General features: G+C 74.3%; 77 protein-coding genes and 2 riboswitches. Of the genes, 40 read left to right on the top strand and 37 right to left on the bottom strand.

Annotation, left to right across the window (positions count from 1 at the left end; all coding sequences use genetic code 11):
* Window positions 1–195: 195 nt before the first annotated feature.
* The 5 genes from AB0O40_RS13400 to AB0O40_RS13380 all read right to left on the bottom strand — a co-directional run bounded on the left by AB0O40_RS13400 (window position 196) and on the right by AB0O40_RS13380 (window position 4,723).
* A complete protein-coding gene (locus AB0O40_RS13400) occupies window positions 196–699 on the bottom strand; it encodes an NUDIX hydrolase (RefSeq protein ID WP_365039536.1) in 504 nt (167 codons plus the stop codon).
* Window positions 696–1,232, bottom strand: a complete 537-nt coding sequence (locus tag AB0O40_RS13395) for an NUDIX domain-containing protein (protein ID WP_365039533.1) — start codon at window positions 1,230–1,232, stop codon at window positions 696–698. Before AB0O40_RS13395 ends, AB0O40_RS13400 begins: the two co-directional genes overlap by 4 nt.
* A gap of 17 nt (window positions 1,233–1,249) precedes the next feature.
* A complete protein-coding gene (locus AB0O40_RS13390; protein WP_365039531.1) occupies window positions 1,250–1,375 on the bottom strand; it encodes a hypothetical protein in 126 nt (41 codons plus the stop codon).
* Window positions 1,372–2,772, bottom strand: coding sequence for an MFS transporter (locus AB0O40_RS13385; protein ID WP_365039528.1), 1,401 nt, complete (start codon window positions 2,770–2,772; stop codon window positions 1,372–1,374). The genes AB0O40_RS13390 and AB0O40_RS13385 overlap by 4 nt, the downstream gene beginning before the upstream one ends.
* A gap of 79 nt (window positions 2,773–2,851) precedes the next feature.
* Window positions 2,852–4,723, bottom strand: a complete 1,872-nt coding sequence (locus AB0O40_RS13380) for an ABC transporter ATP-binding protein (RefSeq protein ID WP_365039545.1) — start codon at window positions 4,721–4,723, stop codon at window positions 2,852–2,854.
* Window positions 4,724–5,422: 699 nt separating this feature from the next.
* Here AB0O40_RS13380 and AB0O40_RS13375 point away from each other — a divergent pair.
* The 3 genes from AB0O40_RS13375 to AB0O40_RS13365 are packed head-to-tail and all read left to right on the top strand — an operon-like array spanning window position 5,423 to window position 7,821.
* On the top strand, window positions 5,423–6,838 hold the full coding sequence (locus AB0O40_RS13375) for a S41 family peptidase (RefSeq protein WP_365039542.1): 1,416 nt from the start codon (window positions 5,423–5,425) through the stop codon (window positions 6,836–6,838).
* Between the two features lie 38 nt (window positions 6,839–6,876).
* Entirely contained in the window at window positions 6,877–7,266 is a 390-nt protein-coding gene (locus AB0O40_RS13370) for an STAS domain-containing protein (RefSeq protein ID WP_365039525.1), read from the top strand.
* Between the two features lie 42 nt (window positions 7,267–7,308).
* A complete protein-coding gene (locus AB0O40_RS13365) occupies window positions 7,309–7,821 on the top strand; it encodes an ATP-binding protein (protein ID WP_365039522.1) in 513 nt (170 codons plus the stop codon).
* 38 nt (window positions 7,822–7,859) lie between these two features.
* Here AB0O40_RS13365 and AB0O40_RS13360 read toward each other — a convergent pair whose 3' ends face one another.
* Window positions 7,860–8,300 carry an ATP-binding protein gene (locus AB0O40_RS13360; protein WP_365039519.1) on the bottom strand — a complete coding sequence of 147 codons (441 nt, stop codon included), beginning with the start codon at window positions 8,298–8,300 and terminating at the stop codon, window positions 7,860–7,862.
* Window positions 8,301–8,625: 325 nt separating this feature from the next.
* Window positions 8,626–11,013, bottom strand: a complete 2,388-nt coding sequence (locus AB0O40_RS13355) for a SpoIIE family protein phosphatase (protein ID WP_365039517.1) — start codon at window positions 11,011–11,013, stop codon at window positions 8,626–8,628.
* Between the two features lie 310 nt (window positions 11,014–11,323).
* On the opposite strand from AB0O40_RS13355, the gene AB0O40_RS13350 reads away from it, so the two are divergent.
* The 5 genes from AB0O40_RS13350 to AB0O40_RS13330 all read left to right on the top strand — a co-directional run bounded on the left by AB0O40_RS13350 (window position 11,324) and on the right by AB0O40_RS13330 (window position 19,430).
* Window positions 11,324–11,485, top strand: coding sequence for a hydrophobic protein (locus tag AB0O40_RS13350; RefSeq protein ID WP_365039514.1), 162 nt, complete (start codon window positions 11,324–11,326; stop codon window positions 11,483–11,485).
* An 84-nt stretch (window positions 11,486–11,569) separates the two neighbouring features.
* A complete protein-coding gene (locus AB0O40_RS13345; protein ID WP_365039511.1) occupies window positions 11,570–11,920 on the top strand; it encodes a PRC-barrel domain containing protein in 351 nt (116 codons plus the stop codon).
* A 244-nt stretch (window positions 11,921–12,164) separates the two neighbouring features.
* Window positions 12,165–16,445: a HAMP domain-containing protein gene (locus AB0O40_RS13340; protein WP_365039508.1), complete on the top strand. Its 4,281-nt coding sequence runs from the start codon at window positions 12,165–12,167 to the stop codon at window positions 16,443–16,445.
* Between the two features lie 47 nt (window positions 16,446–16,492).
* A complete protein-coding gene (locus AB0O40_RS13335) occupies window positions 16,493–18,955 on the top strand; it encodes a SpoIIE family protein phosphatase (RefSeq protein WP_365039505.1) in 2,463 nt (820 codons plus the stop codon).
* A 40-nt stretch (window positions 18,956–18,995) separates the two neighbouring features.
* Window positions 18,996–19,430: an STAS domain-containing protein gene (locus AB0O40_RS13330; protein ID WP_365039502.1), complete on the top strand. Its 435-nt coding sequence runs from the start codon at window positions 18,996–18,998 to the stop codon at window positions 19,428–19,430.
* 33 nt (window positions 19,431–19,463) lie between these two features.
* Here AB0O40_RS13330 and AB0O40_RS13325 read toward each other — a convergent pair whose 3' ends face one another.
* Window positions 19,464–19,922, bottom strand: a complete 459-nt coding sequence (locus tag AB0O40_RS13325; RefSeq protein WP_365039499.1) for an ATP-binding protein — start codon at window positions 19,920–19,922, stop codon at window positions 19,464–19,466.
* Window positions 19,923–20,153: 231 nt separating this feature from the next.
* Between AB0O40_RS13325 and AB0O40_RS13320 the strand changes: the two genes are divergently transcribed.
* Window positions 20,154–20,957 carry a DUF1206 domain-containing protein gene (locus AB0O40_RS13320; RefSeq protein WP_365039496.1) on the top strand — a complete coding sequence of 268 codons (804 nt, stop codon included), beginning with the start codon at window positions 20,154–20,156 and terminating at the stop codon, window positions 20,955–20,957.
* A gap of 32 nt (window positions 20,958–20,989) precedes the next feature.
* Here the strand turns inward: AB0O40_RS13320 and AB0O40_RS13315 are convergent, their stop codons facing one another.
* Window positions 20,990–21,310, bottom strand: coding sequence for an STAS domain-containing protein (locus AB0O40_RS13315; RefSeq protein WP_365039493.1), 321 nt, complete (start codon window positions 21,308–21,310; stop codon window positions 20,990–20,992).
* Window positions 21,311–21,623: 313 nt separating this feature from the next.
* Between AB0O40_RS13315 and AB0O40_RS13310 the strand changes: the two genes are divergently transcribed.
* The 9 genes from AB0O40_RS13310 (at window position 21,624) to AB0O40_RS13270 (ending at window position 29,931) form a co-directional block, all read left to right on the top strand.
* Window positions 21,624–23,309 carry a PP2C family protein-serine/threonine phosphatase gene (locus AB0O40_RS13310; RefSeq protein WP_365039490.1) on the top strand — a complete coding sequence of 562 codons (1,686 nt, stop codon included), beginning with the start codon at window positions 21,624–21,626 and terminating at the stop codon, window positions 23,307–23,309.
* On the top strand, window positions 23,306–24,442 hold the full coding sequence (locus AB0O40_RS13305; protein WP_365039488.1) for a cobalamin B12-binding domain-containing protein: 1,137 nt from the start codon (window positions 23,306–23,308) through the stop codon (window positions 24,440–24,442). Before AB0O40_RS13310 ends, AB0O40_RS13305 begins: the two co-directional genes overlap by 4 nt.
* Window positions 24,439–24,825, top strand: coding sequence for an STAS domain-containing protein (locus tag AB0O40_RS13300; RefSeq protein WP_365039486.1), 387 nt, complete (start codon window positions 24,439–24,441; stop codon window positions 24,823–24,825). The genes AB0O40_RS13305 and AB0O40_RS13300 overlap by 4 nt, the downstream gene beginning before the upstream one ends.
* Before the next feature lie 58 nt (window positions 24,826–24,883).
* Entirely contained in the window at window positions 24,884–26,320 is a 1,437-nt protein-coding gene (locus tag AB0O40_RS13295; RefSeq protein ID WP_365039484.1) for a serine/threonine-protein kinase, read from the top strand.
* An 85-nt stretch (window positions 26,321–26,405) separates the two neighbouring features.
* Window positions 26,406–27,050 carry a TetR/AcrR family transcriptional regulator gene (locus AB0O40_RS13290; protein WP_365039481.1) on the top strand — a complete coding sequence of 215 codons (645 nt, stop codon included), beginning with the start codon at window positions 26,406–26,408 and terminating at the stop codon, window positions 27,048–27,050.
* Window positions 27,047–28,453 (top strand): MFS transporter, encoded by a 1,407-nt coding sequence (locus AB0O40_RS13285; RefSeq protein ID WP_365039478.1) that lies wholly within the window; start codon window positions 27,047–27,049, stop codon window positions 28,451–28,453. The genes AB0O40_RS13290 and AB0O40_RS13285 overlap by 4 nt, the downstream gene beginning before the upstream one ends.
* 96 nt (window positions 28,454–28,549) lie before the next feature.
* Window positions 28,550–29,083 (top strand): nitroreductase family protein, encoded by a 534-nt coding sequence (locus AB0O40_RS13280; RefSeq protein ID WP_365039476.1) that lies wholly within the window; start codon window positions 28,550–28,552, stop codon window positions 29,081–29,083.
* Between the two features lie 69 nt (window positions 29,084–29,152).
* The gene (locus AB0O40_RS13275) at window positions 29,153–29,521 is read left to right on the top strand and encodes a helix-turn-helix domain-containing protein (RefSeq protein ID WP_365039473.1); all 369 of its coding nucleotides are present in this window, start codon (window positions 29,153–29,155) and stop codon (window positions 29,519–29,521) included.
* Complete coding sequence (locus AB0O40_RS13270) at window positions 29,521–29,931, top strand: STAS domain-containing protein (protein WP_365039470.1); 411 nt, start codon at window positions 29,521–29,523, stop codon at window positions 29,929–29,931. Before AB0O40_RS13275 ends, AB0O40_RS13270 begins: the two co-directional genes overlap by 1 nt.
* A gap of 12 nt (window positions 29,932–29,943) precedes the next feature.
* On the opposite strand, the gene AB0O40_RS13265 is transcribed toward AB0O40_RS13270, so the two are convergent.
* Window positions 29,944–30,822, bottom strand: a complete 879-nt coding sequence (locus AB0O40_RS13265) for a DMT family transporter (protein ID WP_365039468.1) — start codon at window positions 30,820–30,822, stop codon at window positions 29,944–29,946.
* Window positions 30,823–30,873: 51 nt separating this feature from the next.
* On the opposite strand from AB0O40_RS13265, the gene AB0O40_RS13260 reads away from it, so the two are divergent.
* Window positions 30,874–31,722, top strand: coding sequence for a MurR/RpiR family transcriptional regulator (locus AB0O40_RS13260; protein WP_365039465.1), 849 nt, complete (start codon window positions 30,874–30,876; stop codon window positions 31,720–31,722).
* 102 nt (window positions 31,723–31,824) lie between these two features.
* Here the strand turns inward: AB0O40_RS13260 and AB0O40_RS13255 are convergent, their stop codons facing one another.
* Complete coding sequence (locus tag AB0O40_RS13255) at window positions 31,825–33,276, bottom strand: FG-GAP-like repeat-containing protein (RefSeq protein WP_365039462.1); 1,452 nt, start codon at window positions 33,274–33,276, stop codon at window positions 31,825–31,827.
* Between the two features lie 94 nt (window positions 33,277–33,370).
* On the bottom strand, window positions 33,371–34,285 hold the full coding sequence (locus AB0O40_RS13250; RefSeq protein WP_365039460.1) for a hypothetical protein: 915 nt from the start codon (window positions 34,283–34,285) through the stop codon (window positions 33,371–33,373).
* 301 nt (window positions 34,286–34,586) lie between these two features.
* Here AB0O40_RS13250 and AB0O40_RS13245 point away from each other — a divergent pair, with 301 nt between their 5' ends.
* Window positions 34,587–36,731 (top strand): M4 family metallopeptidase, encoded by a 2,145-nt coding sequence (locus tag AB0O40_RS13245; protein WP_365039457.1) that lies wholly within the window; start codon window positions 34,587–34,589, stop codon window positions 36,729–36,731.
* A 101-nt stretch (window positions 36,732–36,832) separates the two neighbouring features.
* On the opposite strand, the gene AB0O40_RS13240 is transcribed toward AB0O40_RS13245, so the two are convergent.
* The gene (locus AB0O40_RS13240; RefSeq protein ID WP_365039455.1) at window positions 36,833–37,639 is read right to left on the bottom strand and encodes a hypothetical protein; all 807 of its coding nucleotides are present in this window, start codon (window positions 37,637–37,639) and stop codon (window positions 36,833–36,835) included.
* 80 nt (window positions 37,640–37,719) lie between these two features.
* A complete protein-coding gene (locus AB0O40_RS13235; RefSeq protein ID WP_365039452.1) occupies window positions 37,720–38,388 on the bottom strand; it encodes a hypothetical protein in 669 nt (222 codons plus the stop codon).
* Window positions 38,389–38,654: 266 nt separating this feature from the next.
* Here AB0O40_RS13235 and AB0O40_RS13230 point away from each other — a divergent pair, with 266 nt between their 5' ends.
* From AB0O40_RS13230 to AB0O40_RS13200, 7 genes are read left to right on the top strand one after another with little or no spacing between them, the layout of a single operon-like run.
* Window positions 38,655–39,992, top strand: a complete 1,338-nt coding sequence (locus tag AB0O40_RS13230) for a biotin/lipoyl-binding protein (RefSeq protein ID WP_365039449.1) — start codon at window positions 38,655–38,657, stop codon at window positions 39,990–39,992.
* Window positions 39,989–40,900 carry an ABC transporter ATP-binding protein gene (locus AB0O40_RS13225; RefSeq protein WP_365039446.1) on the top strand — a complete coding sequence of 304 codons (912 nt, stop codon included), beginning with the start codon at window positions 39,989–39,991 and terminating at the stop codon, window positions 40,898–40,900. Before AB0O40_RS13230 ends, AB0O40_RS13225 begins: the two co-directional genes overlap by 4 nt.
* Complete coding sequence (locus AB0O40_RS13220) at window positions 40,897–42,117, top strand: ABC transporter permease (RefSeq protein ID WP_365039443.1); 1,221 nt, start codon at window positions 40,897–40,899, stop codon at window positions 42,115–42,117. Before AB0O40_RS13225 ends, AB0O40_RS13220 begins: the two co-directional genes overlap by 4 nt.
* Before the next feature lie 30 nt (window positions 42,118–42,147).
* Complete coding sequence (locus AB0O40_RS13215; protein WP_365039440.1) at window positions 42,148–42,999, top strand: DUF5666 domain-containing protein; 852 nt, start codon at window positions 42,148–42,150, stop codon at window positions 42,997–42,999.
* A 20-nt stretch (window positions 43,000–43,019) separates the two neighbouring features.
* Window positions 43,020–43,745, top strand: coding sequence for a response regulator transcription factor (locus AB0O40_RS13210; RefSeq protein WP_365039437.1), 726 nt, complete (start codon window positions 43,020–43,022; stop codon window positions 43,743–43,745).
* Between the two features lies 1 nt (window position 43,746).
* Window positions 43,747–45,252 carry a HAMP domain-containing sensor histidine kinase gene (locus AB0O40_RS13205; RefSeq protein ID WP_365039434.1) on the top strand — a complete coding sequence of 502 codons (1,506 nt, stop codon included), beginning with the start codon at window positions 43,747–43,749 and terminating at the stop codon, window positions 45,250–45,252.
* Window positions 45,253–45,284: 32 nt separating this feature from the next.
* Window positions 45,285–45,593 carry a hypothetical protein gene (locus AB0O40_RS13200; RefSeq protein ID WP_365039431.1) on the top strand — a complete coding sequence of 103 codons (309 nt, stop codon included), beginning with the start codon at window positions 45,285–45,287 and terminating at the stop codon, window positions 45,591–45,593.
* A 100-nt stretch (window positions 45,594–45,693) separates the two neighbouring features.
* On the opposite strand, the gene AB0O40_RS13195 is transcribed toward AB0O40_RS13200, so the two are convergent.
* Window positions 45,694–46,434 carry a methyltransferase domain-containing protein gene (locus tag AB0O40_RS13195; protein ID WP_365039429.1) on the bottom strand — a complete coding sequence of 247 codons (741 nt, stop codon included), beginning with the start codon at window positions 46,432–46,434 and terminating at the stop codon, window positions 45,694–45,696.
* A 317-nt stretch (window positions 46,435–46,751) separates the two neighbouring features.
* On the opposite strand from AB0O40_RS13195, the gene AB0O40_RS13190 reads away from it, so the two are divergent.
* Complete coding sequence (locus AB0O40_RS13190) at window positions 46,752–47,210, top strand: hypothetical protein (RefSeq protein ID WP_365039426.1); 459 nt, start codon at window positions 46,752–46,754, stop codon at window positions 47,208–47,210.
* 54 nt (window positions 47,211–47,264) lie between these two features.
* Here the strand turns inward: AB0O40_RS13190 and AB0O40_RS13185 are convergent, their stop codons facing one another.
* Window positions 47,265–48,206, bottom strand: coding sequence for a fumarylacetoacetate hydrolase family protein (locus AB0O40_RS13185; protein ID WP_365039424.1), 942 nt, complete (start codon window positions 48,204–48,206; stop codon window positions 47,265–47,267).
* Window positions 48,203–49,348, bottom strand: a complete 1,146-nt coding sequence (locus AB0O40_RS13180; protein WP_365039421.1) for a VOC family protein — start codon at window positions 49,346–49,348, stop codon at window positions 48,203–48,205. Before AB0O40_RS13180 ends, AB0O40_RS13185 begins: the two co-directional genes overlap by 4 nt.
* 142 nt (window positions 49,349–49,490) lie before the next feature.
* On the opposite strand from AB0O40_RS13180, the gene AB0O40_RS13175 reads away from it, so the two are divergent.
* The 3 genes from AB0O40_RS13175 to AB0O40_RS13165 all read left to right on the top strand — a co-directional run bounded on the left by AB0O40_RS13175 (window position 49,491) and on the right by AB0O40_RS13165 (window position 52,796).
* Complete coding sequence (locus AB0O40_RS13175; protein ID WP_365039418.1) at window positions 49,491–50,138, top strand: helix-turn-helix domain-containing protein; 648 nt, start codon at window positions 49,491–49,493, stop codon at window positions 50,136–50,138.
* Window positions 50,139–50,294: 156 nt separating this feature from the next.
* Window positions 50,295–52,004 (top strand): MFS transporter, encoded by a 1,710-nt coding sequence (locus AB0O40_RS13170; RefSeq protein WP_365039415.1) that lies wholly within the window; start codon window positions 50,295–50,297, stop codon window positions 52,002–52,004.
* Between the two features lie 42 nt (window positions 52,005–52,046).
* Window positions 52,047–52,796: a DUF2993 domain-containing protein gene (locus AB0O40_RS13165; RefSeq protein ID WP_365039412.1), complete on the top strand. Its 750-nt coding sequence runs from the start codon at window positions 52,047–52,049 to the stop codon at window positions 52,794–52,796.
* Between the two features lie 12 nt (window positions 52,797–52,808).
* Here the strand turns inward: AB0O40_RS13165 and AB0O40_RS13160 are convergent, their stop codons facing one another.
* The 4 genes from AB0O40_RS13160 to AB0O40_RS13145 all read right to left on the bottom strand — a co-directional run bounded on the left by AB0O40_RS13160 (window position 52,809) and on the right by AB0O40_RS13145 (window position 56,540).
* Window positions 52,809–53,144, bottom strand: coding sequence for a DoxX family protein (locus AB0O40_RS13160; protein WP_365039409.1), 336 nt, complete (start codon window positions 53,142–53,144; stop codon window positions 52,809–52,811).
* Window positions 53,141–54,172, bottom strand: coding sequence for an alpha/beta hydrolase (locus AB0O40_RS13155; protein WP_365039406.1), 1,032 nt, complete (start codon window positions 54,170–54,172; stop codon window positions 53,141–53,143). Before AB0O40_RS13155 ends, AB0O40_RS13160 begins: the two co-directional genes overlap by 4 nt.
* Before the next feature lie 87 nt (window positions 54,173–54,259).
* Window positions 54,260–55,828: a bifunctional 3-(3-hydroxy-phenyl)propionate/3-hydroxycinnamic acid hydroxylase gene (locus tag AB0O40_RS13150; RefSeq protein WP_365039403.1), complete on the bottom strand. Its 1,569-nt coding sequence runs from the start codon at window positions 55,826–55,828 to the stop codon at window positions 54,260–54,262.
* Window positions 55,829–55,973: 145 nt separating this feature from the next.
* Window positions 55,974–56,540, bottom strand: coding sequence for a TetR/AcrR family transcriptional regulator (locus tag AB0O40_RS13145; RefSeq protein WP_365039400.1), 567 nt, complete (start codon window positions 56,538–56,540; stop codon window positions 55,974–55,976).
* A 121-nt stretch (window positions 56,541–56,661) separates the two neighbouring features.
* Between AB0O40_RS13145 and AB0O40_RS13140 the strand changes: the two genes are divergently transcribed.
* Window positions 56,662–57,681 carry an NAD-dependent epimerase/dehydratase family protein gene (locus tag AB0O40_RS13140; RefSeq protein WP_365039397.1) on the top strand — a complete coding sequence of 340 codons (1,020 nt, stop codon included), beginning with the start codon at window positions 56,662–56,664 and terminating at the stop codon, window positions 57,679–57,681.
* Window positions 57,682–57,714: 33 nt separating this feature from the next.
* Here the strand turns inward: AB0O40_RS13140 and AB0O40_RS13135 are convergent, their stop codons facing one another.
* Together AB0O40_RS13135 and AB0O40_RS13130 are read right to left on the bottom strand one after the other, a co-directional pair.
* Window positions 57,715–59,166: an ATP-binding protein gene (locus AB0O40_RS13135; RefSeq protein WP_365039394.1), complete on the bottom strand. Its 1,452-nt coding sequence runs from the start codon at window positions 59,164–59,166 to the stop codon at window positions 57,715–57,717.
* Window positions 59,159–59,836 (bottom strand): response regulator transcription factor, encoded by a 678-nt coding sequence (locus AB0O40_RS13130; protein ID WP_365039391.1) that lies wholly within the window; start codon window positions 59,834–59,836, stop codon window positions 59,159–59,161. Before AB0O40_RS13130 ends, AB0O40_RS13135 begins: the two co-directional genes overlap by 8 nt.
* A gap of 150 nt (window positions 59,837–59,986) precedes the next feature.
* On the opposite strand from AB0O40_RS13130, the gene AB0O40_RS13125 reads away from it, so the two are divergent.
* Window positions 59,987–60,592, top strand: a complete 606-nt coding sequence (locus tag AB0O40_RS13125; RefSeq protein ID WP_365039388.1) for a hypothetical protein — start codon at window positions 59,987–59,989, stop codon at window positions 60,590–60,592.
* A gap of 136 nt (window positions 60,593–60,728) precedes the next feature.
* Window positions 60,729–62,003, top strand: coding sequence for a hypothetical protein (locus AB0O40_RS13120; protein ID WP_365039386.1), 1,275 nt, complete (start codon window positions 60,729–60,731; stop codon window positions 62,001–62,003).
* Between the two features lie 39 nt (window positions 62,004–62,042).
* On the opposite strand, the gene AB0O40_RS13115 is transcribed toward AB0O40_RS13120, so the two are convergent.
* The 6 genes from AB0O40_RS13115 to AB0O40_RS13090 form a co-directional block, all read right to left on the bottom strand.
* On the bottom strand, window positions 62,043–62,984 hold the full coding sequence (locus AB0O40_RS13115) for a M48 family metalloprotease (protein WP_365039383.1): 942 nt from the start codon (window positions 62,982–62,984) through the stop codon (window positions 62,043–62,045).
* Window positions 62,981–63,352: a BlaI/MecI/CopY family transcriptional regulator gene (locus tag AB0O40_RS13110; RefSeq protein WP_365039380.1), complete on the bottom strand. Its 372-nt coding sequence runs from the start codon at window positions 63,350–63,352 to the stop codon at window positions 62,981–62,983. Before AB0O40_RS13110 ends, AB0O40_RS13115 begins: the two co-directional genes overlap by 4 nt.
* A gap of 97 nt (window positions 63,353–63,449) precedes the next feature.
* Window positions 63,450–64,808, bottom strand: coding sequence for a HAMP domain-containing sensor histidine kinase (locus AB0O40_RS13105; protein ID WP_365039377.1), 1,359 nt, complete (start codon window positions 64,806–64,808; stop codon window positions 63,450–63,452).
* Window positions 64,805–65,467 (bottom strand): response regulator transcription factor, encoded by a 663-nt coding sequence (locus tag AB0O40_RS13100; RefSeq protein ID WP_365039374.1) that lies wholly within the window; start codon window positions 65,465–65,467, stop codon window positions 64,805–64,807. The genes AB0O40_RS13105 and AB0O40_RS13100 overlap by 4 nt, the downstream gene beginning before the upstream one ends.
* A 31-nt stretch (window positions 65,468–65,498) precedes the next feature.
* A complete protein-coding gene (locus AB0O40_RS13095; protein WP_365039371.1) occupies window positions 65,499–66,104 on the bottom strand; it encodes a phosphatase PAP2 family protein in 606 nt (201 codons plus the stop codon).
* Window positions 66,105–66,243: 139 nt separating this feature from the next.
* Window positions 66,244–67,965, bottom strand: coding sequence for an amidase (locus AB0O40_RS13090; RefSeq protein ID WP_365039368.1), 1,722 nt, complete (start codon window positions 67,963–67,965; stop codon window positions 66,244–66,246).
* 171 nt (window positions 67,966–68,136) lie between these two features.
* On the opposite strand from AB0O40_RS13090, the gene AB0O40_RS13085 reads away from it, so the two are divergent.
* The 3 genes from AB0O40_RS13085 (at window position 68,137) to AB0O40_RS13075 (ending at window position 71,509) form a co-directional block, all read left to right on the top strand.
* On the top strand, window positions 68,137–68,880 hold the full coding sequence (locus AB0O40_RS13085; protein ID WP_365039365.1) for a TetR/AcrR family transcriptional regulator: 744 nt from the start codon (window positions 68,137–68,139) through the stop codon (window positions 68,878–68,880).
* Between the two features lie 57 nt (window positions 68,881–68,937).
* Window positions 68,938–69,092, top strand: a riboswitch (cobalamin riboswitch).
* A gap of 42 nt (window positions 69,093–69,134) precedes the next feature.
* Window positions 69,135–70,922: a ribonucleoside triphosphate reductase gene (locus AB0O40_RS13080; RefSeq protein ID WP_365039362.1), complete on the top strand. Its 1,788-nt coding sequence runs from the start codon at window positions 69,135–69,137 to the stop codon at window positions 70,920–70,922.
* Window positions 70,919–71,509, top strand: coding sequence for an anaerobic ribonucleoside-triphosphate reductase activating protein (locus tag AB0O40_RS13075; protein WP_365039359.1), 591 nt, complete (start codon window positions 70,919–70,921; stop codon window positions 71,507–71,509). Before AB0O40_RS13080 ends, AB0O40_RS13075 begins: the two co-directional genes overlap by 4 nt.
* Before the next feature lie 14 nt (window positions 71,510–71,523).
* On the opposite strand, the gene AB0O40_RS13070 is transcribed toward AB0O40_RS13075, so the two are convergent.
* Window positions 71,524–72,927 (bottom strand): short-chain fatty acyl-CoA regulator family protein, encoded by a 1,404-nt coding sequence (locus AB0O40_RS13070; protein ID WP_365039356.1) that lies wholly within the window; start codon window positions 72,925–72,927, stop codon window positions 71,524–71,526.
* Window positions 72,928–73,301: 374 nt separating this feature from the next.
* Between AB0O40_RS13070 and aceA the strand changes: the two genes are divergently transcribed.
* The 3 genes from aceA to AB0O40_RS13055 all read left to right on the top strand — a co-directional run bounded on the left by aceA (window position 73,302) and on the right by AB0O40_RS13055 (window position 77,185).
* Window positions 73,302–74,588: an isocitrate lyase gene (aceA, locus tag AB0O40_RS13065; RefSeq protein ID WP_365039353.1), complete on the top strand. Its 1,287-nt coding sequence runs from the start codon at window positions 73,302–73,304 to the stop codon at window positions 74,586–74,588.
* Window positions 74,589–74,723: 135 nt separating this feature from the next.
* Window positions 74,724–76,316: a malate synthase A gene (gene aceB, locus AB0O40_RS13060; protein WP_365039350.1), complete on the top strand. Its 1,593-nt coding sequence runs from the start codon at window positions 74,724–74,726 to the stop codon at window positions 76,314–76,316.
* Entirely contained in the window at window positions 76,313–77,185 is an 873-nt protein-coding gene (locus AB0O40_RS13055) for a 3-hydroxybutyryl-CoA dehydrogenase (protein WP_365039347.1), read from the top strand. Before aceB (AB0O40_RS13060) ends, AB0O40_RS13055 begins: the two co-directional genes overlap by 4 nt.
* Before the next feature lie 110 nt (window positions 77,186–77,295).
* Here the strand turns inward: AB0O40_RS13055 and folP are convergent, their stop codons facing one another.
* From folP to mmsB, 7 genes are all read right to left on the bottom strand, one after another.
* On the bottom strand, window positions 77,296–78,093 hold the full coding sequence (folP, locus tag AB0O40_RS13050) for a dihydropteroate synthase (RefSeq protein WP_365039539.1): 798 nt from the start codon (window positions 78,091–78,093) through the stop codon (window positions 77,296–77,298).
* 65 nt (window positions 78,094–78,158) lie between these two features.
* A complete protein-coding gene (gene aceB, locus AB0O40_RS13045) occupies window positions 78,159–79,751 on the bottom strand; it encodes a malate synthase A (RefSeq protein ID WP_365039344.1) in 1,593 nt (530 codons plus the stop codon).
* 97 nt (window positions 79,752–79,848) lie between these two features.
* Window positions 79,849–82,173: a 5-methyltetrahydropteroyltriglutamate--homocysteine S-methyltransferase gene (gene metE / locus AB0O40_RS13040; RefSeq protein ID WP_365039341.1), complete on the bottom strand. Its 2,325-nt coding sequence runs from the start codon at window positions 82,171–82,173 to the stop codon at window positions 79,849–79,851.
* Between the two features lie 167 nt (window positions 82,174–82,340).
* A riboswitch (cobalamin riboswitch) is annotated at window positions 82,341–82,566 on the bottom strand.
* A gap of 189 nt (window positions 82,567–82,755) precedes the next feature.
* A complete protein-coding gene (locus AB0O40_RS13035; protein ID WP_365039338.1) occupies window positions 82,756–83,595 on the bottom strand; it encodes a CbtA family protein in 840 nt (279 codons plus the stop codon).
* Window positions 83,596–83,609: 14 nt separating this feature from the next.
* On the bottom strand, window positions 83,610–83,837 hold the full coding sequence (locus AB0O40_RS13030; protein WP_365039335.1) for a CbtB-domain containing protein: 228 nt from the start codon (window positions 83,835–83,837) through the stop codon (window positions 83,610–83,612).
* A gap of 324 nt (window positions 83,838–84,161) precedes the next feature.
* Window positions 84,162–84,938: an enoyl-CoA hydratase gene (locus AB0O40_RS13025; protein WP_365039332.1), complete on the bottom strand. Its 777-nt coding sequence runs from the start codon at window positions 84,936–84,938 to the stop codon at window positions 84,162–84,164.
* Window positions 84,935–85,743, bottom strand: an 809-nt coding sequence (gene mmsB, locus AB0O40_RS13020) for a 3-hydroxyisobutyrate dehydrogenase (protein ID WP_365039330.1), incomplete at its 5' end; no start/stop codon positions are given. The genes AB0O40_RS13025 and mmsB, both read right to left, overlap by 4 nt.

Raw genomic sequence — 85,743 nt, 5'->3', positions numbered from 1 at the left:
GCCCTCGTTCACCTGCCGTGCAGCGCGCGGCGACCCGTCCGCCGGAACCTGCCCAGGACATCGAACGCACGGCCGGGGGGATTCGAAGAGTGAGCCGCACCCCTCCTGGGGTGCGGCCCGGCGGCGTTCTCGGGTGCGGCGCGGCATGCGCCGAGCCCGCGGTGGGACGGCTGCCTTGCGTCGGCACGTGCACGCTCACGCCTCCCAGTCCCAGGTGTCGAAGTACGCCGGGTGGCCGGAGTGGCGGGCGGTCATCACGGCTTCGAGGCGGGCGTGGTCGTGGGGTGGCATCAGGGCTCGCCACTGGGGCACGGTCAGGGCGCGGACGTGGTCGTGTTCGTCGGGGTCCAGGACGATCGCGGCGAGCCGGGCGGCGGAGAGCCGGCCGCCGTCGAAGACCCAGCCGGCCGTGGCCAGCGGCCAGTCCTCGCCCGGCAGGCCGAAGACGGTGGCCAGCAGCCGCGGCGGCCCCGCCACCTCGATGCCGGTCTCCTCCCGGCACTCGCGCACGGCCGTCTCCCAGGGCCGCTCACCCGGCTCGGCGATGCCGCCCGGCCACTGCCACGGGTGGGCGTCGGAGTAGGTGGCGCGCAACTGGACGGGCCGGTCGTCCTCGTCGGTGAAGAACACCGCCCCGAACACGACGGCCTTCGGCAGACCGGCCGCGAACTCCTCCGGCGGGAGCCATTCCTTGCTCATGATGCGTCTCCTCGCGTGCCTCCGCCGGGTGGTGGCCCGGGGAGCAGTCGGGTGCGGTCGGGGGTGGCCGGGGTGAACTCGACGGGGTCGGTCGGGTGTTGGAAGTGGACGGCGGCGGGGAGCGCGGCGCGGTAGGCGGTCAGGCCGGCCCGGCAGTACGCCACCATCGGGTCGGGGAGGGCGTCCAGGGGGTACCAGCCCATCCCGTCGCAGCGGTCCGGCTCCATGATCCGCGGACGGCCCGACCACCGGCGCACCTCGAAGAAGACGCCGAGGCGGGAGCGCGAGCCGGTGGGCGGGCGGTGGTGGACGGTGACGGCCGCGGTCACGTCCGCCGCCCCGATCAGCACGCCGGTCTCCTCGCGTGCCTCCCGGATCACGGCCCCGACCATGTCCTCACCGGCATCGAGATGCCCCGAGGGCAGATGCCACAGCCCCGAGGCGTACACCGGGCCGGCCCGGCGCGACAGCAGCACCTCAGGCCCTGTAGCCCCGTCCCGCCGCAGCACGAGGTGGACGTCCACGGGCACCATGTGCCGCTCCCCGCCACTCACTTCGTCCTCCGGAGGCTGCGTTCGGGGTGCCGGACGGCGGTGGTCCCGTCACCGGCGGGTGCGAGCGCGGGCGTGGGCTCGGGGCAGGCGGCCCGGGGGACGGCGGGCGTTGGCGGGCTCATGGAGTCGGCTCCTTCGGGGACGGGTCGGATGCGGAGGGCCGCGCCGGGTCCTGCTCGCCGAGGAGGGCGGCGCCGGTCGGCGGCGGGGCGGTGCGGAGGGCGCCGTCGGCCGGCGGCCCGGCGGTGAGCGGCATGGTCGTGAGGCGGCTGACAGGGGAGGGCCACAGGACGGCCACCGGTGCGGCCAGCAGGAGCGTGCCGACGAGGAGGGCGGTACGGGTGCCGTAACCGGTGGCCAGGGCGCCGGCGGTCAGAGCGGCGAAGGGCTTGCTGCCGGAGACCAGCCAGGTGGAGGTCTGCTGGGCCCGCGCCTGGAGCTGCGGCGGGCAGATCTGCTGGCGCAGCGACCGCTGGGTGGTGCCCGCCACCGCCGCGCCGGCGAGCTGGAGGGCGCCCGCCGCGGCCAGGACCGCCAGCCAGCCGGGTCCGGGCCCGGCGAGCAGCAGCGGCACGCCCGCCGCCGGGCAGGTGGCGAACCCGGCCAGGAGCGTGGGCCCCGGGCCGAAGCGGGCCACGATCCGCGGGGCCAGCAGCGCACCGCCGAGCGCACCCGCGCCGGAGACGCCCATCACGATCCCCAGACCGGTCGGGCCCACCGCCAGGGTGGTCAGCAGGTAGTAGGAGGAGAGCGCACCGGTCATGCCGACGCCCCACCCCGTGAGCGTCAGCGCGAGCACGAGGTCCCGGACCAGCGCGGTCCGCGCCGTGTACGCGAGACCTTCGGCGATCTCACCCGCGAAGCGGTACCGGTGCCGGGCCCCGCCCCCGGCCCCCGGCACCGGCCGCCCCCGCTCCGGGATCCGCGCCGCGCACCAGGCGGACACCAGGTACGACAGGGCGTCCAGCCAGAAGGCCCGGGCCGCGCCCACGACGGCGACGACCACCGTGCCCAGGTACGTACCGGCGGTCTCCGAGGCCCCGAAGGCGGCCCCGACCCGGGCGTTGGCCCGGTGCAGCAGGGCAGGGGCGACCAGCTGCGGGACGATCGCCAGGGCCGCGGCCTGGTGCAGGACGGTCACCGCGCCCACCACCAGCGCGACGGCGTACAGCACCGGCATCGACAGCACACCGGCCAGCGACGCGGCGGGCACGGCGGCGACGGCGGCGGCCCCCGCGAGGTCGGTGCCCACCAACAGGCCCCGCTTCGCGTGCCGGTCCACGACCGCCCCGGCCGGCAGCGCGAGCAGGAAGGTGGGCAGATGGGCCAGGGAGGCCAGCAGGGCGGCCTGCCCGGCCGTCGCGTGCAGCTCGAGGACGGCGAGCGCGGGCAAGGCCACCAGGTGCACCGAGGTCCCCACCAGCCCGGCGGACTCCCCGCACAGGTACCGCGTGAAGCCCGGCCCGAGCGCGGCGGCGGGCCCGGCGGCGGACGGCCGGGGCCGCGGCAGGCTCACCATGCGGCCGCCTCCGTCGGCGCCCGGTCCACGGGCATCCCGGCGGACCCGCTCCCCGTACCGGGTCCGCCGCCGGTGCCCGTCACGTGGGGTCCTCGGCGGGTACGGCGGCGCGGCCGGCCGTGGGCTGGGCCGGAATCGGGGCGTCGAAGGCCGAGGCCTGGAGCAGGTACGCGTCCCGGAAGTCGCCGGTGCCCGTCGCCGGGTCCATCAGCTCCTCGAAGGTGCCCGACTCCGCGACCCGGCCGTCCTTGAGGACGTGGATCAGGTCGGCGTGCCGCACCGAGTGCAGGCGGTGCGTGATCAGCACGATCGTCTGGCCGGTGGTCGCGGCCAGGTCCCTGATCCGGTCGAAGACCCGCTGCTCCGCCACCGCGTCCAGCGCGCTGGTGGGCTCGTCCACGATCAGGATCTCGGCCTGCCGGTACTTGGCCCGGGCGATGCCCACCCGCTGCCACTGGCCGCCGGAGATCTGGTGCCCGCCCCGGTAGCCCCGGGCCAGCAGCGTGTCCAGCCCGCGCGGCAGGTCGGCGAGGACCCGGTCGGCCCCGGAGAACTCCGAGGCCGCGCGGACCAAGTCGTCGTCGATGGCCCGGTCGGGCTGGCCGATGCCGACGTTCACCCGGTACGTGAAGGGCCACTGGTAGAAGTCCTGGGACATCAGGGCGACCCGGGCGAAGACCTGGTCGCGGTCGGCGGTGCGGGCGTCCACCCCGTCCCACCGGATCCGGCCGCCGCCCTCGTCCGGCAGGTACAGCCCGGCGAGCAGCTTGACCAAGGTGGACTTGCCGGAGCCGTTCTCACCCACCAGCGCGATGATCTTGCCGGTCGGGAAGCCGAGGCTGACCTCGTGCAGGGTCGGCTCGGGGGTCGTGCCGGTGCTGCCGGGGTAGGTGAAGGTGACCTTCTCGAAGCGGACCTCCCGCAGCTGTTCGGGCAGCGGCTGCCCGCCGGTGGGGATGGCCCGGGTCTCCGCCTCCTGGCACAGCCGCTCGAAGTCGGCCACGAACAGGCTCTCTTGGTGCAGTTCGGTGATCTGCAGCACCAGCGAGTCCAGGCTGGCGGCGCCGCTGCGGATGGCCAGGACGGCCGTGCCCGCGACCGCCAGTTCCATGGCGCCGCTCCACAGCAGCAGCCCCAGCGCCCCGTACGTGAGCAGGGTGGCCAGGCCACTGGCGCCGTCGGCGAAGAGCCCGATGCGGGCGGCCCGGCGGGCCAGCCGGGTCTGTTCGCGTTCGCTGGTCTCGGCCATGGTCCGGAAGTGGTCCAGCAGGAAGGGGCCGACGCCGTGGATGCGGACCTCGGCGGCGCCCTCCTTCTGGGTCAGCAGCTGGCCGAGCAGGTGTCCGGCCCGGGCGTGCTGGACGAAGGCGTGGAAGGAGACGTACTTCTGCCGGGAGATCATCAGCGAACTCCAGGCGCTCGGCAGGGTCATCAGCACCAGCAGCGGCAGCAGCACCGGGTGCAGGACGGTGAGCACGCCGGCCGCGGCGATCAGGGACACCGCGGCGTTCAGGGTGTTGGTGCAGTAGCGGATCATGCGCCGGGCGGAGTCCGCGCCGTAGCGGGCCGCGTCCAGGAGCCGGTGGAACTCGTCGTCCTCGATCGCCGCGAGTTCCGTACGGTGCACCAGCCCGAGGTACTGCTCCGTGGCCACCCGCTGGACCTTCGGTTCCAGGGCCCCGGTGGCCGCCGTCGACGCCGACCGCAGCAGCGACCCGGCGAACGCCGTCAGCGCCACGACCACCAGCGCCGGCACCGCCTGCCCGAGGCGCTGGTTGGTGCTGCCGCCCGCCAGGACGTGGCCGAGCACGCCGTTGACGGCGACCAGGCCGATCGCCTGGGTGACGCCGCGCCCGGCCTCGGAGCCCAGTACCACGCGCAGGGCGCGGGCGTCCGCCAGGTGCGCGAGCCGTACGCCGGTCATGACCAGGCGCGGCAACTCCCGGGCCATCCGCCAGAGTCCGAGCTCCAGCCACGCGCCCTCGTGCTGGTCCCAGCCGATGTCGTAGGCCAGCTCGCCGCCGAACAGCAGCCGCTCGGCGTCCGACACCCCCGCGGTGCCGGATCCGGGCTTCGCGTGCTTGCTCACGCCGTCCTCCTCGTATCCGGTCGTACGCCGTGGTGGCGGCGGACGGAAGGGCCGACGGGGCGCGCGGGGGCGTCAACGCGGCGCCCGGGCGCGGGCGGCCGGCCCGGGCCGGCCCCGGTCTGTTCGATTCGCGGGTGCGGTTCGGGCTGGTTCGGCGGTGGATTCACGGTTCCTCCGGATGGGCGCACGAGGGGTACTGGTGCTCTAAGAACGGCTCCCGATCGGGCGAGTCACGGCCGGATCGGGGGCGGCCGGTGAACGGATGTTCCAGTCCTTCCGGGTGGGCTTGGGGCGCCTGACCCGGCGCCGTTCAAACTCGCTCGAACAGGTTCACCTCACCCCGGCGGGGGATTGCGGGCCCCGCACCGTAGGGCGGTTTTCCGAACCGGAGCCGTCGTACTGGCAGCACCGCGGGCCGGCGGGACAGCCGGATGGCCGGGCAGCCGTCGCGGCGGCGAAGGTGGGTGACGTCCCCAGCGAGTGACTCAGCACCTCCCGCAGCACGTCCCACAGCAAGCCACCCAGCAAGCCACGCAGCACGTCATCCGTCGGAAGGGCCCGATCGTGAAATCCACCGCCACCACCACCGCCGTCGCCGCAGCCACCGCCGCCGCCGCGCTGGTCCTGACCGCGCAGCCGGCCCCGGCCGCCACCGTGCCCCGGCCGGCCGTGGACGGGATCTGGCGCACCGACGGCTACGGCACCGTGCTCGCCGTCCGCGACGGCCGGCTGCGCGAGTACCAGACCACCGCCGTCAGCTGCCTCCCGGGCGACACCGCCCGGCGCACCGGCCCGGGCACCTACACGGCGCCCGACGGGTCCGTCCTGACCCTGCGCCCGGGAGCGGACCGCACCCGGGCGACCCTGTCCGAGGACGGCTCGGCCGGCCACCGCGACCTGCGCCGCCTGGCGGCGCTCCCCGCTGCCTGCACGCGCCCGGCCGGCACGGACCCGCGGACGGCCTTCGACGTCTTCTGGCGGTCCTTCGAGGAGAACTACCCCTTCTTCGCTGCCAAGGGCGTCGACTGGCGGCAGGTGCGCGACCGCCACCGGCCCACCGTGCACGCCGACACCACCAAGGGTGAACTGTTCGCCGTCTTCCGCGCGATGGTCGCGCCGCTCCACGACGCCCATGTCGCCGTCCAGGACGGGGACCGCGTCTTCGCGCAGGGCCGCCCCGGCACCGTCATGCCCTCCGCGGAACTGGACGCCAAGGTCAAGAAGTTCGTCGTCGCCCGGGACCTGGCACAGGCCCGCAACCGCCGGGACTTCGGCAACGGCCGGATCACCTACGCCGACCTCCCCGGCCGCCTCGGCTACCTCCGGATCTCCGGTTTCGGCGGCTACGCGGCCGAGGGCGCCCCGTACGCGGTCCAACAGGCGGTGCTGGAGGACGCCTTGGACGCGATCCTCACCCGGGAGCGGACCCCGCACCTGCGGGGCCTGATCATCGACCTGCGGGTCAACGGCGGCGGCTCGGACGCCCTGGGCCTGCGGATCGCCCGGCGGCTGACCGACGCCCGCTACCTCGCGTACGCCAAGCGGGCCCGCAACGACCCCGCAGACCCCGCCCGGCACACCCGCCCCCAGCCGGTGTACGTCACGCCCGCCGACGGCCCCCGGTACACCGGCCCGGTCGCCGTCCTGACCGGCGGTTCGACGGTCAGCGCCGGGGAGACCTTCACCCAGGCCCTCATGGGCCGGCCCGGTGGCACGGTCCGGATCGGGCAGCCCACCCAGGGCGTCTTCTCGGACGTCATGCGCCGCAGGCTCCCGGGTGGGCTGGCCGCCTGGCTCCCGAACGAGGAGTTCCTGACCCGCGCCGGCCGGACCTTCGACGGCCCGGGCATCGCGCCGCATCTGGCCGAACCCGTCTTCACCGCGCGGGAGTTCGCCGGAAATCGGGACTCGGCCTTCGACCGGGCCGTGCAGGTCCTGTCCCGCCCGCTGTTGGCCGAGCGGGCCCCCGCTGCGTAGAGTCGCCGTGCCCGGGATGACGAGGAGAAGACACGAGCATGCGCCCCGAGAACGACGACGAGACGGTCCGGCAGCCGGCGGCAGCGCCCGAGGGCGTGCTGGTCGAGGTGCGGCACACGGACACCGGCGCGGCGCTGTGTTCGATCGCCGGGGAGCTGGACATCGAGCTGATGGAGCCGGCCGAGCGCGCCCTGGCCGCGCTGGTGGACGCGCGTCCGCCGGTGCTCGTGGTCGGGCTGGCCGAGGTCACCTTCTGCGACTCCTCGGGGCTGAACCTGCTGCTCAAGACGCGGGCCGCGGCGGCGGCCGCCGGGATCGGCTTCCGGCTGGCGGCCGTGCCGCCGACCGTGATGCGGGTCCTGGAGCTGACCGGCACCCAGGCCGTCTTCGCCCTGCACGCGACGGTCGACGAGGCCCTTGCGGCCTGAGGCCCGTCCGGACGACCGTCGAGACCGAAGGGGTACCCGTAGATGACCACGAGCCGGGGGACCGCGGCCGGTGGACGGCCGGACGGGGGCGCGGCCGGCAGCCGGCGCCGGCTGGAACTGGCGGGCCTGGCCCGGCCGTCCGCCGCCGCCAAGGCCTTCACCCGCCGGGCGCTGGCCGACTGGGCCTGGGACGCGGGCGCGCCGGGGGTGGACGACGAGGTGGCCGAGGACGTGGTGCTGGTGGTGGCCGAACTGGTCGCCAACGCCGTGGTGCACGCCGGCGGGCCACTGGCGATGGTGCTCGACGCCTCCGGGTCCCGGCTGCGGATCGAGGTGAGCGACGGCTCGGACGAGCCGCCCGCCCCGCGGCGGCACCAGCGGGCGGCCCAGCCGGGCGGTCACGGCCTGCTGATCGTCGAGCGGGCCACCGACCGCTGGGGCGCCGACCGGCGGGAGCGCGCCAAGACCGTCTGGGCGGAGGTGGACGTGGCCCGCCTGTGCGCCGGGCGCTCCCCGGGCCCGTCCCCGTCCGGCGGGCCGGAGCGGGGCGCCTGAGTCCCGGCGCCGGCCCGTACCGGCCGCCGGGGGCGGTGTCAGGAGCTGCGCGCGGCGCCGGTGCGCAGCCGCTCGGCGTCGAACTCGGCCCAGACGACCTTGCCGTTCTCGTGCGGGACGGCCCCCCAGTCGTCGGTGAGCCGCTGCACGATGTGCAGGCCGTGGCCGCCCGGGACGCCGGGGCGCGGCGCGGTCTGCAGGCGGGGCAGTTCGCCCGAGCCGTCCCACACCTCGACGCGCAGCACGTCCCCGGACTCGAGCAGGAGTTCGTGGCAGCCCTTGGCGTGCAGGTTGGCGTTGGTGACCAGTTCGGAGACGACCAGGAGGACGTCCTCGGTGGTGTCCTGGTCGCCCCAGCCCCAGTCGGTCAGCGCCGAGCGGGCGAACTCGCGTCCGCGGCTGACCTGTCTGGGGGCGTCTCGCAGGACGAGCCGGCGGCGCTGGCGCAGCGCCGGGCTCCGGGCGTCCGGTGCGGGCACTCCGGGATCCGGTCCGATCGTCTGCACTGCCGCCTCGCTCCGTCCTCGCCCAGGCACGCGCCTGGTTTCCGTGTACCCCGTCACCCTACGGACGCCGGGGGCGGGGCGCAGCCGAAGCACTGTACCCCGTCCGCGCCCCCGTACTCCCGGTCACCTGCGGCCCTGTGCGTGGCGGCCGCGGCCACGGCGGGGGACCGTGAGGATCAGGGCCATCAGCATCGGCACGGTGAGCAACATCATGATTCCCATGACGGGCCTCCCTGTGAGAGCAGGATGCCTACCGTCTGGCCGCTGAGAGCGGGCCCAAACCCACCCGTCCCGTACATCACCCGCTCTGCGGACCGGCCGGGGGGTCGGGCAGCCGGATGTGCACCACGCACGTGTCGTCGCGCTTGGCGGCCCGCCCGAGCAGGGGCGAGAGCAGGGCGCCCAGCGGGTCGGGGGCCCCGGGGGTGCAGAGCCGGGCGGCGGTGGTGGCCAGCCGGTCCAGCCCCTCGTCCAGGTGTTCGGTGGGCTTCTCGACCAGCCCGTCGGTGTACAGGAGGATCTGGTCGCCGGGGCGCAGCCGGTAGCGGGCCTCGGCGTAGCGGGGCTCGTGGGTGGCGCCGAGCAGCACGCCGGCCGGCCGCTCCAGGTACCCGGCCACGCCGTCGCGGATCAACAGCGGCGGCGGGTGGCCCGCCTGGGCCCACGTCAGGCAGCGCTCGACCGGGTCGTACACCGCCATGATCATGGTGGCGGTGCCGAAGCGGGCGTCGCCGGTGTGCAGGAGGAGCTTGTTGAGCCGGTGCAGCGCCTCCACCAGCGGGCTGCCGGTGATGATCATGCCCTTGGTGCTGAACCGCAGCTGGGCCATGGTCGCCACCGCGTCCAGGCCGTGGCCCGCCACGTCCCCCACGACGAACAGGGCCTGTCCGTCGGGCAGTTCGATGGCGCTGTACCAGTCGCCGCCGACGTTCACGCCGTCCTCGGAGGGCTGGTACGCCACCTGGACGTCCAGTCCGGCCAGGTGCAGCGACTGGCCGGGGATCGGCAGCAGGGCGTGCTGGAGGCGGGAGGCGAGGGTGCGCTCGGCCTGCAGCAGGCCGAGCTGGCGGGCCATCGCCCGCTCGGAGCGCAGCAGTTCGTCCTCGGCCTGCTGCTGCCGGGTCAGGTCCTGGAAGAGGCCGTGGACCTCGACGGGGGTGCCCGCCGCGTCGACCACCGCCTCCGCGACGACCCGGACGTGCCGGACGCCCGCCGGGGTGGCGATGCGGATCCGGCGGTCCAGCGGCACGGCCCGGTGCAGCAGCTCGCGGACCGCCCCGGCGGCCTCCGGGCCGTCCTCGGGGAGCAGGTGCTGGGGCAGGTCCTCCCAGGAGATGGGCCCGTGGGCCGGATCGCGTCCGAAGACGGCGTACGCCTGGTCGGACCACTCGGCCGCGCCGGTCGCCGGGTCCCACTGCCCCCAGCCGAGGTTGCCCAGCCGCTGCATGTCCGCCAGGCGGTGCGCCTCGCGCTCGTCGGTGTCGTGCCGCACCCAGCTGACGACCAGCCGGCCGGCCAGCGGGACCGCCCGGACGGAGAAGGTGGAGTGGCGCGGGGGGCCGGCGGAGACCTCCTCGTACGTGAAGGGCTCGCCCTCGTAGACGGTGCCGCTCTCCAGGGCGTCCACGTAGCCGTGCCACAGGGAGGTGCCGAGCACGGTCGGGTAGTTCTCCAGCACCCGCAGGCCGATCAGCTCCTTGCCGCGGCGGCCCCCGATGTCGAGGGCCCCGGGCGAGGCGGCGTCCACGCGGAAGTCCTCGACCCCGCCCAACGGCCCGCGGACCGGGGTGAGGAGGATCACCGAGCCCGGCAGGGTGTCGAGCATCCGCTGGGCGGCGGCCGTCTCCGCGTCGGCGGCCGGGACGGCGGCCGGCAGCGCGCCGAGCGCGGCCCCGCAGCGCCGGGCGGCCCGCCGGAGCAGGTCGCGGGTGGCCTCGTCGAAGGGCTCGGAGCGGGTGCGCAGGAAGCCGACGGCCGCCGAGGCCGCGCCGGGCACCGGGCAGGGCAGCCAGGCCCGCGAGGGCCAGCGGGCGGGCTCGCCGATCAGGGCGTACCGCGCGGCGTCCGCCGCCGGGTCCGCCAGCCAGACGGGCCGGCCGCTCTCCAGCGCCTGGAGGGGGGCAACGGCCACCCCGGGCGGCACCCGACGCCACTGCTCGGCCAGTTCCGGGCCGAGCCCGGCATCGCCCCACAGCTCCAGCCCGCCGCCGCCGGCGGCCGCCGTGTAGATCACCACGCAGTCCACCCCGGCCGCCGGGCCGAGGTGGTGGCGCAGGCCCGCGGCGACGGCCTGCGCGGAGACGGCCCGCGTCAGGGTCTCGGCCAGGCCGCGGGGGAGGACGGTGTGCGCGGCCGACCCGGTGGCCGGCCGGGTTCTCGGTCTGGGGACCGTGCCGCCCTCCGCCGCGTCCGGCGTCCGGCCGGTCGCCGCGGCCTCCTCCAGTAAGGCCCAGGACTCCGTCAGCAGGGAGTGGCCGTGCCGGTGCGCCGCCGCCTCCAGGGCCGCGTACGCCTGCTCGGCGGAGAGCCGCGCGGATCCCATCAGCACGCCCCGGGCCCGCTCGACCACCGCGCTCTCGGCGGCGTCGGACCGGGCGCGGGCGAGTTCGTCCCGCAGTCGGGCCACGACCTTGGCCATGGCCAGCTTCTCGGCCGGGCCGTCGGACTTCTCGGGAGGGCGGGTCATGATCCGAGGATCGCACGTGCGCGGGCCCCGGACGGCGTCTATCGGCGCGCTCGTCAGGGCTTGTGCGCCATCGGCCGCGGCCACCGCGGGAGCCGACCGCGCCGGCGCACCACGGCCCGCCCACGGGGCGCACGCGCCCGGCCGGTACGGCCGGCCGGGGCGGGCGGCCGGGGCGGGCGGGGCCGCCGCCACCCGGTCCGTGACCGTCCTCGGAAACCCGTCCGTACGGGTCCCGGAAATGGCATGAGTCAATTCGCGGATCCGGGGCAGGCGAGCGTCACGACAGCCACAAGACGACGGAGGTTCCCCCATGCTCCCCCTGCTGCTGGTCCTGCTCCTCGCCCTCCTCCTCTTCGGTATCGGCTTCGCCGTGAAGGTGCTGTGGTGGGTGGCCGTGGCCGTGCTCGTCGTGTGGCTGCTGGGCTTCATCGCCCGTCCCGCGGGCAGCAGCGGCCGCTGGTACCGCTGGTAGCGGCGGCCCGGACCCGGGACCCCCGGCGCCGGACGCCGGAGCGCGAGACGCCGTGCACCACCGACGAGAAGGGACTTCGCTTCCATGAACGAGGACATCTGGGCCTACCGGCTCCCCGCCGGTCACCCGACCATGGACCTGACGGGCTACAAGGTCGAGGCCGTGGACGGCTCCATCGGCAAGGTCGACAAGCACTCCGCCGAGACCGAGGCCGCCTGGATCGTGGTCGACACCGGTCCGTGGATCTTCGGCCGCGAGGTGCTGCTGCCGGCCGGCACGATCACCCGCATCGACACGGCGGAGGAGAAGATCTACGTCGACCGCACCAGGGAACAGGTCAAGGACTCACCTGACTTCGTCAAGGAGAAGCACCTCGACGACGTCGACTACCACCGCGAGATAGGTGGCTACTGGGGCGGCGCACTGCGGTTCTGACCGCGGGCCGACGGCCACCGCCGACCGGACGCGCACGCGTCCGCGGGGCGGTGGCCGCCCTGTGACCGGAGCCGGACGCGCTGCCCGGCCCGGCCCCCGGAGGGCCCCCGAACTGGGGTAACCTCCTGCGCGGTAGGCGTGTCCGTGCCGTGCACCTGCGAAGGAATCGCCGAACTGGTGTGTGCGGCGCGTGTGATCGGGATGTCGGCCACCGGGCCGGCGGGCTAGGGAAGGCGACGTTCGAATGGCTGGCTCAACCCCGTCCGACGGTTCACGGGCGCACACGGGATCCGACCGCGGGGCCGCGCAGGTCGGCGAGCCGGAACTGCGGCTGCTGCTGGCGGGTCTGACGGCGGTCCGCGACGGCGACTTCGGCACCCGCCTGCCCGGGGACGCCGACGGCCTGCTCGGCGAGATCGCCACCGTCTTCAACGGCATGGTCGACCAGCTCTCCCGCTTCACCTCGGAACTGACCCGGGTGGCCCGCGAGGTCGGCACCGAGGGCAGACTGGGCGGCCAGGCGCAGGTGCCCGGGGTCTCGGGGACCTGGGAGGACCTGACCGACTCGGTCAACGCGATGGCCGGCAACCTCACCACGCAGGTCCGCGACATCGCCCAGGTCGCGACGGCGGTGGCCAAGGGCGACCTGTCGCAGAAGATCACCGTCACCGCCCGCGGCGAGATCCTGGAGCTGAAGAACACCGTCAACACCATGGTGGACCAGCTCAGCTCCTTCGCCGGGGAGGTCACGCGCGTGGCCCGCGAGGTCGGCACCGAGGGCATCCTCGGCGGCCAGGCCGACGTCAAGGGCGTCTCGGGCACCTGGCGCGACCTCACCGACTCCGTCAACTTCATGGCCGGCAACCTGACCGGCCAGGTCCGCGCCATCGCCCAGGTCGCCACCGCCGTCGCCGACGGCGACCTGTCGCAGAAGATCACCGTCACCGCCCGCGGTGAGATCCTGGAACTGAAGGACACCATCAACACGATGGTGGACCAGCTCAGTTCCTTCGCCGGGGAGGTCACGCGCGTGGCCCGCGAGGTCGGCACCGAGGGCCGGCTGGGCGGCCAGGCCGACGTCCGGGACGTCTCCGGTACCTGGCGCGACCTCACCGAGTCCGTGAACGTCATGGCGGACAACCTCACGGCGCAGGTGCGCTCGATCGCCGAGGTCACCACCTCCGTGGCCCAGGGCGACCTGACCCAGAAGATCAGGGTGGACGCCCGCGGCGAGATCCTGGAGCTGAAGGAGACCATCAACACGATGGTCGACCAGCTCTCCGCCTTCGCCGACGAGGTCACCCGGGTCGCGCGCGAGGTGGGCACGGCCGGCAACCTGGGAGGCCAGGCGACGGTCCGGGGCGTCTCGGGCACCTGGAAGGACCTCACGGACAACGTCAACGTGATGGCCTCCAACCTCACCGGGCAGGTCCGGTCCATCGCCCAGGTCGCCACCGCCGTGGCCCGGGGCGACCTCTCGCAGAAGATCACGGTCGAGGCCAAGGGCGAGGTCGCCGAACTGGCCGGGGTCATCAACACGATGGTCGACACCCTCTCTGCCTTCGCCGACGAGGTGACCCGGGTGGCCCGAGAGGTCGGCACCGAGGGCATCCTCGGCGGCCAGGCGCGGGTGCCGAACGTGGCGGGCACCTGGAAGGACCTGACCGACAACGTCAACTTCATGGCGCACAACCTGACCAGCCAGGTCCGCAACATCGCCCAGGTCACCACCGCGGTCGCCAACGGCGACCTCACCCGCAAGATCGACGTGGACGCCCGCGGCGAGATCCTGGAGCTCAAGACCACCATCAACACGATGGTCGACCAGCTCAGTTCCTTCGCGGCCGAGGTCACCCGCGTCGCCCGCGAAGTGGGCAGCGAGGGGCGGCTGGGCGGCCAGGCCGAGGTGGAGGGCGTCTCCGGCACCTGGAAGCGGCTGACGGAGAACGTCAACGAACTGGCCGGCAACCTCACGCGCCAGGTCCGGGCCATCGCCGAGGTGACCGGCGCGGTGGCGGAGGGCGATCTGACCCGCTCGATCACGGTCGACGCCTCCGGCGAGGTCGCCGACCTCAAGGACAACATCAACTTCATGGTGGAGTCCCTGCGCGAGACCACCCGCGCCAACGAGGAACAGGACTGGCTCAAGACCAACCTGGCCAGGATCTCCGCCCTGACCCAGGGCCGGCGGGACCTCGCGGCGGTCGCCGACTCCATCATGGACGAGCTCACCCCGCTGGTCTCGGCCCACTGCGGCGCCTTCTACCTGGCCGAGGACACCCCCGAGGGCACGGTCCTGCAGTTCGTGGCCTCGTACGCCTTCCCGGAGGGCGCCCGGCCCACCCGCTTCCGGCTCGGGCAGTCCTTCGTCGGACAGGCCGCCCGCAGCAAGAGCCCCATCGGAGTGGACTCCCTCCCGCCGGACTACCTCGCCGTCTCCTCCGGGCTCGGCCGGACCGAGGCGCTGCACCTGATCGTGCTGCCGATCGTGGTCGAGGAGCAGGTGCTGGGCGTCATCGAGCTGGCGTCCGTGCACCCCTTCACCCAGGTCCACCGCGCCTTCCTGCACCAGCTGACCGACGTCATCGGCGTCAACCTGAACACGATCATCGCCAACGCCCGCACCGACGAGCTGCTGGGGGAGTCGCAGCGGCTGACCGCCGAACTCCAGGCCCGCTCCAAGGAACTGCAGGTCCGTCAGGAGGAGCTGCAGGCCTCCAACGCGGAACTGGAGGAGAAGGCCGAGCTGCTGGCCGCGCAGAACCGCGACATCGAGACCAAGAACCTGGAGATCGAGCAGGCCCGCCAGGAACTGGAGGCCCGCGCCCACCAGCTCTCGCTGGCCTCCAAGTACAAGTCGGAGTTCCTGGCCAACATGAGCCACGAGCTGCGCACCCCGCTCAACAGCCTGCTGATCCTGGCCCAGTTGCTCGCCCAGAACCCCAGCCGCAACCTGACCACCAAGCAGGTCGAGTACGCCGGCATCATCCACTCCGCCGGCTCCGACCTGCTCCAGCTCATCAACGACATCCTCGACCTGTCCAAGGTCGAGGCGGGCAAGATGGAACTGAACCCGCAACCCGTCTCCATGGGCAGGCTGCTGGACGACATGGAGGCCACCTTCCGGCCGATGACCGGCCAGAAGAACCTCTCCTTCACCGTCCGGACCTCCCCGGACGTGCCGGCCGAACTGCTCACCGACGACTACCGGCTCCGCCAGATCCTGCGCAACCTCCTGTCCAACGCGGTGAAGTTCACCGAGAGCGGCAGCGTCGAACTGCGCATCGAGCCGGCCGGCGAGGCACGCATCCCGGAGGTCGTGCGGCGCTCCGGGCCGGTGCTCGCCTTCCACGTCACCGACACCGGCATCGGCATCGCCCCCCAGCACCTGGAGAGCGTCTTCGGCGCCTTCCAGCAGGCCGACGGCACCACCAGCCGCAAGTACGGCGGCACCGGGCTCGGGCTCTCCATCAGCCGCGAGATCGCCTTCCTGCTGGGCGGGGCCATCACCGCCGAGAGCACGGTCGGCGCGGGCAGCACCTTCACGTTCTACCTGCCGGTCACCAGCCCCGCCGACGAGAGCGCCGCGGCGGGCGCACCGGGAGCGGCGGCCGGCGCCGCCGAGCTCACCGGCCGGACCCCGGACGCCCTCCCGGCCGCCCCGGCCCGCCCCCGCCGCCTCCTGGTCGTCGAGGGCCGCCCGCACGGCCTGCTCTCGCTGGTGGCGGAGAACGCCCTGACCGAACTGCCCGGCACCACCGACGCGTCGGGCCGGCGCGAGGTGGAGCTGATCACCACCGTCGGCGCCCACGAGGCCGCGGCCAGCCTGGCCGCCGGCCCCTGCCACGCCGTCGTCCTCGAACTGGACCTGCCGGACGGCGCCGCCGTCGGCCTCCTGGAGGAGATGGACCGGGACCCGGCCCTGCAGGCCGTCCCCGTCCTGGTGCACAGCGGCCGGGGCATCGCGGCCGAGGACGAGCGGCTGCTGCGCGAACGGCACGGCGCCCAGCTGGTCGAGCTGATCACCAGCCTCGACGAGCTGCGCGAGCGGATCGCCCTGCACATGAGCGCGGACCGCCCCGGGGACCTGGTACCGCAGGCCCGGCGCCCCGAGCCGGGCGACGACTGGGAGCCCCGCCGCGCCTCGCCGCTGGCCGGCCGTACCGCGCTGGTCGTCGACGACGACGACCGCAACCTCTACGCCATCACCGGCATCCTCGAACTGCACGGCATGCGGGTCCTGCAGGCCGAGAACGGCCGCGCCGCACTCGACGCCCTGGCCGCGCACACCGGGATCGACGTGATCCTGATGGACGTGATGATGCCCGAGATGGACGGGTACACCGCGACCGCGGCCATCCGCGCCATGCCCGAGCACGCCGACCTGGCCATCATCGCGGTCACCGCCAAGGCCATGGTCGGCGACCGGGAGAAGAGCCTCGCCTCGGGAGCCACCGACTACATCACCAAGCCGGTCGACGCGGGCGACCTGGTGGGCCGGATCCGGCGCCACCTGACCCCGTGACCCGCGCGCCGGCCGCCGGCCGCCGGCAGACCCCCAGGAGCTGAACAGTGCGCCACCCCCAAGACCCGCGAGCCGCCGACGGCGTGACCGTCCGCGTGCTCGAGCAGGCCGGGGCCGAGGACGCGGTCACCACCGCACTTGAACGGGACGCCGACGACGGCGCCACCGCCGTGGGCCGGCTCGCCTCCACCGTAGAGCGGCTGCAGCGCGAGCTGGAGCAGGCCCACGCGGACGCGGCCGGCCGGACCCTGGTGGAGATGGCCGTCGGCGTGCTGATCGAGCGGCTGCGCTGCGGGCCCACCGAGGCCGGCGCGCAGCTGGCCACCCTCGCCCAGCAGGCCGGCGTCCCGGTCCTCGAACTGGCCGCCGACCTCGTCAACCAGGTCGCCGCCGACACGATCTCGGAGGCGGCCCGGGAGTTCATCGCCGCCCAGGCGACCCCGGCCGCCGAATCGGTGGGACTGCGGCTGCGCAACGCCGAGGCGCACACCCTGGTCGCCGCCGACACCGAGGCCGCGGCCCGCTCGATGCTGGACCACGCCCTGCGCCCGCTGGGCGCGGTCGCCGTCGCGGTCTGGGCGGCCCACCCCGACCAGTCCCTGTCCCTGGCCGGCAGCGCCGGCTTCAGCGACCACGAGGCCCGCCGCTGGCGGCACGTCCCGCCCGGGGTCTCCACCCCGGCCCGCCGCGCCCTCGACGAGCGCGCCCAGGTCGAGTACCCCAACCTGGCCGGGGCCGGCCTGCCCTCCATCGGCCAGCACGAGATCGGCGGCGGCCGGCTGGCCGTGCCCGCCGGGATCGGCGGCCGCCTGACGGGCGTGCTGGAGATCTGCTGGCCCGACGAACCGCCCGCCCGCTCCCAGCCGTTGGAGCGGCAGTTCGAGGCGCTGGCGGAGCTGGCCGCCGCGACGCTGGAGACCTGGGCCGACAACGGCTCGCCCACCCCCGGGGCTCCCGACGCGCAGCTGGAGGGGCTGCGGCAGCTCACCGACGGACTCGCCGACCCGTGCCTGATCCTGCACGTGGCACCGGACAGCACCGAACTCCCGCTGCAGTTCACCATCGGGCACGTCAACCCCTCCTTCGTCGACTTCGCCGGCCGGCCCGGCAGCGCCGTCCTGGGCGCCCGGCTCCTGGAGGCCTATCCGCTGGCGGCCGAGTCCGGCGGGCTCTTGGAGAAGGTCGAGCACGTCTTCGTCACCGGGGAGCCCTTCCGCACCCCGAACATGACGCTCACCGCCGTGGTCGACGGCGTGCCGCTGAGCGCCCGGGCCCGGGTCAGCATCAGCCGGCACGGTGGCTACCTGGTCGTGGTCTGGCGGCTGGCCGACGGCACCCCGCGGGTGGCCCGGCTCCTGCAGCACGCCCAACGCCTGGGCCGTATCGGCGGGTTCGAGGAGAACCTGCTGACCCGCCAGACCGGCTGGAACGAGACGATCTACGAGCTGTACGGGCTGCCGCTGTCCGCCGCGCCGGTACCGCTGGACGGACTCGCCGACCACGCCCACCCCGACGACCGGCCCGCCATCGGCCGCTTCCTGCGGACGCTGCTGCACCACCGGCGGCCGGCCTCCACGGCCTTCCGCCTCCAGCGCCCGGACGGCGTCGCCCGGCACATCCGGATCGTCGCCGAGCCGGTGCCCGACGCCGACGGCCGGCTGGGCGTGGTCCGCGGCGCCTACCAGGACATCTCCGCCCAGCACTGGACGGAGGTGGCGCTGGCCGCCACCCGCGACCAGCTGGCCCAGACCGAGCAGCAGGCCGTGGAGCGCAGCCGGCTGGTCCTCCAGCTCCAGCACGCGATCATGCCCCCCGCGGTCGGCCCCCAGGACCTGCACGACCTGCGGGTGGCGGTCCGCTACCGCCCCGCGGAGAAGGAGCACCTGGTCGGCGGCGACTGGTACGACACGCTCACGCTGCCCTCCGGCGCGGTCCTGCTGTGCGTGGGTGACGTGGCGGGCCACGGCATCGAGGCGGCGACGGGCATGGTGGCGCTGCGCAACGCGCTGCGCGGCCTGGCCGCCACCGGCGCCGGCCCGGCCCAGCTGCTGACCTGGCTCAACAGCATCACCCACCACCTGACCGAGAGCCTGACCGCGACCGCCGCCTGCGGCCTGTACGACCCCGCCACCCGGCGGCTGCGCTGGGCCCGCGCCGGGCACCCGCCGCCCGTCCTGCTCCGGAACGGCCGGGCCGAGAACCTGCCCCAGCTCGGCGGGATCCTGCTGGGCGTCCTGGACCAGGCCGAGTACGACGAGGACGAGGTGGTCCTGGAGCCGGGGGACACCCTGGTCATGTACACCGACGGCCTGATCGAGCGCCGGGACCAGTCCCTGCAGACCTCCCTGGCCAACCTGCTCGCCCTGACCGAGCAGGCCGGCGGGGACGCCGGCGGCGGGCCGGGCGCGCTCGAGGCGCACCTCGACCACCTGCTGCGCTACAGCGCCTCCGACACCGACGACGACACCTGCCTCGTCGGGATCTCGGTGGCCGCGGCGGACGGGCCGTGACGGGCCGCAGCCGGGCCCGGTGACGAAGGAGGAGACGGGGATGGATGCCGAGGAGGAGTACGAGAACGTGAAGGGCCGGGAGACGGTGAAGGACCAGGAGAACGCCGTCGGGCAGTGCGACGCGCTGGAGGACGACGTGTCGGTGGAGGTGCGGCGCACCGACACCGGGGCGGCCGTGTGCGCGCTGGCCGGGGACCTCGACATCGAGACGATGGAGCCCGCCGAGCTGGCGCTGGCCGCCCTCCTGGGAGAGCGGCCGCCGGTGCTGGTGGTGGCCCTTCAGGGGGTCGGGTTCTGCGACTCCTCGGGCCTGAACCTGCTGCTGCGCACCAGAACCTCGGCGGCGGCGGCCGGTACGGCCTTCCGCCTGGCGGAGGTGCCCCCCACGGTGATGCGGGTGCTGGAGCTCACCGGCGCCCGGTCCGTCTTCGCCCTGCACGCGACGGTCGAGGAGGCCCTGGCACCCGCGCCCTGAACCCGTCCGGCGCCCGCTCGCGGACGAGCGGCCTCAGCGGCCGCGCGGCGCGCCCGTGCGCAGCCGCTCGGCGTCGATCTCGGCCCAGACGACCTTGCCGTCGGCGTACGGGAGGACGCCCCAGCGGTCGGCCAGCCGGTGCACGATGTGCAGGCCGTGGCCGCCCGGCAGCCCGGGGCGGGCCGTGGTCCGCATCCGGGGCGGCTCGGGTGAACCGTCCCACACCTCCACGCGGAAGACCTCGCCGGCGCCGAGGACCAGCTCGCGGGCACCGCCCGCGTGCAGGGTCGCGTTGGCGAGCAGTTCGGAGGCGACGAGCAGGGCGTCCTCGGCCGTGTCGGTCCCGTCCCAGCCCCAGTCGCCCAGCGCCTCTTTGAGGAAGCGGCGTCCCCGTGCGCACTCCCGGCCCACCCCGCGCAGCACCAGCCGACGGCGCACCCGCACCCGCTCGGTGGGGGGTACCGCTACGGTCTCCGGTTCGATGGCCTGCACAGTGGCATCACTCCGTCCTCGGCTAGGCGACTCCGACAGGTGGCGTATCCCCGGGGATCACCCTGCGGAGGCCGGCGGCGCGCCGCGCACACCGTTCCACCTCGTGCGCCTACCCCGTGCCACCGGCGCCATGCGCGGCCCCGCGCCCTGCCGTACGGTCGGCGGCCGCAGCGCATGGCGGCCCGCCCGGCGGGCAGACGCGCGTCGACAGGGAGGGGATGAGACATGTCGGTGACGCCCGGAAGAAGCGACGGCACGCACACGGCGGTGGCCGTGGCGGCGCGCTGCGGTCTGGTCACGCGCGGAGTGCTGTACCTGCTGGTGGGGCTGCTGGCCCTGCGGGTGGCCTTCGGCCACAGCGGCAAGGAGGCCGACCGGACCGGGGCCCTGGCCGAGCTCGCCGACCACCCGTACGGGCGGGTCCTGGTGTGGGCGGTCGGCATCGGCCTGGTGGCCATGGCGCTGTGGCGGCTCTCGGAGGCCGTCTTCGGGGGCACCGGCCCCGACGGCCGCAAGTGGTCCAAGCGGACCGCCTCCGCCGGCCGCTTCCTCTTCTACGTGGTGGCGGCCTACTCGGCGCTGTCCTTCGCCGCCGGCCGCGGCGGCCACCGCTCCGGCGACGAGCAGTCCCGGGACGCGACGGCCCGGTTCCTGGACCTGCCGGCGGGCCCGTGGCTGGTGGGCCTGGCGGGCGCGGCCATCGCGGTCGGCGGTGTCGTGATCGCGGTGTCCGCGGTGCGGCTCACCTTCCGCAAGGAGATGGACACCGCCCGGCTGCCGGAGGGCGTGCGCCGGGCCGTGGACGTGCTCGGCGTGGTGGGCGGCACCGCGCGCGGTGCCGTGTTCACGGCCGCCGGCGTCTTCGTCTGCTACGCCGCTGTCTCCTACGACCCGGGCAAGGCCAAGGGCCTGGACGACACGCTCCGTACTTTCGCGCAGACCCCGGCCGGCCCCTGGCTGCTGGTGGCCGTCGCGGTCGGGCTGCTGCTCTTCGGCCTGTTCTCCTGGGCGCAGGCCGCCTGGCGCCGGATCTGACCGGCGGCCCGCGGCCGTCGGCCCTCCGTCGGCTACCCGGCCGGGTCCCGGGGGACGACGGTGATCACGGTGTCCAGGCCCAGCTGCCGGAGCAGGGCGTGCTGGCGCCGGCCGACCCCGACCAGGCTGAGGCTGCCGTCCAGCCGCGCCAGCCGCCGGTACCAGCCCAGCAGCAGGGTGATGCCGCTGGAGTCGAGGTGCGCGGTGCCGGAGGCGTCCAGGGTGAGGTGCCGGCAGCCCTCGTCGATGATGCGGTCGCCGATCGCGCGCAGTCCGGGCACGGCGTCCAGATCGACGTCCTGCGGCAGTCGGGCGGTGACGTGGTCCCCGGTGCGGGCGGTGATCTGCAACACGGTGCTCCCTCGGCCGCACCGACCCGCGCATCACCGACGGGCGAACTGCTGGGCGACTGTTCGCTGGGCTGGGTGGTGACCACCCTACTCATGGCGTTGCCCGGTCCGGTGGCCCCCGGGCGGCGTGCCACGGTACGGGGCCGACGGCGCAGCCGGCGGTGGATGTGACGGTTGTATGGGGGTTTGTGGGGTGGGTTGCATCGCTGGGGTGGATGCGGGACGGTGGCCGGAGGCTTTTGTCCTCCACACCCGGAAGGTTCCTGTCCTCCAGACCCGGAAGGTGGTGAGGTACGCACGACGCGTGCCTCCGCTTGTGTCTGTTTCCCGCGGTTCCTCCGCCCGGCCCCGCAGTGCCGACGCCAACGTCGTCGCCACGTGGGGCGATGCCCCCTACCCCGTCCTGGTCCTCGACCGGCACGGCGGCCTGATAGAGGCCAACGAGGCCGCCCGGCAGGTGCTTCCGCGCGCGGCCGACGGCGACCGGCTGCACGAGGCGGCGCCGTCCTGGCTGGCCGACGCCCACCGGCGCATCGCCGAAGGACCGTCCGGCACGGCGCCGGCCCCGGCCGACGGCCCGTTGACCGGCGTGATCGGGGACCGGGTCTTCGAGGCCCACCCCACGGCCGCGCCGGACGGCGGCGAGGTCGTCTGGTGGCTGGTGGACCACACCGACCGCACGGTCGCCGAGGCGGCCCTGGACAGCGCCCGCAGCCGCTCCGAGATCCTTTCTGAGGCCTCCTCGACCCTGCTGTCGACGCTCAACGTGCCCCGCTGCATGGAGATGGCCGCCGCCCTGGCCGCGCAACACCTCGCCGAAGCGGCGGTGTTGGTCGCCCCCGCGCAGGGCCGACGGCATCCGCTGACCTTCGCCCGCCGCGGCGCCCCGGCCGTCCAGGTCGGCCGTCGCATCGACCCGCGCGGGGTGCCGGGCCTCGCCGAGGCGTTGCAGGGCTTCCCGCCGGTCCCCACCCGCTGGATCAACCCCGCGGCCGTCCCCGACTGGGTGGTCCCCGACGGCTTCGCCGGGCCGGTCGGCTCGGTGATCGTGGTCCCGCTGCCCGGGTACGGGGTGCCCGCCGGGGCCCTCATCCTGCTGCGCTCGAGCACCGAACAGGCCTTCACCGACGGCGAGGAGGTGCTGGCCCGGCTGTTCGCCGCCCGTGCGGGCGCCGCCCTGTCGGCGGCCCGGCTGTACACCGAGCAGGCCACCATCACCGCCACGCTGATGCGGGAGTTGCTGCCGCCGGAGCTGGGAGCCGTACACGGCGTGGAGTACGCCGGCGGCTACCGCGCCTCGACGGACCACGAGCGGGTGGGCGGCGACTTCTACGACGTCCACCCCGGCGCGCACCCCTCGCAGGAGACCCTGGTCGTCCTCGGCGACGTCTCCGGCAAGGGCCTGGACGCGGCCGTGCTCACCGGCAAGATCCGCAACACCCTGCACGCGCTGCTGCCCCTGGCCGAGGACCACCAGCGGGTCCTCGACCTCCTCAACGGCGCCCTGATCTCCTCCCACCACACCCGCTTCGCCACCCTCGTCATGGCCTCGGTACGCCGCCGCGCCGGCCGGGCGCACCTGCGGCTGACCAGCGCCGGGCACCTGGCCCCGCTGATCGTGCGCGCCGACGGCACCGTCGAGCCGGTGCCGACCCGGGGCACCCTCGTCGGCGCCCTGCCGGCGGTACCCGCCCGCACGCTCGAACGGGTGCTCGCCCCGGGGGAGACCTGCCTGCTCTACACCGACGGCATCACCGAGGCGCGCGGCGGACCACTGGGCGACGAACTCTTCGGCGAGCGGCGCCTGAAGCGGGCGCTGGCCGAGTGCGCGGGCATGCCGGCCGAGGCGGTCGTGGAGCGGGTGCAGATGCTCGCCGCACAGTGGCTCGGGACCGGGCGGCACGACGACATGGCCGTGGTGGCGATCAGCGCGCCGAAGGCGGGCCTGCTGTCCGTGGTCGACGGCGGCCCGGGCACTCACGAAAGGAGAAGGAACGGGTGAACGACCCTGCCCTGGCAGCAGAGTTGAGGGACCGGCTGTGGGACTCGGTGGCGGCCGGCGACGAGCACGGCGCCGTGCTCGTCCTGCACCGGGCCCTGGAGTCCGCGGACTGCGACGAGGAGACGCTGCTCCTGGACGTGATCGCGCCGGTCCAGGCGAAGGTCGGCCGTGAGTGGGCGGCCGACCGGATGACGGTGGCGCAGGAGCACACCGCCACCGCCATCAACGAACGGGCCGTCGCCGCCCTCGCGCACCGGCGCACCGTCGGCGGGCCCACCGGCACCCCGGGCGGCAGCCGGCAGGCGCTCGCGCCCGGCGGGGCGCACCGCGGCCGGGTGACGGTCAGCTGCGTGGACGGTGAATGGCACGCCTTCCCCGCCCGGCTCCTCGCCGAGACGCTGCGGCTGCGCGGCTGGCAGGTCGACTACCTCGGCGCGCAGACCCCCACCCCGCACCTGATCGCCCATCTGCACCACACCCACCCCGACGCGGTCCTGCTGTCCGGGTCGCTGCCCACCCACCTGCCCACCGCGCACGCCGCCATCACCGCCTGCCAGGCCATCGGCGTCCCCGTCATGGCCGGCGGCCGCGCCTTCGGCGCCGACGGGCGCCACGCCCGGGCCCTGGGCGCCGACTGCTGGGCTCCCGACGCACGAGCGGCGGCCGACGCGCTCCGGGCCGGGCTGCGGCGGCCGGTCCCGGCGGCGATCCGGCAGGCCGTCGAGGACCTGCCGCACCTGGACGACCAGGAGTACACGCTGGTCGTCCAGAGCCGCGCCCAGCTGGTCAAGCAGACCCTGGTCGACCTCGAAGGGCGCTTCCCGGCCGCACGCGGCTACTCCGAGGCGCAGCGCGAGCGCACCGCGGAGGACCTGGCCCACATCGTGGACTTCCTGGCCACCGCCCTCTACCTGGACGACGCCGAGCTGTTCACCGGCTTCCTCACCTGGACCGCCGACATCCTCGGGGCCCGCAAGGTCCCGGCCCGCTCGCTGACCGCCGGGCTGGAACTGATGGCCGGTCAACTGCACGACTTCCCGCGGGCATCGGCGCTCATCCGGCACGGCACCACAGCCCTGCGGGAACGCCCCGCCCGCCTCGCCCCCGTCCCCGGCCCCGCTTCCCGCGTATGACGAACCTGCCACCCGCCCCGTTCACCTGCACCGCCCGCCGCACCGCCGCCACCCTGACCGTGCGGATCGCGGGCGAACTCGACCACGACACCTGCGACCAGCTCGTCGAGACCGTGGTGGACCAGCTGTCCCGCCCGCCGGCGCCGCGCGCCGTCCGCCTGGACTTCCGGCACCTGACGTGGATCGACTCCTCGGGGCTGTCGGCCCTGTTGATGGTCCACCGCCGTACCAGTGCCCTGGGCGCCGTGCTGCACCTGGACGACCGGCCCCCCGTCCTGGAGCGCATGCTGCACCTGACCAACGTCCTCGAATACCTCACGGCCCTCGCTCCGGAGTCCGGCGAAACCGGCCCCGACGACGACCTGGCGGGCGCCGACGCCTGAGTTCTGTCGTACGGTGCACCGGGGCGGTACGCGGGGGGCGGGCCGCGGAGGGGGACGCATGGACGCGGTGGCGGGGCAACTGGTCGCGGACCGGTACCGGTTGGACCGGCTCCTGGGATCCGGCGGCTTCGGCCGGGTCTGGGCGGCCGAGGACACCGTGCTCGGCGTGCGGGTGGCCGTCAAGGAGCTCCGGCTCGGGCACGTCCCGCCGGAGGAGCGCCCGGAACTCCTGGTCCGGGCCGCGCGGGAGGCACGGCACGCCGCCCGGTTACGCGACCACCCCCACATCGTGACCGTGTACGACGTCCTCGAAGTCGACGCCGCCGCCTGGATCGTGATGCGACTGGTCGCGGGGCAGTCCCTCGCCGAACTGCTCAGGGCGGAAGGGGCGTTGAGCGAGAGCCGGACCCGGGCGATCGCCCGGGCCGTCCTGGACGCCCTGCGGTTCGTGCACGGGGCGGGCATCACCCACCGGGACGTGAAGCCCGCGAACATCATGGTCACGCCCGACGGGGACGTCCTGCTGACCGACTTCGGGATCGCGGTGGACCGGGCCGACACACGACTGACCCGGACCGGCCTGGTCGCCGGTACGCCGGGGTACACCGCCCCGGAGCGGTGGCTGGGAGCGGAACCGAGCGGGGCGTCCGACCTCTACTCGCTCGGTGTGACGCTGTACCAGTCGGTGGAGGGCCGGCTGCCCTTCCCGCCGGAGGATCCGGTGGCGGCACTGACGGGGACACCACCGCCCGCACGGCGCGCGGGCGCGCTCGCACCCCTGATCACGAGCCTCCTGGCCGGAGACCCGGCCAGGAGGCCCACGCCTGCCGAGGCGATCGCCCTGCTCGACGAGCACCGGGACGCAGCGCCGGCGCAGCCAGACGGTACGGGGGGCCAGGGGAAGGAGCAGGCCACCCTCCGCCTCACCGAGTCCGAGGTCTTCTCCCGCGTGGTGAAGAAGCAGGCCGGCGAAGGGGCAGGCTGGGGAGTCCTCTTTGGCCTCCCCGCAGGGTTCAACGAGAAGTTTGCGGCCGTCTTCGACTTCCCGAACGAGGTGCGGAACCACGTGACGGCAGGGGTGGTCGCCTTCTTCCTGGTGCTGATCTGCAAGACCCTCTACGGCATCTTCCGGGGGGAGTCGGCCACGTCCGACATCATCGTCGTGGACCGCGACGGGCTCGTGATCACCAGGAGCGACCTGTGGCAGACCTTCACCATCAAGTGGAGCGCGGTCGACCAAATCGCCCTGGGAGTCCTCTCGCCGTCCGGGGCGCTCGCGAAGAAGTCGGTCCGGGTCTGGTTCCGGGAAGGCGGCGAACCGTCCCGGGAGTGGCTGCGCAAGCACCGGATCCCGAAACAGTGGCCGGACGGGAGCTACACCCTCTACAAGGGCGACCACGAGCCCCACATCCCTGTGGAACGCCTCCACGAGGCGCTGCGCACCTTCGCGGGGTCGCGCTACAGGGACGTGGCCAACCCGCCGGACCCGCACTGAACCGGGCGCTGCTGTTCGGCGGCATGCGGGGAGGTCGCCCCGTCGTGAGTAGACAGTGTCTACGGCCATCGGATAGACACTGTCCATGGCTGATGAGGGCTCCCTCCGGGAGCGGTTGATCGATGCCGGGGTCGAACTCGTGCTGGCCGAGGGGTCCGCTTCCGTGGGGCTGCGGGAGATCGCCCGCCGGGCGGGGGTGTCGCACGGGGCGCCGCGGCGGTACTTCCCCACGCACCAGGCGCTGCTCTCGGCCGTCGGCCGGCGCGGCTTCGAGGACCTTGCGGCCATGCTCGGGGCCGCGACCGCCGGCTCGGCCACACCGCGCGGCCAACTGGACGCCCTCGCGCGGGCGTACGTCGGGTACGCCCTGGAACGGCGCGGCATGTTCGAGCTCATGTGGCGGCACGACCTGCTCGACGGCGCCGCGCAGGCGGCGGACCAGCCGCGGCTGCGCGAGTCGACCCTCCCGCTGTTCGAGGCCTTCACCGGGCTCGTGGCCCGCTGCCGAGCGGAGCGGCGCGCCGGCGGGACCGTCGAGGCCGGACCGCCGCCCGAGGTGACGGCAGCCGCGCTGTGGTCGAACCTGCACGGCATGGCGCAGCTCTGGGCCTGGGGCAGCCTGCAACTCGCCCTCGGCGCACCACCGTCGGCCGGTGACCCCGGCGACGAGGAACGGGACCGGCTGATCGCGGCGGTGCTGGACGCCCACCTCGGTCCGGTGACCTCATGACCGCATCCGCACAGCGGCGGATCGCACTCCTGGTCAGCGTCGCCGGCGCGGTGGTCGTCGCGCTGGACGGCACCGTCCTGCTGATGGCGCAGCCCGGCATGCAGCGCGATCTCGGTGCGAGCCTGCCGCAGGTCCAGTGGACGAGCACCGGCTACCTGGTCGCGGTGGCCGCGCTGCTCGTGATCGCCGGGCGCCTCGGGGACCGGTACGGCCACCCCCGCCTGCTCATCGCCGGTGTCCTCGGCTTCGGGGCCGCCTCGGCCGGGATCGCGCTCGCCCCGGGCGTGACCTGGGTGATCGTCCTGCGTGCGGTACAGGGCGGGTTCGCCGCGCTCCTGCAACCCGCGACGCTCGCCCTGCTGCGGCAGGCGTATCCCGCGGACCGGCTCAGTACGGCGGTCGCCGTGCGCACCGGCGCGATCGCGGTGGCGGCCGGGGCCGGTCCGCTCCTGGGCGGTGTCCTCGTGGCCCACCTGGGATGGCGGGCCGTCTTCTGGGTCAACGTCCCCCTCGCGCTCGCCCTGGCCGCTCTCACCCTCGCCGTCCGGACGCCGCCCCCTCGGCGTGCCGACGCCCCGCAGCTCGACCTCACCGGGGCGGGCCTGCTGGCGATCGCGCTCGCCGTCCTGGTGCACGCCCTGGCCGGGGTACCGGCGCGGGGCTGGACCGCCGCGCCGACGCTGCTCGAACTCCTCGCCGTCATCGGGCTCGCAGTGCTGCTCGCCCGGCACGAGAGGCGTACCGCGCACCCGGTCGTCCCGCCGGCCGTGGCCCGGTCCGTACCGGTGATGGCGTCGATGGCGCTCCTGCTGGTCATCGCCGCCGGCCTGTTCGGCGCGCTGTTCACGGCCACCTTCTACCTCCAGGACGTGCTCCGGCTCGGCCCGCCGGCCACTGGTCTGCGGGTCCTTCCGATGACCGTGCTCATGGTGCTGGGCTCACCCGCCGCGGTCGTCGCACTGCGCCGGTACGGTGCGCGCCGCACCGCGGTCGCCGGCACGGTCCTGGTCGCCCTCGGGATCGCGGGGCTGTCCCGGCTCGGCCCCGGCAGTACGTGGCCGGCCATGGCCGCGGCTTTCGCCGCCGTCGGGGCCGGGTTCGCCGCCGTGATGGTGACCGCCACCGGGACCGTCGTCGGTGACGCGCCAGCCGGGTACGCCGGGGTCGTCAGCGGACTCAAGCAGACCGCCATGAACATCGGGCCGACCTTCGGCATCGCCGTCGCGGCGAGCGCCACTGAAACGCGTGGCCCGACCATGGGCTCCACCGTGCTCATCCTGGCCGCCGTCGCCGCCCTCGGCCTGCTCCCCGCATCGCGACTGCCCCGGTTGCCGGCCGGCCGGCAACGGGACGACATGACCGCCGTGCCGCTTCCGGCGCGGGCGCCGACGGCCGGCGCCTGAGCCGGCCTCCGGGGGCGGTCCGCCCCACCCGGAAATGGATCGGCCGCACGGGGTGTTGCATGACTCGTGTCTGATGATCATGAGAGTGTGCGACGGGTGCATCCTTTGCTGGCCGGGCGGTTCAGTCCCTACGCGTTCGATCCGGCGGGGGCCGTGGACGACGCGGCGCGGGAGGTGTTGTTGGAGGCGGCCCGGTGGGCTCCGTCCGCCGGGAACTCGCAGCCCTGGGGGTTCCTCGCGACCCGGCCCGGGGAGGTCGACCACAAGAGGATCCTGCCGTACCTCGCGCCCAGCTCGGCCCGCTGGGCCACGGATGCGGGCCTGCTGGTCGTCGCGCTGACCCGCCGGCACAGCGGCGACCCGACGATCCAGTACTCCGAGTTCGCCGACTACGACCTCGGCCAGGCGGTGGCCCACCTGAGCGTCCAGGCCCAGGCGATGGGCCTGGCCGTGCACCAGTTCCGCGCCTTCGACCTGGACGCCCTCACCGAGGAGCTGCGGCCCGCCCCGGGCTGGGCCGTGGTCTCGATGCTCGCGGTGGGCCGGCCGGCCGAGGCGCCCCCGGTCGTCCGGCAGCGGCGCACCGTGGCCGACCTGTGCACGGCCCCCTGGGCCGAACCGGGCGACTGACCGGCGGGCCACCCCGGAAAGTGGATTCCGGGGTGGCGAAACCGGAATCGCAAATCGTACAATTCCGGCATGGAGCCGGTGGAGTCCAGGACTGGCTGGACCTTCGTCACCCAGCACACCCGGATCCTCGTGATGGTCCTGCGGGACCCCGAGGTCCGGTTGCGGGACATGGCGGCCCGCTGCCGGCTCACCGAGCGCGCGGCCCAGGCCATCGTGGCCGACCTGGAGGCCGCCGGGTACCTGACGCGGGTGCGCCACGGCCGGCGCAACCACTACGAGGTGATCCCCGGGACGGTCTTCCGCCATCCCGCCGAGGGGCACCACCAGATCGCCGACTTCCTGCAGCTGCTGGTCGACCTCGACCTCGATCTCGACCGCTCAGGACGGGGAGTCGCCGTGACGAACGTCGAGGACGATCGCTTGAAGGGAGCAGGGTGATGGAATCCGAGGCGGTCGACCGGCCCGTCGTTCCTGCGGACGGTGCCCACGGAACCATGTACCCCTCCGTCGTCGCCGTGGTCTTCGAGCCCGGCCCCCAGCGCGTGCTGGCCAGGCTGCGCGGCGAGATCGACATGGAGGACGTCGCCGGACTGAAGGCGGACCTCACCCAGGCCCTGCGCGCCAGCCGTACCGGGCTCGACGTGGATCTGTCCGCCGTGACCTTCTGCGACAGCTCCGGTCTGCACGTCCTGCTGGAACTCCACCACTTGGCCCGTGCGACGGGCAAGGAACTGGTGCTGAACGCCGTCAGCCACCCCGTCGCCGCCCTGCTGCGCATCACCGAGGCCGACCACGTCCTCGAGGTCCGCACCCCGCCCGCCGACCCGCCCCGCCGGCCGCGCGACTGACCGGCCCCGCGCTCACGCCCCGCCGGCGAGCTGGAGCAGCACGATGCCCGCCAGGACGGCGAGGCTCGCGGTGATGCGGCGGTGGCCCAGGCGCTCGCGGAAGACGACGGCGCCGATCAACGCCCCGAAGACGATGCTGGTCTCCCGCAGGGCGGCGATGGTGGACAGGTCCCCGCGCGACTGCGCCCAGACGACCAGCCCGTACGCGACCAGCGAGAGCACCCCGCCGGCCAGGCCCCGGCCCCACATCGGGCGCAGGGCGGTGAGCAGGGCCGGTCCCCGGCGGGCCCAGGCGAGGGCGGGCAGGACGAGCCCCTGGCAGAGGAAGAGCCAGGCCAGGTAGCCGAAGACGCTGCCGGAGACGCGGACGCCGCTGCCGTCGACCAGGGTGTACGAGGCGATCATCACCCCGGTGCCGAGCGCGGCGCCCAGCGCCGGCAGTTGGGCGCGGCCGGGGATGCCGTCGGCGAAGGCGAGCCCGGCCAGCCCGCAGGCGACCACCGCGATGCCGAGGGCCTGGCCGGCCGGCAGGGCGTGGCCGAGGAGGGTGGTGGAGACCAGCGCCACCACGACCGGCGAGGTGCCCCGGGCGGTCGGGTACATCTGGCCGAAGTCGCCGAGCTGGTAGGCGCGCAGGAGCAGGACCTGGTACGCGACCTGGAGCGCCGCCGAGGCCGCGATGTAGGGCCAGGCGGCCGCGTCGGGCAGCGGGGCGAGGCAGACCAGCACCGCTCCGCAGCCGGCCGAGGCGAGGCTGATCAGGGTGAAGCCGGCGAGCTTGTCGCGCAGGCCGTGGGTGAGGCCGTTCCACAGGGCGTGCAGCAGGGCCGAGGCGAGGACGACGGCGGGTACGGCTGCGGCCCCCGTCAGAGCGGGCAGGTTGGCGGGCACGTGCGCTCCCAGGACCGGTGATGGAATGGAATTCCACGCTACGATATCGCCATGGAAATGGATTCCGCATCGGGGGCCGGGCTGGCCGCCCACGTCCGCGCCCACCTCTCCGGACTGCGCGAGACCGAGGCGCGGGTGGCGCAGGTGGTCCTGGACAAGGGGGCGGAGCTGGTGCACCTGAGCGTCAGCGATGTCGCCGCGCTGGCCGGAACGGCACCCTCCTCCGTCGTCCGCGCCTGCCAGCGGCTGGGGTTCCGCGGCTACCAGGAGCTGAAGATCGCCGCCGCCCGGCAGGCGCCCGCCGAGCCGCCCTCCCGGGAGCGGGACCCGGCCGCCCGGGCCCTGGCCGACACCGTGCGGGCCGCCCGGGAGGCGCTGGACGGGGTGGCGGCGACCGTCACCCCGCAGCGGCTGCGCGAGGCGGCCGGCCTGCTCGACGGGGCGGGCCGGATCCTGGTGGTCGGCGCGGGCCTGTCCGGCGCGGTCGCGCTGGACACCGCGTACCGACTGCGCGCCCTGGGCTGCGCGGTCGATGCCCCGGCCGACCCCCTGACCGCGCAACTGGCCGCCGCGCAGCTCACGTCCGGCGGCGCCTGCCTGGCCATCAGCCACACCGGCGCCACCCGGACCACGGTGGACGTCGCACGCACCGCCCGCCGGTCGGGGGCCGGGGTCCTCGCCCTCACCAGCTACGCCCGCTCACCGCTGAGCGAGGCCGCCGACTGCACGCTGGTCGCGGGCGGTCAGGACCTGGTCTTCGGCCTGGAGACGGTCGCCAGCCGGCTGGCCCACCTGACCGTGGTCGACGCCCTCGCCCTCACCCTGCTCGGGCTGCGCGGCGAGCCGGCGCACGCGGCCCTGCGCACCGCGGCCGACGTCACGGTCGACCACTCGTACTGACGACCGGCGGCGGGGGCGAAAGGCGCCCAGGACGCGGCGGGCCCGAAAGCACGACGGGCCCGCCCCGCTCGCAGGAGCAGGACGGGCCCGGGGGCCGCGGGATCAGCCCTCGAACTGGCCGCCGAAGAGGGCCGGGCCCGAGGGGTGCCCGGTGTCCTTCAGGTTGAAGGACGTGGCTCCGGTGCCGGTGCCGGCGGGCAGCTGCCAGACGCGGCCGGCCTTGCCGTCCTCGCCGGGGCCGCCGACGTACAGCTCGGGGGTGCCGTTGCGATCGCCGTCGACCCAGGCCAGGGCCTCGCCGAAGCGGTCCTGCTTCTCGCTGGTGCTGGGCACGCCCGTGGTGGCCTGCGTGACGGTCCGGGCGCCCGTGGTGGTCAGCCCCTTGGGGCCGCCGCGCAGGATGGTGACGGAGCCGGCGCGGCTGACGGTGCCGCCCTGGGCGTCCTTGTACGGGGCGCCGACCGCGAGGTCCGCGTACCCGTCCTTGTCGACGTCGGCCAGGGCGCGGGCCTCGCCCCACTTGTCCTGGCGCTCCACCAGACCGGGCACACCCGGGGTGTCCTCGTCGATGAGGCGCGGTTTGAGGGTGGTGCTGAAGCCTTCCTTGCCGCCGTAGGCGACGAAGATCTTGCCGAAGGGGTCGGTGTAGGTCCAGCGGTGGCCGAGGACCATGTCCTGGATGCCGTCGCCGTTGATGTCGCCGACCACCGGCCGCATCCACATGTACCGGTCGCCGGGCAGGGCGATCTTGCGGCTGGCGGTCCAGCCGCTGCCGGTGTTCTTGTAGACCATCAGGCTCTGCGCCCACGACTTGGCGCTGATCGCGCCGAGGTCGGGACGGCCGTCGCCGGTGAAGTCGGCGATCACGAAACCGTGCGGAGCGGCGTCGTCCCGCGTGAAGGTCTCCCGGTACTGGACGGGCTTGAAGCCGCCGCTGCGGGTGAGCGGACCGCGCACGACGCCGAAGCCGGCCGCGACGGTCCCGCTCGAGCCCGAGCGGGTGATCGAGCCGACCAGGTCGGCGATGCCGTCCCCGTCGGTGTCGCCGACATGGAGCGACCAGTAGTCGAGGGCGTGCGGAGTGGTGCCGGCGTTGACGGCCAGCAGGACGCCCCCCGACAGGCCCTTCTTGCCGCCCCACAGGACCCACGTCCGGCCCTCGCCGGGGCTGTTGGCGACCACCAGGTCGTCGAAGCCGTCGCCGTCCAGATCGCCGAAGCCCTTGATGACGCCCCACCGGCCGCCGGCCTCCGGGGCCTCGCCGCCGCCCAGGTCGGCCCGGGTCAGCAGCTGGGTGCCGGTCTTGCCGATCCCGGCGGCCGAGCCGTAGGCGACGGAGACGGCACCCGCCTGCTGGGGGGCGCCCACCGTGGCCTCGGTGGCGCTGATCGCGAGGTCCGGGTAGCCGTCGCCGTTGAAGTCCGCGAAGGTGCGGTGCTTGGCGGCCGACGTGGCGGCCGGTGTCGCGGCGGTCGCGGTGACCGGCGACAGGGCGACGGCGGTGAGTGCGGTCGCGGCGGACAGCCCGATCGCACCCATGGCGCGCATGCGCATGGAATTCCCCCATATATGTGGTGTCGAAGGAACCTCCGGGCCGGATACCCCCCCCGACCCGACGTCCGCCATGATCATAAGGGCGGTGGCTGGATCACTCCCACTCCCAGCGCATGGCCTGGAAGCCGGGGCCGGGGTCCTCGACGGTGAAGGCGGCGCGGCCGGAGGCGCTGATCCAGACCTGGCCGGCGGGGTGCATCGGGCCGCCCGCGGTGGTCCCGGAGTAGCGCTGGCAGCGGACCGGGACGGCGTCGGGGTGGAACTGCACCTCGAGGGTGTAGAGCCGGGCGGGGGCCCGGAAGCCGGTGCCGACCTCGCTGGTGCGGGCCCCGGTGGTGCCGAAGGCGTAGGTGTACTCGATCACGTCCGTCTCGCCCTTGGTGAGCACCCGGTCCAGCAGCAGCTCCGCGACGGACAGCGGCACGGAGGTGTCCGAACGGACCCGGCCCTTGCGGGCGTTGCGGATCCCGGTGATCTCGGGCAGGTCGCGCTGCGGGTCGTCGCCGCGACTGATCAGAACCAGCCGGTCCACCCACTCGTGCTCGGCGCGCAGGACCATGGTGACGGTCAGCCGCCGCTCGGCGCCGTTCTCGTCGATCTCGTACCGGTCGTGCACGGCGAGCCGGGTCAGCCCGTCGTCCGTGGAGCCCATCGCGTCGAGCAGGCCGGGCAGGCTCTCGTACTCCTGCCACAGGTGCTCGGTCTCCACGACCCGCGGCGGGCCCTTGACCCAGCGGCCGCGCGGCCGCTGGGGGCCCAGCAGGGAGACCAGGGAATCGGTGGGGAGCCCCAGCAGCTCCTCCAACAGCCGTACGGCCTGCCGGGACTGGGGGCGTTCGGGACGGCTGCGGCCGCGCCGCCAGTAGCTGAGGGTGGTCACGCTGACGGTGACTCCGCGGGCCGCCAGCCGGTGCTGGATGCGTTCCAGGCTGAGGCCGCTGGCGCGCACGGCACAGTCGAGCGCGACCTCGAACGGGCCGTTGCGCAGGGCGCCGGCCAGATCGGGCAACGGGGCATGAGAGGGCACAGGTGATCCGTCCGGCGTGCCGTGTGGGGGTGGCACATGCTAGCGAATTCCGGCCAAACGCCCGGTGATGCGCGTCACGATGTGAACAGTCTTGGCCAGGACTTTGATTGCGCCATAACCAGCCACGGGGGCCGGGTGCGGCCGGCGCACCGGCGCCCACCAGCGGGGGAAACAACGGGGAAACACGCGCCAGACTTGACATGATCGCTTCACAGCGATGCGTATTAAACAGTATTGGCAGTTCATTGCCCCGGGGTCGGGGCCGCCGCCAAGCTCTCGCCCCATGAAACGATCTCTCCTCGTCGGTACGTTGTCCGTCGCGGTCAGCGGCCTCCTGATAGCCGGTGCGGGCACCCCCGCTTCCGCCTCCAAGGGCCCCCGGGCCGTTTCCCCCAAGGCGAGCAAGACCCAGGCCCTCCAGGACGCCATCGCCGAGGTGGCCGCCAGCCCCGCCGCGGTGCGGGCCGGCAGCCACGACACCTTCCTGTCGCACGACGTCACCGTCGACAAGGACGGCACCCGCCACGTCCACCTGGACCGCCGCTACCAGGGCCTGCCGGTCCTGGGCGGCGACGTCATCGTGCACTCGGCCCCCAACGGCGAGCTGCGGTCGACCTCGCTGACCCTCAAGGCCCCGCTGACCCTGTCGGTGACGCCGAAGGTGAGCAAGCAGCGCGCGGTGGCCGCGGCCGTCGCCACGTTCAAGGGCAAGAAGAAGAGCACCCGGGCCCAGCTGGTCGTCGACGCCACGTCGGCCACGCCCGCGCTCGCCTGGCAGGTCGTCGTCGACGGCACCGCCCCCGACGGCTCGCCCAGCCACTTCCACACCCTCGTGGACGCGAAGACCGGCAAGGCCGGGAAGGCCTGGAACACCTTCCACACCACGGTCGTGCCGGGCCGCACCGCGCCGAAGACCACGGCGCCGCGGACCGCCGGCCTCGCGGGTGTGACCGCCTCGGGAACCGGCCACGGCTACCAGGTCGGCGACGTCACGCTCGGCACGAACAGCATCACCGGCGGATACGAGCTCAAGGATCCGACCCGCGGTAACGGGGAGACGCGGGACGCCCAGAACAAGACCGCCACCAACGACTCGCCGCCGGCCGGCTGGGGAGTCTCCTTCACCGACGCGGACAACGTCTGGGGCAACGGCGCCCTGACCGACCGCGCCACCGTCGCCGTGGACGCCCACTACGGCATCCAGGCCACCTGGGACTACTACAAGAACGTCCACGGCCGCAACGGCATCAAGAACGACGGCGTCGGCGCCCGCTCCTTCGTCCACTACGGCGTCAACTACGACAACGCCGGCTGGGACGACGACAGCTTCAGCATGATCTACGGCGACGGCGCCGTGGGCCAGAAGCCGTTCACCGAGCTGGACGTGGCCGGCCACGAGATGAGCCACGGCGTCACCGCGGCCACCGCGGGCCTGAACTACTTCGGCGACGCGGGCGGCATGAACGAGTCCACCTCGGACATCTTCGGCACCCTGGTCGAGTTCAACGCCAACAGCCCGGCGGACAAGCCCGACTACCTCATCGGCGAGAAGATCAGCAGCACGCCGCTGCGGTACATGGACGACCCGAAGAAGGACGGCGCCTCCCAGAGCTGCTGGACCACCGGCACCAAGAACCTGGACCCGCACTACTCGTCCGGCGTGGGCAACCACTGGTTCTACCTGATGGCCGTCGGCTCCGGCTCCTCCAGCTACGGCAACAGCCCCACCTGTGACGGCGGTACGGTCACCGGCCTCGGCAACGCCACCGCCGGCAAGATCTGGTACCGCGCGCTCACCACGTACCTGACGGCCGCCTCCACCTACGCCGACGCCCGGACCGCGACCATCAAGGCCGCGACCGACCTCTACGGCGCCAGCAGCACCCAGTGCACCACCGTGGAGAAGGCCTGGAGCGGCGTGGCCGTCGCCCCGACCGGCACCACCTGCGGCGGCACCACCCAGCCGCCGACCGGCACCAACCTGCTGGCCAACCCGGGCTTCGAGTCCGGCGCGACCACCTGGACCGCCTCCTCCGGCGTCATCACCAACGAGACGGGCGCCACCCCCCACGGCGGTTCGTACTACGCGTGGCTGGACGGGTACGGCTCCACCCACACCGACACCGTGTCCCAGTCGGTGACCATCCCCTCGACCGCCACCGCCCCGAAGCTCTCCTTCTGGCTGGCGATCGACACCAAGGAGACCGGCAGCACCGCGTACGACACCCTCAAGGCCCAGGTCGTCTCCGGTTCGACCACGACCACCCTGGCGACGTACTCCAACGTCACGCCGAGCGGGTACGTCCAGCGCACCCTCGACCTGTCCGCCTTCAAGGGCAAGACGGTCACCATCAAGTTCACCGGCGCCGAGGACTCGTCCCAGGCGACCAGCTTCCTGATCGACGACACCTCGGTCACGACCGGCTGATCCGGCACACCAAGCCGAACCGGCCTTGAACAACGGCCCGGGCGGGATGGCGACCAACGCCCCGCCCGGGCCGTCCCACGTCCGCGTGCGGGGGCACCGTGCTACGGCGCGGCGCGGTCCTCTTCGACGGCCGGCCGGCCGGACGCCGCCTCCAGCTGCCGCAGGAGCACCCGCAGCATCCGGGCCCGGTCGGCCGCCTCCGGCGGCAGCCCGGCCAGGCCGGACCGTAACCGCCGCACGGTCGCGAGCTGCACCCCGTCCGCCCCGGCCACGTCGATGACGGCCGTCACCGCCTGGAACCCCCAGAACTGCGCGAACGCCAACTCCTCCGCGACCGCCGCGGCCACCAGCTCGGGCAACAGCTCCCCCTCCGGGCAGGCGTACAGCCGTGCGTAACCGGCCAGCCGGGCGCCGGGGTCGGCCGAGCCCAGTGCGCCCGCGACGTCGAACCCCTCCAGCCGGGGCACCAGCCGGACCAGCTCGGCGAAAAGCAGCTCCTGGCGGTACGTCCGGGCCGGACCGGAGGGCATCGTCCGGCGCAGCTCGACGAACTCGGCCCCGAGCCGCCCCACCGCCTCCGCCACCCCCGGCTCCCGGACGCGCGCGGTGCCGGAGGCCACCAGCGCCACCCGCGCCTGCCGGCTCGCCTCGCCCACGGTCTGCTGCGCCTCCGCGGCCCGCTGCTCGGCCGCCTCCACCCGCTCCTCGAGCCGGCGGTACTGGAATTTGGCCCCGCCCGGTAGCTCGATGCTCTCGAACAGACCGCCCAGCCACGGGACCACCGCGATCACGGCCAGCCCCAGCGTGGCCCCGTCGACCCGCACGTCCGGCGCGACGAGGTGGACCAGGCCCAGTCCCGCCGCGCCCAGCGAGATCAGAGGGGCCGCCCACTGCTTCCGTCCGGTCATCGACGCACCCCCGAGTCCGTGGCCCGACACCTACGGAGGTGACGCGCGGGGGCGTACGGGAGTTCCGGGCGGGGGCTGATTCAGGCCGTGCGGCTCGGGGTCGGGCGGCGGGCGCGGTCGGCGCCCTGCGGGAGGAGGGCCTTGCAGGTGGCGTAGGCCTGGGCGGACTTCGGGTCCGTGGTGGGGAGGGACCGGGGGCCGCGGGTGTTCGGGGCGGGGGAGGGCAGGACCACGCCGTGGTCCTTGAGACAGCTGGTGAAGGCCTTCATCGCGCTGCCGCCGGGGCCGCCGGCGCGTCCGCCGAACTGCGGGCGCAGGCTCGCGCAGGCCTGCACGGCCGCCCGGCGCTTCGGGTCGGCGGCGGCGCCGCGCCCGCCGCCCGCGCCGCCGGCCCAGCCGCCGGCACCACCGGAACGACCGGTACCACCGGATCCGCCCCAGCCGCTGGAACCGTCGGAGCCGCTGTTGTCGCCCCCGGATCCGCGCGGGCCGTCGGAGGGGCGGCCGCTGCCCCGCGGACGGGGCGGGGCCGTGACGCCGTGCTGGGTGAGGCACTGGCGGTACGCGTCCATGGAGGTTGGACCCGGCGAGGCCGAGGCGGCGGCGCCGGCGGCCACGCGGGAGGAGCCGGAGTCGGCAGAGCAGCCCGCGAGCCCCAGCCCGCCCACCGCGAGGACCAGGGCGTACGCGAGGGCCCGGGCGGCGGCGCGGGAGCGCGCGGGGGCCGGCCGGCTCGGGGTGCTGGGCATGGCGGTGGTCTCCTCGGGGCGTCGGGCCGCCGACGGCTCGGGCGCGTCGGCGACCAGGACTGAACCGCACGCAGATGGGGACGGCCGGGGCATCGGCTGGGAGTTCCCTGACAGCCCGCTCGCCCCGGGTGGCCCGTATCGCCGGAACGCTGCACGGTACGCCTGTCATTGCCCGCTCTGGCCGTTTTGCCCGGGCTCGTCGTCCCCAGGGAACTCCCAGGAACCTCCCAGAGGCTCCAAAGTGCGGACCGCCAGGATCCCGCCCCATGAAGGTGCTCCCACGGCGGCGCAGGGCCGCCCTGATCAACTCGGTGCTCGGAGTGGCGGTGCTCGCGGGCGCCGGCGGCGCGTACGCCGCGGTGACCGGCGACGACGGCGGCCCGGCGCGCGGCGCCGCGCGGACGGTGACCGTCACCAAGGGCACGGTCCTCGCGACCGTGTCCGGCTCCGGATCGCTGAACTCGCCCAGCGACGCCGGGGTGGACTTCACCACCGGCGGCCGGCTCACCGAGGTCCGGGTCAGGCCGGGGGACAAGGTGACCAAGGGGCAGCTGCTCGGCAAGGTCGACCCCACCGCCGCGACCGAGACCCTGGAGCAGGCCCGGGCCGCACTGACCGCCGCCTCGGCGGACCTCACCAAGGCCGAGGCCGGCCAGGGCGGTTCGCCCTCCGGCAGCGGCTCCGGCGGGCGCGGTGGCGCGGCCGTCGAACCGGCCGCCACGCCGACCGTGGACCCCGCGCAGGTGGCGCAGGCCCGTGCCCAGCTCACCCAGGCCCAGAACGCCGTCGACGCCGCGCAGCGCGCCCTCGACGGGACGGTCCTGCGGGCCCCGGCCGCCGGTACGGTCGCCTCGGTGTCGGCGAAGGTGGGCGACACCGTCTCCGGTACCAGCGGCAACGGCACCGGAAGCGGCGGTGGTTCGGGGTCCGGCGGCAGTGGATCCGGGGGTGGCTCGGGCTCCTCGGCCGCCGCTTCCGGCGCCGCCCTGTCCGGCTTCGTGGTGCTGACCAACCCCGCCGGCATGCAGGTGACGGCCGACTTCTCGGAGGCCGACGCGCTCAGGCTCAAGGCCGGCCAGGCCGCCACCGTCACGCTCAACGCGATGACCGGCAAGGTGCTCAACGCCAAGGTGCTGTCGGTCAGTTCGCTGCCCGTCAGCAGCGGCTCCGCCGGCGGTGGCAACTCCGGTGGCGGCAGCGCCGTGCAGTACGAGGCCACCCTCGCCATCACCAGCCCCACCACCGACCTGCGCAGCGGTCTCAGCGCGAGCATCCAGGTCGTGGTCGGCGAGGCCTCCGGCGCGCTGTCGGTGCCCACCGCCGCCGTCTCCGGGACCGGGGCGAACCGAACCGTCACCGTGGTGGGGGCGGACGGCACCACCGTGCGCACCCCGGTGACCGTCGGCCTCGAAGGCGACGGCAGCGACCAGATCCTCAGCGGCCTCACCGAGGGACAGCGGGTCGAGCTGGCCTCGGTCTCCGCGACCGGCAACGGCGGCTTCCCCAGCGGCGCCTTCCCCGGCGGCTTCGGCGCCGGCGGCACCCGCAACCGGGGCGGCGGCACCGGCTTCCGTACCGGCGGGGGCGGGGGTGGCCGCGGATGAGGCCGCAGCTGTGGCCCCGCCGCGCGCCGGCCGCGGCGCCGCCTGCCGACGCATCCGGCCGGCCCGCGCCGCCGGTGATCGAGGTCCGGGCACTGCACAAGACCTACGGCCAGGGCGACGCCGCCGTCCGCGCGCTCGGCGGCCCGCCCGACCCGGCCACCGGCCGCCGGACGGGTGTGGAACTCGTCGTGGAACAGGGCGACTTCCTCGCCGTCATGGGAAGCTCCGGCTCCGGCAAGTCCACCCTGATGAACATCCTCGGCTGCCTGGACGTGCCCACCTCGGGCCGCTACCTGCTCGACGGGACCGACGTGGGCGGCCTGGACGAGCACCAGCTCTCGCTGGTCCGCAACCGCAAGATCGGCTTCGTCTTCCAGTCGTTCAACCTGGTGCCCCGCACCACCGCCGTCGCCCAGGTCGAACTCCCGCTGGCCTACGCCGGGGTGAAGGCCGCCGTGCGGCGCCGCCGCGCGGTGGCCGCGCTCACCCTGGTCGGCCTGGCCGACCGGCTGGCGCACCGCCCCAACGAACTCTCCGGCGGCCAGCAGCAACGCGTCGCCGTGGCCCGGGCGTTGGTCACCGCCCCCGCCATGCTGCTCGCCGACGAACCCACCGGAAACCTCGACAGCCGCAGCACCGAGGAGGTCCTGGCACTCGTGGACCGGCTCAACGCCTCCGGCCGCACCGTCGTCCTGATCACCCACGAGGACGAGGTGGCCCGGCACGCCAAGCGGGTGCTGCGGCTGGTGGACGGCCGGATCGTCGAGGACGTACGGCAGGCACCCGTGGCCGGGCCCCCGCCCGCGCTCGCCGGGGCGCCCCTCGGCGAGCGGACGCACGCCCGAGCCGGGACGTACGCCGGAGCCGGGACGCCTGGCGGCGCCGCCGCGGTCGGAGGGCTCGGGTGAACCCCTTCCAGACGCTCCGCTTCGCCTTCGGCGGCCTCGCGGCGAACAAGGTGCGCTCCGCACTGACCATGCTGGGCGTACTGATCGGCGTGGCGGCGGTCATCCTGCTGCTCGCCGTGGGCAACGGCTCCTCGCAGGCGGTCAAGGACTCCATCGAGAAGCTGGGCACCAACGCCCTGACCGTCACCTCCGGCGGCGGCGGTTTCGGCGGCGGACGCTCCGGCTCCGCCGACGCGGCCAAGCCGCTGACCGTCGAGGACGCGCGGGCCCTGGCCGACCCGGCGGCGGCCCCGGACATCGAGTCGGTGGCCCCTGAGGTCAGCACCTCGCAGACCGCGCTGTACGAGGGCGCCTCGCACACCGTCGGCCAGGTCGTCGGCACGTACCCGGCGTACTTCAAGGCCTCCAACAGCAAGGTGGCCAAGGGCGACTACTTCGGCGCCGACGACGTACTGGCCTCCCGGAAGGTCGCCGTCATCGGCGCGACCACGGCCGCCGACCTCTTCGGTACGGCCGATCCGGTCGGCCGCAAGCTGGTGCTCGGCGGTACCCCCTTCACCGTGGTCGGCGTCCTGGCCACGAAGGGCGGTACCGGCTTCCAGGACCCGGACGACGTGGTCGTCGCGCCCCTGCCGGCCGTGCAGAACGCCTTCACCGGCTTCGGCTCGGTCAGCCAGATCCTGGTGGAGGCCACGTCCGCGGACGCCACCGCCGGGGCGCAGGACGAGATCACCACGGTCCTGATGGCGCGGCACGGGATCAAGGACCCGGCCGCCCTGGACTTCCGGGTGGCGAGCCAGGCCTCGCTGCTGACCACGCAGGCCTCGACCGACCGGACCTTCACCGTGCTGCTGGGCGCGGTGGCCGCGATCTCCCTGCTGGTCGGCGGGATCGGGATCACCAACATCATGCTGGTCACGGTGACCGAGCGGACCCGCGAGATCGGCATCCGCAAGGCGATCGGGGCGCCCCGCGGGGTCATCCTCGGGCAGTTCCTCGCCGAGTCGACGCTGCTCTCGCTGATCGGCGGCGGCCTGGGCGTCGCGGCCGGGCTGATCGGCTCGCACTTCACCATCGTCGGCATCAGACCGGTCGTCATTCCGGAGTCCGTCGTCGGGGCCTTCGCGATCGCCGTGGTCATCGGGCTGTTCTTCGGCGGCTACCCGGCCAACCGCGCCGCCGGCCTGCGGCCCATCGAAGCGCTGCGGCACGAGTGAGCACGCACGTCGCAAGAGGAGGAAGCTGACATGGCACGACGCCGCACCTCACTGGAGAAGCGGGCCGAGGCGGGGGAGGACCGGTTCACACCGTTCGAGGAGGTGTTCGCCGGAGCGGACGGGCCCGGGGACGGGCCCTTCGAGGGGCCGGCCGAGGGGGGTGACGCGCAGGCCGGCACGTCCGTCGGCACGTTCGTCGACGCGGACTGCGAGGAGACGGTGCCCGCCACCGCCCCGGGTACGGGCCCTGCCGACGACCCCGAGCGGATCCTCGCCGAGCCCCCGGACACCCGGGACATCTCGGCCGAACTGGCCGCGCCGCCCCGGCCGCGGCTGCCCTGGCTGACCCTGCTGCTCTCCGGCGGCGTGGTGGCCGGACTCGCCTTCACCGGTGGCGCCCTGGTCGAGAAGGGCCACCTCAAGGAGTCCGCCGGGGCGGGCTTCGGCAGCGGCGCGTCGGGCCGGAACTTCACGGCCGGAGCGGCCGGAGCGGCCGGAGACCAGGGACGCACCGGCGCCGGCCGGACCCGGGGCGGCACCGGCCAGGGCCGCACCGGGACCGGGCCGAACGGCTCCTGGCAGGGCTTCGGCGGCGGGGGCGCCGGCGGGACGGGAGGCCCGGCCGCCGGGGCCGGTCTCACCACCGGTACGGTGAAGCTCGTCGACGGCACCACCCTCTACGTCACCGACGCCCAGGGCGAGGTCGTCAAGGTCACCACCGACGCCCGCACCCGGATCACCCGGGCCACCACCGGCAAGGTCGCCGACCTCCAGCCGGGCCAGACGGTGACCGTGCGCGGCAGCCAGAACGCCGACGGCGACCTCGCCGCGACCACCGTCGCCGAGGGCGGCGCCGCGGGCTCCGGCGGCGGCCGGGGCTGAGCGCGAGAGGGAGGACCCCCATGGACACGGCCACGCCCGAGGCGAGCCTGCTCGTCGTCGACGACGAGCCCAACATCCGGGAGCTGCTGTCCGCCTCGCTGCGGTTCGTCGGCTTCCGGGTCACCTCGGCGGCCGACGGCGCCGACGCGCTGGCGGCGGTCGCGCGGGAGCGGCCCGACCTGGTGGTCCTCGACGTGATGCTGCCGGACATGGACGGCTTCGCCGTCGTCCGGCGGCTGCGCGAGGTGGCCGGCCGCGGGCCCGGGGCCGACCACCTCCCGGTGCTCTTCCTCACCGCCAAGGACGGGGTCGACGACAAGATCAGCGGACTGACGGCCGGCGGCGACGACTACGTCACCAAGCCGTTCAGCCTGGAGGAGCTGATCGCCCGGATCCGCGCGATCCTGCGCCGCACCGGCGCCCCCACCGGCGAGGGCCGCCTCGTCGCGGGGGACCTCGAACTGGACCCGGTGGGCCACCTGGTCCTGCGCGGCGGCCGGCCGGTGTCGCTGTCGCCCACCGAGTTCAAGCTGCTGGCGTACCTGATGGCCAACGCCGACCGGGTCGTCTCCAAGGCGCAGATCCTCGAGCACGTCTGGGCCTACGACTTCGGCGGCGACCTCAGCATCGTCGAGTCGTACATCTCGTACGTGCGCCGCAAGGTCGACTCCGGCGCGGACGGCGCGGCCAAGCTGATCCACACCGTGCGCGGCGTCGGGTACGTGCTGCGCCGTCCGCAGGGCTGAGATGGCGGGGCGGACACGGCGGCTGGTACGCCGGTTCGGACAGCGGGCCGGCGGGCTGTCCCTGCGGGCGCGGCTGGTGCTGCTCTCAATGGTGCTGGTCGTGATCGGGCTGGCGGTCAGCGACACGGTCGTCCTCGGCTCGGTCCGCGCCCAGCTGGTGGGACGGGTGGACCGGCAACTGGACCGCTACGGGAGCTCGGTGGCGTACCGGGTCCGGGCCGAGGGCACCCCGCAGCCGCACCTCGGGCGGCCGGGCGGCGGCCGGGCCTGGCTGCCGAGCCAGTACGTGGTGGCCTTCGCCGACGCCGACGGGCACGTCACGGACCAGTTCCGGCAGCCGGTGGCCGCCGAGGACCCGGGCCCGCGGTGGCCGGCGCTGGACGGCGCGCGGCTACGGGACCACTACGGGCGGCCCTTCGAGGCGGCGAGCGATCACGGGGACGGCACCTGGCGGGTGCTGATCGTGCCGGTGGACGGCGCGGACCCGCGGCTGCCCGCGGGCATCGTGGTCGCGGCCCCGCTGGACGACGTGACCTCCACCCTCGACCACTTGGCCACCGCCTTCGAACTGATCGGGGCGGCGGTGGCGCTGCTGCTCGCCGGGGCGGGCTGGTTCGCCGTCCGGGCCGGGTTGCGGCCGCTGCGGCGGATCGAGGAGACGGCGGCGGAGATCTCCGCCGGGCGGCCGCTGTCGCACCGGATGCCGCAGGCCTCGCCGCGCACCGAGACCGGGCGGCTGACCGCCGCGCTCAACGGCATGCTCGCCCAGATCGAGTCGGCGTTCGCGGCCCGGGCCGCCTCCGAGGAGCAGATGCGCCGCTTCGTCGCCGACGCCGGCCACGAGCTGCGCACCCCGCTGGCCGGCATCCGGGGCTTCGCCGAGCTGTACCGGATGGGCGGCCTGCCCGACGAGGCGGACGTCCGGCGGAGCATGGCCCGGATCGAGAGCGAGGCGGTCCGGCTGGGCGGACTGGTCGAGGACCTGCTGACGCTGGTCCGGATGGACGAGCAACGCCCGCTGGAACTGGCCCCGATGGACCTGCGCACCCTCGCGGTGGACGCCCTGCACGACACCCGGGCACTGGACCCGACGCGGGAGGTGGTCCTCACCGGCCCCGGCGGCTCGGGCCCGCCCGGCCCGGCACCGGTGCACGGCGACGAGGCGCGGCTGCGCCAGGTGGTCGCCAACCTGGTCGGCAACGCCGTCGCCCACACGCCCGCGGGCTCCCCGGTCCGCATCGGCGTGGGCGGCGCCGACGGCCGCCAGGTCCTGGAGGTCGCCGACTCCGGTCCCGGCCTCACCCCCGAGCAGGCGGCCCGCGTCTTCGAACGCTTCTACCGCGTCGACCCCTCCCGCACCCGCCAAGCCGGCGGCGGCGCCGGCCTGGGCCTCTCCATAGCCTCAGCCCTGGCCCAAGCCCACAACGGCACCCTGACCCTCCACTCCACCCCCGGCCACGGCACGCTCTTCCGCCTCCACCTGCCGTCACTGAAGACCGACACATGACAGGCTGGGTCTCCCGACACACAGGGGGAGTCATGGCAGAAGTAGGCGGGTGGATCTGGGAGCGCAACCTGCGGCCGTTCCTGGAGTTGCTGTCGTCCTACCTGGGCTACGGATTCGACGGGACCGACTGGGAGACGGTGGCGTCGGCAGTCGCATCGACCGACGACGAGCGCCCCGACGGCTGGTACTCCTACCCGTTGGCCGGCGAGCAGGCCCAGGTCGTGATCAGCCTCGCGCGCGCGGCCGCCGGCGACGAGCTGATGGCGACGGTGAGCGGAGACCTGCCCCCCGAACTGCAAGTCCGCACCGACACGTTGCTGGCCGCCTTCGCGACCGGCTGACGTGGCGCGTCTCGGCCGATGTGGGTGGGGAATCGCTCCGTCGACGACGGGCCGGTGGTGACCTACCCCCTTGGGGCGGGTCACCACCCGGCGGGCAGCGTCAGGCGGTGCAGCGGAGCATGGTCAGGGGGCGGTTGGTGTTGTGCTGGGACCAGAAGTCGTCGCCGTACTTGGCCACGCCGGCTTCGGAGACCTCCAGTTGGACCCATTCGATGCCGGTGAAGCCGGCCGCGGTGAGGGTCTGCTCGTAGGTCTTCTCCGAGGGGACGGTGGCCTCGAAGGAGACCGGGGGCTCCAGGAGGGCGGTGAGGCGGATGCCGCGGCCGATCTCGTTGTCCTTGCCGGTGGCGTCGAACTGGAAGCCGTACTTCTCGAGCGAGGGCCCGTCGAAGTCGTAGGCGGGGTTCTGGACGAAGAGGTAGAAGGCGCCGCCGGGCACCAGGCTGCGCCGGATGTTGCGCATCATCTGCTCGATCTCGGCCACGTCGGCGGCGTAGTTGAAGGCCTGTACGGCCACCGCGACGTCGAAGGGCTCCTCGAAGGTCCGCAGCGTGGTGGTGCTGGCGACCTCGTACTCGATGCCCAGCGGCTCGGCCAGCTCCAGGGCCTTGGCCGCGTCGACCATGGCGCCCGAGATGTCGAAGCCGAAGACCCGGGAGGCGCCCCGGCGCTTGAGCTCGCGGCTGTAGAAGCCGGTGCCGCAGGCGATGTCGAGCACCGACTTGCCGGTGACGTCGCCGACCAGGGCGAGGAAGCCCGGTACCTCGGCGTAACGGATGATGGGCAGGGTCTTGAAGCCCTCGAAAGCCTCACCGATACCGTCGTACAGCTGACCACTCATCGTGATTCTCCCCGTGGATGCGTGGCGTCGGCCCTCAGAACGGGCCGCGGCCTGTGGAGAAAGTCTCTGCCGAGGACGATCGGGACCCGCACTGTCCGAAGATCCAAAGATGCGGGCACCCTGATGTAGGGAGATCCGCCGAGGGGTCATCCGCCGTTCCCCGGCGCTTCGTTCACCGGGTCCTCCGTAAGGGTGATCCCGATGGCCGCGTGCCCCGCGCCCCGTACGGGGGAGGCGTGGCACGGCGACCGGCGCACGGCCCGGCCGACTGGCAGTCTGTTTCCGGTACATGCCACCCCTGACCGGGAGGAACCCCCATGAAACTGAAGCGACTCGCCGCCACGGCCGGCGCCGCCCTGCTGACCGCGCTGCTGCTGCCGGCGGACGCCCACGCCGCCGCCATCGCCTGCGGAGGCTCCGTCTCGACGCAGAACATCCGCGCGCAGGGCTGCATTTCCGCCGAACGGTGGAAGGACGGGCACATCTTCATGCGGAACATCACCGCCCACGCCGTGCTCACCAACTCCCGCGCCCATGCGACCTACGTCGAGTACGAGGCGTACTTCCGGGTCCGCGAGGGCGGCCGCTGGGTCAAGCTCGGCAACGGCCGTACGCTCGTCCAGCGCAGGTCCACGATCGGTCCGGTCGAGATCGGCAACAGCGACCGCGTCTGCGGCCCGGTCAACGTCACCGCCGAGATCCGGGTGCACGTCCGGCCGGCCGGTGGGGCGTGGAGCAACTGGAGCGGAGCCGCGACGAAGCAGTGCCAGACCTGAGTCGGTCACGCTGCCGCCTCGGAGGGGCCGCCGGTCGCCCGTAGCGGCCGCTCCTCATCGGGCGTACCGCACCCTCGTGCGCTGGCAGCCGAGGTCGAGGGTGCCGTCGTCGGTGGCGATGGCGGCCTCGATCACGTCGCCGTCCCGCAGGTACTTCCCGTTCCTCGCCTGTGCCTTGAAGAACAGCCGCCAGCGGGTGGCGGCCGGCAGCAGGGAGCCCAGGAGCTCGATCGGCTTCGGCGGGGCGCTGAGGGCGGTGCCGGCGGGGGTGCCGGTGAGGAGCAGGTCGCCGGGGTCCAGGCGCTGGAAGCGGGTGAGCGCCCGGAGGGCGTCCAGCGGGCGGTGGATCATGTCGGAGGCGGGCATGTCCTGCCGCGGTCCGCCGTTGACCCGCAGGCGCAGCCGCAGGTGTGGCAGCCGGGCCAGGTCGCCCGGGTCGAGCAGGGTCAGCAGCGGGCCGACGGGGGTGAAGGTCGGGTACGACTTGGACTCGTAGAACTGCGTCTTGGGCAGTTGCAGGTCCCGCGCGGAGATGTCGTTGGTGACCACGAGCGCGGCCACGGACCCGGCCAGGTCGTCCGCGGTGAGCTCGGTGCCGACCGGCAGCGGGGCGCCGATGACCAGCCCGATCTCCACCTCGTAGTCGAGCAGGCGCACATGGGCGGGCTTGACCACGTCCTCGTAGGGTCCGCTGATCGAGCCGGAGGCCTTGCGGAAGAACGCGAGCGGCACGGATCGCGGGTCCAGGCCCGAATCCGTCGCGTGCGAGGCGTAGTTGGCCATCTGGGCCACCACCCGGCGGCCGGGTGTGACGGGGGAGAGGGCGGCCAGGCCGTCGACCGGGACCCCGTCCTCGGTGCTGTCCGCGGCGGCTGCGACGGCGGCCCGGTCCGCCAGGAGTCCGGCCGTGGTGGTGGCGTCGGTGTCGACGCGTACGGCGCGCCGGTCGCGGACGGCGTACCAGCCGTCGGCGGTGCGCAGGACGGCGGTGCTCATCGGCGGCTCGCTTTCATCAGGCCCAGCAGGCGGCCGGGGTCGATCTCGTTGTCCTCGCGCAGCGCGCGCAGGACCTCGCGGACGAGGGCGGGGGAGGGGCGGGTGCCGAGGAAGTCGCGGGTGGCCGGCGGGCCCCACTGGGCCAGGCCGGTGGCGGACATGGGTGCCCAGCCGGGTTCGAGTTCGCTGGAGAAGAGGTCGCCGTCGGCGAAGTGCTCGACCATCAGCCGGTCCGGGTCGCGCCAGTAGTCGAAGACCTGGCTGCCCTGGACGTGCCGGCCGATGCCCCAACTGCGCCGGTGGCCGCGCCCGGTCAGGTACTCGCCGCCGGCCGCGAGCGCGTCCAGGTCGGTGACCTGGTAGGCGGAGTGGACGTAGCCGGTGCGCGGGGAGAGGTGCAGGGCCAGGGTGTGGTGGTCGACGGGGGTGCCGCCCCGGTCGCAGCGCAGGAACGCCATGGTCGGGCCGCGGCCGCGCTGCCCGTCCAGGAAGAGGAAGTCGCTCACCAGCAGGCCCAGGGTGTCCAGGTACCAGTCCAGGGCGCGGGCGAAGTGCGGTGTCTCCAGGACCAGATGGCCCAGCCGCTGGATCCGGGCCGGTTCGCGCGGCGGGCGCTGGACGGCGTTCGTACGGGCCCGGCCGGTACCGGAGTTGAGGGTCAGCGGGGGCTGCTCGGGAAGGGCCGGGAGGTGTTCGGTGCCGTGCACCACGCGGACCGGGAAGCCGGCCGGGTCGGCGAGGTCCACGACCCGGCCGCCACCGGACTCGGCCAGGTCCCGGACGGGGCGGCCGGTGGCGCGGGCCAGCCGGTCCAGGTCGGTGCGCTCCGCGGCGCGGAAGGCCGGGCCGAGGAAGCGCGAGGCGGTGCCGCGCCGCAGGACCACGCAGGGCGGACCGGGCAGGGTCCCGCGCAGGTACAGGGCGTCGGGCGTGCGGGCGGCGACGGCGAAGCCGAAGTCGTGGGCGAAGGCCGCGGCGCGGTCGAGGTCCGGCTTCTCGAACTCCAGCCAGGCCAGGTCCGCCCCTTTGACCACGGGCTGCCGGCCGCGGCCGGGGTGTTTACCGCGCAGCGCCCCGTGCTCGCTGTGCAGGTCCTGATGGGGCGTGGCCGGTCCGCGGGGACGGGCGGGGGTCTTCGTCATGGGTGCTCCGTCAGGGGATGGCGCGAGCGCAATGATCTGATGGAAAGCTCTGAAGTGACAGAAGCATCAGTTGTGGACCCGTGGAGCGTCAAGAGAGCCGGATGATGGAGTCATCACATTTGGCATCGCCTAGACTCGCGCCATGCCGAACCAGCCGGCCGCCCCCGACGGCCCCGCGACCGCCAACCGCTTCGAGCGCCGACGGGCCCGCACCCGGCAGGCGTTGATCGCCGCGGCCCGCCGGATCCTGGCCGAGACCGGCGAGAGCTCCGCCAGCATCCAGGAGATCGCCGAGCGGGCCGACGTGGGCTTCGGCAGCTTCTACAACCACTTCGCCACCAAGAACGAACTCTTCGACGCCGCGGTGGGCGACGCCCTGGAGGAGTACGGCCAGCTCCTCGACGGTGTCACCGCGGACATCGACGACCCGGCCGCGGTCATCGCCGTCAGCATCCGGCTCACCCTGGAGCTGGCCGCCTCGCACCCGGAGATCACCCAGATCATCCGCCTGCGGGGGCTGCCGCACATCAACGCCGCCACCGGGCTCGGGCCGCGCGCCCTGCGCGACCTGGAGGTCGGCAAGGCCTCCGGCCGCTTCTCGTTCACCGACCCGCAGGTCGCCCTCTCGGCGGTCGGCGGCGCCCTGATCGGCCTGGTCCAGCTCGCCTCGGTGCGCGACGCCGGGGCCGAGGCGGGCGTGAACATGGCCGAGATGATCCTGCGGATGCTCGGCGTTCCGGAGGCCGAGGCCCGCGAGATCGCAGCCCGGCCGCTGCCGGAGCTGCCCTGAGGGTCCTCCCGTCCGCCACCCCAGAGGCCCCGCAGCGCCGCAGGCCCCGTACCGCTCAGCCGGTGCGGGGCCTGCGGCGTCCCGGGCCCACTCCCGTCCAGCTACCGGCTGATGCTCCAGTCGTAATTGATGACGTCATCATTTACGATGGATCCCATGAAGACACTCGAGCGCAGCGCCCCTCCCACCCCCATAGGCCGACGCGGCCAGCGCGCCGTGCTCTTCGCGATGTGCCTCTCGCTGGTCCTGGTGGTGGCCTCGGTCTCGGCGCTGAACCTGGCCCTGCCGGACCTCGCCGTGCAGCTCGGCGCCACCAACTCGGCGCTGACCTGGATCGCCGACGGGTATACCGTCGCCCTGGCGGCACTGGTCCTGCCGCTGGGAGCGCTCGGCGACCGGGTGGGGCGCCGCAAGGTGCTGATCGCCGGCAACCTGGTCTTCGGCGGGGCGGCGGTGCTCGCCGCCTGCTCCGCCTCGACCGCGCAGCTGATCGTCTGCCGGGTGGTGATGGGCATCGGCGCGGCGATGATCATGCCCGGCACGCTGTCGACGATCACCGCCGTCTTCCCCAAGGACGAGAAGGACCGGGGCGTGGCCATCTGGTCCGGCTTCGCCGCGGCCGGCGCCATCATCGGCATGCTCGCCGCCGGCGGCCTGCTGGAGGGCTTCTCCTGGAAGGCGGTCTTCGTCACCAGCGCCGCCACCGCCCTGCTGTGCGCGCTCGCCGCGCTGCTCCTGGCACCCGAGACCCGCAGCTCCACCCGGGAGCCCTTCGACTTCCCCGGGTCCGCCACCACCGCCCTGGCGGTGGGCGCGCTGGTCTACGGCATCATCGAGGGCAACGACCGCGGCTGGAGCCGCCCGGAGGTCCTGGCGGCCTTCGCCGTCGCCCTGCTGGCCCTGGCCGGGTACGTGGCCCTGGGCCTGCGCAGCCGCCACCCGCTGCTGGACCCGCGGCTGTTCGCCCTGCGGGGCTTCGGCTCGGGCGCCCTGGCGATCCTCACGCAGTTCCTGGCCGTCTTCGGCTTCTTCTTCGTCGGCCTGCAGTTCCTCCAGCTGATCCTGGGATACAGCCCCCTCAAGAGCGCGCTCGCGCTGGTGCCGGTGGCGGCCGTGGTGCTGCCGGTCTCCGCATCCACGCCGCGGCTGGCCGAGCGGCTGGGCGCCAAGGTCGTCATGCCCGCCGGGCTGCTCTGCCTGGCCGGCGGCATGCTCTGGCTGACCCGGCTGCACGCCGACAGCGGGTACCCGCCCTTCCTCGGCGCGCTGCTGCTGGCCGGTCTGGGCATCGGCCTGACCAGCGCCACCGGCACCAGCGCGATCGTGGACTCCCTCGGTCCCGACAGCCAGGGCGTCGCCTCCGCGATGAACGACACCGCCCGCGAGGTCGGCTCCGCCGTCGGGATCGCCCTCATGGGCTCGGTCTTCGCCGGCCACTACCGCGCCGCGCTCCCGGACCACCTGGCGGGTCTGCCCGCCGGGGCCGCCGAGGCCGTGCAGCACTCCGCAGCCGGCGGCCTCGAGGTCGCCGCCCACCTCGGCGCCCGGGGCCCGGCGCTGGCCGCCACCGTGCGCGAGGCCTTCATGTCCGGCTTCACCGCGGCCATGGGCATCACCGCGGCGATCCTTGCCGCGGCCGCCCTCGTCTGCGCGCTCACCGCGCCCCGCCACAACCGTACGAAGGGGACGGCCCCGACCGGACCGCAGGAGTCCGCACCGGCGGCCCCGGAATCCGGCCCGCACGCGGGATCTGGCTCTGACGCGGGGGCCGGCCCGGCCCCGGAATCCGCCTCGGCCGCCGACGCGCTCCCCGAGGCCGCACTCACCGGCTCCGCAAGCGCCGACCGGCCCCGTGACCGTTCCTGACCCCGCCCCACCGCCACCCGCCCCGCCCACCCAGGAGAGCCCGTGCCCGTCACCCCCCTCGCCGCGCTGCGCCGCCGCCCCGTCCTCGCCGGGGCCGTGACCCTGGCGGTCGTCGCCCTCGCCGCCACCGGGACCGACCGCGCGGTCGCCCGGTACGCCGAGCAGCAGACGGCCGACGCCTTCCAGCAGGCCACCCGCACCGCTCAGCCGCCCACCGTCGCCATCGGCGGCTTCCCGGTGCTGGGCCAGGTGGTCCGCGGCCGCCTGGACCACGTCGAGATCACCGCCCATGACATACCGGCCGACACCGGCGCGGGCCGCCCGCCGATCAGCCGGCTCGACCTGCGCCTGACCGGCGTACGGCAGTCCGACGACGAGCGCACGGCCCGCTCCGAGGCGGCGCGCGCCACCGCCTTCCTGTCGTACGCCGACCTGTCCGACGCCCTCGGCGTCGGCATCACCCCCGGCGACCGGGCCGGGTACGTCGACGCGCGGATCCAGCTGCCGCTGCTCGGGGCCGCCACCGTCACCGCCCGGGTCGGCGCCGGTCCCGGCAACAGCATCGCCTTCAGCGACCTGCACGTGGTCTCGGGGGACCTGCCCGCGCCGGGGATGCGGCTGCTGACGAAGGTCTTCGAGCAGCCCATGCCGGTGCGCAACATCCCCCAGGGCCTGCACCTGGAGACGCTGCGCACCTCGCCGACCGGGCTGAGCGCCCAACTGGCCGGCCGGGACGTGGCCTTCCGCACCGACGCCACCGACGACGCCACCGACGCCGGCTCCGGCGTCTGACCCGGCCGTACGTCAAAGAGCCCGCAGGGCGTGGACGAGCGCGAGCGCGCCGCAGGCCAGCGCCGGGAGCGTGCGGACCCAGGGGTCACCGGCCCGGCGGTGCGCCACCGCCGCCCCCGCCATCAGCGCCGCCAGGCCCGCCCCGGCGGCGGCCCCGGCCGGTGGCCAGGCGGGGCCGGTCAGCACCCCGGCCACCCCGGCGACCTCCAGCCCGCCGATCAGGCGGTAGTGGCCGGGGGTCATGCCGAGGTGCGCGGCGGCCTCCCGCATCACCGGCACCGCGGCGAGCTTGGCGGCACCGAGCGGCAGGAAGACCACGGCGATGAGGGGTGCGGTCAGGGCGGTCATGCGGTGCTCCGGCCGGCGCCCAGGAACTCCCGCAGGACGGCCACCGTCTCCTCGGGCACCTCGAAGGGCCAGAAGTGGCCGGAGTCGAAGAGGTGTACGCCGCTGCCGGGCGGGAGCTGCGCGAGGACCAGCGGGTCGGTGTAGAACTCGCGCGGCTGGACCGGGTCGCCCGCGCCCTGGAGCAGCAGGACCGGGCATTTCCACCGCGGTACGAGCCGGCCCCGCCGGTCGAGCCATTCCTGGCGGAAGGACGAGGAGTTGAAATAGCGGGGCACGGCCGTGCTGATCCCGTCGTACCCGAACTCCTGCACCGTGCGCACCAGGTCGGAGTCCGCGACCGGGCGCTCGGTCAGCAGCGTGTACGCGGTGACGACGAACCGCCGGGCGTCGGCCAGGACGGCGGAGGCCTCGGGGGAGGTGAACAGGTCCTGCTGGGGGTGCAGGTCCGGGTGCAGGTGCCAGAGGTGCTGCTGGCCGCGGCCGTAGCGGATCACCCGGTGTCCGGCCCGGGCCACCAGGTGGTCGCCCACCGGGGTGCCCCGGTCGTGGGTGACCAGGCTGAAGCGGTCGACCCCGATCAGGTCCAGCAGGGCTTCGAGCTGTTGGGCGACGCCCTCCTGGCGGAAGTCGCCGGTGCTCTTCCCGGACTGTCCGTAGCCCTTCAAGTCGACCGCCAGGCACCGGAATTCGGTCCCGAGGGCTTCGATGGCGTAGTGCCACTGCCACCAGGAGTCGGGCACGCCGTGCAGGAGGACGACCACCGGTGCACCGGCCGGTCCGGCCTCGACGTAGTGCCAGCGCACCGTCTCCCCGTCGCCGGGGGCGTCCACGAAGCGGTGCGTGACGGTGACGGAGCCCAGGAGCTCGGTGTCCCCGTCCGCGTCGGGCGCCCGGGGCGGCGTCCCGGGCAGCTGCGCCACCAGCCGGTCGACCTCGGCCAGCCGCTCCACGGCCCGGTCCATGCCCGCGCGGACGCGCGCAGGCGGCGGGGTGTACTGGGGCGCGGGTGCGAGCGGTTCCTTCGGCATGGTGCGGTCCTCCCGGTACGGGGCGTCGCGTCGCGACGGACGGACGCCATGGGTGTGCTGCGGAGTTGGCGGATCGGCCGGGGCCCCCTAAGGGGCGGGTACCGAACTCCCGTCCGGCCGGCGGGTGGTGCACAGCAGGGGTGCCCAGCCGGCGGCGCCGGTGAAGTCCCGGCCGCCGGCCGGGACCACGTCCAGGACGACGCGGTCGGGGCGCAGCAGCACGGCGTCGGCGCGGCCCCGCCGCAGCCACGCGGCCAGGGTGCCGTCGTCGCGGAGGCCGGCCACGGGGAGCACCGGGACGCCGAGGCCGCGCAGCCTCGCCCGCACCGAGGGCGCGGGGTCGGCGGCGGTCAGGGCGGTGAAACCGTCGCCGAGCACGTCGTCGAGGCGGGTCCGCCGCCCGTCCCGGTCCACCCACGGCTGCGGGCAGTGCGTGCCCGGGAGCCGGCTGCCGCGGCGGGTCCGCCGCCCCACGAGCGGCCCGCGGGCCAGGGCCGGGCTGAGGTCGCGGCCGGCCGCCTCGGTCAGCGCCGGGATGCGGCAGGCCGCCGCCAGCAGGCCCCGGCGGAGCGCCGCGGCGCGGTCCTGTCCGCCGGTCATCGCCCAGCCCATGGCGACCGCGAGCCGGATCACGTGCCGGGCGTGCGGCCTGCGCTCGCTCTCGTACGTCTCCAACAGGCGCTCGTCGGCGCCCTCTTGGAGGACCCGGGCGAGCTTCCAGGTGAGGTTGTACGCGTCCCGGAGGCCGGCGCACAGCCCCTGCCCGATGAAGGGCGGCATGAGGTGGGCGGCGTCGCCGAGCAGGAAGACCCGTCCGCTGCGCCACCGGTCGGCGACCCGGGCCTGGAAGGTGTACTCCCGCTCCCGGACCACCTCGAACTCCCCGCGGTACGAGGGCGGCAGCCAGGGCGCGACCAGCTCCCGGACCGGCGTCCGCGGACCGTCCGGCAGGCGGAACTCCCAGCGGTACAGGTCCTCGCCGACCCGCATGAAGGTCGCCGGCCGCCGGGGGTCGCAGACCTGGTCCACCCCCTCCCAGCTGCGGACCCGGGCCGGGGTGCGCACGTCCAGGACGGTCCACCGCTCCTCGAAGCGGAGGTCTTCCCAACCGGCTCCGACGGCCCGGCGGGTGAGGCTGTTGGCCCCGTCGCAACCGAGCACCGCGTCGGCCCACAGCTGGCGTTCCTGGTCCCCGTCCCGGTAGGTCACGCGCACCGGGCCGGCCGGGCCGGGCTCGACCGCGATCACCTCGGCACCGCCCCGCAGTTCGCACTCCGGCCGGGCGGCCAGGGCCTCGCGCAGCAGCCGCTCCAGGGCGGGCTGCTCGAACATGCCGGTCTGCGGGTAGCCGTGCGGCCCCTGCTCGGAGCGGCGGAACTCGGCCATCACCCGGTGCCGGGCGTCGAGCAGCCGAAGTCCCCTGCCGGGGCGGGTCATCGCGTCGAACCCGGGGCCGACGCCCGCGGCCTGGAGCACCCGGCGCACCTCGTCGTCGACGACCAGCGCGCGCGGCAGCGGGTACACCTCCCGGTGCCGCTCCAGCACCAGGCTCCGCACCCCGCGCCGCGCCAGCAGCAGCGCGGCCAGCACCCCCACCGGACCGGCGCCGACGATGACGACGGGGATGCGTGCGGGGTCACGCTGTTCGACGCTCATGTGCGGCTCGTTTCGGAGGCTGACGTCAGAATGATGAAACTATCAACCTTGAGATTTCCATCATCAAGGGAGCCGGTCGATGCTGTTGATGAAATCATCAACATGACGCCGTGCATCGGGGGCGCAGCGCCCCGGGTCCGCGGGCCTACGCCGCCGGCCTGCGCAGGCCGTCCACGATCAGTGCCAGGATCCGGGCCGCGCGCTGGTCGCCGCCCTGGGCGGGGTCGATCCGCCACAGGACGCTGAGCTGGAGCAGCACGTCCTCGGGGTCGACCCCGGGCTTGAGCTCGCCGGCCTCGGCGCCGGCGCGGAGCAGCAGGTCGATGGCCTGGACGAAGGGCTGGTAGTAGGTGTCGTTGTGGCCGCCGTCGGTCGCCGCGTGGATGACCTCGGCCACCCCGAACTTGAGCTGCCCGTAGCGCGCGACCTCCGCGAACCAGAGCCGGAGGGCGTCGAGCGGCGGGTGTCCGTCCAGCAGGGCCGGGGCCCGGTCGATCAACAGCTGGATGTCGTGCCGGTACAGCTCCATGACCAGCGCCTCCCGGGTCGGGAAGTGCCGGTAGAGGGTGCCGATGCCCACGCCCGCCGCCCGGGCGATCGCCGTCAGGGACGCGGAGCCGGACTCGGACAGCGCCTCGCGGGCGACGGTCAGGATGCGCTCCCGGTTGTCCAGGGCGTCCTTGCGGGTCCGTTTGGCGGGCGGTGGGGTCACGGCGGCGGCGTCCAATCGTGTCGGCTTGTCAAGCGGAGGCCCCTCCGTTACGTTGGAAGTGCTTAACGGAGACCCCTCCGTTTCATTCTGGCACACCCCCTACGCCCCGCGGAGGTCAGCCATGTCCGAACTCGTCCTGGTCACCGGCGGGACCGGCTACATCGGGGGCTGGTGCATCGCCGAACTGCTCAAGCGCGGCTACGAGGTACGGACCACCGTGCGCTCGCCGGGGCGCGAGCAGGCGGTGACCGAGGCCGTCTCGACCGAGGTCGACCCCGCCGGCCGCCTGACCTTCGCGATCGCCGACCTCACCTCGGACGAGGGCTGGGAGGAGGCCATGAAGGGCGTCGACCACGTCCTGCACGTGGCCTCCCCGCTCGGCGCCGCCTCCGACGACCCCCAGGCCCTCATCGGCCCGGCCCGCGACGGCGCCCTGCGCGTGCTGCGCGCGGCGACCGCCGCCCGGGTCCGGCGCGTGGTGATGACTTCGGCGGCCAACGCGGCGAGCCCGTCCTCGTACGCCACCGAAGGAATCACCGACGAGACCCTGTGGACGGACCCGGAGGACCCCACCCTGATCCCGTACCGCCGCTCGAAGACCCTGGCCGAGCGCGCCGCCTGGGACTTCATGGCGGAGTACGACGGCCCCACCGAACTGACCACCGTGCTGCCCGGTGCCGTGTTCGGCCCCGTGCTCACCGCGGACAACCTCGGCTCCGTCGGGATCGTCGCCCGCATGCTCTCCGGCCGGATGAGCGGCGTACCGCGCATCGGCCTGGAGGTGGTGGACGTCCGCGACCTGGTCGACGTCCACATCCGGGCCATGACCGCCCCGGCCGCGGCGGGCCAGCGCTTCCTCGCCACCGGCGAGTTCCTGTGGATGGCCGACATGGCCCGCACCCTGCGCGACGGCCTCGGCGAGCAGGGGCGGCGCGTCTCCACCCGCCAGATCCCGGACTTCGCGGTCCGCCTGGTGGCACGCTTCAAGGACCCCTCGCTGCGGGAGATCACCCCGGCCCTGGGCCGCCGCAACCGCCACAGCACGGAGAAGGCCCGCACCCTCCTCGGCTGGCAGCCCCGCCCGGCCCGCCGCACCGTCCTGGACTGCGCCCAGAGCCTGATCGCCCACGGCGCGGTCTGACACCCGAGGCCGTGCCGCATCGTCCGCCTGCGGTCAGGCCGGCGCGCCGCGGGTGAGGCGGGTGCGGAAGACGGTGCCGTCCGGGGTGTCCAGGACGGTGATCGTGCCGCCGTGCAGGGCGGCGATGTCCCGGGCGATGGAGAGGCCCAGGCCGGTGCCGCCCTCGTCGCGGCTGCGGGCGTCGTCGAGCCGGGTGAACCGTTCGAAGATCCTCTCCCGGTCCGCGGCGGCGACCGGCGGACCGTCGTTCGCCACGTCCAGGACGGCGTCCCCCGTCACGGGGTCCTCCGCCAGCCGCACGGTGACGGAACCACGCGCGTGCCGCTGGGCGTTGTCGAGGAGGTTGGTCAACAGCCGCCCCAGCCACAGGGCGTTGCCGTGCAGCGTGACGTGCCCGGGTGCGTGCAGGGTGACCGTGCGGGCGTCGGCGGGTCGGCCCGCGACGGTGGCCCGTACCAGGGCGGTGAGGTCGACGGGGTCCTCGGCGCGGCGCTGCCCGGAGACGTCCAGGCGGGCCAGCAGGAGCAGGTCGGCGGAGAGCGCCTGAAGCCGCTCGGTGTCCTCCAGCGCACCCGCGACCAGGTCCTCCCGGACCTCCGGATCCGGGTGGGTGCGCGCCACCTCCAGCTGGGTACGGAGCACCGCGAGGGGGCTGCGCAGCTCGTGGGAGGCGTCGGCGATGAACCGGCGCTGCCGGGCGCCCGCTTCCTCCAGCCGTTCGAGCATGGCGTTCATGGTGTCCGCGAGGCGGGCGATCTCGTCCCCGCCGCGCGGGGCCGGCACCCGGCGGTCCAGCTCGCGGTCGCCGATGGCGGCCACCTCGGCCCGGATGGCCTCGACCGGCCGCAGCGCGCGGCCGGTCGTACGCCAGGTCAGGAAGCCGACGGTGCAGACCAGCAGGGCGCTGACGACGGCCAGGGCCACCCCCGTCAGGTCCTCGGCCGCGTCGGCGGTCCGCAGCGAGGCGCCGACCAGGACCGTGACCGGCCCGTCGGGGGTGTCGGCGGTGACGGCCGTGACGCGTTGGTGGTGCTGTTCGCCGAGGGCGTCGAGGTTGTACGTCCGGTGGCCGCGGCGGGGGCCGGACGGGGCGAGGGCGGGGCGGCCGGCCAGGTTCTCGCTCCGGGCCAGGACCCGGCCACGGCCGTCCACGACCTGGATGAAGTCGGTACCGGGCCCCAGGGGCAGCCGGGCCGCCAGCCGCCCGTCGGCGGCCAGCCGCGACAGGGCCCGGGCCTGCTGGCGGACCCCGGGCTCCACGGTGCGTTCCAGGTTGGTGCGCAGCAGCATCAGGACCACGGCCGAGGCGGCGACCATCACCACCGCCACGCTCGCGCAGGCGGCGAGGGTGGTCCGGGCGCGGACCGAGTGCGGCGCCAGCCGGCGGAACAGGGCCGCGGCCCGCGGGCGACGGACCCGCGGCCCGGCCCCGGTCCCCCGGGCGGGGACCTCCGGCGCGGGGCCGGCCGGGTACGGCTCAGCCACCGTCGGCCGCCAGCCGGTAGCCGGCGCCCCGCACGGTCTGCACCGCGGCCCGCCCGAAGGGGGCGTCGATCTTCCGGCGCAGGGCGCTGACGTGCACCTCGACGGTGTTGGGATCGCTGTCCGGATGGCCGTCCCAGACCTCGGCCAGGATCTCGCGCTTGGAGACGGCCTCCCCGGCCCGCCGGGCGAGGTGGTCCAGCACGGCGAACTCGCGCGGGGTCAGGGGTATGGGCACGCCCCCGCGGGCGCAGGTACGGGCCGCGGAGTCGACCACCAGGTCGCCGAGCACCGTGCGCCGCGGCGCCCGGCTGCCGATGCGGCGGGCCAGGGCCCGCAGCCGGGCGACCAGCACCACGAAGGAGAAGGGCTTGGAGAGGTAGTCGTCGGCGCCGGTGTCCAGCGCCTCGGCCTCGTCCCACTCGCCGTCCTTGGCGGTGAGCATGAGGATGCCGACGTCGCTGCCGGCGGCCCGCAGCCGCGAGCACACCCGGTAGCCGTTGAGGCCGGGCAGCATGATGTCCAGCACCACCACGTCGTAGGAGTGGTCGGTGGCCTTGGCCAGACCGGTGAGGCCGTCGTGGGCGACGTCCACGCTGAACCCCTCGGCCGTCAGACCGTGCCGGAGCGCCAGGGCCAGCCGGCGCTCGTCCTCCACCACCAGTACGCGCATGCCCCCAGGGTGGCACGCCGCCGAACGGCCGCGGCACCGGGCTGAAGGCGTCTTCAGGTCTTCAGCGTCCCTTCAGCACGCCCCCGCGATGCTGTGCCCGGACGCCCGGGCACCGGATCCGGGCGCCGCCACGAGTCAGGGGTGGACGCAGTGAGCGAATCCGTGGACGAGCCCGTCGGCGCCGAGGGGGCGCAGGAGCGGACGCACGAGGACGGCGCGGGCCCGGCGGCGGGCAAGCCGCCCGCCCGGCGCCGGTTCGGCAGCCGCAGAACCCGGTGGGCGGTGGCCGGTGCGGCCGCCGTGGTGGTCGTCGGCGGCGCCGCGGCCGCGGCGGCGATCCACCACCACGAGGACGGGCGGGGCATGCGCAGGGCGGTGTTCGCCGGGGGCCACGAGTGGCGTGGTGGTCCGCGGGCGGAGGCCGGCGGGCGAGGTGACGGCCCCCGGGCGGAGGCCGACGGCCGTGACGGCCGGCCGGTCCGGCCCGAGGGCCGCGGCCCGCGCGGCGACGGCTTCCCCGGCCGCGCCGGTGGGAAGGCCCCGGCCCCGCTGCCCCCGCTCGCCGCCGCCGACGCCCTGGACAAGGCCGCCGCGGCCGTGAAGGACGGCAAGGTCGAGTCGCTGGCCCCGGTCACGGCCCAGGGCGGCGGGAGTGCCTGGCGGGTCGTCGTCCTCGGCCCCGACGGGGTGCGGCACGTGGTGACGGTCGACGGCACCACCGGCACGCTGACGAGCAACACCGCCCTGGGCGGCTGAGACCGGCACGACCCGAGCGGCGCGGCCCCGGCCGCGCCGTGGTCGTCGTGGGCGCTGGACCGGAAGTGCGACGGAGCAGGTGCCCCCGTGCAGACGGTCAGGATGCGTTCAGGTTCCCGGCGGCACAGTCGGCCGCATGACCCCACACACGTCCGACAGTCCCGGGCTCCGCCGGCCGGTCCCCGGAGCCCACGCACCCACCCGGCAGATGCTGAACAAGGTGCCCGAGGTCACCGTCTGGTTCTGGATCATCAAGATCCTCTGCACCACGGTCGGCGAGAGCTTCGCCGACTGGATCGACATGACCCTGGGCGTCGGCCTGACCAACACCGCGTTGATCTTCACCGGGGTGCTGGCGGCCGTCCTGGCCTGGCAGTTGAGCGCGGCCCGCTACGTGCCGTTCGTGTACTGGCTCACCGTCGTGGTGGTCAGCGTGACCGGCACCCTGTACACCGACATCCTCACCGACAGCCAGGGCGTGCCCCTCGCCGTCAGCAGCACCGCCTTCGCCGGGCTGCTGGCCGTGGTCTTCGGCGCCTGGTACCTGCGCGAGCGGACCCTGTCGGTGCACACGATCACCACCCGCCCCCGCGAACTCTTCTACTGGCTCGCGGTGTTGGTCACATTCGCCCTCGGCACCGCCACCGGCGACTGGACCCTGGAACTGACCGGCTGGACCGCCGGCGTCTCCGTGCTCCTGCCGCTCGGCCTGATCGCCGCGATCCTGGCCGGCTGGCGGCTCGGCGCCGGCCCGGTGCTCTCCTTCTGGCTGGCGTACGTCCTCACCCGCCCGCTCGGCGCCAACCTGGGCGACTGGCTCGGCGCGCCCCGGGCCGAGGGCGGCCTGGGCCTGGGCACCGCCGTGACGAGCGTGCTCTTCCTGGCCGCGATCCTCGCCACGGTCTGCTACCTCACCTACAGCCGCCGCGACGTCATCGAGGCCCGGGACGGCGGTGGTCGCCGGGCCCCGAACGCGGCGCGCGAGCGCGGCATGCTCGTCTACTACGCCCTCGTGTCGGCGGCGGCGGTGGCGCTCCTGGTGTGGGCGCACCAGCAGCCGCACGCGGCTGCGGCCCCCGAGGAGGACGGCCCGGCACCGGTGAGCACCCACCTCACGCCGCGGGAGGCGACCGCGCCGTTCCCGCCGGCCGAGATCGCGAAGTTCCGCACCCTCACCGCCGACACCCTGGCGAAGGTCGAAGCGGGAGACCCGAAGGCGGCGAAGAAGCGGGCCACCGACCTGGAGAGCGCCTGGGACGAGGACCAGTCCACCCTCGAGCCCGAGAACGAACAGGCCTGGGGCTTCCTGGACGGCGAGATCGACGCGGTCCTGGAAGCGGTACGCGCGGCCGACCCCGACCGGGCCAGCGAGGTCAAGGCGCTCGACACCCTCCTCACCACGCTGGGCTGACCCGGGTACGACCGGCCGCGGGCGCCGGGGCCTGCAGGTTCAGTCGCCGGGGTGCTCGCCCTGGGCCACTTCCACGCCCCGGTGCAGCCAGACCGCGCCGCCGAGCGAGGAGGCGGCCGCGGTCGTGCAGAGCAGGGCCATGGCCAGCAGCGCGGGGGCGGAGCGGCGTACCGGCGCCTGGGTGAAGAGGGCCTTGACCCGGGCCGGTACCGGCCCGGTGGTTCCGCGGGGTGCGACTGCCGGTACCCGCAGGCCCTTGCGGTGGTCTGTCGCGGCCAGGGCCGCCCGGCCGATGGCGCGGGCGGCCAGCCGCCGGTCCCCGCAGGCCCGGGCGGCGGCCTCGTCGGCCGCCCGCTCGGCGGCGTACGAGACGGCCGGGACCACGGCGGCCAGCGCCGGGTGGCACCAGCCGGCGAGCCGTGCGAGCGCCAGGAAGACGTGGTGGCGGCCGGCCAGGTGGGCGCGTTCGTGGCCGAGCAGGGCCTCGCGCTCGCCCGCGTCGAGGGCGCGGAGCATGCCCGCGGTCACCACCACCCGGTCCGAGCGGCGCCGGCCGCCGGGCAGCGCGAAGGCATCGGGCCGCTCGTCGTCGACCACGCACAGCCCGCCGGCCGCCGGCACCCCGGCCACCAGCCGCCGCGCCGCCCGCCAGTGCGTCAGCTCCGACGCGATCCCGCGGACCCCGGCGATCGCGGCCACCGCGAGCGCGCCGCCGGCCACCGTCGAGGCGCCGGAGACCAGGGCCGCCGGGCCCGCCTGGAGCGGGTGGAGCAGGTGCGCGAGCCCCGCGAGGGCCGGCACTCGGAGGGCGAGGGGGAGGAGCAGGGCGCCCAGGCAGGCGACCGTGCCCAGGGCCAGTACCGCCGAGGCGAGCGTGACCGCCGGGAGGGCGAGGTCCGGTCGTACCCGGTCGACGGTCCGCCGGGCGAGCACCGGCAGGATCCAGGGCAGCAGCAGCGGGGCCACCAGCAGCAGGATCACGGCCGGTCCTCCTGGAGGAGGCGGCGCAGCTCGGCCTCGTCGTGCGGATCGAGCCCTTCTACGAAGCGGGCGAGCACCCGGTCCCGGTCGGTGCCGGCGTCGAGTTCGCGGTGCATGCGACGGGCGGCGAGGCCGTGCGCGTCCTGGACGGCGTGGTAGGCGAAGCCGCGGCCGCTGGGCTCACGTCCCACCAGCCCCTTGTCGCACAGGCGCCCCAGCAGGGTGGCGACCGTGGTGCGGGCCAGCTCCTGGGGTATCGCGGCCCTGACCTGGGCGGCGGTCTGCGGGCTGCCGGCCGCCCAGAGCGCGGCGAGCACGCTCGACTCCAGCTCACCGGCAGGTCTGCGCTCGCCCTCGATGTCCGTCATGGGTCCCCTCGCCGATGAGCGCCGGCTGCCGAGCCGGACGACTACTGTTCTGTAGACACGATACGGGGTGTTCCCGGACCGGCGTGGGCTGCGGGGGTCAGCCGCCGGGAAGGGTGACCACGAAGCGGGCACCGCCCCCGTGTGCCGGGTCGTGCTGGACCTCGCCGTCGGCCGACCGGGCCAGCCGCCGCGCCAGTGCCAGCCCCAGCCCCGCCCCGGCGTGCCCGTCACCGGGATCGGCGCGCCGCCCGGGCGTGAAGAGCTCAGCGACGAAGTCCCCGGGCACGCCCGGCCCGTCGTCGGTGACCTCGATGCGGACCCTTGTCCCCTCCGGGGCCGCGGTCACGGTCACGCGGGACCGGGCGTGCCGCAGGGCGTTCTCGACCAGCGGGCCGACCGCCCGCTCGACGACCGCCGCGGGCGCCGCGGCCGTCAGGCGCCGCACCGGGGGTTCGATCCGGAGGACGACCGCCGGCGGCGGGGTGGTCCGGCCGGCCAGGGCGAGCAGCGTGGCGTGGACGTCGGACGGGCCCCGATGGGTGGCGGCCGCCCCCCGGGCCTCGTCGAGGAGGGTGTCGCAGATCCCGCGCATGGCGGCCGCGGCGTCGTCGACGACCGCGAGGGCTGCGCGGGTCTCGTCCGGGGTGCGGGGGCGGCTGCGCCACCAGTCCAGCTCGGCCACGATCCGGGCGAGCGGGTTGCGCAGTTCGTGCGACAGCTCCCGGGTCAGCTGCTGCTCGTGCCGCAGCCCGGCCCGGATCCGGTCGAGCAGCGCGTCCAACGACGCTGCCAGCGCGGCCAGTTCGGCGGGCCGGGCGGTCGTGCCGAACCGGTCGTCGCCGGCCTGCGCGCTCCAGGCGGTGGCCTGTTCGGTCATGGCCTGTACGGGACGCAGGGCGCGCCGCACCGCGAGCCGGGTCAGCGCGTACGTGAGGACGAGCATGGCGGCGCCCAGGGCCAGGGTGGCGTGCAGCACCGTGTCCGCCGAGGTCCGGTACGGGACGAGGCCGACGGCGGCGACCACCGTCGCGGGGGAGTGCCCGGGAACGCGCAGGGCGCACAGCCGGACGGGGTCGCGGTGGGCGGCGGTGGCGCAGTGCGGACGGGGGGCGGCGGCCAGGGCGTCCGCGACCCGGGTGAGCGGGCCGTCCGCGGCGGCGGAGGGCGGGGACTCCAGCCGCCGGGTGCCGGCGTAGATCCACACGCCGGAGTCGAGTGCGTCGTCGTTGGGCACTTCCACGACCCGGGCGCGGCGGCCGGTGGTGTCCACGGTGGAGGCGACCGCGGCCGCACGGGTGCGCAGGTGGTCGTCCGCCCGCTGGTCCAGCTGGTGGCGCACGATGCCGTTGAAGGCGACGACGAGGACGGCGATCAGCAGGGCCGCGATGGCCAGGGCCGTGAGGGAGAGCCGGCCGCGCAGGGTCAGGGGGCGCCGGGCGGGGGTGGGGGCCGTCATCGGAAGCCGTGTCCGATCCCCCGGCTGGTGCTGATGGTCCGGTCGCTGCCCGCGGCGCGGAGTTTGCGGCGCAGCCGGCTCAGATACTGGTCGAGGGTGTTGTCGCTGACCTGCGCCCCCTCGGGCCAGCCGGCCCGCCGGAGTTCGCGGCGGGAGACCAGGGAGCCGGCTGCCGCGAGGAGCGCGGCGAGCAGTCGGAACTCGGTCGGGGTGAGGCCGACGGGATCCCCGCTCGCGGTACACGTGAAGCGCGTCGGATCGAGGACCAGGCCGCCCGCCGCGGCCGGGGGCGGTGGCCCGGCCCGCCGGAGGGCGGCGCGCAGCCGGGCCGCCAGTTCGGTGAGGTGGAAGGGCTTGGCCAGGTAGTCGTCCCCGCCGGCGGAGAAGCCGGCCAGGCGGTCGGTGAGGTGGTGGTGCGCGGTCAGGAAGATCACCGGCGCCGTGAAGCCGGCGGCCCGCAGGGCCTGGCAGACGTCCCGGCCGTCGGCGTCGGGCAGCCCCACGTCCAGCACGACCGCGTCGAAGGGGCTCGTGGCCAGCCGCAGGGCGGCGGCGCCGTCCGCCGCGGGTACCGGGTCGAAGCCCTCCTCGCGCAGCCCCCTCAGGAGCACGCTCCGCAAGGGGTGGTCGTCCTCGACCACGAGGACGCGGCCGGTCACCGCGCACCACCGCGATCGGGCGGGGCCGGCCTCACGGTGCGGTCAGCAGGAACCGCAGGGGCCCGCGGCCCAGCCGGTCGGCCAGGGCGTCCTGCCGGAGCCGGACCGCCCATCCGAGGGTGGCGGCCACCAGGGCGCCGACCGCGAACCCGGCCAGGACGTCGTGGGGGTAGTGCACGCCGACCCAGACCCGGGAGGCCGCCATCAGCACCGCGGCCACCAGGGCGATCGCCCCGAGCCGTCGGGAGGCGAACAGCAGGGCGACCGCCGCGGCGGCCGCGATCGCGGCGTGGTTGCTGGGGAAGGACCAGTCCCCGGGGGCCGGGCAGGATTCCAGCACGGCCACGTGCAGGCTCCGGCAGGGCCGGTCCTCCCGGACCGCGAGCTTGAGCAGCAGATCGGCGCCGAAGCCGGCGAGGGTGATCAGCGGGACCGCGAGCGCGGTCACGGCCGAAGGGGACCCGGCCCGCCGCGCCCGCCACCACGCCGCCGCCATCAGTACGGCGAACAGCCCCAGGCCGTAGAGCGACCAGGCGGCGACGGCGGCGTCCAGCCAGCCGGGCGCGCGGTGGGCGAGGTCGACGACCTCGACGTACGCGTTGCCGTCGATGCCGGAGCCGTCGTAGCCGATGGTCAAGGTGCCGTTCCGATCTGGTGCGCGCTGGTCCGCCGGGCACGGCGGCGGACCACCGCGACGGCGGCCCGTCCGACTACAACCCAGTAGACGGTCTACTGCACTGTAGACGATCGGGGCGGGCGCCGGGCCGGTCGTCAGGTCAGCCGACCGTCAGGCGCGGCGTGCGCAGCGGTTCCGTGCGCCGGCTGCCGGTGCGCTCGAAGGCCGCGGCGAGGGTCAGCAGGGCGTTGTCGTCGTAGGCGCGGCCCGCGAAGGTGAGGCCGACCGGCATGCCGGTGTCCGTCATGGTGCCCATCGGCACGGTCACCGTAGGGATGCCGAGGTGGCGGGGGACCAGGTTGCCGTTGGCGACCCAGACGCCGTTGCGCCAGCCGAGGTCGGCGGAGGCCTCGGACACGTCCATGTCGGCGGGGCCGACGTCGGCGACCGCCGGGAAGACCACCGCGTCCAGGCCCAGCCCGTCCATCCACACCTCCAGGTCGACGCGGCGGGTCTCCTCGAGCCCGCGCAGCCCGTCCTCGAGGTGCGGCATCTCGGCGAGGGAGGCGTACGGGCGCTCGCGCACGAAGCGCGGGTAGTCGCCGATCGTGTCGTCGAAGCCCTCGTAGCGGTCGGGCAGTTCGCCCTCCTGCTTGGGCCAGATCCGGGCGCCGTCGACCTCGGCCAGGCTGGACAGCTGCGGGTCGCCGTTGGCGCGCAGGAAGTCGTCCCACGCCCAGGCGGACAGGTCCTCGATCTCGAAGGTCAGGTACTCGCGGGCGACCAGCCCGCGGGTGAGCAGCGAGGGCGCCCCGGGGCGGTCGGACTCGTAGTTCGAGACGACGGGGAAGTCGACCTCGACCACCTCGGCGCCGGCGGCCTCCAGGTCGCGGCGCGCCGCCTCCCACAGGCTGATGACCGACGGGCGGGTGTCGACGCGCTGCCCGGTCTGGCCGCCGATGCCCCCCTCGGGGTTGGTGCCGGCGTCGGGGTCGGCGTTGACGTACATCCGGGGGACGCCGACGCGCTTGCCCGCGAGCACGCCCTCGGCGGCCGCCAGGGCCGGGTAGGAGGCGGGCCGGACCTGCGAGGCGGCGGGCAGCGGGATCCACTGCTGGGCGCGCCACAGGTCCCCGCGGGTGTGCGGGTCGTCGGCGACGATGACGTCGAGCAGTTCGAGCAGGTCCGCCATGGTGCGGGTGTGCGGGACGACGACGTCCATGGTCGGCACCAGCGGCCAGTTGCCGCGGACCGAGATCACGCCCCGGCTGGGGGTGTAGGCGCACAGTGCGTTGTTGGAGGCGGGCGCGCGGCCGGAGGACCAGGTCTCCTCGCCGAGCCCGAAGGCGCCGAAGGACGCGGCGGTCGCGGTGCCGGAGCCGTTGGAGGAGCCGGAGCCGTAGGCGCTGGTGAGCCAGTCGGCGCTGTAGGGGCTCTCCGCGCGGCCGTACACGCCGCGCTGCATGCCGCCGTTGGCCATCGGCGGCATGTTGGTCAGGCCGATGAGGACGGCCCCGCCGGCGCGCAGCCGTTCGATGGCGAAGGCGTCGCGCTGGGCGACCAGGTGCTCGAAGGCGGGGGAGCCGGACGCAGCCGTGAGCCCCTTGGCGAGGTAGCTGTCCTTCGCGGTGTACGGGATGCCGTCCAGCGGGCCCAGCACCTCGCCGCGGGCGCGGCGGGCGTCGGAGGCCTCCGCGTCCGCGCGGGCGTCGGGGTTCATCACGACCATGGCGTTCAGCGCGGTGGCCGTGCCCGGGCGGTCGTACGCCTCGATCCGTGCCAGGTAGGCGTCGAGCAGGGCGACGGCGGTCGTCTCGCCCTTCTCCAGCGCGGTGCGCAGGTCGGCGATACAGGTCTCCACGACATCGAATCCGCGCGTCATGAGGGTGTCTCCGGGTGGCTGGGTGGAACAGTCGGGCTGCCGGCCGTCGGGGCGGACCGCGTACACGGCCGTGCTCCCCATCGTCCTGACTAGATTTTTAGTCTAGATCAGGAATCTAGATTTTTGGAACCTAGACTGGGGTCCGGATTTTCCGTCACCGAAAGTGAGCCCATGCCGACGCCAGAGACCGGGTCCCGGCCCTCCGACCGCCCCCTGCCGCCGGAGGGTGCGACCGGGCCGGCCGGCGCCGGGGCGGCGGCCGCCGGCCGGTCCGGGTCCCAGACGTCGGCCCCGGCCTCGGCCGACCGGAGGCGTCAGCGCAGCGGGGACGAGGCGCGCGGGCGGGCGATGCGGGCCGCCATCGCCGTCATCGCCGAGAAGGGCACCGGGGCCGTGCGGATGTCGGACATCGCCGCCCGGGCCGGGATGAGCACCGGCCACATCCTCTACCACTTCGGCAAGAAGGACCGGCTGCTGCTGGAAGTCCTCGCCTGGAGCCAGGCGGACCTGTGGGCGCGCTTCCAGGAGGCCGCCGACCGGGCCGCGTCCCCCGCCGAGAAGCTGGACCTGTTCGTCCGCTTCTACCTGCCGCCGCACCAGGGCGACGAGCGCTACGCGCTGTGGACCCAGGTACTGGCCCAGCGCCACGACGAAGCGGGCCTGCGCGTCCTCACCGACCTGCTGGACGGCTGGGACGAGCGCCTGGCGGCCATCGTCCGGGAGGGCCGGTCGCTGGGGCAGTTCGCCGAGGTGGACCTCCCCGAGTTCACCGTCCGGTCCGTCGCCATGCTCAGCGGCCTGGCCGAGGACGTCATGCTCGGCCGGTCCCGCTGGCAGCACGCCTCCCCGCACGCCTTCGCCCTCGCCGCCCTCGAACGCGAACTGCGCCCCGCTCCGGCAGGACCGAAGTCCTGATCGTCAGGCCCAAGGTCACCACTACATGTTGGGCGGGCATTTCCATTCACTTCCGTATGTAGTGTGAACGGCGTCGGTTCGGCCTGAGCGCGCCCCTGGTGGCGCCCGGCCGAGGAAACAGGGAATCCGGTGGGAATCCGGAGCTGCCCCGCAACGGTATGGGTCCTGGAAAGGGCCCGAGTCCGATACCTGCCGGCGCCCGGTCGCACGCCCCGTGCGACGGACCATTCCGGACGCCTCGTGGGAGGGCTGACGTGACGCACATCAATGCCGTGGACTCGGTGACCGAATACCTCGACCGGAGCGACTGGCGGGTGAACGCCAACGCCAACCAGGGCTATTCGCTCGGTGGACTCATCCTCAACGTCGCGGGCAAGGTCGTCGCCAACTACTGGCTCGACCAGGTGTATCCCGAAGCCGTCGGGCGGGCGCACCGGGAGGGCGACCTGCACCTCCACGACCTCGACATGCTCTCGGGCTACTGCGCGGGCTGGTCCCTGCGCACCCTGCTGACCGAGGGGTTCAACGGCGTACCCGGCCAGATCGACTCGGCGCCGCCCCGGCACTTCTCCTCGGCGGTCGGCCAGATCGTCAATTTCCTCGGCACCCTCCAGAACGAATGGGCGGGCGCGCAGGCCTTCAGCTCCTTCGACACCTATATGGCGCCCTTCGTCCGCGCGGACGCGATGACCTACGCCGAGGTGTACCAGGGCGTCCAGGAACTGGTGCACAACCTCAACGTGCCCTCGCGCTGGGGAACGCAGACCCCTTTCACGAACCTCACCTTCGACTGGACCTGTCCGGAAGACCTGCGCGGGCAGGTCCCCGTGATCGGCGGAGAGGAGGCCGCATTCACCTACGGCGACCTCCAGGCCGAAATGGACCTGATCAACCGCGCCTACATCGAGGTCATGACGGCCGGGGACGCCACCGGCCGGGTCTTCACCTTCCCCATCCCCACCTACAACATCACGAAGGACTTCGACTGGGAGAGCGAGAACGCCACCCGGCTCTTCGGGATGACCGCGAAATACGGCCTGCCGTACTTCCAGAACTTCATCAACTCCGAGCTCGACCCCGGCATGATCCGCTCGATGTGCTGCCGCCTCCAGCTCGACCTCACCGAACTGCTCAAGCGCGGCAACGGCCTCTTCGGCAGCGCGGAACAGACTGGCTCACTGGGGGTCGTCACGATCAACTGCGCCCGGCTCGGGCACCTGCACGCCGGCGACGAGCCGGCACTCCTCGCGGCCCTCGACCGCCTGCTCGACCTGGCCCGGGACAGCCTGGAGACCAAGCGGGTGACCGTGCAGAAGCTGATCGACGACGGCCTCTTCCCGTACACCCGGCGCTACCTCGGCACCCTGCGCAACCACTTCTCCACCATCGGCGTGAACGGGATCAACGAGATGATCCGCAACTTCACGCACGACGCGCAGGACATCACCGACCCCCAGGGGCACGCCCTGGCCGTACGGCTGCTCGACCACGTACGGGCCCGGATGGTCGAGTTCCAGGAGCGGACCGGGCACCTCTACAACCTGGAGGCCACCCCCGCCGAGGGCACCACCTACCGCTTCGCCAAGGAGGACCGCCGGCGCTTCCCCGGCATCCTGCAGGCGGGCACCGCCGCGAACCCGTACTACACGAACTCCTCGCAGCTGCCCGTCGGATGGACGGACGACCCCTTCGAGGCGCTGGAGCGGCAGGACGAGCTCCAGACCAAGTACACCGGCGGCACCGTCCTCCACCTGTACATGTCCGAACGCGTCTCCACCGCCGACGCCTGCCGCAGCCTGGTGCGGCGCTCCCTGGAGCGGTTCTCCCTGCCGTACCTGACGGTGACGCCCACCTTCTCCATCTGCCCCGAGCACGGCTACCTGGCCGGCGAGCGGGCCACCTGCCCCACCTGCGCGGGACCGTGCGAGGTGTGGACCCGGGTGATGGGCTACCACCGCCCGGTGTCCTCCTTCAACATCGGCAAGAAGGGCGAGCACGCCGAGCGCACCCCCTTCGAGGAGCGGGTGGCGGTCCCGGCGTGATCCGCATCGGCGGCTGGTCCCGGCTGTCGACCTGCGACTGGCCGGGACGCCTGGTCACCACGGTCTTCTGCCAGGGCTGCCCCTGGCGCTGCGGCTACTGCCACAACCCGGCCCTGCTCGATCCGCGGACCGCACCCGCGGTCGCCTGGTCCGCCGTGACGGACCACCTCGCGCGCCGCCGGGGCCTGCTCGACGGCGTCGTCTTCTCCGGCGGCGAGCCCCTGCTCCAGCCGCGCCTCGCGGATGCGGCGCGGGCGGCCCGCGACCTCGGCTTCGGCGTGGGCCTGCACACCGGCGGCGCCTACCCCCGCCGCTTCGAGGAACTGCTGTCCGCGGGACTCCTGGACTGGGTGGGTTTCGACGTCAAGGCCCACCCCGACGCCTACGACCGGATCACCGGCACCCGCGGCGCCTTCCCGCCCGCCGGCCGCAGCCTGCGGCTGCTGCTCGACTCCGGTGTGGACCACCAGTTGCGCACCACCGTCGACCCCGCGCTGATGGACGCCGAGGCGGTCACCGCGCTCCGGACGTGGCTGGACGGTCAGGGGCTGCGCGGACACGTGTGGCAGGAGGCCCGCGCCGGGTAGCCCGCCACCCGCCGTCATCCCCTGCCCGGCGACACCGGGTAGGGGATGAAGGTGCTGCTGTTCTCGTCGACGGCGAGCGGCCGGCCCAGCGGCGGGACCGCGCGCTGCGGGCAGTCCAGGCGTTCGCACAGGCGGCAGCCCATGCCGATGGGGGTGGCGGCCGAGGCGTTGTCGAGGTCGAGGCCGTCGGAGTAGACGAGCCGGGAGGCGTGCCGGAGCTCGCAGCCGAGGCCGATGGCGAAGGTCTTGCCCGGCTCGCCCCAGCCGCCGCGGTGCCGGGTGACGGCCCGGGCGGTCCACAGGTAGCGCTGCCCGTCGGGCATGGCGGCGACCTGGACGTGGATGCGACCGGGCGCGGCGAAGGCCTCGTAGACGTTCCACAGCGGGCAGGTGCCGCCCGCGCGCGAGAAATGGAATCCGGTGGCGGACTGCCGCTTGGACATGTTCCCGGCCCGGTCGACCCGGACGAAGGAGAAGGGGACCCCGCGCAGCCTGGGCCGTTGCAGGGTGCTCAGCCGGTGGCAGACGGTCTCGTAACCCAGGCCGAAATGGTCGGTGAGCCGTTCGATGTCGTAGCGGAATTCCTCGGCGGCGGTGTGGAAGGGCCGGTACGGGAGGATCAGCGCGGCGGCGAAGTAGTTGGCGATGCCGATCCTGGCCAGGCCGTGGGCGGGGGAGCCGGCCGGGAAGTCCTCGGCGGCCAGCCGGTCCAGCTCGTCCCCGTGCTCCAGCAGCGCCAGTTGCGTGGCCATCCGGAAGGCCTGCTGGCCGGGGCGGAGCCGGCCGGACAGGTGCAGGACGCGGGTCCGGGCGTCGTAGTGGTGCAGGCGGTCGGAGTCGCCGGCGAGGCGGATCCCGTGCTGCTCGGTGAGCCGGCCGGAGAGCACCCTCACCACCTCGCCCGGCCGGACGCCGATCTCCCGGGCCAGGTCCTCCGCGGCGAGGTCGGTGTCGTGCAGGTAGTTCTGGCGTCGGTAGAAGAACTCGCGGATCTCCTCGTGCGGTGAGCGTGGCGCCGCGGGGCCGACGTCCCGGCCGTCCGCGCTGTCGGCCAGCCGCTCCGCGAGGAGTTGGCCGCGTCGGCCCAGGTCCAGCAGGACGGCGGCGACCCCCGGCATCCGGGTGGCGAGTTCGGCCAGGTCGGCGGGGGAGACCCGGGCCTCGGCCAGCTCGTTGGCCAGGGCCTCGCGCAGGTCGGCGACCAGGCGGCTGGTGTCGCGTTCCGCGAAGAAGCCGGGATCGACCCCGAAGGCCTCCGTCAGGCGCAGCAGCACCGGGACGGTGAGCGGGCGGGAGTCGTGCTCCATCTGGTTGAGGTAGCTCGGCGAGATGGCGAGCACCCGGGCCAGCTCGGCCTGGCTCATCCGGCGGTCCTCGCGCAGCCTCCGCAGCCGCGCGCCCGCGTACGTCTTGCTCACCTGGGCTCCTTGTCCTCGCCGGGCCCCAGCGTATGCGCAATACAGACCCCGGCAACCTTTGCAACCTTGGCAGAACCGGCGTGGAAGATTCGCAGAAGTTGGCATCTGTACCTCATTGATGGCACTGCGTGCCGCTGCCAGAGTCAGTTCTGCGACCGCCGGACCCGGCAGCCGAGAGGGTGAGCGCGGACCCGACTTCATGCCCTGACGTCGGAGATCACGGCGATCCCCGCTCGGCTGACCTGCGACATTGCTCAGTTCCACCCGCAGGGTCCGGCGGCCGCGCCCCCAGCTGACGGCACAGAGTGCCATCCGCTCGCCGTCGGCGGTGAGCGCATTGGCAGACGAAGCGAATCATGGAGACGGTGACGGTCATGGCAGACACGAACACGACGGCGGCCGCCGAGCAGCTCAAGCAGAAGTGGGCCACCGACCCGCGGTGGGCGGGCATCGAGCGCACCTACACCGCCGAGGAGGTGGTCCGGCTCTCCGGCAGCGTCCGCGAGGAGCACACCCTGGCCCGGCGCGGCGCCGAGCGGCTGTGGCGCCAACTCCACGACCTCGACTACGTCCACGCCCTGGGCGCGCTGACCGGCGGCCAGGCCGTCCAGCAGGTCCGCGCCGGCCTTCAGGCGATCTACCTGTCGGGCTGGCAGGTGGCCGCCGACGCCAACCAGGCCGGCCACACCTACCCCGACCAGTCGCTCTACCCGGTCAACTCCGTTCCCCAGGTGGTCCGCCGGATCAACAACGCGCTGCTGCGCGCCGACCAGATCGCCACCGCCGAGGGCGGCTCGGACACCACGGACTGGCTCGCCCCGATCGTGGCCGACGCGGAAGCCGGCTTCGGCGGCCCGCTGAACGCCTTCGAGCTCACCAAGGCGATGATCGCGGCCGGCGCCGCCGGCATCCACTACGAGGACCAGCTGGCCTCGGAGAAGAAGTGCGGCCACCTCGGCGGCAAGGTCCTGGTCCCCACCGCGCAGCACATCCGCACCCTGAACGCGGCCCGCCTGGCCGCCGACATCGCCGACACCCCGACCCTGGTCATCGCCCGCACCGACGCCCTCGCCGCGACGCTCCTGACCAGCGACGTGGACGAGCGCGACGCCGAGTTCTGCACGGGCGAGCGCACCGCCGAGGGCTTCTACCACGTCCGCAACGGCATGGCCCCGGTCATCGCCCGCGGCCTGGCCTACGCCCCGTACGCCGACCTCATCTGGGTCGAGACCGGCACCCCCGACCTCGCCCAGGCCCGCGAGTTCGCCGAGGCGATCCACGCGCAGTACCCGGACCAGATGCTGGCCTACAACTGCTCGCCCTCCTTCAACTGGAAGGCCGCCCTGGACGACGACCAGATCGCCAAGTTCCAGCGGGAGCTGGGCGCGATGGGCTACCGCTTCCAGTTCATCACCCTGGCCGGCTTCCACTCCCTCAACCACGGCATGTTCGACCTGGCCCGCGGTTACGCCGAGCACGGCATGACCGCGTACGTCGACCTCCAGGAGCGGGAGTTCGCCGCGCAGGCGCAGGGCTTCACGGCCGTCAAGCACCAGCGCGAGGTCGGCACCGGCTACTTCGACCTGGTCTCCACCGCCGTCAACCCGGCCTCCTCGACCACCGCCCTCGCGGGCTCCACCGAGGAAGAGCAGTTCCACTAGGAGCTGTCCGGCCCTGATCCGCCGGACAACCCCACCCGCCCGGCCCCCCCGGGGCCACCCGTGACAGGCCCGGGCCGGACGACCGTCTCCGTCCGGCCCGGCCCCACCCCTCGTCATCCCTCGTCAGGAGACCGCATGTCCACCACCGCCACCACGCACCGGGTCCGGGTCCTCGCGGAGCCGGGCGAGCGCCACGACGAGATCCTCACGCCGGCGGCGCTCGACTTCGTCGGCCTGCTCGCCGAGGCCTTCGCCGAGCGCCGCGAGCAGCTGCTCAAGGAGCGCCGCCGCCAGGCGATCCGGCTCGCCACCGGCTCCCCGCTGGACTTCCCGATCGCCACCGCCGCGATCCGGGCCGACCGCAGCTGGCGGGTGGCCCCGCCCGCCCCGGGCCTGGAGGACCGCCGGGTGGAGATCACCGGACCGCCCGAGCGTCGGATGGCGGTCAACGCCCTCAACTCCGGTGCTCAGGTGTGGATGGCGGACTTCGAGGACGCCACCGCCCCGACCTGGGACAACGTCATCGGCGGCCAACTGACCATGCTGGACGTGATCGAGCGCCGGATCGACTTCACCACCCCCGAGGGCAAGGAGTACCGCCTCGGCGAGCACCCCGCCACCCTCATGGTCCGCCCGCGTGGCTGGCACCTCCTGGAAGAGCACCTGGAGTTCGACGGCCGGCCCCTCCCCGCGTCGCTGGTCGACTTCGGGCTGTACTTCTTCCACTGCGCCCGGCGGCAGCTCGACGCCGGGTCCGGCCCGTACTTCTACCTTCCCAAGCTGGAGAACCGGTACGAGGCCAGGCTCTGGAACGACGTGTTCGTCCTCGCCCAGGACCTCCTCGGCATCCCGCAGGGCACCGTCCGCGCCACCGTCCTCATCGAGACGATCACCGCCGCGTTCGAGATGGAGGAGATCCTCTACGAACTGCGCGAGCACAGCGCCGGCCTCAACGCGGGCCGCTGGGACTACCTCTTCAGCCTCATCAAGACCTTCGGGCACCGCACCGACTTCCTGCTGCCGGACCGCGCCAAGGTCACCATGACCGCGCCCTTCATGCGCGCCTACACCGAACTCCTGGTCCGCACCTGCCACCGGCGCGGGGCCCACGCCATCGGGGGCATGTCCGCCCACGTCCCGGCCAAGGACCCGGAGGCGAACGACGCGGCCCTCGCCAAGGTCCGCCTCGACAAGGAGCGCGAGGCCGAGGACGGCTTCGACGGCTCCTGGGTCGCGCACCCGGGCCTGGTCCCGGTCTGCCGGCAGGTCTTCGACGGAGTCCTGGGCGACCGCCCGGACCAACTCGACCGCACCCGCGAGGACGTCCGGGTCGAGGCCCCGGACCTGCTCTCCGTACGCCGGATCAGCGGCCCGCCCACCGAACAGGGCGTGCGCACCAACATCGCCGTCGCACTGCGCTACTTCGACGCCTGGCTGCGCGGCCAGGGCGCGGTCGCCCTGGACGGCCTGATGGAGGACGCGGCGACCGCGGAGATCGCCCGCGTGCAGATCTGGCAGTGGCTGCGGCACGGCGTGCTCGACCGGGCCACCGTGCTCCGGGTCCTGGACGAGGAGGCCGCCGCCCTCGGCGCCGCGTACCCGTGGGCCGCCGTCGACGAGGTCCGCGAGCTCTTCGAGCGCACCGCCCTCACCCCCGAACTCCCGCTCTTCTTCACCCCCGACGCCTACACCCGCCACCTGGTGCGCGTGCCGGGGGCGGGAGCATGAGCGCGCACCTGCGCCGGGTCGGGATCGTGGGCGGCGGTCAGATGGGCGCCGGGATCGCCGAGGTCTGCGCCCGGGGCGGGCTCGACACGGTCGTCTGCGAGGCGGACGCCACGGCCGCCCGGGCGGCCCGGGAGCGGGTCGCGGTCTCCCTCGAACGTGCCGTACAGCGCGGCAAGTTGGATCGGATCTCGGCCGAGGACGCGCTGGCCCGGCTGGTCTTCACCGGCAGCCTGGAGGACCTGGCCGACCGGCAGCTGGTCATCGAGGCCGTCAGCGAGAACGCCGAGGTCAAGACCGAGGTCTTCGCGGCCCTGGACAAGATCGTCGAGGACCGTGGGGCGATCCTGGCGACGAACACCTCCTCCCTGCCCGTCATGCGGCTGGGCATGGCCACCGAGCGCGCCGACCGGGTGGTGGGGCTGCACTTCTTCAACCCGGTGCCCGTCCTGCCGCTGGTGGAGGTCGTCGCCTCGCTCCACACCTCCCAGGACGCCCTGGCGGCGGTGACGGCCTTCGCCCGGGACGCCCTCGGCAAGACGGTGATCCGCTCGCAGGACCGGGCCGGCTTCGTCGTCAACGCCCTCCTCGTCCCGTACCTGCTGTCGGCGATCCGGATGGCCGAGTCCGGCTTCGCCACCGCGGCCGACGTCGACGCCGGCATGGAGCTGGGCTGCGCCCACCCGATGGGCCCGCTCAAGCTCGCCGACCTCATCGGCCTGGACACCGTCGCCGCCATCGCGGAGTCGCTGTACGACGAGTTCAAGGAACCCCTCTACGCCCCGCCCCCGCTGCTGATGCGGATGGTGCAGGCCGGGCTGCTCGGCCGGAAGACCGGCCGCGGGTTCCACACCTACGACCGGGACTGCTGAGGGACCCGGTGCCGCCGCCGGGCTGAGGGGCCCGGCGGCATGCGGTGCGAAGGGGGTGCGGCGGAGTGGTGTCCGCCGCACCCCGTTCGCGTCCCCGGCCGAGGCCGCTTTCAGCGGGCCGAGGCGACCGCCAGGGCGACCCGGACCGCGTCCGCCGTGGCTCGTACGTCGTGGACGCGTACGGCCCAGGCGCCCTGATGGGCGGCGAGGGCGGAGAGCGCCGCGGTGACGGCGTCGCGGCCGTGGGCGGGCGGCGGGGTGCCGTCCGGGTCGGCCAGGACGTGGCCGAGGAACCGCTTGCGGGAGCCCGCGACCAGGACCGGCCGGCCCAGCGCGCACACCTCGGCCAGTTGCGCCACCAGCGCCAGGTCGTGCTCGGCGCGTTTGGCGAAGCCGAGTCCCGGGTCGACCACCAGGCGCTCCGGCGGGATGCCGTCGGCCACCACGGCCTCGATGCGGGCGCGCAGTTCCGCCACCACCTCGGCGATCACGTCACCGTAGGCGGCACGGCGGTTCATGCCCTCGCTGAAGCCGCGCCAGTGCATCACGACGAACGGGACCCCGCAGGCCGCGACCGCAGGGACCATGGCGGGGTCCGCGAGCCCGCCGCTGACGTCGTTGACCAGGACCGCGCCGGCGTCGACGGCCCGGGCGGCGACGGCTGCGCGCATGGTGTCCACCGAGACGCGGACGCCCTCGGCAGCCAGGTCCCGGACGACAGGGACGACCCGGCGCAGCTCCTCCGCCTCGTCCACGCGCGGGGCGCCGGGCCGGGTTGACTCGCCGCCCACGTCGACGAGGTCGGCCCCCTCGGCCACCAGGTCCAGCCCGTGCTTGACGGCGGCGCCCGCGTCGAACCACCGGCCGCCGTCGGAGAAGGAGCCGGGGGTGACGTTGACGACCCCCATGACCGCGCACCGGTCCCAGTCCGGCAGTCCCTCGACGGGAGCGGGCCGCGTGCGGCCCCGGGGACTCACGGCGCCACCCGGGTCGGCTGGACGAGGTGGCGCCGGTACGCCTCGGTGGTGAAGAAGGCGGGCAACTCCCGCGCCACCAGGGTCCGTTCCAGAAGCTCGCAGGCCTGCGGCACCAGGGCTCCCGGATCCTCCCGGGCCAGGGCCGCGGACTCGGCGTCGATCAGGCCGAACAGGTCCTCCTGCGAGATCAGACGGTGTCGCAGCCACTGCCACAGCCGCGCGCGGGCGATCTCGGCGGTGGCGGTGTCCTCCAGCAGCCCGTCGAGGGCGACGGCCCCCCGGCCGCGCAGCCACGCGTCGAAGTACCGCAGTACGACTGATACGTTCGCGCGGATCTCCCCGATTTGCGGCGGCACCGCGGAGCCGCGTACGGACAGCAGGTCCGCGGCGCGCACCCGCACCTCCTCCAGGGTGCGGTGGATCTGGTGCGGGCCGCTGCCGAGCCGGCGGTCGAACGCCTCGCGGCAGACGGGCACGAGCGCGGGGTGGGCGACCCAGGACCCGTCGAACCCGAGGCGGGCCTCGTACTCCTTGTCCGCGGCCACCCCCGCCGGCACGGCCCGGTCGGACGGGACTCCCTTGTCGGGGAGTTGGGCGGCCACGCCACCGATCGCGTGCGCGCCGCGCCGGTGGCAGGTGCGCACGAGCAGTTCGCTGTACGCCTGCATGAAGGGGGCGGTCAGGGCGATCTCGGTGCGGCCGGGCAGCAGGAACCGGGCCTGGTGTCCGAAGGTCTTGATGAGGCTGAAGAGGTAGTCCCAGCGGCCCGCGTTGAGGCCGGCGCTGTGCTCGCGCAGCTCGTAGAGGATCTCCTCCATCTCGAACCCGGCGGTGATCGTCTCGATGATGGCGGTGGCTCGGACCGAGCCGCGCGGGATGCCGAGGAGGTCCTGGGCGAGGACGAAGACGTCGTTCCAGAGCCTGGCCTCGTACCGGTTCTCCAGCTTGGGGAGGTAGAAGTACGGGCCGGAACCGAGGTCGAGCTGCCGCCGGGCGCAGTGGAAGAAGTACAGCCCGAAGTCGACCAGCGACGCGGACAGCGGCCTGCCGTCGGCCGTGAGGTGTTCCTCGTCGAGATGCCAGCCGCGGGGACGGACCATGACGGCCGGGACCTCGGCTCCCAGCCGGTACTCCCGGCCCTGCGGGGAGGTGAAGTCCACGCTCCGCCGGCACACGTCGAGCAGGGTCAGCTGGCCGCCGACGATGTTCGCCCACAGCGGGGAGGTGGCGTCCTCGAAGTCGGCCATCCACACCCGGGCGCCGGAGTTGAGGGCGCCCACGGCCGTCCTGGGAGTGGGCGGGCCGGTGATCTCCACGCGGCGGTCGGTCAGGTCCGGGGCCGGTGGGGCGGTCCGCCAGTGGGGGTCCTCGCGGACGCCCGAGGTGGCACGGGGGAAGTCCAGCCGGGAACCCGAGGCCAGCCGGTCCGCCCGGTGCCGGCGCGCGGTCAGCAACTCGCGGCGGCGGCCGGCGAAGGCCGCGTGGAGCCGGGCCAGGAAGTCGAGGGCCTCGGGGGTCAGGACCTCGTCGTGGCGGTCGCCGGGCGGACCGAGGACTTTGATCCGGTGGGGTGGTGCGTGGGTGGGCATGGTGTGCTCTCCGAAGGCGGTGGTGCTGGTGGGCCCTGGTCCCCGTAGGGGCCGGTCCGGGCGGGGCGCCGGGGCGCCCCGCCCGGACCGGCGGCCGTCAGCCCTGCTCGGCCGGGAGTTCCGCGCGGACCTCGCGGGCGGCGGCGACCAGGTGCTCCAAGGAGGCGCGGGTCTCGGGCCAACCGCGGGTCTTCAGGCCGCAGTCGGGGTTGACCCACAGCCGCTCGGCGGGGATGGCCGCCAGGCCCTTGCGCAGCAGGCCGGCGGCCTCGGCGGTGCTCGGCACGCGCGGGGAGTGGATGTCCCAGACGCCCGGACCGGCCTCGCGCGGGTAGCCGTGCCCGGCCAGCTCACCGGCGACCTGCATGTGGGAGCGGGCGGCCTCGAGGCTGATGACGTCGGCGTCGAGGTCGTCGATCGCCTGGACGATGTCCCCGAACTCGGCGTAGCACATGTGCGTGTGGACCTGGGTGTCCGGCCGGACCCCGCTGGTCGTCAGCCGGAAGGACTCGGTGGCCCACGCCAGGTACTCGGCGTGGTCGGCGGCGCGCAGCGGCAGGGTCTCGCGCAGCGCCGGCTCGTCGACCTGGATGACCGAAGTGCCCGCGGCCTCCAGGTCGTTGACCTCGTCCCGCAGGGCGAGCGCGACCTGCCGGGCGGTCTCGCCCAGCGGCTGGTCGTCGCGGACGAAGGACCAGGCGAGCATGGTGACCGGGCCGGTCAGCATCCCCTTCACCGGCTTGGCGGTGAGCGACTGGGCGTACGAGGTCCAGCGCACGGTCATCGGCTCGGGGCGGGAGATGTCCCCGGCCAGCACCGGCGGGCGCACGTAGCGGGTGCCGTACGACTGCACCCAGCCGTGCTGCGTGGCGAGGTAGCCGGTCAGCTGCTCGGCGAAGTACTGGACCATGTCGTTGCGTTCGGGCTCGCCGTGTACCAGGACGTCCAGGCCGGTCTTCTCCTGGAAGGAGATGACCTCCTCGATCTCGCCCTTGATCCGCGCCTCGTACCCGGCGGTGTCGATCCGCCCGGCCCGCAGGTCCGCACGGGCCACGCGCAGTTCGTCGGTCTGCGGGAAGGAGCCGATGGTGGTGGTGGGCAGCGCCGGCAGCCCGAGGTGGGCGCGCTGGGCTGCGGTGCGCTCGGCGTAGGGCTGGGCGCGGCGGCCGTCGGCGTCGGTGATCGCCGCCGTGCGGGCGCGTACCGCGGGGTCATGGGTGAGGGCGGAGCCGGCCCGGGAGGCGAGGTCGGCGCGGTTGGCGGCCAGTTCGGCGGCGATGGTGTCCGTGCCCTGGGCCAGGCCGCGGGCCAGGACGGCGATCTCGGTGGTCTTCTGGCGGGCGAAGGCGAGCCAGCGCCGGACCTGGGTGTCGAGGTCGCGCTCGGCCGAGGCGTCCAGCGGGACGTGCAGCAGGGAGCAGGAGGCGGCGACGTCCACCCGGTCCGCCAGGCCCAGGAGGGTGCCCAGGGTGGCGAGGGACTTCTGGTAGTCGTTGATCCAGATGTTGCGGCCGTTGACCACGCCCGCCACGAGCCGCTTGCCGGGCAGGCCGCCCACGGCCGCGAGGTCCGCGAGGTTGCCCGCGCCGCCCTCGGTGAAGTCCAGGGCCAGGCCCTCCACGGGAGAGGCCGCGAGGACCTGGAGGGCTTCCCCGAGCCGGCCGAAGTACGAGGCGACCAGCAGCTTGGAGCGGTCGGTGAGGGCGCCGAGGTCGCGGTAGGCGCGGGCCGCGGCGTTCAGTTCGGCGGGCGTACGGTCCTGCACCAGCGCCGGCTCGTCCAGCTGCACCCACTCGGCGCCGGCGGCGCGCAGGGCGGCCAGGACCTGCGCGTAGACGGGCAGCAGCCGGTCCAGCAGCGTCAGGGGCTCGAAGTCCGCGGCCACGCCCGGGGCCGGCTTGGCCAGCAGCAGGTAGGTGATCGGGCCGACCAGCACCGGGCGGGCGGCGTGGCCGAGCGCGAGGGCTTCGGTGAGCTCGGCGACCTGCTTGGCCGCGTCGGCGGTGAAGACGGTGTCGGGGCCCAGTTCGGGGACCAGGTAGTGGTAGTTGGTGTCGAACCACTTGGTCATCTCCAGGGGCGCCACGTCCTGCGTACCGCGCGCCATGGCGAAGTAGCCGTCCAGGGCGTCGGCGGCGACCGCCTCGCGGTGCCGGGCGGGGACAGCGCCGACCATGACACTGGTGTCCAGGACGTGGTCGTAGTACGAGAAATCACCGGTGGGCACTTCGTGGATGCCGGCCTCGGTGAGCTGCCGCCAGTTCGAACGGCGCAGGTCGGCGGCGGTCTCCCGGAGGGCGTCGGCACTGACGCGGCCCTTCCAGTAGCCCTCGACGGCCTTCTTCAGTTCGCGGTTGTGCCCCTGTCGGGGGTAGCCGTACACGGTGGCTCGTGCTGCCGCGGCTGCGGGCTTCGCTGTCACGGAACTCTCCTTCGCGAGATGTCTCCAGGAACATCCCGGCGACGGGACGCGGACGCGAAGGGAACGACGGAACGGGCGGCCCACGCCGCGGGACGGATGCCCGGGGTGCCGCTCGCTGTGTACGCCGACCCGCCCACGAGGTCACCGGGATATCCGCACACGGAACCGTCCGGGTGCGGGCAACGGGCAGGTCTTCGGACTCGCGGGCACGCCTGCCGGTCTCCCGGCGGGCACCTACTGGCCGTCGCTTCCCAGGACCGTTTCTCCGGTCCCAGTGCGTATGACGGCGGTCGTTCCCGCTCACCGCTGCGGGGCAGTCCCGGATTCCCACCGGGTTCCCTCTTACGACACCCCGCCTGGCGGACGGGGTGAACCAGCTGCCCGGCCAGCCTAGGGTCCCTGATCGCGTGGCGGCGAATCCCGTCCGGCATGCGGACACCGGTACGAGGTGTCCGGGGTGGTCCCGAACAGTACTCCCTTCCAGGGGCGTTGGCCCCGACCGCCCCGACGGCCCGGAGACGACCGCGGCCCCGCCACCCCTCCGAGGAGGGGCGGCGGGGCCGGCAGGGACCGCTGTGCGGGTCAGACCAGCGACGACACCGGCTGGGCGGCCGGGGCCTGGGTGCCGGCCGGGTCGGTGCGGTGGGCCAGGAGCCGCTGGGCGAGGACGCCGAAGACGACTCCGAAGACGGCCCACATGACGACCTGGACCGAGACCGAGGCCACCCGGAAGTCCCACAGCACGGCCGCGGGGAACTCCGGCTTGACGGCGTCGGTGTTGTCCGGGAGCACCAGGAACGCGAGCCCGGTGGCGACGACGAAGCCGGCGAGGGCGGTCAGCGTGGCGTTCCAGTTGCCCAGACGCGGTGCCAGCCGGCGCCCGAGGATGATCGCGCCGACCCCGAGCAGCACGCTGAGCAGGATCATCAGGAAGAACAGCGTGGTGCGCTGCCCGATGGTGTCGGGGTTGCCGACCGCCGGCGGGGTGGCCGGGTACTTCAGGAACGGCACGAAGTAGACCAGGGTGAAGGCACCGCCGGCGGTGAGCGCCGCGGTCGCCCGCGGGCTGAACCCGCCGGCCCGGCCGAGGACGAACGAGAACGCGAGGGCGGCGATGCCACCCAGCGCGACCCCGTAGACCAGGACACCGGTGGCGAGGCCGACGGTCGACTGCACGGGGCGGCTGACCAGCTCTTCCTCTTCCTCGGCGGCGGGCGCGGCGGCCGCGCCGTGACCGGCGTGGTCGTGCGCGTGGCCGGCCGCCGGGGCGGCTTCCTTGGCGGCCGAGGCCTCTTCGACGGCGATGGAGCTCCGGACCGGGGGCTCACCGACGGCGTAGGCGACGACGAAGGCGAACAGCCCGGCGATCAGGCCCGCGAGCATGCCGCGGACGAGAAGACCTCTGACAGTGGAGGCGTACATGGTGCGTGTGCCTCTCAGTGGCAGGGGAAGCCGAGCAGGTGGCGGCCGTCGTGCACCCACTCGTGCACGCCCGCGCCGGAGAACACGGAGGTGGCGCCCTGCTCGGCGCCGACGAAGTACAGGGCCACCAGCATCAGCAGACCGCCGAAGAGGGCCCAGGGCAGGACGGCCTTGACGGGCAGCGGAGCCGACGGGGAGACGGCGGGGGTGGGTATGGCAGCGGAAGCGACGGCCTCGGCCATGGTGGAACCTCCTCGGGGAACAACGCGTCCCATGTGGTGGTGCAGGACGACGGTCCTCGGGTCTGACTCGCCACGGCGCTCCCGGGGGAGCACCGCAGCACACAGTGGCGCGACCATGCCGGATTCACACCGGGCTTCCGTCTCGCCGTCGTCGCTATGTGCAGATGTCGGCGTGACGTTACAGCCCGGAACTGCGCAGGTCCAAGTGGATGAGTCCCTGATCACAGCCGGTGGCCCGCGCTGCGGGACACGACGGCGGCCGGCGGGCCGCGGTCCGGGCGCCCGGCGTCCCCGGGGGAGGTCCCCGGGGACGCCGGGCGGGGCTCAGCCGTGGGTGAAGTGCGGCGGGCGCTTGTCCACGAAGGCGGCCATGCCCTCCTTCTGGTCGGCGGTCGCGAACACGGCGTGGAACAGGCGGCGTTCGAAGCGGACGCCCTCGGCGAGGGTGGTCTCGAAGGCGCGGTTGACGACCTCCTTGGCCATCATCGCGACCGGCTTGGACATCTCGGCGACGGTCGTGGCGACGGCCAGTGCCTCGGCGAGCAGTTCGTCGGCGGGGACGATCCGGGAGACCAGTCCGGCGCGTTCGGCCTCGGCGGCGTCCATGGTGCGGCCGGTCAGGCACAGCTCCATCGCCTTGGCCTTGCCGACGGCGCGGGTCAGGCGCTGCGAGCCGCCGATGCCGGGGATGACCCCGAGCTTGATCTCGGGCTGGCCGAACTTCGCGGTGTCGGCGGCGAGCAGGATGTCGCAGAGCATGGCGAGCTCGCAGCCGCCGCCCAGGGCGTAGCCGGAGACCGCGGCCAGGGTGGGGGTGCGGACCTCGCCGAGCCGGTCCCAGGCGGTGAACCAGTCGGAGAGGTACATGTCCATGTAGCCCTGCGGACGCATCTCCTTGATGTCGGCGCCGGCGGCGAAGGCCTTCGCGGAGCCGGTGAGGACGATGCAGCCGACGTCCGGGTCCCGGTCCAGCTCCTCGGTGGCGGCCACCACCTCGGTCATGACCTGGAGGTTCAGGGCGTTGAGGGCTTCGGGCCGGTTGAGGGTGAGGAGGGCCACCCGGCCCTTGCGCTCGACCAGGATGGTCTCGTACGCGCTCATGCGGCGGGTCCGTTCTGGGGTCGGAGGGTGCGGACGATGGCGGAGAAGTCGAGGCCGGCGCCCTCGCCCTCGGCGAAGGCGGCGTACATCTCGGCGGCCTTGAGGCCCAGCGGCGCCTCGACGCCGCCGGCGCGCAGGGCGTTGGCGGCGAGGCCGAGGTCCTTGGCCATCAGCGGGGCGGCGAAGCCCGGCCGGTAGTCCCGGTTGGCGGGACTGGCCGGGACGGGCCCGGGGACGGGGCAGTTGACGGTGAGGGCCCAGCACTGGCCGGAGGCGGTGGAGGCGACGTCGTAGAGGGCCTGGTGGTCGAGCCCCAGGCTCTCGGCGAGGACGAAGGCCTCGCTGACCCCGATCATGGACACGGCGAGGATCATGTTGTTGCAGATCTTCGCGGCCTGCCCGGCGCCGGGGCCGCCGCAGTGCACGGCCTTCCTGCCCATGGCGCCGAGCAGTGGCGCGGCCGCGGCGAACTCCGCGGCCGCACCGCCCGCCATGAAGGTGAGGGTGGCCGCCGCCGCGCCCACCACCCCGCCGGACACGGGGGCGTCCAGGGCACGGTGACCGGCGGCCACCACGGCCTCGTGCGCGGCGCGGGCGTCGGCGACGTCGATGGTGGAGCAGTCGACGAACAGGGTGCCCGGCCGGGCGGCGGCCAGCAGGCCCTGCACGCCGTAGAGCGCCAGCACGTGGCGGCCGGCCGGCAGCATGGTGATCACCACGTCGGCCGCCGCGGCGGCCCGGGCAGCGGAGCCGGCCGGCTCGACCCCGGCCGCGGCGGCGCCGGCCAGCAGCTCGGGGACGAGGT

It is taken from the genome of Streptomyces sp. NPDC089919, from assembly GCF_040684615.1.
GTDB lineage: Bacteria > Actinomycetota > Actinomycetes > Streptomycetales > Streptomycetaceae > Streptomyces.
Note: the sequence above shows the minus strand (reverse complement) of the source record. Positions and strands in the feature narration are given on the sequence as shown.

What these genes read in the sequence shown, in the direction of transcription:
- AB0O40_RS13205 (WP_365039434.1), top strand. Translation starts at nt 43,747, where the DNA reads ATGGCGGGGCGGACACGGCGGCTGGTACGCCGGTTCGGACAGCGGGCC.
- AB0O40_RS13175 (WP_365039418.1), top strand. Translation starts at nt 49,491, where the DNA reads ATGCCGAACCAGCCGGCCGCCCCCGACGGCCCCGCGACCGCCAACCGC.
- AB0O40_RS13085 (WP_365039365.1), top strand. Translation starts at nt 68,137, where the DNA reads ATGCCGACGCCAGAGACCGGGTCCCGGCCCTCCGACCGCCCCCTGCCG.
- AB0O40_RS13140 (WP_365039397.1), top strand. Translation starts at nt 56,662, where the DNA reads ATGTCCGAACTCGTCCTGGTCACCGGCGGGACCGGCTACATCGGGGGC.
- AB0O40_RS13275 (WP_365039473.1), top strand. Translation starts at nt 29,153, where the DNA reads ATGGAGCCGGTGGAGTCCAGGACTGGCTGGACCTTCGTCACCCAGCAC.
- AB0O40_RS13035 (WP_365039338.1), bottom strand. Translation starts at nt 83,595, where the DNA reads ATGTACGCCTCCACTGTCAGAGGTCTTCTCGTCCGCGGCATGCTCGCG.
- AB0O40_RS13110 (WP_365039380.1), bottom strand. Translation starts at nt 63,352, where the DNA reads ATGACGGACATCGAGGGCGAGCGCAGACCTGCCGGTGAGCTGGAGTCG.
- AB0O40_RS13105 (WP_365039377.1), bottom strand. Translation starts at nt 64,808, where the DNA reads ATGACGGCCCCCACCCCCGCCCGGCGCCCCCTGACCCTGCGCGGCCGG.
- AB0O40_RS13160 (WP_365039409.1), bottom strand. Translation starts at nt 53,144, where the DNA reads ATGACCGCCCTGACCGCACCCCTCATCGCCGTGGTCTTCCTGCCGCTC.
- AB0O40_RS13090 (WP_365039368.1), bottom strand. Translation starts at nt 67,965, where the DNA reads ATGACGCGCGGATTCGATGTCGTGGAGACCTGTATCGCCGACCTGCGC.
- AB0O40_RS13300 (WP_365039486.1), top strand. Translation starts at nt 24,439, where the DNA reads ATGACGAACCTGCCACCCGCCCCGTTCACCTGCACCGCCCGCCGCACC.
- AB0O40_RS13210 (WP_365039437.1), top strand. Translation starts at nt 43,020, where the DNA reads ATGGACACGGCCACGCCCGAGGCGAGCCTGCTCGTCGTCGACGACGAG.
- AB0O40_RS13340 (WP_365039508.1), top strand. Translation starts at nt 12,165, where the DNA reads ATGGCTGGCTCAACCCCGTCCGACGGTTCACGGGCGCACACGGGATCC.
- AB0O40_RS13370 (WP_365039525.1), top strand. Translation starts at nt 6,877, where the DNA reads ATGCGCCCCGAGAACGACGACGAGACGGTCCGGCAGCCGGCGGCAGCG.
- AB0O40_RS13200 (WP_365039431.1), top strand. Translation starts at nt 45,285, where the DNA reads ATGGCAGAAGTAGGCGGGTGGATCTGGGAGCGCAACCTGCGGCCGTTC.
- aceA (WP_365039353.1), top strand. Translation starts at nt 73,302, where the DNA reads ATGGCAGACACGAACACGACGGCGGCCGCCGAGCAGCTCAAGCAGAAG.
- folP (WP_365039539.1), bottom strand. Translation starts at nt 78,093, where the DNA reads ATGGGGGTCGTCAACGTCACCCCCGGCTCCTTCTCCGACGGCGGCCGG.
- AB0O40_RS13130 (WP_365039391.1), bottom strand. Translation starts at nt 59,836, where the DNA reads ATGCGCGTACTGGTGGTGGAGGACGAGCGCCGGCTGGCCCTGGCGCTC.
- AB0O40_RS13185 (WP_365039424.1), bottom strand. Translation starts at nt 48,206, where the DNA reads ATGAGCACCGCCGTCCTGCGCACCGCCGACGGCTGGTACGCCGTCCGC.
- AB0O40_RS13270 (WP_365039470.1), top strand. Translation starts at nt 29,521, where the DNA reads ATGGAATCCGAGGCGGTCGACCGGCCCGTCGTTCCTGCGGACGGTGCC.
- AB0O40_RS13400 (WP_365039536.1), bottom strand. Translation starts at nt 699, where the DNA reads ATGAGCAAGGAATGGCTCCCGCCGGAGGAGTTCGCGGCCGGTCTGCCG.
- AB0O40_RS13225 (WP_365039446.1), top strand. Translation starts at nt 39,989, where the DNA reads ATGAGGCCGCAGCTGTGGCCCCGCCGCGCGCCGGCCGCGGCGCCGCCT.
- aceB (WP_365039344.1), bottom strand. Translation starts at nt 79,751, where the DNA reads ATGCCCACCCACGCACCACCCCACCGGATCAAAGTCCTCGGTCCGCCC.
- AB0O40_RS13230 (WP_365039449.1), top strand. Translation starts at nt 38,655, where the DNA reads ATGAAGGTGCTCCCACGGCGGCGCAGGGCCGCCCTGATCAACTCGGTG.
- AB0O40_RS13390 (WP_365039531.1), bottom strand. Translation starts at nt 1,375, where the DNA reads ATGAGCCCGCCAACGCCCGCCGTCCCCCGGGCCGCCTGCCCCGAGCCC.
- AB0O40_RS13245 (WP_365039457.1), top strand. Translation starts at nt 34,587, where the DNA reads ATGAAACGATCTCTCCTCGTCGGTACGTTGTCCGTCGCGGTCAGCGGC.
- AB0O40_RS13180 (WP_365039421.1), bottom strand. Translation starts at nt 49,348, where the DNA reads ATGACGAAGACCCCCGCCCGTCCCCGCGGACCGGCCACGCCCCATCAG.
- AB0O40_RS13235 (WP_365039452.1), bottom strand. Translation starts at nt 38,388, where the DNA reads ATGCCCAGCACCCCGAGCCGGCCGGCCCCCGCGCGCTCCCGCGCCGCC.
- AB0O40_RS13170 (WP_365039415.1), top strand. Translation starts at nt 50,295, where the DNA reads ATGAAGACACTCGAGCGCAGCGCCCCTCCCACCCCCATAGGCCGACGC.
- AB0O40_RS13195 (WP_365039429.1), bottom strand. Translation starts at nt 46,434, where the DNA reads ATGAGTGGTCAGCTGTACGACGGTATCGGTGAGGCTTTCGAGGGCTTC.
- AB0O40_RS13380 (WP_365039545.1), bottom strand. Translation starts at nt 4,723, where the DNA reads ATGGCCCGGGAGTTGCCGCGCCTGGTCATGACCGGCGTACGGCTCGCG.
- AB0O40_RS13150 (WP_365039403.1), bottom strand. Translation starts at nt 55,828, where the DNA reads ATGAGCGTCGAACAGCGTGACCCCGCACGCATCCCCGTCGTCATCGTC.
- AB0O40_RS13385 (WP_365039528.1), bottom strand. Translation starts at nt 2,772, where the DNA reads ATGGTGAGCCTGCCGCGGCCCCGGCCGTCCGCCGCCGGGCCCGCCGCC.
- AB0O40_RS13120 (WP_365039386.1), top strand. Translation starts at nt 60,729, where the DNA reads ATGACCCCACACACGTCCGACAGTCCCGGGCTCCGCCGGCCGGTCCCC.
- AB0O40_RS13055 (WP_365039347.1), top strand. Translation starts at nt 76,313, where the DNA reads ATGAGCGCGCACCTGCGCCGGGTCGGGATCGTGGGCGGCGGTCAGATG.
- AB0O40_RS13330 (WP_365039502.1), top strand. Translation starts at nt 18,996, where the DNA reads ATGGATGCCGAGGAGGAGTACGAGAACGTGAAGGGCCGGGAGACGGTG.
- AB0O40_RS13215 (WP_365039440.1), top strand. Translation starts at nt 42,148, where the DNA reads ATGGCACGACGCCGCACCTCACTGGAGAAGCGGGCCGAGGCGGGGGAG.
- AB0O40_RS13255 (WP_365039462.1), bottom strand. Translation starts at nt 33,276, where the DNA reads ATGCGCATGCGCGCCATGGGTGCGATCGGGCTGTCCGCCGCGACCGCA.
- AB0O40_RS13365 (WP_365039522.1), top strand. Translation starts at nt 7,309, where the DNA reads ATGACCACGAGCCGGGGGACCGCGGCCGGTGGACGGCCGGACGGGGGC.
- AB0O40_RS13350 (WP_365039514.1), top strand. Translation starts at nt 11,324, where the DNA reads ATGCTCCCCCTGCTGCTGGTCCTGCTCCTCGCCCTCCTCCTCTTCGGT.
- aceB (WP_365039350.1), top strand. Translation starts at nt 74,724, where the DNA reads ATGTCCACCACCGCCACCACGCACCGGGTCCGGGTCCTCGCGGAGCCG.
- AB0O40_RS13155 (WP_365039406.1), bottom strand. Translation starts at nt 54,172, where the DNA reads ATGCCGAAGGAACCGCTCGCACCCGCGCCCCAGTACACCCCGCCGCCT.
- AB0O40_RS13345 (WP_365039511.1), top strand. Translation starts at nt 11,570, where the DNA reads ATGAACGAGGACATCTGGGCCTACCGGCTCCCCGCCGGTCACCCGACC.
- AB0O40_RS13290 (WP_365039481.1), top strand. Translation starts at nt 26,406, where the DNA reads ATGGCTGATGAGGGCTCCCTCCGGGAGCGGTTGATCGATGCCGGGGTC.
- AB0O40_RS13190 (WP_365039426.1), top strand. Translation starts at nt 46,752, where the DNA reads ATGAAACTGAAGCGACTCGCCGCCACGGCCGGCGCCGCCCTGCTGACC.
- AB0O40_RS13395 (WP_365039533.1), bottom strand. Translation starts at nt 1,232, where the DNA reads ATGGTGCCCGTGGACGTCCACCTCGTGCTGCGGCGGGACGGGGCTACA.
- AB0O40_RS13030 (WP_365039335.1), bottom strand. Translation starts at nt 83,837, where the DNA reads ATGGCCGAGGCCGTCGCTTCCGCTGCCATACCCACCCCCGCCGTCTCC.
- AB0O40_RS13355 (WP_365039517.1), bottom strand. Translation starts at nt 11,013, where the DNA reads ATGACCCGCCCTCCCGAGAAGTCCGACGGCCCGGCCGAGAAGCTGGCC.
- AB0O40_RS13295 (WP_365039484.1), top strand. Translation starts at nt 24,884, where the DNA reads ATGGACGCGGTGGCGGGGCAACTGGTCGCGGACCGGTACCGGTTGGAC.
- AB0O40_RS13025 (WP_365039332.1), bottom strand. Translation starts at nt 84,938, where the DNA reads ATGAGCGCGTACGAGACCATCCTGGTCGAGCGCAAGGGCCGGGTGGCC.
- AB0O40_RS13260 (WP_365039465.1), top strand. Translation starts at nt 30,874, where the DNA reads ATGGAAATGGATTCCGCATCGGGGGCCGGGCTGGCCGCCCACGTCCGC.
- AB0O40_RS13240 (WP_365039455.1), bottom strand. Translation starts at nt 37,639, where the DNA reads ATGACCGGACGGAAGCAGTGGGCGGCCCCTCTGATCTCGCTGGGCGCG.
- AB0O40_RS13285 (WP_365039478.1), top strand. Translation starts at nt 27,047, where the DNA reads ATGACCGCATCCGCACAGCGGCGGATCGCACTCCTGGTCAGCGTCGCC.